At 69.6% G+C, this 115,343-nt stretch carries 98 protein-coding genes and 1 tRNA gene (1 of these 99 cut by a window edge); 52 read left to right on the top strand and 47 right to left on the bottom strand.

Annotation, left to right across the window (positions count from 1 at the left end):
* Window positions 1-532, top strand: partial view of a class II fumarate hydratase gene (locus NL114_RS13290; protein ID WP_254821403.1) — the end only. Its footprint begins 884 nt before the window's first position; only the last 532 of its 1,416 coding nucleotides appear in the window; its start codon lies beyond the left edge, outside the window; it ends in the stop codon at window positions 530-532.
* A 188-nt stretch (window positions 533-720) separates the two neighbouring features.
* On the opposite strand, the gene NL114_RS13285 is transcribed toward NL114_RS13290, so the two are convergent.
* Entirely contained in the window at window positions 721-4,182 is a 3,462-nt protein-coding gene (locus tag NL114_RS13285) for a right-handed parallel beta-helix repeat-containing protein (RefSeq protein WP_254821402.1), read from the bottom strand.
* A gap of 218 nt (window positions 4,183-4,400) precedes the next feature.
* Between NL114_RS13285 and gatE the strand changes: the two genes are divergently transcribed.
* Window positions 4,401-6,266, top strand: a complete 1,866-nt coding sequence (gene gatE / locus NL114_RS13280; protein WP_254821401.1) for a Glu-tRNA(Gln) amidotransferase subunit GatE — start codon at window positions 4,401-4,403, stop codon at window positions 6,264-6,266.
* A gap of 927 nt (window positions 6,267-7,193) precedes the next feature.
* Here the strand turns inward: gatE and NL114_RS13275 are convergent.
* Window positions 7,194-7,733 (bottom strand): cupin domain-containing protein, encoded by a 540-nt coding sequence (locus tag NL114_RS13275; RefSeq protein WP_254821400.1) that lies wholly within the window; start codon window positions 7,731-7,733, stop codon window positions 7,194-7,196.
* A 166-nt stretch (window positions 7,734-7,899) separates the two neighbouring features.
* Between NL114_RS13275 and NL114_RS13270 the strand changes: the two genes are divergently transcribed.
* Entirely contained in the window at window positions 7,900-8,577 is a 678-nt protein-coding gene (locus tag NL114_RS13270) for a helix-turn-helix domain-containing protein (protein ID WP_254821399.1), read from the top strand.
* Between the two features lies 1 nt (window position 8,578).
* On the opposite strand, the gene NL114_RS13265 is transcribed toward NL114_RS13270, so the two are convergent.
* The 4 genes from NL114_RS13265 to NL114_RS13250 form a co-directional block, all read right to left on the bottom strand.
* The gene (locus NL114_RS13265) at window positions 8,579-9,727 is read right to left on the bottom strand and encodes a PGF-CTERM sorting domain-containing protein (protein WP_254821398.1); all 1,149 of its coding nucleotides are present in this window, start codon (window positions 9,725-9,727) and stop codon (window positions 8,579-8,581) included.
* 146 nt (window positions 9,728-9,873) lie between these two features.
* The gene (locus NL114_RS13260; protein ID WP_350355429.1) at window positions 9,874-11,088 is read right to left on the bottom strand and encodes an MFS transporter; all 1,215 of its coding nucleotides are present in this window, start codon (window positions 11,086-11,088) and stop codon (window positions 9,874-9,876) included.
* A gap of 123 nt (window positions 11,089-11,211) precedes the next feature.
* Window positions 11,212-11,361 carry a hypothetical protein gene (locus tag NL114_RS13255; protein WP_254821396.1) on the bottom strand — a complete coding sequence of 50 codons (150 nt, stop codon included), beginning with the start codon at window positions 11,359-11,361 and terminating at the stop codon, window positions 11,212-11,214.
* Between the two features lie 134 nt (window positions 11,362-11,495).
* Window positions 11,496-12,728 (bottom strand): alanine--tRNA ligase-related protein, encoded by a 1,233-nt coding sequence (locus tag NL114_RS13250; protein WP_254821395.1) that lies wholly within the window; start codon window positions 12,726-12,728, stop codon window positions 11,496-11,498.
* Window positions 12,729-12,839: 111 nt separating this feature from the next.
* On the opposite strand from NL114_RS13250, the gene NL114_RS13245 reads away from it, so the two are divergent.
* Window positions 12,840-13,706 carry a metallophosphoesterase gene (locus tag NL114_RS13245; protein WP_254821394.1) on the top strand — a complete coding sequence of 289 codons (867 nt, stop codon included), beginning with the start codon at window positions 12,840-12,842 and terminating at the stop codon, window positions 13,704-13,706.
* Between the two features lie 273 nt (window positions 13,707-13,979).
* Here NL114_RS13245 and NL114_RS13240 read toward each other — a convergent pair whose 3' ends face one another.
* Window positions 13,980-14,405, bottom strand: coding sequence for a TRAM domain-containing protein (locus tag NL114_RS13240; RefSeq protein ID WP_254821393.1), 426 nt, complete (start codon window positions 14,403-14,405; stop codon window positions 13,980-13,982).
* 274 nt (window positions 14,406-14,679) lie between these two features.
* Between NL114_RS13240 and NL114_RS13235 the strand changes: the two genes are divergently transcribed.
* Complete coding sequence (locus NL114_RS13235) at window positions 14,680-16,134, top strand: ABC1 kinase family protein (protein ID WP_254821392.1); 1,455 nt, start codon at window positions 14,680-14,682, stop codon at window positions 16,132-16,134.
* 195 nt (window positions 16,135-16,329) lie between these two features.
* Here NL114_RS13235 and NL114_RS13230 read toward each other — a convergent pair.
* From NL114_RS13230 to NL114_RS13220, 3 genes are all read right to left on the bottom strand, one after another.
* A tRNA-Thr gene (locus NL114_RS13230) sits at window positions 16,330-16,403 on the bottom strand.
* Window positions 16,404-16,465: 62 nt separating this feature from the next.
* On the bottom strand, window positions 16,466-17,479 hold the full coding sequence (locus NL114_RS13225) for a class I SAM-dependent methyltransferase (protein WP_254821391.1): 1,014 nt from the start codon (window positions 17,477-17,479) through the stop codon (window positions 16,466-16,468).
* Window positions 17,480-17,504: 25 nt separating this feature from the next.
* Window positions 17,505-17,936, bottom strand: coding sequence for a DUF3054 domain-containing protein (locus NL114_RS13220; RefSeq protein WP_254821390.1), 432 nt, complete (start codon window positions 17,934-17,936; stop codon window positions 17,505-17,507).
* Window positions 17,937-18,132: 196 nt separating this feature from the next.
* Here NL114_RS13220 and NL114_RS13215 point away from each other — a divergent pair, with 196 nt between their 5' ends.
* Window positions 18,133-18,729 carry a GNAT family N-acetyltransferase gene (locus NL114_RS13215; RefSeq protein ID WP_254821389.1) on the top strand — a complete coding sequence of 199 codons (597 nt, stop codon included), beginning with the start codon at window positions 18,133-18,135 and terminating at the stop codon, window positions 18,727-18,729.
* A 15-nt stretch (window positions 18,730-18,744) separates the two neighbouring features.
* Here NL114_RS13215 and NL114_RS13210 read toward each other — a convergent pair whose 3' ends face one another.
* Window positions 18,745-19,497, bottom strand: a complete 753-nt coding sequence (locus NL114_RS13210) for a hypothetical protein (protein ID WP_254821388.1) — start codon at window positions 19,495-19,497, stop codon at window positions 18,745-18,747.
* A gap of 137 nt (window positions 19,498-19,634) precedes the next feature.
* Between NL114_RS13210 and dph5 the strand changes: the two genes are divergently transcribed.
* Entirely contained in the window at window positions 19,635-20,432 is a 798-nt protein-coding gene (gene dph5, locus NL114_RS13205; RefSeq protein ID WP_254821387.1) for a diphthine synthase, read from the top strand.
* Window positions 20,433-20,442: 10 nt separating this feature from the next.
* Here the strand turns inward: dph5 and artA (NL114_RS13200) are convergent, their stop codons facing one another.
* The 3 genes from artA (NL114_RS13200) to NL114_RS13190 all read right to left on the bottom strand — a co-directional run bounded on the left by artA (NL114_RS13200) (window position 20,443) and on the right by NL114_RS13190 (window position 23,719).
* Window positions 20,443-21,498, bottom strand: a complete 1,056-nt coding sequence (gene artA / locus NL114_RS13200) for an archaeosortase A (protein WP_254821386.1) — start codon at window positions 21,496-21,498, stop codon at window positions 20,443-20,445.
* A 97-nt stretch (window positions 21,499-21,595) separates the two neighbouring features.
* The gene (gene artA / locus NL114_RS13195; protein WP_254821385.1) at window positions 21,596-22,570 is read right to left on the bottom strand and encodes an archaeosortase A; all 975 of its coding nucleotides are present in this window, start codon (window positions 22,568-22,570) and stop codon (window positions 21,596-21,598) included.
* Between the two features lie 69 nt (window positions 22,571-22,639).
* Window positions 22,640-23,719: a hypothetical protein gene (locus NL114_RS13190; RefSeq protein ID WP_254821384.1), complete on the bottom strand. Its 1,080-nt coding sequence runs from the start codon at window positions 23,717-23,719 to the stop codon at window positions 22,640-22,642.
* A gap of 102 nt (window positions 23,720-23,821) precedes the next feature.
* Between NL114_RS13190 and NL114_RS13185 the strand changes: the two genes are divergently transcribed.
* The gene (locus NL114_RS13185; protein ID WP_254821383.1) at window positions 23,822-25,066 is read left to right on the top strand and encodes a molybdopterin molybdotransferase MoeA; all 1,245 of its coding nucleotides are present in this window, start codon (window positions 23,822-23,824) and stop codon (window positions 25,064-25,066) included.
* A gap of 790 nt (window positions 25,067-25,856) precedes the next feature.
* Here NL114_RS13185 and lysS read toward each other — a convergent pair.
* Entirely contained in the window at window positions 25,857-27,554 is a 1,698-nt protein-coding gene (lysS, locus tag NL114_RS13180; protein WP_286671108.1) for a lysine--tRNA ligase, read from the bottom strand.
* 50 nt (window positions 27,555-27,604) lie between these two features.
* Window positions 27,605-28,300 carry a UMP kinase gene (pyrH, locus tag NL114_RS13175; RefSeq protein WP_254821382.1) on the bottom strand — a complete coding sequence of 232 codons (696 nt, stop codon included), beginning with the start codon at window positions 28,298-28,300 and terminating at the stop codon, window positions 27,605-27,607.
* Window positions 28,301-28,391: 91 nt separating this feature from the next.
* On the opposite strand from pyrH, the gene NL114_RS13170 reads away from it, so the two are divergent.
* Entirely contained in the window at window positions 28,392-29,234 is an 843-nt protein-coding gene (locus NL114_RS13170; protein WP_254821381.1) for a molybdopterin synthase, read from the top strand.
* Between the two features lie 303 nt (window positions 29,235-29,537).
* Window positions 29,538-29,792: a DUF7123 family protein gene (locus NL114_RS13165; RefSeq protein ID WP_254821380.1), complete on the top strand. Its 255-nt coding sequence runs from the start codon at window positions 29,538-29,540 to the stop codon at window positions 29,790-29,792.
* 287 nt (window positions 29,793-30,079) lie between these two features.
* Here the strand turns inward: NL114_RS13165 and NL114_RS13160 are convergent, their stop codons facing one another.
* The 4 genes from NL114_RS13160 to NL114_RS13145 all read right to left on the bottom strand — a co-directional run bounded on the left by NL114_RS13160 (window position 30,080) and on the right by NL114_RS13145 (window position 36,326).
* On the bottom strand, window positions 30,080-31,918 hold the full coding sequence (locus NL114_RS13160; RefSeq protein ID WP_254821379.1) for a GMC oxidoreductase: 1,839 nt from the start codon (window positions 31,916-31,918) through the stop codon (window positions 30,080-30,082).
* Window positions 31,918-33,105, bottom strand: a complete 1,188-nt coding sequence (locus NL114_RS13155) for a hypothetical protein (RefSeq protein ID WP_254821378.1) — start codon at window positions 33,103-33,105, stop codon at window positions 31,918-31,920. The genes NL114_RS13160 and NL114_RS13155 overlap by 1 nt, the downstream gene beginning before the upstream one ends.
* A 213-nt stretch (window positions 33,106-33,318) precedes the next feature.
* A complete protein-coding gene (locus NL114_RS13150) occupies window positions 33,319-35,124 on the bottom strand; it encodes a GMC oxidoreductase (RefSeq protein WP_254821377.1) in 1,806 nt (601 codons plus the stop codon).
* Window positions 35,124-36,326 carry a hypothetical protein gene (locus tag NL114_RS13145; RefSeq protein ID WP_254821376.1) on the bottom strand — a complete coding sequence of 401 codons (1,203 nt, stop codon included), beginning with the start codon at window positions 36,324-36,326 and terminating at the stop codon, window positions 35,124-35,126. Before NL114_RS13145 ends, NL114_RS13150 begins: the two co-directional genes overlap by 1 nt.
* A gap of 136 nt (window positions 36,327-36,462) precedes the next feature.
* Here NL114_RS13145 and trpC point away from each other — a divergent pair, with 136 nt between their 5' ends.
* The 8 genes from trpC (at window position 36,463) to NL114_RS13105 (ending at window position 43,422) form a co-directional block, all read left to right on the top strand.
* A complete protein-coding gene (trpC, locus tag NL114_RS13140; RefSeq protein WP_254821375.1) occupies window positions 36,463-37,251 on the top strand; it encodes an indole-3-glycerol phosphate synthase in 789 nt (262 codons plus the stop codon).
* Window positions 37,248-38,567: a tryptophan synthase subunit beta gene (gene trpB / locus NL114_RS13135; protein ID WP_254821374.1), complete on the top strand. Its 1,320-nt coding sequence runs from the start codon at window positions 37,248-37,250 to the stop codon at window positions 38,565-38,567. Before trpC ends, trpB begins: the two co-directional genes overlap by 4 nt.
* Window positions 38,564-39,409, top strand: coding sequence for a tryptophan synthase subunit alpha (gene trpA / locus NL114_RS13130; protein WP_254821373.1), 846 nt, complete (start codon window positions 38,564-38,566; stop codon window positions 39,407-39,409). Before trpB ends, trpA begins: the two co-directional genes overlap by 4 nt.
* A 295-nt stretch (window positions 39,410-39,704) precedes the next feature.
* A complete protein-coding gene (locus NL114_RS13125) occupies window positions 39,705-40,499 on the top strand; it encodes a 2-amino-3,7-dideoxy-D-threo-hept-6-ulosonate synthase (RefSeq protein WP_254821372.1) in 795 nt (264 codons plus the stop codon).
* A 59-nt stretch (window positions 40,500-40,558) separates the two neighbouring features.
* The gene (locus NL114_RS13120; RefSeq protein WP_254821371.1) at window positions 40,559-40,843 is read left to right on the top strand and encodes a type II toxin-antitoxin system HicB family antitoxin; all 285 of its coding nucleotides are present in this window, start codon (window positions 40,559-40,561) and stop codon (window positions 40,841-40,843) included.
* A 9-nt stretch (window positions 40,844-40,852) separates the two neighbouring features.
* Window positions 40,853-41,107, top strand: a complete 255-nt coding sequence (locus tag NL114_RS13115) for a type II toxin-antitoxin system HicA family toxin (protein WP_254821370.1) — start codon at window positions 40,853-40,855, stop codon at window positions 41,105-41,107.
* Between the two features lie 106 nt (window positions 41,108-41,213).
* The gene (locus NL114_RS13110) at window positions 41,214-41,381 is read left to right on the top strand and encodes a hypothetical protein (RefSeq protein WP_254821369.1); all 168 of its coding nucleotides are present in this window, start codon (window positions 41,214-41,216) and stop codon (window positions 41,379-41,381) included.
* Window positions 41,382-41,526: 145 nt separating this feature from the next.
* Window positions 41,527-43,422: a molybdopterin biosynthesis protein gene (locus NL114_RS13105; RefSeq protein ID WP_254821368.1), complete on the top strand. Its 1,896-nt coding sequence runs from the start codon at window positions 41,527-41,529 to the stop codon at window positions 43,420-43,422.
* A 12-nt stretch (window positions 43,423-43,434) separates the two neighbouring features.
* Here the strand turns inward: NL114_RS13105 and NL114_RS13100 are convergent, their stop codons facing one another.
* Window positions 43,435-44,184 carry an RNA methyltransferase gene (locus tag NL114_RS13100; protein ID WP_254821367.1) on the bottom strand — a complete coding sequence of 250 codons (750 nt, stop codon included), beginning with the start codon at window positions 44,182-44,184 and terminating at the stop codon, window positions 43,435-43,437.
* 68 nt (window positions 44,185-44,252) lie between these two features.
* Complete coding sequence (locus NL114_RS13095; RefSeq protein WP_254821366.1) at window positions 44,253-45,572, bottom strand: MFS transporter; 1,320 nt, start codon at window positions 45,570-45,572, stop codon at window positions 44,253-44,255.
* 335 nt (window positions 45,573-45,907) lie between these two features.
* Here NL114_RS13095 and NL114_RS13090 point away from each other — a divergent pair, with 335 nt between their 5' ends.
* Window positions 45,908-46,129, top strand: coding sequence for a DUF8015 family protein (locus NL114_RS13090; protein ID WP_254821365.1), 222 nt, complete (start codon window positions 45,908-45,910; stop codon window positions 46,127-46,129).
* A gap of 255 nt (window positions 46,130-46,384) precedes the next feature.
* Window positions 46,385-47,389, top strand: a complete 1,005-nt coding sequence (locus NL114_RS13085) for an ornithine cyclodeaminase family protein (RefSeq protein WP_254821364.1) — start codon at window positions 46,385-46,387, stop codon at window positions 47,387-47,389.
* A gap of 101 nt (window positions 47,390-47,490) precedes the next feature.
* Here NL114_RS13085 and NL114_RS13080 read toward each other — a convergent pair whose 3' ends face one another.
* Together NL114_RS13080 and NL114_RS13075 are read right to left on the bottom strand one after the other, a co-directional pair.
* On the bottom strand, window positions 47,491-47,754 hold the full coding sequence (locus NL114_RS13080) for a hypothetical protein (protein ID WP_254821363.1): 264 nt from the start codon (window positions 47,752-47,754) through the stop codon (window positions 47,491-47,493).
* A gap of 126 nt (window positions 47,755-47,880) precedes the next feature.
* Window positions 47,881-48,945, bottom strand: a complete 1,065-nt coding sequence (locus tag NL114_RS13075; protein ID WP_254821362.1) for a presenilin family intramembrane aspartyl protease PSH — start codon at window positions 48,943-48,945, stop codon at window positions 47,881-47,883.
* Between the two features lie 133 nt (window positions 48,946-49,078).
* On the opposite strand from NL114_RS13075, the gene NL114_RS13070 reads away from it, so the two are divergent.
* Complete coding sequence (locus tag NL114_RS13070) at window positions 49,079-49,414, top strand: glutaredoxin domain-containing protein (protein ID WP_254821361.1); 336 nt, start codon at window positions 49,079-49,081, stop codon at window positions 49,412-49,414.
* 30 nt (window positions 49,415-49,444) lie between these two features.
* On the opposite strand, the gene NL114_RS13065 is transcribed toward NL114_RS13070, so the two are convergent.
* Window positions 49,445-49,876, bottom strand: a complete 432-nt coding sequence (locus NL114_RS13065) for a cupin domain-containing protein (RefSeq protein WP_254821360.1) — start codon at window positions 49,874-49,876, stop codon at window positions 49,445-49,447.
* 110 nt (window positions 49,877-49,986) lie between these two features.
* Here NL114_RS13065 and NL114_RS13060 point away from each other — a divergent pair, with 110 nt between their 5' ends.
* Window positions 49,987-50,484: a DUF4352 domain-containing protein gene (locus NL114_RS13060; protein WP_254821359.1), complete on the top strand. Its 498-nt coding sequence runs from the start codon at window positions 49,987-49,989 to the stop codon at window positions 50,482-50,484.
* A gap of 21 nt (window positions 50,485-50,505) precedes the next feature.
* On the opposite strand, the gene NL114_RS13055 is transcribed toward NL114_RS13060, so the two are convergent.
* Window positions 50,506-51,273, bottom strand: a complete 768-nt coding sequence (locus tag NL114_RS13055; RefSeq protein ID WP_254821358.1) for an SIR2 family NAD-dependent protein deacylase — start codon at window positions 51,271-51,273, stop codon at window positions 50,506-50,508.
* Between the two features lie 206 nt (window positions 51,274-51,479).
* On the opposite strand from NL114_RS13055, the gene NL114_RS13050 reads away from it, so the two are divergent.
* Entirely contained in the window at window positions 51,480-53,318 is a 1,839-nt protein-coding gene (locus NL114_RS13050; RefSeq protein WP_254821357.1) for a histidine kinase N-terminal 7TM domain-containing protein, read from the top strand.
* A 27-nt stretch (window positions 53,319-53,345) separates the two neighbouring features.
* Here the strand turns inward: NL114_RS13050 and NL114_RS13045 are convergent, their stop codons facing one another.
* A complete protein-coding gene (locus NL114_RS13045) occupies window positions 53,346-54,572 on the bottom strand; it encodes an acyl-CoA dehydrogenase family protein (RefSeq protein WP_350355427.1) in 1,227 nt (408 codons plus the stop codon).
* A 171-nt stretch (window positions 54,573-54,743) separates the two neighbouring features.
* Between NL114_RS13045 and NL114_RS13040 the strand changes: the two genes are divergently transcribed.
* Window positions 54,744-55,829 carry a phosphotransferase family protein gene (locus NL114_RS13040; protein ID WP_254821355.1) on the top strand — a complete coding sequence of 362 codons (1,086 nt, stop codon included), beginning with the start codon at window positions 54,744-54,746 and terminating at the stop codon, window positions 55,827-55,829.
* 71 nt (window positions 55,830-55,900) lie between these two features.
* Here the strand turns inward: NL114_RS13040 and NL114_RS13035 are convergent, their stop codons facing one another.
* Entirely contained in the window at window positions 55,901-56,701 is an 801-nt protein-coding gene (locus NL114_RS13035) for a PKD domain-containing protein (protein WP_254821354.1), read from the bottom strand.
* Window positions 56,702-56,907: 206 nt separating this feature from the next.
* On the opposite strand from NL114_RS13035, the gene NL114_RS13030 reads away from it, so the two are divergent.
* Together NL114_RS13030 and NL114_RS13025 are read left to right on the top strand one after the other, a co-directional pair.
* Window positions 56,908-58,227, top strand: coding sequence for a phosphoribosylamine--glycine ligase (locus NL114_RS13030; protein WP_254821353.1), 1,320 nt, complete (start codon window positions 56,908-56,910; stop codon window positions 58,225-58,227).
* Between the two features lie 260 nt (window positions 58,228-58,487).
* Window positions 58,488-59,435, top strand: a complete 948-nt coding sequence (locus tag NL114_RS13025) for a phytoene/squalene synthase family protein (protein WP_254821352.1) — start codon at window positions 58,488-58,490, stop codon at window positions 59,433-59,435.
* A 605-nt stretch (window positions 59,436-60,040) separates the two neighbouring features.
* Here NL114_RS13025 and cruF read toward each other — a convergent pair.
* Entirely contained in the window at window positions 60,041-60,898 is an 858-nt protein-coding gene (gene cruF, locus NL114_RS13020) for a bisanhydrobacterioruberin hydratase (RefSeq protein ID WP_286671073.1), read from the bottom strand.
* 192 nt (window positions 60,899-61,090) lie between these two features.
* Here cruF and NL114_RS13015 point away from each other — a divergent pair, with 192 nt between their 5' ends.
* Window positions 61,091-61,828, top strand: a complete 738-nt coding sequence (locus tag NL114_RS13015; protein WP_254821351.1) for a hypothetical protein — start codon at window positions 61,091-61,093, stop codon at window positions 61,826-61,828.
* Here the strand turns inward: NL114_RS13015 and NL114_RS13010 are convergent, their stop codons facing one another.
* Window positions 61,829-62,596 (bottom strand): Nif3-like dinuclear metal center hexameric protein, encoded by a 768-nt coding sequence (locus tag NL114_RS13010; RefSeq protein WP_350355426.1) that lies wholly within the window; start codon window positions 62,594-62,596, stop codon window positions 61,829-61,831.
* A gap of 159 nt (window positions 62,597-62,755) precedes the next feature.
* Between NL114_RS13010 and NL114_RS13005 the strand changes: the two genes are divergently transcribed.
* The 8 genes from NL114_RS13005 (at window position 62,756) to NL114_RS12970 (ending at window position 80,607) form a co-directional block, all read left to right on the top strand.
* Complete coding sequence (locus NL114_RS13005) at window positions 62,756-63,769, top strand: sodium:calcium antiporter (protein WP_254821349.1); 1,014 nt, start codon at window positions 62,756-62,758, stop codon at window positions 63,767-63,769.
* Between the two features lie 210 nt (window positions 63,770-63,979).
* Complete coding sequence (locus NL114_RS13000; protein WP_254821348.1) at window positions 63,980-64,822, top strand: TatD family hydrolase; 843 nt, start codon at window positions 63,980-63,982, stop codon at window positions 64,820-64,822.
* 171 nt (window positions 64,823-64,993) lie between these two features.
* Complete coding sequence (locus tag NL114_RS12995; protein ID WP_254821347.1) at window positions 64,994-65,572, top strand: DUF2150 family protein; 579 nt, start codon at window positions 64,994-64,996, stop codon at window positions 65,570-65,572.
* 109 nt (window positions 65,573-65,681) lie between these two features.
* Window positions 65,682-67,763 (top strand): Ig-like domain-containing protein, encoded by a 2,082-nt coding sequence (locus NL114_RS12990; RefSeq protein ID WP_254821346.1) that lies wholly within the window; start codon window positions 65,682-65,684, stop codon window positions 67,761-67,763.
* Between the two features lie 139 nt (window positions 67,764-67,902).
* Window positions 67,903-76,023 (top strand): hypothetical protein, encoded by an 8,121-nt coding sequence (locus NL114_RS12985; protein ID WP_254821345.1) that lies wholly within the window; start codon window positions 67,903-67,905, stop codon window positions 76,021-76,023.
* An 85-nt stretch (window positions 76,024-76,108) separates the two neighbouring features.
* The gene (locus NL114_RS12980; protein WP_254821344.1) at window positions 76,109-77,791 is read left to right on the top strand and encodes a hypothetical protein; all 1,683 of its coding nucleotides are present in this window, start codon (window positions 76,109-76,111) and stop codon (window positions 77,789-77,791) included.
* 63 nt (window positions 77,792-77,854) lie between these two features.
* On the top strand, window positions 77,855-79,195 hold the full coding sequence (gene hmgB / locus NL114_RS12975) for a hydroxymethylglutaryl-CoA synthase (RefSeq protein WP_254821343.1): 1,341 nt from the start codon (window positions 77,855-77,857) through the stop codon (window positions 79,193-79,195).
* Between the two features lie 170 nt (window positions 79,196-79,365).
* Window positions 79,366-80,607 (top strand): hypothetical protein, encoded by a 1,242-nt coding sequence (locus tag NL114_RS12970; protein WP_254821342.1) that lies wholly within the window; start codon window positions 79,366-79,368, stop codon window positions 80,605-80,607.
* A 32-nt stretch (window positions 80,608-80,639) separates the two neighbouring features.
* On the opposite strand, the gene NL114_RS12965 is transcribed toward NL114_RS12970, so the two are convergent.
* Together NL114_RS12965 and NL114_RS12960 are read right to left on the bottom strand one after the other, a co-directional pair.
* Window positions 80,640-81,356 carry a helix-turn-helix domain-containing protein gene (locus NL114_RS12965; protein WP_254821341.1) on the bottom strand — a complete coding sequence of 239 codons (717 nt, stop codon included), beginning with the start codon at window positions 81,354-81,356 and terminating at the stop codon, window positions 80,640-80,642.
* 180 nt (window positions 81,357-81,536) lie between these two features.
* Window positions 81,537-82,661: a PGF-CTERM-anchored ABC transporter substrate-binding protein gene (locus NL114_RS12960; protein WP_254821340.1), complete on the bottom strand. Its 1,125-nt coding sequence runs from the start codon at window positions 82,659-82,661 to the stop codon at window positions 81,537-81,539.
* 60 nt (window positions 82,662-82,721) lie between these two features.
* On the opposite strand from NL114_RS12960, the gene btuC reads away from it, so the two are divergent.
* Complete coding sequence (btuC, locus tag NL114_RS12955; RefSeq protein ID WP_254821339.1) at window positions 82,722-83,783, top strand: vitamin B12 ABC transporter permease BtuC; 1,062 nt, start codon at window positions 82,722-82,724, stop codon at window positions 83,781-83,783.
* On the top strand, window positions 83,780-84,709 hold the full coding sequence (locus NL114_RS12950) for an ABC transporter ATP-binding protein (protein ID WP_254821338.1): 930 nt from the start codon (window positions 83,780-83,782) through the stop codon (window positions 84,707-84,709). Before btuC ends, NL114_RS12950 begins: the two co-directional genes overlap by 4 nt.
* A gap of 2 nt (window positions 84,710-84,711) precedes the next feature.
* Here NL114_RS12950 and NL114_RS12945 read toward each other — a convergent pair whose 3' ends face one another.
* Entirely contained in the window at window positions 84,712-84,987 is a 276-nt protein-coding gene (locus NL114_RS12945; protein WP_254821337.1) for a hypothetical protein, read from the bottom strand.
* An 88-nt stretch (window positions 84,988-85,075) separates the two neighbouring features.
* Here NL114_RS12945 and NL114_RS12940 point away from each other — a divergent pair, with 88 nt between their 5' ends.
* From NL114_RS12940 to NL114_RS12930, 3 genes are all read left to right on the top strand, one after another.
* On the top strand, window positions 85,076-85,912 hold the full coding sequence (locus tag NL114_RS12940; RefSeq protein ID WP_254821336.1) for a CAP domain-containing protein: 837 nt from the start codon (window positions 85,076-85,078) through the stop codon (window positions 85,910-85,912).
* Between the two features lie 116 nt (window positions 85,913-86,028).
* Window positions 86,029-86,289, top strand: a complete 261-nt coding sequence (locus NL114_RS12935; RefSeq protein WP_254821335.1) for a hypothetical protein — start codon at window positions 86,029-86,031, stop codon at window positions 86,287-86,289.
* A 216-nt stretch (window positions 86,290-86,505) separates the two neighbouring features.
* Window positions 86,506-86,727, top strand: coding sequence for a DUF7385 family protein (locus NL114_RS12930; RefSeq protein ID WP_254821334.1), 222 nt, complete (start codon window positions 86,506-86,508; stop codon window positions 86,725-86,727).
* Here NL114_RS12930 and NL114_RS12925 read toward each other — a convergent pair.
* From NL114_RS12925 to NL114_RS12895, 7 genes are all read right to left on the bottom strand, one after another.
* On the bottom strand, window positions 86,711-87,382 hold the full coding sequence (locus NL114_RS12925) for an HAD family hydrolase (RefSeq protein WP_254821333.1): 672 nt from the start codon (window positions 87,380-87,382) through the stop codon (window positions 86,711-86,713). The genes NL114_RS12930 and NL114_RS12925 overlap by 17 nt on opposite strands.
* Window positions 87,383-87,485: 103 nt before the next feature.
* Window positions 87,486-87,896, bottom strand: a complete 411-nt coding sequence (gene lwrS, locus NL114_RS12920; protein ID WP_254821332.1) for an LWR-salt protein — start codon at window positions 87,894-87,896, stop codon at window positions 87,486-87,488.
* Between the two features lies 1 nt (window position 87,897).
* Window positions 87,898-88,176: a 4a-hydroxytetrahydrobiopterin dehydratase gene (locus tag NL114_RS12915; protein WP_254821331.1), complete on the bottom strand. Its 279-nt coding sequence runs from the start codon at window positions 88,174-88,176 to the stop codon at window positions 87,898-87,900.
* Window positions 88,177-88,246: 70 nt separating this feature from the next.
* Window positions 88,247-89,104: a COX15/CtaA family protein gene (locus NL114_RS12910; protein ID WP_254821330.1), complete on the bottom strand. Its 858-nt coding sequence runs from the start codon at window positions 89,102-89,104 to the stop codon at window positions 88,247-88,249.
* 163 nt (window positions 89,105-89,267) lie between these two features.
* A complete protein-coding gene (locus tag NL114_RS12905) occupies window positions 89,268-92,768 on the bottom strand; it encodes a DUF7282 domain-containing protein (RefSeq protein WP_254821329.1) in 3,501 nt (1,166 codons plus the stop codon).
* Window positions 92,769-93,105: 337 nt separating this feature from the next.
* A complete protein-coding gene (locus NL114_RS12900; RefSeq protein ID WP_254824713.1) occupies window positions 93,106-94,236 on the bottom strand; it encodes an asparagine synthase C-terminal domain-containing protein in 1,131 nt (376 codons plus the stop codon).
* A gap of 20 nt (window positions 94,237-94,256) precedes the next feature.
* Complete coding sequence (locus tag NL114_RS12895; protein WP_254821328.1) at window positions 94,257-94,940, bottom strand: PHP domain-containing protein; 684 nt, start codon at window positions 94,938-94,940, stop codon at window positions 94,257-94,259.
* On the opposite strand from NL114_RS12895, the gene purL reads away from it, so the two are divergent.
* The 6 genes from purL (at window position 94,890) to NL114_RS12865 (ending at window position 103,543) form a co-directional block, all read left to right on the top strand.
* On the top strand, window positions 94,890-97,262 hold the full coding sequence (purL, locus tag NL114_RS12890; protein WP_350355373.1) for a phosphoribosylformylglycinamidine synthase subunit PurL: 2,373 nt from the start codon (window positions 94,890-94,892) through the stop codon (window positions 97,260-97,262). The two genes, NL114_RS12895 and purL, sit on opposite strands and share 51 nt — an antisense overlap.
* Window positions 97,263-97,989: 727 nt before the next feature.
* Entirely contained in the window at window positions 97,990-98,604 is a 615-nt protein-coding gene (locus NL114_RS12885; RefSeq protein ID WP_254821326.1) for a DUF7097 family protein, read from the top strand.
* 48 nt (window positions 98,605-98,652) lie between these two features.
* Entirely contained in the window at window positions 98,653-99,087 is a 435-nt protein-coding gene (locus tag NL114_RS12880; RefSeq protein ID WP_254821325.1) for a VOC family protein, read from the top strand.
* Window positions 99,088-99,185: 98 nt separating this feature from the next.
* Complete coding sequence (locus NL114_RS12875) at window positions 99,186-99,740, top strand: GMP synthase subunit A (RefSeq protein ID WP_254821324.1); 555 nt, start codon at window positions 99,186-99,188, stop codon at window positions 99,738-99,740.
* 102 nt (window positions 99,741-99,842) lie between these two features.
* Window positions 99,843-101,708 carry a DUF2070 family protein gene (locus NL114_RS12870; RefSeq protein ID WP_254821323.1) on the top strand — a complete coding sequence of 622 codons (1,866 nt, stop codon included), beginning with the start codon at window positions 99,843-99,845 and terminating at the stop codon, window positions 101,706-101,708.
* Between the two features lie 65 nt (window positions 101,709-101,773).
* Window positions 101,774-103,543, top strand: a complete 1,770-nt coding sequence (locus NL114_RS12865) for a site-2 protease family protein (RefSeq protein WP_254821322.1) — start codon at window positions 101,774-101,776, stop codon at window positions 103,541-103,543.
* Between the two features lie 33 nt (window positions 103,544-103,576).
* Here the strand turns inward: NL114_RS12865 and NL114_RS12860 are convergent, their stop codons facing one another.
* A complete protein-coding gene (locus tag NL114_RS12860) occupies window positions 103,577-104,272 on the bottom strand; it encodes a non-canonical purine NTP pyrophosphatase (RefSeq protein WP_254821321.1) in 696 nt (231 codons plus the stop codon).
* Between the two features lie 55 nt (window positions 104,273-104,327).
* Window positions 104,328-104,948: an alpha/beta hydrolase gene (locus NL114_RS12855; RefSeq protein WP_254821320.1), complete on the bottom strand. Its 621-nt coding sequence runs from the start codon at window positions 104,946-104,948 to the stop codon at window positions 104,328-104,330.
* Between the two features lie 112 nt (window positions 104,949-105,060).
* On the opposite strand from NL114_RS12855, the gene NL114_RS12850 reads away from it, so the two are divergent.
* Window positions 105,061-105,753 carry a methyltransferase domain-containing protein gene (locus NL114_RS12850; RefSeq protein WP_254821319.1) on the top strand — a complete coding sequence of 231 codons (693 nt, stop codon included), beginning with the start codon at window positions 105,061-105,063 and terminating at the stop codon, window positions 105,751-105,753.
* Between the two features lie 121 nt (window positions 105,754-105,874).
* Here NL114_RS12850 and NL114_RS12845 read toward each other — a convergent pair whose 3' ends face one another.
* Together NL114_RS12845 and NL114_RS12840 are read right to left on the bottom strand one after the other, a co-directional pair.
* A complete protein-coding gene (locus NL114_RS12845; RefSeq protein WP_254821318.1) occupies window positions 105,875-106,351 on the bottom strand; it encodes a type IV pilin domain-containing protein in 477 nt (158 codons plus the stop codon).
* Between the two features lie 46 nt (window positions 106,352-106,397).
* The gene (locus NL114_RS12840) at window positions 106,398-107,795 is read right to left on the bottom strand and encodes a DUF7096 domain-containing protein (RefSeq protein WP_254821317.1); all 1,398 of its coding nucleotides are present in this window, start codon (window positions 107,793-107,795) and stop codon (window positions 106,398-106,400) included.
* 178 nt (window positions 107,796-107,973) lie between these two features.
* Between NL114_RS12840 and NL114_RS12835 the strand changes: the two genes are divergently transcribed.
* The 3 genes from NL114_RS12835 (at window position 107,974) to NL114_RS12825 (ending at window position 111,138) form a co-directional block, all read left to right on the top strand.
* Window positions 107,974-109,233 (top strand): helix-turn-helix transcriptional regulator, encoded by a 1,260-nt coding sequence (locus NL114_RS12835; protein WP_254821316.1) that lies wholly within the window; start codon window positions 107,974-107,976, stop codon window positions 109,231-109,233.
* A gap of 145 nt (window positions 109,234-109,378) precedes the next feature.
* Entirely contained in the window at window positions 109,379-110,173 is a 795-nt protein-coding gene (locus tag NL114_RS12830; protein WP_254821315.1) for an electron transfer flavoprotein subunit beta/FixA family protein, read from the top strand.
* Window positions 110,170-111,138: an electron transfer flavoprotein subunit alpha/FixB family protein gene (locus NL114_RS12825; RefSeq protein ID WP_254821314.1), complete on the top strand. Its 969-nt coding sequence runs from the start codon at window positions 110,170-110,172 to the stop codon at window positions 111,136-111,138. The genes NL114_RS12830 and NL114_RS12825 overlap by 4 nt, the downstream gene beginning before the upstream one ends.
* Window positions 111,139-111,328: 190 nt before the next feature.
* On the opposite strand, the gene NL114_RS12820 is transcribed toward NL114_RS12825, so the two are convergent.
* Complete coding sequence (locus tag NL114_RS12820) at window positions 111,329-111,652, bottom strand: hypothetical protein (RefSeq protein WP_254821313.1); 324 nt, start codon at window positions 111,650-111,652, stop codon at window positions 111,329-111,331.
* 162 nt (window positions 111,653-111,814) lie between these two features.
* Here NL114_RS12820 and NL114_RS12815 point away from each other — a divergent pair, with 162 nt between their 5' ends.
* On the top strand, window positions 111,815-112,669 hold the full coding sequence (locus NL114_RS12815) for a polyprenyl synthetase family protein (protein ID WP_254821312.1): 855 nt from the start codon (window positions 111,815-111,817) through the stop codon (window positions 112,667-112,669).
* A gap of 14 nt (window positions 112,670-112,683) precedes the next feature.
* On the opposite strand, the gene NL114_RS12810 is transcribed toward NL114_RS12815, so the two are convergent.
* Window positions 112,684-113,394, bottom strand: a complete 711-nt coding sequence (locus tag NL114_RS12810; protein ID WP_254821311.1) for a 5-formyltetrahydrofolate cyclo-ligase — start codon at window positions 113,392-113,394, stop codon at window positions 112,684-112,686.
* A 102-nt stretch (window positions 113,395-113,496) separates the two neighbouring features.
* Between NL114_RS12810 and rtcA the strand changes: the two genes are divergently transcribed.
* A complete protein-coding gene (gene rtcA, locus NL114_RS12805) occupies window positions 113,497-114,543 on the top strand; it encodes an RNA 3'-terminal phosphate cyclase (protein ID WP_254821310.1) in 1,047 nt (348 codons plus the stop codon).
* 8 nt (window positions 114,544-114,551) lie between these two features.
* On the opposite strand, the gene NL114_RS12800 is transcribed toward rtcA, so the two are convergent.
* Window positions 114,552-115,250 (bottom strand): MogA/MoaB family molybdenum cofactor biosynthesis protein, encoded by a 699-nt coding sequence (locus NL114_RS12800; RefSeq protein WP_254821309.1) that lies wholly within the window; start codon window positions 115,248-115,250, stop codon window positions 114,552-114,554.
* Window positions 115,251-115,343 lie beyond the last annotated feature (93 nt).

Genomic DNA, 115,343 nt, shown 5'->3' with positions numbered 1-115,343 from the left:
CAACGACCTCCGCCTCCTGGCGTCGGGGCCGCGCAACGGGCTCAACGAGGTCGACCAGCCGGAGAACCAGCCCGGCAGCTCCATCATGCCCGGAAAGATCAACCCGGTCGTCGCCGAATCGGTCAACCAGGTCCACAAGCAGGTCGTCGGCAACGACGCCGCCGTCGCCGCGGGCGCCGCGGAGGGCCAGATCGACCTCAACCTGTACAAGCCGGTCTGTGCACACAACTTCCTCCAGTCCGCGAAGCTCCTCTCGAACACCGCCGAGGTGTTCGGCGAGAAGTTCGTCCACAAGCTCGAGGCCGACGAGGAGTACTGCGCCGAACGCGTCGAGCAGTCGATGGCGCTCGCGACCGCCCTCAACCCGGCCATCGGCTACGACAAGGCCAGCAAGGTCGCCAAGCGCGCCCTCGCCGAGGACAAGACCGTCCGCGAGGTCGTCCTGGAGGAGGGCTACCTCACGGAGGAGGAGGCCGACGAGGTGCTCGACCCCATGAAGATGACCGAGCGCGGCATCCTCGGCGACGACTGAGCACCGGCGGCCACAGCGCCGCGGCCGGCGGTCAGTCGTCGCTCGCCCACGCGGGCCACCCGACCCAGCCGTCGGCGGCCCCGCCCGGACGCTCAATCACACGCGAACTGCGAACCGGGACGACAGGAATCGCGCGGCGAGAGGCCCAGAACCGGACGACCGACCCGGCCAGCGGTGTCGGTCCGGCATCAGGGTTTCAGCACGACGAGGTAGATGGTGCCCGCGCCGACCGCCAGTGCGCCGATACCGCCGACGACCATCCCGAGCGGCCCGAGACCGCCGAAGCCACCGTCGGAGTCGCCGGGGGAGCCCGGTGCGCCGACGTTCTCGCTGGTTCCCGGGTCGGCGGAGCCGTCGGAACCGGAGTCGTCGCTATCGGAGCCGTCGGTACTCCCGTCTCCAGTGGCGGTTCCGTCCCCGTCCGCGCCGCCGGTCCCGTCGTCGGTGTCGGAGTCGTCGGGCGCCGGTGTCGGGGTGGCCGTGGGTGTCGTCGACGCGTTGCCGGGCGCCGTCCCGGTCACGTTGACAGTCCCCGCCGTGACGTTCTCGACGCGGAACGTGTAGGTCCCGACCTCGCTCGGCTGGCGCTCGAAGGATATCTCGGCCTCCTCGCCCGGAGACAGTTCGACGAAACGGCTCTGGACGAAGCGGTCGTTCCGGTAGAGGTCGGCCTCGTAGCGCCCGCCGCCGTCGCCGCTGTTCCGGACGGTCGCGTTGATGCGGACCGTCCCGCCGACCTGCACGCTCGTCCGGTTGACGCTCGCGGCGACCGTCGCGAACGACGGGTTGTCCTGGGTCGACGCGGAACCGCCGCCACCACCGCCACCACTGCTACCTCCGTCCGAACCGTCACCGCTGCCGTCGCCCGTTCCCGAGCCGATGTCGGGCGGTGACTCTTCGTCCCCGCCACCGGTGTCGCCATCTCCCGTGTCACCGTCGCCGGTGTCACCGTCACCGGTATCACCGTCGCCGGTGTCGCCATCTCCCGTGTCACCGTCGCCAGTATCACCGTCGCCAGTATCACCGTCGCCAGTGTCGCCGTCACCGGTGTCACCGTCACTCCCCCCACTACTCGTCGACGTGTTCACCAGCGGGGCGAACGTGCTGAACGAGGTGAGGTTGGCGGAGACCACGTCGGCGTCCGGGTGGACGGAAGCCCCCTCGACCGGGCCGTACTCGCCGACCCGCTCGTCGTAGTCGTACAGCGAGAGGTTCCCCTCGTCGACGCCGGTGTCGTTGTAGCGCAGGTCGAGTTCGACGTACGCACCGTCCTGCTGCCCCTCGATATCGACGAAGTCGCCCAGGTCGGTGAGGTTCTCGCCCGGCGGTGCCGGTTCGGCGACCGAGCCGAGCGCGATATCCCGGGCCGCCTCGAAGCCGAGAACCACGTTCCGCCCCTCGCCGTCGTCGTTGGGGTCGGCGAAGACGTTCAGGTCCTCCGCGGTCGTCCCCGTCGTGCCGCTGGTCTCCCGGAGGCCCCACGCGCCGTTGTCCTGGACGAGGACCTTCGTCAGGTTCGTGTCGGTGGCGTCCCGCAGCAGGATGCCGTCGCCCGTCGTCCCCCCGTTCTCGACGGCGGAGGTGTTGAACAGCGTCGCGTTCGTGGCGCCGTCGACGAGGATCCCCTCATCAGCGTTGCTGAACGCCGTGACGCGCCGGAGCGTGGCGTTTGCGCCGCGGAGTTTGATACCGACGCCGAAGTCCCGGACGGTGAGGTTCCGGACGGTGACGCCGGTCCGGTCGTCGGCGGGCCGGACGTCGATACCGGAGATGTCGGCGCTGTCCTGTCCGGTGATCGTGCGGGGCTGCTCGCCGCCATGGCCGAAGCCGACGACGGTGACGTTGTTCGCGCTGACCGCGAGACATCGCGACCCGGTGCCCTGGAGGTCCGTATCGACCCGGTAGGTCGCCCCGTCCTCGGTGAGGGGCGACCCGCCGCGGCAGGCCGTGATGGCGTTCTCCAGGTCCGCCGCCGGCGCGTACACGCCGCTCGGCGCGGAGATGTTGAGCGAGACCTCGTCGGCGTCCCGGTCCAGCGAGCCACCGATGGCCGACCAGCTCCCGTCGTGGGCGTGGAGGCGAACCGTCGGCTCCTCCAGCGGCGGGTTCTCGAGGTCGGTGGACGCGTAGCCGACGGTCAGGTCGAGGAAGCCGCTCCCCCCGCCCAGGTTCCCGGTCAGGTCGGTGGAGAGCGACGTACTCTCGGTCGTCGTGGCGTTGAGGTACGGACCGAAGGTCCGGTTCCCGGGGCGGGCGGGTTCGGGGCGCGCGACCGTCTCGAACTCGACATCGCTGGCGGTGAACGATATCGTCCCGCGGGCGAGCGTGAGGCGGTCGACGCTGGTCCGGCCGTTGCCCACCGCGCGGTAGGTCACCGCGTTGTCGAGCGCGGTGAGGTCCTCCATGGTGTTGTCGTCCGAGCCGATGACAAGGAGCCCCACCCCGGAGTTGTTCGCGACGGTCCCCTCGTCGAACACGCTCCCGGACGTGTTCGCGAAGACGACGCCCCGGTCGTTCCGGGACGCGTCCGTCTCGTTGACCGTCACGCCGGTCGCGTCGGTCAGGTTGACCCCGGCCGCGTTCCCGGTGGCGACGAGCCCGGAGACGGAGGTGTTCGACCCCGAGAGTCGCGCACCGGCATCCACGTTGTTCCGTGCTTCGAGCGTCGTCTCGCCGGCCAGCAGCCGGCGGGCGTCGCGCGACCCCTCGACCGCCGGGAACCGGAAGCCGTCCTCGCCGTTCCCGCTGGCGGTCGCGCCCAGCACGCGAACGCCGGGCGCGCGCACGACGAGCCCATGCCGGGCGTTCGCCGAGGCGTTGATATCGCGGAGGGTGGCGTTCGGCGCGGTCGACGCGATGAGGATGCCGTCGAAGCGGTTGTTCGAGGCGTTCACGCCCGTGAGGGTTGCATTCGGAACCTCACGGACGAGGACGCCACGCGCGCCGTTCTCCGTGAACGCGCCGCCGGTCACGGTGAGGGCCATCGGGTCGAACGAGGCCTTCAGCCCCGTCACGTCGTTCAGTTCGGCGTCGGTCGCTTCGACGACAGCGGCCCCGCCGAGCACCTCCAGCCCGACCTCGTTCTCGGTCAGCGTGCTCTTCCGGACGGTGACGTTCGCGAACACCGTCCGGATGCCGGCCCGCGAGTTGTTGTGGCTGGTGATATCGACGAGTTCGATCCCGACCACGTCGGACGTGTCCTGCGAGCCGGTCACGAGGACACCGTCCCGGGTTCCGTTCGCGGCCAGGTCACGGACCGTGACGTTGCTGGTCCCGTCCGAGCCCGCACGGATCTCGACCCCCGTCCCGTCCGCGTCGCTCGTCACCTCGTAGCCGGCACCGTCGAGGCTCACGTCGCTGGCGGTGATCTCGATACAGGTCCCGCTGTCGGCCGCGAGGTCGGCGTCGAGCCGGTAGTCACCCGCAGTGTCGATGGTCCGACACTCCGAGACGGTGGTCGGACCGCCGCTGTCGGTGCCGGTGTTCCCACCGGAGCCGGTGTTCCCGCCGTCGTTGGCGACGCTCGTGACGGTGCCACTCAGTGCAGCTACCGGTGCGAACGCCGCGACCAGCAGACAGCCGCTCAGTGCCAGCGCGAGGAGGGCGACCCGGGTCCGCCTCCCCCCGCGCAGCGTGGACCGGGTTCTCATTGTGCAAATGAGTCTGATACAACCGTATCAACCTTCCGGGTACGACAACCGCCAAAGCGCCGGTTGAACGGTCGTTCACCGGTTCTGCCCGGGGAAGGTACCCCTCGGAACGAAGGGTCGTCGGGAGAACCGTCGTCGTCTCTCGCTCCGGGCGCGGGGACGCCGGCTGGCCCCCCGCCATCGGGCCGTTTTTGGTCCCGCCCGACACACTCCGCGCCATGGACCACGACCGCGACTACGACTACGCCGATCTCGGGCTCGTCGCGGGGCTGGAGATCCACCAGCAACTCGACACCGCGACGAAGCTGTTCTGCTCGTGCCCGACGGCGCGGCGCGAGCCCGAGGAGTCCACCCGCCGGTTCACCCGCTACCTCCACCCGACGCGCTCGGAGCTGGGGGAGATCGACGACGCCGCACTCGAGGAATCGCGGGTCGACCGCGAGTTCGAGTACCTCGCGTTCGATTCGACCTGCCTCGTCGAGGAGGACGACGAGCCACCCGCCCGGCTGGACGAGGAGGCCCTGGAGGTCACCCTCGAGATCGCCGCACTGCTGGACATGGATGTCGTCGACGCGGTGCAGGTGATGCGGAAGATCGTCGTCGACGGCTCGAACACGACGGGCTTCCAGCGCTCCTCGCTGGTCGCGACCGACGGCGAGATATCGACGAGCGAGGGTCCCGTCGGTATCACCGACATGCTGCTGGAGGAGGAGTCCGCACAGCGCGTCGAGGAGACGGACACGGGCGTCCGCTTCGGCCTCGACCGGCTGGGCATCCCGCTCGTCGAGATCGGGACCGGGCCCGACATCCGCTCGCCGGAGCAGGCCCGCGAGGCCGCCGAGCGCATCGGGATGCTCCTGCGCTCGACGGGCAAGGTCAAGCGCGGGCTGGGGACCATCCGGCAGGACGTGAACGTCTCCATCGCCGAGGGCGCCCGTATCGAGCTGAAGGGCGTCCAGTCGCTCGACGACATCGACGACATCGTTCGCCTCGAAGCCCACCGGCAGGTCCGGCTGCTCGAACTCCGCGACGAACTACAGGAGCGCGATGCCAGCGTCGGCGACACGCAGGACGTGACCGACGTGTTCGCGGACACTGACTCGGGGGTCATCGCGGGGGCGTCGGCCGTGCTGGCCGTCCCCCTCTACGGATTCGACGGCATCGTCGGCGCGGAGATACAACCCGACCGCCGGCTCGGGACCGAGCTCTCCGACCACGCGAAGCGCCACGGGGCCGGTGGCATCTTCCACACCGACGAGCTGCCGGCGTACGGCGTCACCGAGGCGGAGGTCGCCGACCTGCGCGACGCCGTGGGCGCCGGCGACGAGGACGCGGTCGCCATCGTCGCGGCCGACCGCGACGTGGCCGAGCAGTCCATCGAGGCCGTCGCCGACCGCGCCGAGACCGCGCTGGAGGGCGTCCCGGAGGAGACCCGCGACGCCAACGAGGGCGGCACCTCGCGCTACCTCCGACCCCTGCCGGGCGCCGCCCGGATGTACCCGGAGACGGACGTGCCGCCCGTCGAGCCCGACCCGAGCGAGGTGGAGCCGCCCGAACTGCTCACGGAGAAGGTCGAGCGGTACCAGGAGGAGTACGGGCTCGGTGCGGGGCTGGCCGAGCAGGTGGCCTACGGCCGCCGGATGCCCGCCTTCGAGGAGGCCGTCGACCGCGGCGTCGACCCGACGACGGCCGCGACGACGCTGGAGTCGACCGTGACGGAGATTCGTCGGCGTGACGCCCCCGTGGAGAACCTGACCGACGAACATCTGCTCGGCGTGCTCGCGCTGGTCGAGGCCGGTGACCTCGCCAAGGAGGGCATCGGCGAGGTGCTGACGGTGCTGGCCGAACAGCCCAACCTCTCGGCCGAGGCAGCGGTCGAGGAGGCCGGGCTGTCGGGCGTGGACGAGGAGGAGGTTCGGGAGGCCGTCGTCGAGGTCGTCGAGCGCAACACCGGACAGATCGAGGAGCAGGGCATGGGCGCCTTCTCCGCCCTGATGGGCGAGGCGATGGGCGCGCTGCGCGGGAAGGCCGACGGCGAGGTCGTGAGCGACGTGCTGCGCGAGGAGATCCAGAAACGGGCGTAGGGAACTTCCGAACCCACTTTGGAGAACAACTCTGAATCATGACCTTTTTGCAGATATTTTATACCTATACAGAATATTTCTGAATTATTCGGCTTTTTATCTCTGATTGAGACGTTGCCGGACTCCCCGGACGCTCTTCTCACAGAGCCACGGCGACGACGGAGTTGAAAGCCCCCGCCCGCTCTCGCTTCGATGGAGACCGCCACCACAACCTGTTGAAAGCCCCCGCCCGCTCTCGCTTCGATGGAGACCGCCACCATAACCTCTTGAAAGCCCCCGCCCGCTCGACCGGCCGGGAGTCGCTGCGCTCCTCGCGCTCGCTCCGTTCGCGCTGCGGTGCTTGCTTCCTCCGGGCTGGGTCGAGCGGGCGGCCCCTTTCAGTCCCGTCCTGTTGCTGGTTGGGCCGAGCGTCTGCGCGTGGTGGTTCCACCGGAGCGCTAGTGTCCCCACACCTCCCCGCGCTCGCACCGCGCGTGTTCCGGCACGCTCACTCGCGCTCGCGGCCTCCACGGCAGTGGCGCGAGCGCGCTTCCTGATTCCGGAACCGGCCGGCCGATCCACCGCTCTCCGGCCGGGAGCACGTGCCGAGCGGCTTGCCCGCGAGTGCCGCGCGACCCGGGGAAGGGCAGGGCCGCCGCCCCCGTGACACAATCCATGTCCCTGGCGGACTCGAAGGGCGAGCGCTCTCGACCCATCCCGGACGAAGCAAGCACCGCAGGGAGCGAACGCAGTGAGCGACCGAGAAGCGCAGCGAGTCCCGGAGTTCTCGCGAGCGAAGCGAGCGAGAAGCCGTCAGAGCTTGCTCTGACGGAAGGTCGAGAACGCGAGGGCTTCGTCTAGGTGTCGGTCGTCGCCGTGGTTGCCGTCACCGTGAGGGAACGCGAGAGCCTCGAAGCAAGTCCACTCACAGCAACAACCCCACCCGCGCTACATCGAGAACGAGGTCCCGCACTCGTTGCAGGTGAACGCGAAGCGGCCCTCCTCGTTGATGGTGGTCGCGTGCGGTGTCTCCTCGCCGCACTCGCGGCAGTCGACGACCGATTCGAGTTCGTCCCAGTCGTGCTGTGCGCCGGGGGCGCCGAGCGCCCAGCCCGAGACCGTCTCGTCGCCGTGGTTCCAGCCGGTCTGGTACTCACCGGGCGCGAACCGGATGAGTTCGCCCCCCTCGACCAGCACCGTCTCGCGCTCCGAGATGTCTCGCGGGTCGCTCCGCTCCCCGCTCGACCGTTCGGCGTCGCGTTGCGACGCCAGGACCTCGAACTCGACGCTCCCCTCCATCACGTAGAAGACCTCCTCCTGGTCGTGGTGGGTGTGGAGCCCGCCGGAGAACGACTCCTCGGGCTGGAGTTCGAAGTAGTTCATCGCGAAATGCTCGGTCCCGAGCGCCGAGGAGACCGGCTTCCGGAGGCTGTGGACGCCGAGCGGACTGTTCTGGGTCTCGACATCGTCGATGGCGACCTTCTCCATACCCGGGCAGGGAGTGGACGCCGTATAAACGGGCGGGGTCGAACGAGGGCGAACGGCCACGCACCACCACCGCCGGGGAGCGCTCCCGGCGTCGGAACCGTTAACCACCCCGCGCGAGTCCACACGGTGTACCGACCCCGAGAACCCGTCGGCCACTGGTGGTGAGATGCGCTACTTCGACCTCGTACTGACTCCGGGCGAGCAGGGTATCCATCCGGTAGACGGTCGGCTGGCCTCGGCGCCGGGGGTCACGCGCGAACTCCTCCACCACGTCGACGCGTACAGCGACGGCACGGGCGCGCTCCTCTACCGGCTGAAAGGGGACCCCGAGGCCGCGGTCGCGGCCATCCGGGGCGAGGGGCTGCTGGACTACGACGTGACCGACCCCGACGAGGAGGGCCGGTTCTACTGCTACATCCACCTCGCCCCGAGCGACCCCGACGGGACGCTGCTGGGCCTGCCGTACGACCACGCGCTCATCGTCGAGACGCCCATCCGGTTCCGCGGCGACGGCAGCCTCAGGGTCCGCATCGTCGGCCAGCACGCCACCCTCCGGAACGCGCTCACCGCCGTTCCCGACGACGTGCGCGTGACCGTCGAGGAGGTCGGGCGGTACACGCCCGGCCGCAAGGACGCCCGCTCGCTCCTGACCGACCGCCAGCGCGAGATCTTCGAGACCGCCGTCGACCGTGGCTACTACCGTATCCCACGGGGCATCACGCAGACGGAGCTGGCCGACGAACTCGGGCTCGCACCCTCCACCGTCGACGAACACCTGCGGAAGGCCGAGTCGACGATGCTGTCATCGATCCTCGAGGAGTACCACCAGCGCGGCGGGGAGTGACTCAGTCCCGCCGACGTGCGAACAGACCGAGTGCGAGCAGCCCGCCCAGCGCCGCGACCGCGCCGAACCCGGGTCCGCTCCCGGCCGTCGGTGTCACGCGCTCCTGGCTTCCACTCCGGGCACCACCGCCGGCCTGCTGCCCGGAGGCACCGCCACCCCCGCCGCTCTGTGCGGCCGTGGCCGTCGCAGTGTTCGCACCACCGCCAGCTGCGGTGGCCGTCGCGGTCTGCTCGGACGAGCCGCCCGACGACCCTCCGCCGCTCTGTTCGGGCGTCGCGGTCGGCGTGGCCGTCGCGGTCGGCGTGGCCGTTGCCGTGGCCGTCGCTGTCGCCGTCGCGGTCGTCTCGGAGGTCCCACCTGACGAGCCGCCACCCTCCGGGGTCGGCGTGGCGGTGGGTGTCGCGGTCGTCTCGGAGGTCCCACCCGACGAGCCGCCGTCGGTCGAGTCGTCCTCGCTGTACGGCTTCGGACCGAGCTGCTCCTCTGCTTCCGCCTCGGAGGAGCAGTCACAGACGTAGAAGTACTTCGAGTACAGCAGGACCTCCTGGAAGTTGCCCTGGTAGTTGGTGCCGTTCACGTAGCCCTTGAACTGGTACCAGCCGGGCTCGGAGGGCGTGACGACGCAGTTGGCGAGCTTCGCCACCGTCTCGTCGGTGTCGTTGAGGTAGGTCGGGGACCCGCCGAGGTCACCATCGTCGTAGATGTCCACCGCGATGATGCGACCGCTGACCGAGTACTGCTCCATGTGCCGGAGGAGCCCGGTGTCGGTCTTCGTCCCCGACGCATCGTTGTCACGGTCGATGCCGAACGCCTGCGCGTCGCTCGGGGCGCAGTCCTTGAACTGCGTCTCCTGGGTCGTGATCTTGTAGTAGTCTATCTGCTGGAGCCCCTCGCTCCCATCCCAGGGGCCCTTCCCGCGCGAGAGCATCGTGTAGGCCGTCGTGGTGTCGGGAGTGTGGTCGTCGGGCTGGACCTGGAAGTCTGCCCCGGCGGAGGGCTCGCGGTTCTTCGTATCCGGCTCGGGCGGGTTGCCCGGCGTAGCGAGACTACCGGCCGCAGGGAGGGCCACGGCTGCAAGGGCCACCACCAGTGCCGTCACGAGGACGGCGGATGTGCGTGTCAGTTTCATGTTGGCTGTCGTATCGTCCACCGGGAGTCCACCCGTGTCCCCACCGAGCGACTCCCAGGCGTTCACTCTACACTCTGCCTACAGCACCATGAGACCGTTGCAGAACATAGACGGCGGCTTAATTACACCCAACCATTCAGAACCATCTCGTGCCATCCGATGGTCGTTCAGTCGCCGGCGGGGGCGGGCGTCGCCGCCCGGCGGCGCCGGTGCTGGCGGCCGATGATACCGGCGGCGACGAGGAGGCAGGCCGCGAGTCCAGCGAACGCGACCTCGTAGCCCGCCAGGGAGGCGGCGATGCCGACGTACGCCGGTCCGAGGCTCCCGACACCGAGGAACAGTGCCCGGGCCGCCCCGAGGTCCCCGCCCATGTTCTCGTCGGGCGCTGCCTCCAGCAGGATGGCGTCGACGATGGGGAACTGGGTCTTGTAGCCCAGCGCCAGCGCGACCACGCAGGCCGCGAGCGCCGCGACCGACGAGGCGAGGACCACGCCCGCCAGTGCCGCGGTCGCCAGCAGCAGCCCCGTGACGGAGACGGCACGGCGCGGGAACCGGTCGGAGAGCCACCCGGCCACCGGCTTCGTCCCGATTCCCGTGAGGAAGACGAGTGCGAACCCCGCCGACGCGAGCGCCTCGGGGACCCCCTTCGCGGCGTTGAGGTAGGTCGGCAGGAAGTTGATCCAGCCGCCGACCATGAAGTAGAACAGCGCGTACGCGGCCAGCACCTCGCGCTGTTCGCGGGTGGTCGCCAGCCGCCGGACGGTCGCGCGCAGTTCCAGCGACGCCGGTCCCGTCCGGTACGGTTCGCGGTTCAACCACACGTACAGTAGCGTGGCGAGCGCCAGCAGGCCCGCGATGGGGAGGAAGGGGGACCGCCAGTCGGCCGCCTCCAGCGCGGCGTGGAGGTCGGCCGGGAGCCCCACGACCGGGAGCGTCGTCGCCAGGACGAGCGCCGCGACGCCGGCCGCGACCAGTCCGCCGAGGTCGGTCCCGGCGGTGTAGATGCCGAGCGCACGACCGCGCCGCTCGACGAACAGGTCCGACAGCAGCGCGCGCGATGGGGTGACGTAGATACCCTTCCCGACCCCCAGCAGCACCGCTCCGGCGACGAACGCGAGGTAGTTCGGCGCCGCGCCGATGGCGAGGAAGGCCACCGCGAGGACGCCGAGGCCGGGAAGGATGAGCGTCGCGCGCGACCACTCGTCGGAGAGCCGCCCGCTCGGGTACTGGGTGACGGCGTACACTGCCTGGAACGCCGTCAGGGCGAGGCCGGCAGTGGCGGCGGTCAGCGAGAGGTCGTCGATGATAGCCGGCAGCAGCGGGCTCAGGATGAACCGGCCACCCTGCAGGACGGCCCACCCGAGCAGGAGGACGGCCAGCATCCGCCTGCCGTAGCCGGCCCGCTCGTCTGCAGCAGTCACTACCGGAGCGAGGAACAGGGGCCACTTGTGCGGCCCGGTCCGCCACCGAGGGTGGCGACGGTGCAGGCCAGGGCTATCGGGGGCTCAGACCGCGCTGCCGCCCGTCGGCGGCTCGTGGTCGTCCTCCTCGTCCTCCCCGAGCGTCTTCTCGGTCATCCACCAGCCGGCCGCCCCGACCGCGAAGATGGCCAGAACGGTGATGCCGATGAGTGCGTAGGCTACCGTGGCGCTCATATCTGAGGGTTCTCGTCCTGATTGAAGAAGGTGTCTACTCCGGGTTCCGTCACGTGCCGTCGTCGCACGGAAGGTGGCCAGGCGAGGCCGGGCAGGGCGACGGGAACCGCCCCGGACTCGCGGCTGCTCCGGCCTCACGTCGCGCCGCGGAGGAACGCGACCACGGCGTCGGGGGCGGCGTCCAGTCCGCCGGCCTGCGCGACCGTCGGCGAGCCGCCGCCACCGCCGCCGAACCGGTCGGTCACGTCGTCGACCACCTCGCCCGCGTCCACGGCGCCGTCCGTGGCGACCGCGAGCGAGGCGTCGTCGGTGACGAGCGCGACGACGGCCGCGGCGTCGCCGGCCAGTGCACCTGCCCGGTCGGCCAGCGCGTTCGCGTCGACACCCTCGATGGTGCCGACCAGCCAGCGCCGGCCGTCGCGTTCGACCACGTCCTCGCGGAGCGCGGCCACCCGCGCGTCGACGTACCGCTCGCGCAGGGCCGACAGCTCGGATTCGAGGTCGGCCCGCCCGTCCTGCAGCCGGGTCACGGCCTCGGGGAGGTCCGAGACGGCGCTGCCGAGCGACCGTGCCGCGGCCAGCGCCGCCCGATGGTCGCCGGCCCGGCGGTCGATAGCCCGCGGGCCGACGGCGAACTCGACGCGGGTGAGTCCCTCGCCAGGGTTCGATCGTTCCAGCACCGTCACCGGACCGATATCGCGGGTGTTGGCCACGTGGGTTCCGCCGCACGCGGCGATGTCCCAGCCGTCGACCTCGACGAGGCGCACGGTGTCGCCCGTGATGCCCTCCTCGGTCTTCGTGTTGAACGCCACGTCCTCGCGGTCGAGCGCCTCGTCGGCAGGGACGCGCTCCCACGAGACGCCGCGGGAGTCCCAGACGGCACGGTTCGTCAGGCGCTCCAGTTCGACGAGAGCGTCGTCGTCGATGTCGGTCGGCGTCCGGAGGTCGACGCGGACCTTGCCGCCACTGACCGTCTCCCCGTCCACGTCGGGGGCGGTGATGCCGAACCCGCCGTAGCCGAGGTCCTCGAACAGCCGCCGTCCCGCACCGTACAGCACGTGGCTCGCCGTGTGCGCCCGCCGGCAGTAGGTGCGGAACGCGGAATCGACGGTACAGGCGACGGAGTCGCCCTCGCCGGCGGGGAGTGGTTCGGCCAGCCGGTGGACCACCCGCCCGTCGACGGACTGCACGTCGGTCACGGCCACGTCCGCGATGGTGCCACGGTCGGCCGGCTGACCGCCACCCTCCGGGTAGAAGTACGTCTCCGAGAGGACGACCGTGGGCCGCTCGGACTCGTCGTACGCTGTGACCGATGCGTCGAACGACGTGACATCCGGGGCATCGGGCGCGAGCGAGTTGGCTGCCATGTCCGGGCCCACGCGGCCGACCGGCTAACCGCTGGCGATGCCCGGGCGGCGTCGCCGGGGCAGCGGAGGACTGTTCAGGCCGGCGACACCGTTCCCGACCGGAGGCAGAACGTGAGACAAGCGCGTATCCACAGCGTCGACGCGTTCGACGGAACGCCACGTATCGTCCACATCAGCGACGTCCACGGCTACCTCGACGAGGCACGGAGTGCCCTGCTCGCCGTCGGCGAGACCGACCGGTTCGACCCCGTCGTCATCGCCGACGACGAGGGACGGCTCCACTGGGCGGGCAACGACCACGTGCTCGTCGTCAACGGCGACCTCATCGACCGCGGCCCCGAGAACGAGGCGTGTCTGGACCTCGTGTGGCGGCTCGTTGAGGAGGCCCCACCCGGGCGGGTGCGGTACCACATCGGCAACCACGAGCAGGCCATCCTCCTCCCCGGGCAGGTCCGATGGCCGAGCGCGTTCTCGACGGACCTGGACCGGGACGGCCGGCGCGCGTTCCTCGACCGGATCGGCGACGGCGACGTGACCGCCGCGTTCGAGGGGTACGCGTACACGTACTCCCACGCGGGTAGCAACGAACCGTTCGACGCCGCCACGCTCAACGACGAACTGCGCGCCGCGGCGAGCGAACTCCGGTCGGCGCTGGGGACCGACGACGAGCCGGCGGTACAGGAGCGCGTCGAGGCGGAGCACGACCGGCTGTTCGGCCTCGGCGAGTCGGGCGCCCGCAGCCCCGGTGCCGGCTGTTGCTGGCTGGACTTCACGCATCTCGATCCGTCGGCCCCGCCGCAGGTCGTCGGCCACTCGATGCAGACCGAACCGGTCCGCGACGGGAACGTCGTCTGTGGGAACATCATCCGTCGGAACGAATCCCGCTCCCGGGGCGAGGGCGTACTGGTAGAGACACCGGAGACGCTGTACGGAGTGGTTCGAGGACTGAACGGGGAGGTCGAGACGGTCGAAGTATGAGACGCGGAAGCCGTCGACCATCGGTGCCGATCCGGATATCCGCAGATGAATGGTGGACGGATGACTGGGTTACGCCATCCTACCTGCCAGAGCGGCCCGGGCTGTAACACCCTGGTAGCGCACTGGATCAGGATTCCATCTACCGAGTGACCCTCGGGCTATTTAGGGCTTCTCGCATCGGGCCACGGTCGGCCGAGCGTGCTGACTGGTGAGGACGGATCGGTCGGCACTCGATGACCGCCACGCGATGACAGGAACAGCGACGCTCGCGCCCTATTCGTAGTAGCTCAGTCGCTCGATGACATCGGCAAACGCCACGGTCTGCTGGACATCCGTGATCTCGATCCTGACACGCTCGCCCTGTTCGGTGTCGGGAACGATGACCACGAACCCGCGTTCGACCCTGGTGATTCCGTCCCCCTGGTCACCGATATCTTCGATATCGACGGTCAGCGTCTCGCCCTCCTCGACTGGGGGTTCGGGGTGGTCGCGTTCTTCGGGGTGGTCACGGGCTGGTTCGGTGGGCGCTCGCCCATCCTCCGTGTCGGAGGCGGCGTCGAGAAGGGCCACGCGATACGTCCCACCCTCCGACAGCCCGCCGAGCTGTACCTCCTGTTCGGGAATCTCGAGCCGATACGTCCCGTCCGCTTCAGTCACCTGCGCCGAGAACAGACATCGTAGTTGGTCCGGGATCTCCATCTGAACAGTCTACCCGATATTCCGACGCTACCCATTTGGTTCTGCTGTTCAGCGGGACCTCGGTTCGGCTGTCGTCTCCTTGCTCCCCCTGGTCGTCCAGAGCGGGACTCGAAGACATCTGGTGGGGGAAGGTCCCCGTAGACGGATCGAGTCCCCTGCACGGCGTGACGGTTGGGCCGGGCGGCCCTGGTGGCAAGACAGGTCTTCATACCCCCTTAGATGACCTGCCGAAGATTGAGCCGTGTGGCGACCGTACACTCCTCCAGAACTAGCGATGCCACTCCAGTACGCGGTCAAAGGAGGGTTCTCTGCCTTTGAGTCGGGGCTGGCGGTCACCTCGCGGGGACTCGCCCTCGGCGTGACGGGGATGGAGACGACGATACAGGGGTACGAGGCCTCGAAGCGGAGCATCGACATGTTCGTCGAGGACCCGTTGCTCCTCACCGAGTGGCCGCGTGCGACCGAGGTCGCGCTGACCACCGCACCGGTCGTGACGGGGCTCGCCCGGGACCAGCGACGGGAGACATCGAGCGAGCAGCGGGAGCGCCGCGGTGAACAGCTCCGGGACGCGTTCACCGACCTCGGCCCGGCGTTCGTGAAGCTGGGCCAGACGCTGTCGGTCCGACCCGACCTCGTCCCGGAGGAGTACATCGATGCCCTCGAGGACCTGCAGGACCGCGTGCCGCCGGCCCCCTGGCGCCGCGTCGAGCGCGTCATCGAGGCGGAGCTCGGCCCCATCGACGAGGCATTCGACGAGTTCGAGCGGGAGCCGCTGGCGGGCGCGAGCCTCGGGCAGGTGTACCGTGCCGAACTCGACGGCGAGACGGTCGCGGTGAAGGTCCGGCGCCCGGACATCGAGAAGCGCGTCCAGCGGGACCTGCGACTCGTCGAGTCCGCCGTGCCGGTCGCCTCGGCGTTCCTCGACGACGGCCGGGCGTTCACCCTCGAGACCATCGTCGACCAGTTCGCCGACACGCTCCGGGAGGAACTGGATTACGAACGTGAGGCCGCGATCATGGAGCGCGTCCGCGAGAACTTCGCGGACGACGAGCGCGTGAAGATCCCCGCCGTCGTCGACTCGCACACCACCGAGCGCGTGCTGACGATGGAGTACGTCGACGGGACGAAGGTGTCCGAACACGAGGCGCTCGATTCGATGGCCATCGACCGCGCCGGCCTCGCGAACACGCTGCGGGAGCTCTACCTGCAGATGACGCTCGTCGACGGTGTCTTCCATGCCGACCCGCACCCCGGGAACGTCGCGGTCCAGCCCGACGGCACCATCGTCCTCTACGATTTCGGGATGGCCGGCGTCCTCGACCCCGAACTGCGGTCCGGCATCGTCGACTTCTTCGTGGCCATCAATCGAGGGGATGTCGACGCCATCCTCGAGTCACTCATCGGACTGGGGACGCTCGACCCGGCTGCCGCCGAGACCGGCGACGACGCCCTCGGCGAGGTCGTCGAACGGTTCGTCCACCGCCTGCACGCCGGCGAGTTCGACGCCCAGGAGTTCGAGTCGCTCGTCGACGAGCTCGAGGAGGCGTTCTACGAGCTGCCGTTCAGGCTCCCGCCCGACCTCGTGCTCGTGTTGCGCGTGATGGCGATCACCGACGGCGTCGCGAACACGCTCGACCCCGAGCACGACTTCTTCGCCGTCATCGACGACGTGCTGGCCGACCACGGCTTCCTCGACGAGGACGCCACCGAATCGACAATGGAGGCCTGAGAGGTCACCACCGGCGAATTCCGCCGGCCGGAAGAACAATGCAAACGCCCTCGACGGTCTGTTCGTATTCCTCGCGCGCCGCAGGTAAGCGAGAGCCGGTGGAGAGGATTGTGAACCACGGTCGTTCCGCGACGCTTCACTCTCTGGTTCGAATCCCTCGACGGCTTTCGCTGCTCACGTTCGTTCGCAGCAGGAAGCCGGTGGAGGGATTTGAACCCCCGGCCTATTCCTTACGAAGGAATCGCTCTGCCAGTCTGAGCTACACCGGCGCTACACGGTGGAAGCCGGGTGCGGAGTATAAGGATTCCGAAGCCGTGCGACGGTATCAGGGTCAGCGCGAGAGCCGCACGTCCAGACAGACGTTCAGTTCGTGGGGAGCGTACGACCGGACCTCGTGGCGCGTCTCGACGGTCACGTCGTACGCGTCCCCGGCAGCCGCCCGAATCGCCCGCTCACCGGGGCCGAACGGGTCGTCCTCGTGCTGGATGTCGTAGTAGTGGAGGACACACTCGTCGCCCGCAATCCGCACGGCCGTGTCGAGGAACGCGTCGGCGGAGTGGGGGAGGTTCATCACGACGCGCGAGGCCCGGCCGTCGTATCCCTCGCGGTCGACCACGTCCCGGACATCGCCCTCGTGGGCGGTGACGCGGTCGGCGACGCCGTTGCGGCGGGCGTTCTCGCGGAGGTAGCGGATGGCGGCCGGGTTGAGGTCGACGCCGACGCAGCGTGCCCCGCGTTTCGCCGCCGGAATCACGAACGGGCCGACGCCGGCGAACATGTCGAAGACGTGGTCGTCGGCGTCGACCTGCTGGACGACGCGGTGGCGCTCGGTCGCGAGCCGCGGCGAGAAGTACACCTCCGCGATGTCGACGAGGAACTCGCAGCCGTACTCCCGGTGGACGGCCTCGGTGCCGTCGCCGGCGAGCACGTCCCAGTCGCGGACGCGCGTCTCGCCTTTCACCTTCGAGGCACGGTTGACGACCGTCTTCGCCGGGAGCGCCGAGTCCATCACCGCATCGGCCGCCGCCTGCGCGCGCTCGGGGTCGTCCTCGTCGAGGATGACGACCTTCCCGAGGCGCTCGTAGGTGGGTGCCCAGCCGAGGATGTCCTCCGGAAGCGTCTGCCCCTCCCGGACGGGGACCTCCCGCGTGACCACGTCGACCTCGTCGGGGACGGCCGTCGGGTCGGTGACGGGGATGAAGAGATTCCCGTCGGCGACGGTGATCTCGTGGTCGCCGTCGATGATATCGCGCTCGGCGAGGGCCGCGCGGGTCGCCTCGCCCTCCTCGCGGGGGACACGGACGCAGGGCGTGGGCTCCGTCCGGCGGTCGCGGTCGTCGGTCACGGCCACTGCTCGTCGATGGGGCAGCCTAAGGCTGCCGTTCCGCTCCGGCCAGGTCGAGGCGGAAGGCGACGAGCCGCCACGGCACCAGCAGGACCATCCCGACGACCAGCGAGACGAGGATGAACGCGGGGTCGGCGGTTCCCGGGAGGAACGAGGTGTCCCGTAGCAGCTGGCCGATGGCGACCGCGCCGGTCCACGCTCCGGCGGTGCGGACGGCGGCGTCCTGCAGCGACTCGCGCCACGGCGGCCCGTACAGCCCCAGCACGACCGTCGAGACGACCCAGCCGAGCAGGAACGGCGCAGCAGCGGTCGGGGCACGCGGGATGGCAGCGGTCCCGCCGTGCTGGAGTTCACCCAGCACGAAGAACGCCATGATGAGGACCAGGTCGACCAGCGCGAGGCCGACGGTCGAGGCCGAGCGGTCGAACCGCGACGAGAGGGCTTCGGCAGTGCTCATACCACCCGCTTTGGCGTCCGACGACTTGTGCGCCTCGCTCCCGGCGAGCGTACCGCCAGAAATCTGTTCGGATAACCGCCACGTTACCCATTAAATTCCGAAATATCACAACTATCACTCGCACAGCTCCGAAGCCATCGTCGCTCACCCGGGCATCGGGCGCCGTCGTTTTGATGCCCCCGGGTCGAGTCACGCCATGGACGAGCCGGCAGTCGACTACGCGATGCTCGGGTGGCCCGCGGACAGCCCGACGCTGCGGCTCGACTACCGGCGGTTCGCCTACGCCGGGAAGTTCGTGATGTCCTCGACGGGGAAGGCAGTCGCGTACGCGCCCGGACGCGGGGACCCGGACGACCCCGAGGCGGTCCTCGCCGCAGCGGCGTTCGACCCGGACCGCACCGACCCGGACACGCTGAAGCTCCGCTACCTGACGGTACGGCAGGACGCCCGCAGCGGCGGCCTGGGCGCCCGGCTCTCTGCGTTCGTCGTGGCGCGGGCGGCCGGACGGGGCTTCGACCGGGTCGCCATCGGCGTCAACAACGCGTTCTCCTACGAGGCGCTGTACAAGGCCGGGTTCGCGTGGACCGGCGAGACGAGCGGCCTCGCGGAACTGGTCCTCGCGCGGCCCGCCGACCGGCCCGCCGACCGGCCCGCCGACGCCGATGGGGAGCGTTACCGTGAGGGCCTGGACCGGTTCCGCGGGCGCGAAGGGCTCGACGACGCCGAGCGGGCGTTCCTCGACGACCGCCGGGATGCCGACCCACCCGCGCTCGTCTCCGGACCGGGGACGTGACGAACCGGGCCGTCGTCAGGTCCCCGTCGTCTCGGCCGCCATCGACCATTCCAGGTGCTGGTTGGTCGACGCCGGCCACCGGATCTCGCAGGTGGCCAGGAGTCCGACGGTACCGTCGTGGCTCCCGCGCCACAGCGGCGCGTAACCGCCGGCATCCCCAACCTGCGTCCGGTCCGGGTCGTGTTCGACGCGACCGGCCGGCAGCGGCATCGAGGCGGAGAGTCCCTCGACATCCTTCCGGGCGGTCCCGACGGTGTAGGCGTCCACCTGACCGCTCCGCCGGTCGCCGCCGGGGTCGTAGATGCCCATCTCGGCTCCGTCTCCGGGGAGGTCGACGTGTGTCTCGATGCGTTCGACCGTCGCATCCTCGGCAGCGCTCGGGTCGATGGCGCTCCAGAGCCAGAGCGCGGCCGATGGGGTCCCGTCCGGGGCTGTCGGGAGCCGATGGAGGATGAGCGCGTGGTTCGAGACGACCCCGCTCCCGTGCTCCAGGGGCTGCGTCCAGAGGCCGCCGATGGGAAGGTCGTGCTCCGGGTCGGGGCCCACCTCGCCGTAGACGCCCATCGTGCCGTACGTGCTGGCCATCGAGTCGATGTACGTCTCGACGGTCGCCGGGTCGCGGGCGTTCGAGCCGACGGAGTCCGCGTCGTACTGGAGCCGGCGCTCCCCGCTGGTCCGGTCCGGTTGTGCTCCCCCGAGTGCCGAACAGCCGGCGAGCATCCCGGCCCCACTGGCGGCAAGCGCGCCGAGGTACGTTCTGCGGTTCATACGACTCCCTGGTCCCCCCGACGCATACGTCTCCGGCAGACACAAACAGCGGCTTCACCCACCCTCCGGCCGCCGTCCGCCCACAACACCCAGCTACGCTCCGCCAGGCTTACCCTCGAACACCGCCGAGACGACGTATGCTCACCTTCGTCGGCCTCGGCCTCTGGGACGAGCGCTCGGTCACCGTCGAGGGGCGCGAGGCGCTCCGCGAGGCGGACCGGGTCTTCGCCGAGTTCTACACCAGCAAGCTGGCGGGTTCGACCATCGACGACCTCGAATCATCCCACGACATCGAGGTCGAGGTCCGCGACCGCGAGGGCGTCGAGCAGGACCCGGGCCCCATCCTCGACGCCGCCGAGACCGGCGACGCCGTCTTCTGCACCGCCGGGGACACCATGATCGCCACGACGCACGTGGACCTCCGCCTGCGCGCCCACGAGCGCGGCATCGAGACGCGCGTCATCCACGGGACCACGGCAGCAGCCGCGGCCGCCTCGCTGACGGGCCTCCAGAACTACCGCTTCGGCAAGGCGACCACGCTCCCGTTCCCGTACGCGCATGGCGGCGACGACGTCCCCGATTCGGTGCTCGACACCGTCGACGCCAACCGCGAGCGCGGGCTCCACACGCTCTGCTTCCTCGATATCAAGGTCGACCACGAACTCGCAGAGACCGACGAGTACATGGCCGCGAGCACCGCCGCCGGGTTGCTGACCGACGCAGGGCGTGGCGACGAGCTGGCCGCCCTGGTCGCGCGTGCCGGGAGTCCCGACCCCGTCGTCACTGCGGACCGACTCGCGGCGCTGGCCGAACGCGACTTCGGCGACCCGCTCCACCTGCTCGTGCTGCCGGGGGAGCTACACTACATCGAGCGGGACGCGCTGGTGGAGCTGGCGGACGCACCGGCGGACCTGGCGGACGAGCGGCTGGCGTAGGACGGGCTGGTCACTCGCCGCCGTCGGCCCGTACCGCAGCCGGGTCGGGGTCGGCCTCCTCGGCGCCGGGCACGTCCAGCGCCGCGCCGAGGTCGTACTCGCTGCCGGTCAGCACGAACAGCACGTCCTCGACGACGGTCAGCACCTCCGGTAGTTCGCGGACGACGAGGTAGGTGACGACCACGAGCGCCACCACCGACAGCGACTGCGCGAGCACGCGGTCGGCGAGGAAGTACGACACCATCCGCGGGTCCGTGGTCCCGAACAGGTCCATCACCTGCGGGACGAAGATCTGCATCCGCTGCTGGCCGAACACGAGGCCGATGAAGACGTTCCGGACGAGGTTGAGCGCGTAGATGACGGGAATCGAGACGGCGAACGCGCGGGCCTTCCGGCGGAGCGGCGCGCGCACCGCGACGATGAGACCCGCGAAGATGGCCATGCTCCCCAGCCCCGTGCACGCGAGCCGGATGGTGTACGTGATGGGGTACTGGCCGTCGTGGAGCCAGAAGAACGTGTTCCGGTAGTCGTAGTAGCCCCGGGCGTCGCTGAAGGCCCGGGCCCGGGCGGCCGACCAGTCGTACTGGGCGGCGATGCGCTCGGTCGCCTCGGACCAGGTGAGGACCGTCGGGTCCTGGCCGAGCAGCGCCATCAGGAACTCCGTCTGGGACGTGACCGTCTCGATAAGGGGGCGCCGCAGGACGGCGAGCGCCTCGAACGGCATGAACACGGCGCCCATCCCCGCGACGGCCCGGGAGAGGACGAACAGGGAGTCACGACCCCGGAAGAGCAGATAGCCGACGTAAGCCGAGAGTGGGACGGCGGCGAGACTCCCGACCCCCTCGATGAGCGACTTCTGCTCGAAGGCGAAGTGATGGACCAGCGTGAGCCAGAACAGACCGAACAGGAGCCACGCACCGGTGAGAACGTAGCGCGCGGGCTCGCGGGCCCGTAGCTCGAGGAGGCTCCCGCCGACGAACGCCGCCACGACGAACCACGCCAGCGGGTCGGACAGCGACCCCAGCGCGGCGAGCCCCGACAGGAGCGCCTCGGCCGGTCCACTCATCGCTCCACCGTTGGGAGATTCGGCCTATAGCTCTTGCCCGGGTGTACTCGGGGGGTACAAGACGAACCCGCGCGGGGCGACGGGCTGGAAGGGGCCATCAGTCGTCGTCCGAGTGGCCGACGGAATCCGAACCGGCCGCGTGACTCGCGTCGGTCGCGGTCGTCTCGGCTGCCCCGGCATCCGATGCTTCCAGCCCGAGTGCCTCGGCGATGTGGAACTCCCGGTAGGTGACGACGTACAGCGCGTCGTCCAGTACGCCGGCGAGTTCGGGCAGCGCCCGCACGACCGGGTAGGTGATGAGGACGAGCGCGACGACGGAGGCGGACTGCGCGATGACCTTGTCCGCGAGGTAGAACGAGACCAGCCCCGACTCCTCGGGCGGGATGCCGAACAGCATCGACACCTGCGGGACCGCGACCTGGAACCACTGCTTGCCGAACGCGACCGCGATGAACGCATTCCGGACGAGGTTGAGGACCCAGATGACCGGGACGCTCACGGCGAACGCGGCCAGTTTCCGGCGGAGCGGCGCCCGTACCGCGGCGATGAGGCCCGCGAAGATGGCCATGCTCCCCAGCCCCGTGCAGGCGAGGATGATGAACGTCTCGTACTGGTGGCCGCCCGTAGTGAAGATGAAGGTGTTCCGGAGGCCAGCCTCGTTGGTGGCGACGGTCGGGTCGTAGCCCGCGAACCGGATGAGCGCGTCCGTCTGGGCCGTGGTCGTCTCGATGAGGAGGCCGTAGAGCCACGGAATCGTCGTGGCGGGCAGGTAGATGAGGCCCATCACCGCGACACCACGCGTGAGGACGAGCAGCGACGCGCGACCCCGGTAGAGGAGGTACGCGGCCGACAGCGAGGCCGGCACGGCGAGCGCACTGAGGACGCCCTCGATGGCACTCTTCTCGACGAGCAGGAACTGCGGGATGAGCGCCAGCCAGAAGACGGCGAACAGCGTCCACGCGCCCGCGGCGGCGAGACTCGCCGTTCGGCGGTCACGCAACTCCGCAAGGGCCGCCACGACGAACGCGGCGATGGATATCCAGGCCAGCGCGTCGGTCAGTGCCTGCGACACACGCGACTGGTCGTCGTGCCGGGATATACGGCTTGTGGCTGGGAACGGACGGCGCGCACGACCCCGCCCTCACACGCCATTCCACCAGCGGAGTTCCGTCGCACGGTGTCGAGTGTTGTAGCCGTTCAGCCCCTCGCCGAGCACGCTACGGAGGTTCAGGTCGTCGTAGAGGGTCGTGTGGGTGTAATCGACGAACGTCATCGGGACGACGAGGTCGCCGTCGCGGCGTGTCACCGTCGCGAGCGCGGTGTAGACGTGCTTGTGCCGCTCGTCGAACACCTTGCAGGCGGCGACGGGGGGGTCCTGCCCGAGCGCCGGGGGCGCGTGGAACCCCTGCACCGACCGGAAGGTGAACTCGTAGCAGAACAGCCCGCTGGCCTCGCCACTGGCGAGCGCCTCGAACGACGTGGGCGACTCGAAGAACTGCCGCAGGTCGGCCGCGCCCATGATGACGTTGTCCTCGACGGACCCCGCGGCGTAGCGCGGCAGGTCGTAGTACGTGTGTTCGCGGAACGCTTCAGCCAGCGCGGGAGCGAACGCAATCGGGTCCACCGGGGACGTGCCGACGAACGCCGCGACGGGGTCGGGGTCCGTTTCACGGAGAATCGCCCGCATGAGCTCGGTCGTCGCCGGGCGTGGCGTCCCCGCAGTCACGGCCGCCTCGAACTCCGCGAAGGGAACCGGCTCGTACCGGACCGAACCGTCGCGGAACGCCAGGAGGTCCTCGACGGCTGCCTCGGTGCTTCCGGGGTCGACGCCGGCCGCGGCGGCGGCCGACCGCGCGTCCCCGGGTGAGGCCTCGGCGAGGCGGAACGAGCGCTGCTCCGAGCCACGGAGCGTCACCCGCTCGCCGCGCTCGGTCAACTCGATTCGCCCGCCGGGGACCGCGACCCGGCGGTTGTTCCAGGCGAACGGGGCCGGCGCGAGCGCCGCCATCGACTGCTCGGTGAGGTTCGTCCCCGTCAGTGGCCCGTACCCGATGACGACGTTGTCGACGGCCTTCGCCGCGCCGACGCCGACGGCGGCCGCACCGAGGCGCTTGAGCCACGTCCGGCGGCCGACGCCGTCACGGTCCGCAACCGGCGGGAGCCAGCGCTCGTCGGCCGTCCGCGTCCGGTGGAACCGGCGGAGCGCCTGCCGGCGGTTCATGTTCCGAGGGCCGGCCTTCGGCGGTAAGTATCTTCCTGGCCGGCGGCGACCCGGGCCGCCACGACCCGCCCGTTTTTGCGCCACCCGCCCCTCGACTCCACCATGAGCGACCTGCACGAACACGGGTTCAAGGAGGTTACCCGCGTCGCGGCCGCCCGGGAACGGCTCCGCGAGGCCGTGACACCCGTCGACCGGACGGACACGGTGCCCCTGTCGGCCGCCGAGGGGCGGGCGCTGGCCGAGCCGGTCGACGCCCGTCACGCGGTGCCGGACTACCACCGCGCCGCGATGGACGGGTTCGCGGTCCGTGCCGCGGACACGTTCGGCGCCAGCGACCGCGCACCGGAGGTCCTGCGCGAGGTGGGCGACGACGAGGACACCGACCCCGCGGACGCGGCCGTCGGCCCGGGCGAGGCCACCCGCGTCCACACCGGGAGCGCACTTCCGGAAGGCGCCGACGCCGTCGTGATGGTCGAGCACACCGACCGATTCGCCGGCGAAGTGGAGGTGTTCGACGCCGTCGCAGAGGGCGAGAACGTCGCGCCACCCGGCGAGGACGTCGAGGCCGGCCAGCGCCTCTACGAGGCCGGCCACCAGGTCCGGCCCTCCGACATGGGACTGCTCAAATCGTGCGGCGTGCGTCGGGTGCAGGTCCACGACCGTCCCACGGTCGGTGTGATTCCGACCGGCGAGGAGGTGGTCGAGCGCGACCCCGGCCCCGGCGAGGTGGTCGAGACGAACGGCCTCACCGTCTCGCGCTACGTCGAGCGCTGGGGTGGCGCCGCGACCTACCGCAACACCGTCACCGACGACCCCGAGGCCCTGCGTGCGGCCGTCGAGCGCGACCTGACGAAGGACCTCATCGTCACGACGGGGGGCTCCTCGGTCGGGGAGCGGGACCTCATTCCGGAGGTCGTGGACCGCCTCGGCGAGGTGCTGGTCCACGGCGTCGCGCTGAAACCCGGACACCCGTTCGGCTTCGGCGTCGTCCGGGACACGCCGGTGTTGATGCTACCGGGCTATCCGGTGGCGTGCATCGTCAACGCCGTCCAGTTCCTCCGGCCGGCCATCAAGTGGGCCGGCCACATGCCGCTCCGAGAGCATCCGACGCGGGAGGCGACCCTGACGCGGAAGATTCCCAGTGAGCCGGGGGTGAAGACGTTCGCGCGGGTGACGGTTGAGGAGGCGGATGGAGGGGAACTGGAAGCGACGCCGACGCGGGCCTCAGGCTCGGGCGTGCTGTCGTCCGTGGCGCTGGCGGATGGGTGGGTCGTGGTGCCCGAAGAGAAGGAAGGATACGCGGAGGATTCGGACATTTCTGTCGAAGATTGGGAATATTATTCGTAAGGACGATATTTTACACTAAAATTCAGATTATCGTGCAGACATAGCTCTCCTGGAGCGGGTCGAGGGGCCGACGGGGACAGTTACGAAGCCCTCGCGCTCTCTCACGGAAACAGGAACCACGACGACAGAACCACCTACGAAGCCCTCGCGCTCTCGTGACGCCGGGCCTCGCTGCGCTCCTCGGCCTCACTTCGTTCGGCCTGCGGTGCTTGCGTCGTCCGGGCGCCGCCGAGAGCGCTCGCCCTTCGAGTCCGCCAGGAGATTGAACGTGTCACAGGCGCGGTGCCCCTGCCCTTCCCCGGGTTCCCGCGGTTCCACCGCGGGGTACGGGGGACGGAGTCCCCCGACACGCGCGGCCTCGCGGGCGAGCCGCTCGGCACGCGCTCCCGGCCGGGGAACGGTTGGTCGGCTAGCCGGTTCCACCGACAGGAAGCGCGCGGGCGCCCTCACTGGCGGAGCCGGCGCGTCAGCGCCGTGCGGAGCCACATCCGGCGCCCGCGCGGGGAGGTGTGGGGCCAATAGCGGCCCGCTGGAACCACCACGCACGAACGCTTGGCTAGAGAACCGGCCCCTGGTGGAATCGAAGGGCGAGCGTTCTCGGCGAAGCACGGCGACGTAAGCACCGCAGGCCGAGTGAAACGAGGCCGAGGAGCGCAGCGAGCCGCGCGAGTCGAGAACGCGAGGGCTTCGTAGGTGTCTCCGCCGCCGTAGCAGTCGTTGGAGGGAGCGGGAGTTCCACAGAGCGGTCCTCTCCGTCAACACCGCTGAGATAAGAGCAACAGCCGGATGCCTACCCCTCTAGCCGCAGCCGCCGGACCACGAACTGCCGGTCCAGCGCCGCGAGGAACGGCCCCAGCCGTGGGCCCTGGCCCTCGTCGAGGAACAGGCGGTAGCCGGCGGTGAAGAAGTCGCCCACCTCGACATCGTTCCCGCGCGCGGTCTCGTAGACGGCCTCCTGGAGGGCCTCGCCGTCGGGTTGCTCTGCCTCGATGCGGTCGGCCAGTTCCGTGAGCGCGGCTTCCGTGTTCCCGTCGAAATCGACCTCGGGCAGGTCCTCGGCCAGCCGATAGTTGTACTCGTTGTCCGTCCGCACCGCCCAGTTGCGCGCGAGGGGAACACGGTCGAGCGCCGCCTCGACGGCCCACTCGGGCGCGTCGTCGGGGATGTGGCCCGACCGGCGGGCCATCGTCTCGCGCAACTCGGCATCGTCGGTCATCCCGAGCACCGCCGCGAAGGTGTAGGCGATGCGGACGCGCTCCGGGCGGACCTCGTCGACGACGAACGGGTAGACGCGTTCGGCGCGCTCCCGTTCGGTCTCGGGAGCCTCGACCTCCTCGAAGTAGACGCGCTCGAACCGGTCGAACTCGTCGACGAGCTGGTCCAGCGCGTGGACATCGAAGTCACGAGCCCGTTTGGGGTCCTTCGCGAAGAAGAAGTGGACGACCGCCCGCTCCAGCAGGTCCAGCACCTCGCCCGCGAGGACGACGTTGCCCGCCGAGGAGGAGAACGGCTCCCCGTTGAGCGTGAACCACTCGTACACCATCGGGACGGGCGGCTTGTCGCCGAAGACGGCGCGGGCGATGTGGTCACCGGAGGGCCACGACCCCTCGGCGTGGTCCTTGCCGAACGGCTCGAAGTCGACTCCGAGGACGCGCCACTGGGCGGGCCACTCGAAGCGCCACGGGAGCTTTCCCTCGCGGAAGGTGGCAGTGCCCTCGTGGCCACAGCCCTCGATAGTGTTGTCACCGGCCTCCATGTCCGTACAGCGGTAGTCGACCGTACCGGCGTCGAGGTCGATGCTCGTGACCGTCTCGGTCACCTTCCCGCACTCGGCACAGATGGGGTTGAACGGGACGTAGTCGGCGTCGACCTTGTTCTGGTAGTTGGCGAGCACCTCGCGGGCGCGGTCAGCGTTGGCGAGCACCTCGCGCGTGGCGTCCTCCAGGTCGCCGGCCTCGTACAGCGCCGTGTTCGAGACGATCTCGATGTCGACGCCCAGCCGCTCCGCGGAGCGCCGGATGAGCTCCGAGAAGTGGTCGCCGTAGGAGTCACAGCAGCCGAACGGGTCCGGGATAGCCGTGTACGGCTTGCCGAGGTTGCGACCCAGCGCGCCCGCATCCTCGACCTCGCCGAGGCCGACGACGTTGCCGTCGAGGTCCGCGAGCTTGCGGGGGACCTTCCGCAGCGGGTCGCGGTCGTCCGTGGTGAACACCTGCCGGACCTCGTAGCCGCGCTCGCGGAGCGTTTCGGCGACGAAGTACCCCCGCATCACCTCGTTCATGTTGCCGAGATGAGGTACGCCCGAGGGGGAGATGCCGCCCTTCACCACGATGGGCGCGTCGGAATCGCGCTCGCCGGCCTCGATTGCCGCCTCGACGCGGGCCTCGACGGCATCAGCCACCGCGTCCGCCCAGAAGGCGTGCTGGCGGTCGCTCTCCGCGAGGGTGTGTGGCGAGCGGGCCTCGAACGCTTCGGCGTCGAGCGGCACGTCGACGGTGTTCGAGGGGGCCGCATCGACGGGCGGGCCGGAGTCGTCGCTCACGGGTCCACCTCCCCGTCGGGGACGATCTCGGTGCCGTCGTAGTCGCCGTCGCGAACCGCGCGCCGGACGCGTTCGGGGTCCTCGCCGTCGAGGACGAGCGTTCGTGTCCCGGAGCGCTGGACGAGCTTCGCCGCGAGGAGGTCGATAGGGGCGTTCGAGCCGGCGGAGCCGAGCGAGCCGCCCGAGGCGACGAGTTCGACCAGCTCCGCCGCGGGAAGGCGGTCGTACCGCTCGGCGTCGGGGTCCTCGTTGGGGTCCGCGTCGAACACGCCGGGAACCGACGTGGCGTACACCAGCAGGTCCGCCTCGACGTACTCGGCCAGCGCCGCGGCGACGGCGTCGGTGGTCTGCCCGGGAACGACCCCACCCATCACGACGAGGCCGTCACGGCGTAGCGCCTCGGCGGCGCCGTCGTACTCCTCGGGGGGCTTGACGGGGCCCTCCATCGCGGCACCGAGCAGACGGGCGTTCAGGCGCGTGACGCCGATGCCGAGCTGGTCGAGTTCGATCTCGTTGCCGCCGAGCTGGCGGGCCGCATCGATGTACTCGCGCGCGACCCGCCCACCACCGACGACCGCGGCCACCTCGTGGTCCGCGGCGAGGTCCACGAGCACGTCGCCGTACGCGGCGACCCGGTCGGCGGCCAGGTCCGGCGCGAGGACGCTCCCCCCGACGGAGACGACTACCTTCATGGCCGGGGCTACCCCCGGCCGGTCGGTTAAGCTTCCGCTTAACGTCCGATTACCCGGGGGATACAAGCCCCGAGCCGACCTGGCGTCGTCCATGCACGCAGTTGTCATCTGTGGCCCCGGCGCGGACCGGCTGGCCGGCCGGCTGGCCGACGCGCTGGCGGGCCGGGTCGGCGTCGTCCGGCAGGTCGCCGAGGACGGCGGGAAACCGAGCGGAGCGAGCCGAACCTCGTCGGAGTCGGCCGACGACGGGACCGCCGCCGGCACGGTCCACACCGACACCGCCGACACGACCTACCGGCTGGGGGCCGAGTCGTGGGAAGCGACCGGCCCGGACCCGTCGCTCCGAGACGCCATCGAGCGCCTCGCACCGGACCACGACCACGCGCTCGCCGTCGGGTTCCCGGAGGCCGACCTGCCCAAGGTCGTCATCGGGGACGCGGAGCCGCCGGGCGAGGTCATCGCCCGTGTCGCGGACCCGGACGGGCCGACGGCCGATCTCGTGGCCGCGATCGAGGAGACGGAGCCGTTCGAGACCCTCGAATCGCTGGTCGCCGAGGTGAAGCGCGCACCCGACGCCGACCGATCGGGCGCCATCGCCACGTTCACCGGCCGCGTTCGGGCGCGTGACGACCCGGACGACGACCGCACGCAGTACCTGGAGTTCGAGAAGTACGAGGCGGTCGCTGCCACGCGGATGCGCGCCATCGAGGACGAACTGGCGACCCGTGACGGCGTCTTCGAGGTCCGCCTCCACCACCGGACCGGTGTCATCCCGGACGGGGAGGACATCGTCTTCGTGGTCGTCCTCGCGGGGCACCGGGAGGAGGCCTTCCGGACGGTGGCGGACGGCATCGACCGGCTGAAGGACGAGGTCCCGATCTTCAAGAAGGAGGTCACCGAGTCGGAGACGTTCTGGGTCCACGAGCGCGAGTAACAACCGCGAATACCAAGACAAACGTTGTCGAATAGAGGGGCGCGCTCCGGGGCGCGACCCCCGCCCCGGCCGATTATTCCGCCCATCGAAGCATGGAATAGACGGCGGCAGCGGGCATCACGCATGACGGCCACCAACAGCGAATGAAAGACTCATGAAGCTCGATAAAACTTCTAAGCGTTTCTGAAAAGGTCGTAAAACGAACTCTTTTCAGCCCCCGGCTGGCGAAACGAGCCGAAGTAACGGCAAGCGACTCTCCTTTATATGGGGATGTGGTCGCAAGGCGGGGATGAGGTGTCATAGATGAGCGCAACCACGCAGTCCCCCTCCGACGACGCGGAGACCGAGAGCAAGTACGAGCGGCTCCAGAGCTACCTGAGCGAGCGCGCACAGGACGGCGAGCTGTACTTCAAGAGCAAGTTCATCGCGGACGAGGTCGGTCTCTCCGCGAAGGAGATCGGCGCGCTGATGGTCCAGCTCCGGGACTCCGCGACGGACCTCGAGATCGAGAAGTGGTCGTACACGAGCGCGACCACGTGGCGCGTGGAACCCGCGTGACCGACGCCTCGTAGTCTCCCTACCCCAACACAGGAGCCTCACCGCCAACACGACCCGCCCGGCTGGTCCCCCACCTCGGGTCCCCGCTGCCACACTATTCCCGTGATTTATCGCCCATTACTCACTAGTACCGCCACATACCCTCATTAAATAACACATTACCGGCATATACTCGAGATAAAGGCCTCGAGAGTTGCGTAACGCGACCGGATGAACGACGAGGCCGGCAACCGAAGTGAGTAGTGAAGCGCAGGGAACGGCGGTGAGAACCGGACGGCGGCCGCCGCTCAGTCCTCGAAATAGAGGTCGGCGATACGGTCGCCCGTGCGCATCGCGAGTGCCTGGCCGGTGTTGGTGGGGTTCGGGCCGCCCAGGCCGTTCGGCAGCACGGAGTGGTCGGCGATGAACAGCCGGTCCACGTCGTAGGCCTCGCAGTTCCCGTCGGCCACGAACCCCATCCGCATCGTGGAGTGGATGTGGATGGCGCTGGGACCGGCGTCGAGCCGGTGGACGTGGACGTGCTCGTCAGGGTTCAGGCCGTCCGGGACGGCACTACGGAGGATGTTCGCACAGCGCCGCGAGAGCTCGTTGCGCTTCTCGATGTCGTCGGCGCTCGGCGTGTAGGTGACCTTCGGGACGGCCCCGTGTTCGTCGGCGTAGCCGCCGAGCTCGACGCGGTTGCGCTTCTGGGGCTCGTCGTCGGTCATGATCTGGAGCGAGAGCATCCGGTCGTAGCCGCCCATGAACCGCTTGAGCTCCTCGCCGGCGATGCGCCCGCGGGTGTCCCACGGTTCGTCCGGGGCGGCCTCGATGCCGACGTCCTCGAGGATGTCGCTCGTGAACGTCTGTGCCGACCCCGCGACCGAGGAGAGCGCGGTCGTCCCGGGCGCCCCGCCGAACGTCTGGACGCCGCCGTAGCCCGGCCAGTCGAAGCGGGCGGCGATCTGCTCACCGGCCCAGGGGTCGATCTGCTCCTGGCCGATGGACCTCCGCAGCGCCTTCTTGCTGAACTGGCCGACGATGACCTCGCCGAAGTGGATGGTCAGGCCGCGACCGACCCACTCGTTGCGCGGGAGTGGGGAGTTGAGCCACAGCCGCGGCGTCTCGATGGCGCCCGCCGCCAGCACGACGGCGTCGGCCTCGACGATGCGTGAATCGCCGGTCCACGTGTCACGGAAGCGAACGCCCCGCGCCTGGATACTCCCGGGCCCGCCCTCGGGGAGGACCTCGGTCACGAAGGCGTTCGGTCGGATTGTGACGTTGCCCGTCTCCAGCGCCTCCGGGACGAAGCCGATGGCGCTCGACTTCTTGGCCTTGTCGGCGTAGTCCGCACCGCGTGGATGCGGGTTGCCGGGGATCTCGGTGCCGACCAGCGTGTGGCCCGAGACGCTGTCGGCGCTGTAGTCGTCCGGGTTCCTTCCGTTATTGGCATTGAGCTTCCCGTCGGGCCGGGTGATGGCGTTGGGCTGGGGCCGGTACCCCTCGGCCTCCACGTCGCGTCCCTCCAGCAGGTCGAAGCCCATGTTCGAGGCGCCCTGATAGTAGAGTTCCTCCTTCGGCGTCGTGGGCGCGGGCGAGATGTCGAGCTGGTCCTCGACGGTGCGGTAGTAGGACTTGCCCTCCTCCTGTGGGCCATCGGGTCCCGGACCCATCACGGCGAGGTCCTCGTAGCCGACGCCCGCTTTCTCCCAGCCCTCGCCGCCGGCGGAGACGCTGTCCGCCTCGAACGCGCTCGGGTACGCCCGCGGATGACAGCCCGTGTAATGCAGCGTCGTCCCACCGACGCCGGCGACCTGCAGGATGAGGCCGTCCTCGGGCTGCTCGCGGTACCAGAGCGGCCGCTCGATGTCGGCCGGGCCCCAGACCAGTTTCTCCAGCATCTCCGCCTCGCGGGTCGTGAACTGCTCGTCCAGCAGCTCGCCCGAGAGGTCCTCCGGGTCGGAGGACACCTTCGCCTTCCCCCCGCTCTCCGTGGGGCGAGGCCACTTCTCGTTCCCGTACCACGGCCCGGCTTCGAGCACCAGGACGTTCAGGCCGCGCTCGCCGAGACGCTGTGCACAGGCGGGGCCGTCGCCGCCGGCTCCCACCACGATGACGTCGAAGTCGTTGCTCGTGTTCGTACTCATCAGAATCCACCCTCCATGAACCCGTCCACCGGTCCGGTCGGCAGCGGGTCCGGGAACGGGCTATCGCCGCCCTCGCCCGCGTCGCCGTTCGAATCACCGTCCGTGCCGCCGTCCACGCTACCGTTCGTGTCGTCGAGGCCCGCGCCCCCGTCGACCACGCCGCCAGGGCGCTGCCGCCCTTTCCCGGTCGCCCTGAACCGCTCGTCCAGTTCGTATCCGCGGAGTGCATCGTGGCCCTCGGTGATACCGGGATAGCCGGTCTGGGCCCACCCCAGCAGTGTGTCGTATCTCTCGGGCGCGCTGTTGTGTTCCTCGGGGGCGAAATCGCGCTCGCTGGGCGCGTTGTCGATGAAGTCGTCGTACGCGTTCATATCGCTGTAGTAGACGATGGGCGGGAAGACGACCGCCAGCGCGACGACGAAGCTTCCGGTCCGGCTGTACCGACCGTTGTCGATGCCTGCGGCCTCGCTCACCTGCGCTTCGCCCTCGCCGAGCTGGTTCGCCCGGTTCTCCACGTCGTACAGGGCCCGGAAGCGGTCCTCCCGGGAGAGGCTGGCGAACGGGCCGCCAGCGGGGCCGAACCGACCGGGCTCGGGCGTGTCCTGATTCCCGCCCCGGGCGACGAGTTCGCTCGCCGCCACGTCCAGAATCGCCGCCAGCGCCTCCGAGAGCGGTGCCGTCTCGCCCGTGTTGGTCACCTTCGGGAGGGAGACCTCGGGAGACATGAAGTCGTTGAGGATGTCGATGCACATCCCGGTCATGCCGGCGTCGAGGCCGCCGTACTGGTGGATATCCCCGAGTTCCTCGCCGACCTTGTCCGTCGTGACGGGGTCGTGGCCGTCCGCCTCACGCGTGTTCGGCACGACCGCGTCGATGATGGCCTCGAACGTCGCAACCGTGTGTGGGTCGTGCGGCCCGGCGTCCGTGTCGGCGGGCAGGTCCTCCTCGTCGACCTGCGAGAGCAGGTCCTCTACCTGCTGGAGCACGCGCCCGGGCGTCACCGTCCCGACGCCGACGCCCATCCCGGCCATGCCGCCGAGGAACCCGCGCCGGCTCCGACTCCGGCGCGAGGGGTGTGCCCGCCGGTCGTCGGCCGTCCGGTCGGCTCCGGCCGCCTGAGGCGGGCGGTCGAGCTGTTCGTCCGTGTTCGGCTCCTCGTCTCCGTCGTCTGCTGGTCGTCCTAGCATTGTTCGTGTGGCCCGTCGGCCTGCCCACCACCGGTACGTCGTCGCACCGAGACACACACCACGTGTCTGCCGCTGCCGGCCGACGGGTCGCTCCGTACATCTCGCATAGGAGAATAGCGGCTAACGACTGTCGCCGTCTATGTGGGGACGTATTTGTACTGACCGCTCCGGCGGCGGTGTGGCGAGGGCGGCGCCCCGGGCCGCGTGGACCTGTCAGAAGTAGCGGTCGACGATGTGCTCGGCCGTCCGGGCCGCCATGGCCTGGCCGGTGTTCGTCGGGTTCGGCCCTCCCAGCGAGTTCGGCAGGACGGAGTGGTCGGCCACGAACAGTCGGTCCACCTCGACGCATTCACAGGCCGTGTCCACGACTCGCTCGCCGCGCTTACCCATCCGCATCGTCCCGTGGATGTGCAGTGCCGCAGGCGGCGAGTCCGACCGGTGGACGTGGTCGGCGCCCGCCTCGCGGAGGATCTCCGTGCAGATCTCCGCAAGCCGGTCACGGCGCTTGATATCGGCGTCGCCGGGGACGTAGTTCACGAGAGGTATCGGGCCGTGTTCGTCCTCGGCGCCCGGTGCGACCGAGACACCGTTGCGCTGGTGGGGCCGGTCGTCGGTCACGACGAGAACCGGGAGGTTCCGCTCGTAGTGCGAGAGGTGGTACTTCAGCTCCTCACCGGTCAGCCGGCCCATCGAGTCCCACGGCGCGTCGGCCACGTCGTTGCGGAAACTGAAGCCCGAGGCGGAGGCACCGAATCCGAGCAGCGCGCCGACACCCGGGCCGATGCCGGTCGTCTGGAGCATCCCCAGCCCAGGGTAGTCGAACCGCGCGGCGATGTTCTGCCCCTCGTGCTGGGCGACGGTCGGCGACCCGTCGAGCTGCGTGTCCGGGTGGTCGTACAGGCGCTCTTCCAGTTCGCGGTAGGCGCCCTCGGACTCCCAGAACCCCATCACGTTGTCGCCGAAGTGGATGGTCATCCCCTTGCCGACCCAGCCGTTCTGCGGCAGGCCACTGTTGAGGTAGAGCCGCGGCGTCTCGATGGCGCCCGCCGCCAGCACGACTACCTCCGCCTCGACGGACTCCTTCTGTCCCGTCCAGGTGTCACGGAAGGTGACACCGGTCGCGACGGGGGCGTCCCCGAGCGCGCGGTCGGCCTCGATGTCGGTGGCAAACGCGTTGGGCCGGACGTGCACGTCACCCTTCTCGGGGTCGTCGCTGGCCCGCAGTGCCGCCGGGACGAAGCTCACGTTGGAGGCGCGCTTGGCCTTCTCCTCGAACGGGGCCCCCTTCGGATGGGGGTTGCCCGCGATCATCGAGAGCGCTCCCGTCGAGCCCTCGACGGGGTCCTCGGCCGACGGGTCGGCGGGGTGGCGGAAGTTCCCGTCGTAGTCGTTCGAGACGTGCAGCTTCTCCGAGGGCTGCCGGACGGCGTTGGGCTGCGGGCGGTAGCCCGGCTCCGTGACGTTCTTCGTGTCCAGCAGCTCCCAGCCGGCCTCCTCGGCGCCCTGGAAGAACAGCTCCTCCTTCTTCGTCACGGGCGCCGGCTGGACCTCAGTCATCGTCTCGACCTCCCGGTAGTACGGGACGAGGTCAGCGTACGACACCTCGTCGGGCCAGTGACCCTGCTCGTCGATGGCGGCCGGATACGCCCGGGGGTGGTTGCCGGTGTAGTGCAGCGTCGTGCCGCCGACGCCGGCACACTGGAGCAGCGCGCCATCGCCGGGGAACTTCCGGAACCAGAGTCCCCGCTCGTGGTCGGCCGGGCCGAACAGGAGCTTCCCCGTCATCTCGAACTCGCGTGTCGTGAACTGCTCGTCCAGCAGCTCGCCCGAGAGGTCGCTCGCGCTGTCGGAGTACTCCCCGCCGGCCTCCTCGTGGGGGTGGGGCCACTCCTCGTTCCCGTGGAACGGGCCCGCCTCCAGGAGCAGTACGTCCAGCCCGGCCTCCGCGAGCTTCCAGCACGCGACCGGCCCGTCCCCGCCGGCGCCGACGACAACGACATCGTACTCACGGTCGACCATCAGTCGTCACCCCCCAGCAGCCCGCCGAGCAGGCCGTCGTCGTCGGCATCGTCGGCGTCGTCGGCATCGTCGGTCCGCCCGCCGATGAACCCGCTGTCGTCCATGCCGTCCGCATCGTCGGTTCCGCCGTCGCCGGGCCCGTCGGTCCCGGACGCGTCGGGGGACGGGGCGGTTCCCGCCGGGTTGTCGGTCTCACCGGGGGCGTCGCCGGGGTCCTCGCCGCGGACGATGCCGGTCACGTCCGTGACCGGCGTGTCGCCGTCGGTCCGGCCCGTCTCCGGGTACACCTCCTCGTAGTCGCCCGTGTCGTAGTCGTTCTCGCGGAACGCGCCCGACTCGAAGGTGAGCTGGCGGGGGCCCTGTGGTCCCTTGTAGGTCTTCCAGGTCCGGCCACCGCCGAGGGACGAGTCGGGGGCACCCCAGTAGCCCCGGAACGCCGCGTTGCCGTCCTCGAACCCGGGGTAGCCGGTCTGCCGCCAGGACTGGACCGCATCGGGATCGTTCGGGTGCGACCGCTCGCTCGGGGGCCCGCCGATATCGTCGTACCCCTGCCACTCGCTGTAGTAGATGACCTCGGAGAAGCCGACGATGAGCTGCGGGACCAGGCCGGCGTCGGCCTCGACGAGCGGACCGGGGAGTTCGGCGGTGTCGAGTTCCTTCTCGTCCAGCATGGCGAGCGCCCGGAGCCGGTCCGTCCGCGAGAGCTTCGCGAACGGCCCGGCCGCCAGGCTCCGGGGGTCCGCCGCGATGTCCCGAAGGTCGAGCAGGTCGAGGACCCGTCCCGGGTCCAGCGGCACCGTGTTCTCGCCGCGGGCGACCAGTTCGGTCGCCGCGGCGTCGAGGACGAGCCCCACGAGTTCGGCCAGTCGAAGCTCACCGGTGAGCCCCAGTTCCTCGCTCCCGATACCCAGCAGCGAGTTCACGTAGGTGATCATGTACTCGTCGACGCCCACCTCGACAGCGCCGGGCACGTGCTCCTCGCCGACGTGGCCGTACTGCTTGCCGTCGTCGCCACCGTCGCCGGACGGGAGGGATGGGGTCGCCGGGACGACTGCGTCGACCGCGGCCGCGAACGTCAGTCGCGTGTGTGGGTCCGTGGTCGGCGGCGCGGTACCGCGGGCAGTCCCCGGAAGGACCGTGAACGCTCCCGCCCCCGCGATTCCCTGGAGGAGTGACCGTCGACCGAGGGTCCGTTCTCGCATTCGTCCTGATGGACTGACCGTTCGGTCAAACAGATTCCTCCCGTCATGTCCGGGCATTGAAGTACGGCCGTCGACCGGCAGGCGGCAACCGCGTCCCGCAAGTCTTATGCACAGATACGTCCCTCAGTGTACAGTAATGGATACCACCGAGGAGCTGGCACCGGCCGTGCGTTCCATCCTGGCGGCGGCCCGCGAGCGCGGGGGGAGCGACGAGCGTGTGTCGGTCGAGTCGCGGTCGCTGCCCGAGGCGTTCGCCGCAGCGGAGGCCGACGGGCGCGTGCCGGTCATCGCCGAGGTGAAACCGACCTCGCCCACCACGGAGGGTGAGCGACACGACGACCCCGTGGCGCTGGCCGAGGAGATGGTCGACGGCGGTGCGGCAGCGCTGTCGGTGCTGACCGAGCCCGAGCACTTCGGCGGCTCGACGGACTCGCTGGAGCGCATCCGGGAGGCCGTCGACGTGCCCGTCCTTCGGAAGGATTTCCTCCTGCACGAGGCGCAACTGGATGCCGTCGAATCAGACGTGGTGTTGCTCATCGCACGCTTCCTCGGTGACGACCTCGAGCCGATGCTGGCGGCCGCGCGCGAGCGCGGCTTCCAGGTCCTCGTCGAAGTGCACGACGCCGAGGAACTGGAGCGGGCGCTCGCAGCAGGGGCGGACATCGTCGGCGTGAACAACCGCGACCTCGCCGCCCTCGAGGTGGACCTCTCTACCTTCGAGCGCGTCGCGGCGTCGCTGTCTCCCGAGGAACGCGCAAACGTCACCCTGATTGCGGAGAGCGGCATCGGTACCGTCGAGGACGCCGCGCGGATGCGGGCAGCCGGCGCCGACGGACTGCTGGTCGGGTCAGCCATCATGGACGGCCCCGTCCGCGCGAACACGGAGCGGCTGACGACGCCCGCCGAGGGTGGCGATTCATCATGAGCGAACAACAACGACGCGGCGGCGACGGCAAGTTCGGGCAGTACGGCGGCCAGTACGTCCCGGAGGCACTGATGCCGGCTATCGAGGAGTTGACCGACGCCTACGAGCGCTACGTCCTCGACAACGAGGACGGCTTCATGGACGAGTTCCGCGAGCGCCTGCGGGACTTCGGCGGCCGGCCCACGCCGCTGGGCCGGGCCGACCAGCTGAGCGAGCGCTACGGCGTCGAGGTGTACCTCAAGCGCGAGGACCTGCTCCACGGCGGCGCACACAAGCTCAACAACGCGCTCGGCCAGTGCCTGCTGGCGAAGTACATGGGCAAGGAGCGCATCGTCGCCGAGACCGGCGCCGGGCAGCACGGCACCGCGACGGCGATGGCCGCCGCGCACCTCGATATGCCCTGCGAGATATACATGGGCCGGCGCGACATCAACCGCCAGCGCCCCAACGTCTTCCGGATGCGCATCAACGGCGCCGAGGTGAACCCCGTCGACATCGGCCGCGGGACGCTGAAGGAGGCCATCAACGAGACGATGCGCGACTGGGCGACGACGGTCGAGACCACCCACTACGTCATCGGGAGCATCGTCGGCCCGCACCCGTTCCCGTCGATGGTCCGTGACTTCCACCGGCCCATCAGCGCGGAGACGAAGCGCCAGTCGATGGAGGCGTTCGGGCAGCTCCCCGATGCCGTCGTCGCCTGCGCGGGCGGCGGCTCGAACACGATGGGCATCTTCTCGGAGTTCGTCGACCCCGGCGGGCTCCCCGGCACGGAGCCGGCCGAGAACGACCCCGGTGCCGAGGACGAGGTTGGCCTGTACGCGGTCGAGGCTGGCGGCTCCTCGCTCGCCGTCGACGAGGAACGCGGCGTCGCCCCCAACTCGGCGTCGCTCTCGACGGGCACCGAGGGCGTGCTCCACGGCGCCCGGACGAAGGTCCTGCAGGACGCCGACGGACAGATAATGGAGTCCCACTCGGTCTCCTCCGGCCTCGATTACGCCGGCGTCGGCCCCGAGCTGGCGAACCTCGTCGACGAGGGCCGCGTCGAGGCCGTGAACGTCGACGACGACGCGGCACTGGAGGCGTTCCACCGGCTCTCACAGGCCGAGGGCATCATCCCTGCGCTTGAGACGGCCCACGCGCTGGCGTACCTGGAGGAGCACGACGACCCCTCGGAACTCGGGGAGTACGTCGTCGTCAACGTCTCCGGGCGGGGCGACAAGGACCTCGAGTCGGCCATCGAGGAGACCGCGACGCGCGACCTGCCGAACGCGCCGGAGATGGGCGTGTTCGAGGGGGAGGGTGGCCTCCGATGAGTGGTCAGAGCCACATCCCGGCGGCGTTCGACGGCGAGCCCGCCTTCGTCCCCTATCTCGCGGCCGGCGACCCGAACTACGAGGCCTCGCTCGAGTACGTCGAGGCCCTGGAGCGGGCGGGCGCGGACTGCATCGAACTCGGCCTGCCCTTCTCCGAGCCCATCGCAGAGGGCCCGACCATCCAGCAGGCCGTCGTCCGGGCGCTGGAGGGTGGCATGACCGTCGAGCGGTACTTCGAGTTCGTCTCGGAGCTGGACGTGGACACCCCGCTGGTCTGTATGACCTACTACAACCTCATCTACCGCTACGGCGATGAGGAAGGTCCCGAACCGTTCGTCGAGCGCGCCGCCGAGGAGGGCATCGACGGCTTCGTGGTGCCGGACCTGCCGGCGGAGGAGGCCGGGCCGCTCCGCGAGGCCTGTGACGAACACGGGCGCGACCTCGTCTCCATCGTCGCGCCGACGACGGGCGAGGAACGGCTCCAGCGACTCGTGGACCTCTCCTCGGGCTACCTCTACATCCAGGCCCGCCTGGGCGTGACGGGCGCCCGTGCGAGCGTCTCCGACCGGACGAGCGAGTCGCTCGCGCGCGTCGCCGAGACCGGGACGGACCTGCCCCGCGCGGTCGGCTTCGGCATCTCCTCGTTCGAGCAGGCCCGCGATGTCATCGCGGCGGGCGCCGACGGCGTCATCGTCGGGAGCGCGCTGGTCGACATCGTCGCCGAGGGCCACGAGACGGACCGGCCGGTCGCGGAGACCGCCGCCGAACTGGAGGAACTCGGCCGCGAGCTGAAGGAGGGTGCGCTGGCGGGCGCCGAGACGGAAGCGTCGCAGGCGGACTGACGGAGGGAACGGACACACCTGGTTTTCGGCACGCGTCGCTCCGTCGAGCAAGCAACAGGGCGGACTGAAAGGGGCCGGTCGCTCGGCGGTTCCCCGGCGAAGCAAGCACCGCAGCGTAGCGAGGAGCGCAGCGAGCCGCGGAGCCCCGAGCGACCGGGGGCTTTCAACAGGGTTCGGTCGTCTCTGCCCGGCTCACTTTCTGCGATTCCGGCCCGGTCGACAACGACTCCATCCTGCCGCAACGTCGGCCCCGACCGGAACGCCCTTGTTCGTACCTGCCACACCGTCAGGTAACATGGATGCAGGGAAGACGGCCCGCCTGGACCGCATCGGGACAGACGGGCGGTACGTCGTGGTGCCGATGGACCACGGCATCACACTGGGCGCGGTGACAGGGCTGAAGGACATCGAATCGACCATCGACGCCATCACGCGTGGCGGTGCGGACTCGGTCCTCACGCAGAAGGGTATCGCCCCGCGGGTCCACCCCCACAAGAACGGCGCGGGCTACATCGTCCACCTCAACGGCTCGACCGTCGTGGGCCCGGACACGAACGACAAGCGCACCACGGGCAGCGTCAAGGACGCCATCCGTGCGGGCGCGGACGCGGTCTCCTTCCACATCAACGTCGGTTCGGACCACGAACCCGGCCAGATCGAGGAGCTCGCGGAGCTGACGACCGTGGCCGACGACTACGGCCTCCCCGTGCTCGCGATGACGTACGCCCGCGGACCGGGCGTCGACGAGCACGATCCCGAGGCGCTGGGCCACGCGGTGCGACTGGGCGAGGAACTCGGCGCGGACGTGGTGAAGACGGCCTACTCCGGCGACGCCGAGAGCTACGAGCACGTCTGCGAGTCCACGCGCCTGCCGGTCGTCATCGCGGGCGGCGAACCCGACACCGACCGCGAGACGCTGGCCGACGTCCGCGGCGCGATGGACGGCGGCGCGGCCGGCGTCTCGATGGGTCGGACCATCTTCCAGCACGACGACCCCGAGGCGATGACCCGTGCGGTCAGCCTGGTCGTCCACGAGGACGCCGACCCCGACGAGGCGCTGCGCGAGTCCGGGCTGGCGGTCGAGGCCTGAATCCGACCGATTCTCTTCGGTGCATCAAACTTATTCGCACGTGAGCCATCCGATCACGTATGAGCACGGACGCCGACGACGCCGGTGAGGAGGGCGGCGTCTCCCCGGTGAACATCTCGCTGTCCCTCGGAGACGACGGGGAGACGTGGGTCGCCCGCGACGAGGACACCGGTGTCACGTCGCAGGGACCCACGCGTCGGGCCGCACTCTCGAACCTCGACGAGGCCGTCGCGGGGTACCACGGTGCCGGCGACGCACCGAGCGAGGCGGACCTGCGCGAACTCGGCATCGACCCGGCACGGAACGAGTCCGGGAGCATCGATGACTCGGAGGTCTTCGAGTAGCGACGCCGGATGACGCGTGGACCGTTCTCTGGGATTGAGGTCGTGAAGGTGATGGTGAACAGCGGCATCTACGAGTGGGACCGGACCAACGGCGACCACGCGATTCTGCGCTGGGAACCACCCGAAGACCACGATGCCGACGCCCGGACGGTTCCGGTCCCGCTCCACGACGAACTCGACACGGGGACACTCCGGAGCATCGCCGACCAGGCCGGCGCGCGTGACTTCGACCGGTTCTGCGAGTGGATCGACCGCAATCGGTGACCCGACGCCGACCGAGGACCAGGGGTTACGGTTGGCGCAGGTCGAGGACCGGTAGACCGTCCACAGACGAGTGGGAAAACATCTCTCTCGGGGAACGGCAGCGAATATGTCGCGCCTCGGCTACGAACTGGGGCTCGTTGTGTTGATTTTCGGCGGATTCCTGTTCGCTGGCGGCGGGAACGACCTCTCCACCATCGGCGGGGCCGTCATGGCCGTCGGGCTGGCGCTCGGAATCGGAGGGGCGTTCCTGAATGTGGGTCGGAATCAGAGTTGAATCTCGATAATTCCGCCACAGATATCCAGATGATATATTATCCTATTCGTTCCACATCCATCTCGATTATGCGCCCCAATTTCTGCAATCGTCTCCTCGCTCTCCGGTCCACCCCTTCATTACGGCCCCGGCCCAACGCCGTCGCATGAGCGAGCGGAAGGAGTTCAGGGACCTCGCGTCGCCCGAAGCCGCCCACGACGCTATCGCGTCTCTGGACCTCACGCCCGACCCCGAGACGGTCCCGCTGCGCGAGGCGCGCGGCCGGGTCCTCCACGAGCGTATCGACGCCGCCATCGACGTGCCCGGATTCGACCGCGCGAGTGTCGACGGCTACGCCGTCCACGCGAACGACACGTTCGGCGCCGACGAGGCCGACCCCGTCCGGCTGGAACTCGTCGGGGAAGTCCACGCGGGCGAGGCCCCTGACGTCGACGTTCCGGAGGGCACCTGCGTCGAGATATCGACCGGCGCGGTCGTCCCCGAGGACACCGACGCGGTGGTGATGGTCGAGCGAACCGATAGAGACGGCGACGACGTGCTCGTCCGCACCTCGGTCGCCCCGGGCGACCGCGTGATGTTCGCGGGCGCCGACGTGGCCGCGGGCGAACGGGCACTGGGCCCGGGAACGGAACTCGGCCCCCGCGAGATCGGCCTGCTCGCCGCGCTCGGCGTCGACGAGGTGCCCGTCCGGGGGCGGCCGATCGTCGGCATCGTCTCGACTGGCGAGGAACTCGTCCGGCCGGGCGGGGACCTCGACAGCGACGCCGGGCAGATCTACGACGTGAACTCCTACACCACGGCGACGGCCGTCGAGGCCGCAGGTGGGGAGGCCCGGCTCTACCCCCACGCCGGCGACGACTACGACGCGATGGAGTCCGTGCTCCGGGAGGCCGCGGCGGAGTGCGACCTCGTGCTCTCTTCAGGGTCGACCTCGGCCTCGGCGGTCGACGTCATCTACCGCGTCGTCGAGGAGCGCGGCGAACTCCTGCTCCACGGCGTCGCGGTCAAGCCCGGCAAGCCGATGCTCATCGGGCGGATGGATGGCAGCGCGTACGTCGGTCTTCCCGGGTACCCCGTCTCGGCGCTCACCATCTTCCGGACGTTCGTCGCGCCCGCGGTCCGCGAGGCGGCAGGGCTGCCCGAGGCACAGACCGCCACCATCGAGGGGCGGATGGCTGTCGCCGAGCGGTACAGCGAGGGCCGACTGCGCTACATGCCCGCCGGCCTCGTGACCGACGGCGACGGCGAGACGCTCGTGTACCCGGTCGACAAGGGGAGCGGCGCGACTACATCGCTCGTCGAAGCCGACGGCGTCGTCGCCGTCGACCCGGACGTGGAGTACCTCGACGAGGGTGAACAGGTCGCAGTGCAGTTGTTCTCGCCGGACGTGCGGTCGCCCACCCTGTTCGGCGTGGGCGAGGACGACCCGTTGCTGTCGGACCTGCTCGATACGGTCAGCACGACTCAGCGACCCCGCTACCTCGGTGTCGGCTCGCGCGAGGGGCTCCGGCGCCTCCGCGACGGCATCCCGGACGTGGCCGTCACGAGCGCACCCGGCGAGGTGGGCATCGAGGCCGAGGAACTCGGCGCGTGGACCCGCGAGTGGGGACTGGTCGTGCCGGCCGGCAACCCCGAGGCTATCGAGGGACTGAGCGACCTCGTCGACCGCGACCTGCGGTTCGTCAACCGGACCTCGGCGTCGGGCCTGCGGACGACGCTCGGGGACGCCGTGGCCGCCCTCGCCGACGAGCGGGGTGTCGAGCGCCACGACCTCGTGGACGCCATCGACGGGTTCGACGCCGGGACACGGGCCCACGAGAGCCCCGCCCGCCGGGTGCTGGCGGGGAAGGCCGACGCCGGCCTCGGCCTCCGGGCGACGGCCGAGCGGCTGGACGCGGGGTTCGTCCCGGTCGGGGAGGAGACCGTCCGTGTCCTCGCGAACCCGGACCGCGTCGGGAAATCGGGCGTCGCGGCGCTCCGGGACGCACTCGAGGATGCCGGCGACGCTATCGAGGCCCTGGCCGGTTACGGCCAGCCCTGACCGTCAGCGAACTCATTCCTCACGGTCGTCCCGCAGCCGCTCGGGATGTTCGAGCAGGCCGTTCCCCCGACGGAGAATGCCGCGGAGTGTGCGGGCCTCGCGACCGGTCGGGTGGGCACGCCCCAGCACACGTCGAAGGAGTCGACGAGCCTTCGCTCGCTTCTCCTCGGGATGGTTGACGTTGCGGAGGTATCGGACGAACTCCTGGTGCAGTCCCTCGATCTCGGCCTCGTCGGCGCGCTCGATCTCGTCGGGAACCTGCGCCTCGGCGACGGTCAGCTCGCGGAGCTCGTAGATGACGACCGTCGCGGCCTGCCCGAGGTTGAGGACGGGGTAGTCGGCGCTGGCGGGGATGGCACAGACCTCGTCGAGGCGCCCGAGTTCGTCGTTGGTGAGGCCGACGCGCTCGCGACCGAACACGATGCAGGTGTCGGCCTCGACATCACGGAGCGAGTCGGCGAGGTCCGCGGGCGTCCGGAACGGGTAGCGGACGTGCTTGCGGGCGTCCTCGTTGGTGACGGCCGTGCAGCCGACGGTGTGGAAGCTGTCGACGAGGTGGTCGAACGTGACCTCGCGGGCGTTCGGGAGGACATCCTCGCGGGCATGGCCGGCCATCCCGTAGGCCTCACCCTCGGGGTCGAGTTCCGGCGGGTCGACGAGGAGGAGGTCCGAGAGCCCGAAGTTCTTCATCGCGCGGGCGACAGTCCCGACGTTGCCGGGCGTCTCGGCGTCCACGACGGCGACTGAGATGTCGGGGGGCACGCCGGACGATAGCCGGCGGGGGCGCAAAAGGGTCGCGTCACGGGAGCGGTGGCGTCGCGGCCCGGCAGTCACCGCCGCACGTAGAGAACGGCGCCACACAGCGCCGCCAGCGCACCGAATCCGGCGAGCACGGCGAACAGCGCGGCGTCGTTGGCGTACGTGAGGACACCACCGGCGACGGCGCCGCCGAGCGCGCCCACGCCGAACACGCCGAGGTAGGTGTAGCCGTACGAGAGGCCACGGGCGCCGGCGGGCGTGTACTCGGCCACCGTCGCCTGGTAGAACGGCTGGACGACGAACAGGAAGAACCCGACGAGCGCGCCCATCACCAGGAGGGGAACGAGCCCCATCGTGGCGACCGGGAGGAAGAGGACGGCGAGGACGGCGAGCGCGCCGTAGCCACCGAGGAGACCGAGTTCGACCGGGACCCGGTCGGTGAGCCGGCCGCCGGCGTACTGCCCGGCGACGCCGACCATCAGGAGGCCGACGTAGAAGTACCGCTCCGGTTCCAGCGTGCGGCCGGCGAACTCGACCGGGGCGAGCGACGGGAACCGGCCGAGTATCTCGGGGAGGAACGTCAGCAGGCCACGGTAGTAGAGCCCCGAGAGCATCACGGCGGCGAACACGAGGACGAACGCGCCGCCGAACAGGAGCCGGGAGTCCGCGAGGAACTCACCGAGCGAGGAGACCGACCCCGACGCCCGGGCGTCGCCGCCGGGCGCGTCGTCTTCGCCCGCTCCGTTCTCGCTCTCGTCGCCGTCGTCGGTCCCTCCGTCGGTCGCGGTCTCGGACCCGACGGCAGCCGTCTCGTCCACGTCGATGCGCGCGGCCGCGATAGCTGCGACGAGCGCCGGGAGGGCGAGGAGGCCCACGACGACCCGCCAGTCACCGAGGCCGAACAGCAGGAGGGCGGTCGCGAGCGGACCCAGTGCGATGCCGAGGTTCCCCGCCACACCGTGGTACGCGAAGGCGGAGCCGCGTTCCTCGACGCCCTTCGAGATGAGCGCCAGCCCCGACGGGTGGTAGACCGACGCCGCCACGCCCCAGACGAACAGCGCGAACGCGATGGCGACGAGTCCCGGCGAGACCGCCAGCAGGAGGAAGGATACGCCCATCCCGACGAGACACGAGAGGATGAGTCGGCGCGAGCCGTAGGCGTCCGCGAGGACGCCGCCCGGGAGCGCCCCTAGCCCGAACGGGGCGTACCCCATCGTGAGGACGACGCCCATCACGAACCCCGTCACGGCGAGCGTCCCCGTAGGGAGCGCGACTGTCGAGAACTCGGCCTGCCAGACCGGGAGCAACAGCGGAAGCGACAGCTCGTAGGTGTGGACCATCGCGTGTGCGACCATCACCAGCCCCGTTATCGCCCGGTCGTTCCGGTTCACGTCTTCAACTCCGACGCCGCGGGTTTCAACACGTCGTTTCGCTCCTCACGGCTCGGACTCCCCCAGCGGCTGACCGGTTCCCGGCGCCGCCGAGAGCCATGGGTAACGGGTCCGAACACATACGGAATCGTATGTACTCCGCCAGTCGGTCGTTCGCGACCGCTTCATCCTTCCATCCTCCGGCCGCTTGCTTGCGGTTATGAAGAACCAACCACCTCATAAGTTATAGATAACTTCTGGAAAAGCTCTCCAGCAACCATATGTCGCCCTTGTACGACTTACCAGTTGAATCTGGGAAACACTTATGTCAGTAACGTCCGAAGGTCATGATAGATATGGCAGGTTACTACGACTTCGTTCTCGGCGCGATTCCGCTCGCAGCAGCCAGCATCGCCACCGCCCTCTTCCTCGGTGGCATCGTCCTGACGACCGCTATCTCGCTGGGCTGTGTCGTCGCGGCCGGACTCGTGGGCCACGCCATGTTCGTCCGTACCCCCGGCCGGTCGACGACCACCGCCGCGGCCGAGTCGACACCCTCGTTCGACGTCGCGGACTGAGCGCTCCGACCGGCTCGTGACATCTCTCTCCGCTTCCCGACCTGTAAGCTGATTCGACCGCTCCGGCCGCCGTATATTTTCGATACCCCCACATTTCCAGTATTTGCAGCCAATAGATCACATAGTAGGCCAGTTTTCCGAAAAGATTGCCGGTAACACCTGATGGTGAGAACCTCCGGTACAGTTGATAGCCAGTCGACGGCCCGGTGGCCTCGGGGCCGCAAACGCCAAACGGTGGCCGTGTGAACGTCCGGTATGACCGATACGGAGGTGCTGTTCCTGCGGAGCGACGAGCTGTCCGGGCTCGCCACCCCGGCCGAGTACGTCGACGCCGTCCGCGAGGGGTATCGCGAGGTCGGCAAGGGTGCGGCCGCCGAGCCCCGGACGAAGCTCGTGAACCAGTCGCCACCGGGGATGTTGACCGGCTACATGGCCATCCTGCCCGAGACGGGGGCGATGGGCGGGTACACCTACGCGGCCGGGTTCGGCGACAAGGACGCACATTTCTTCCTGCCGGTGTTCGACGCCGAGAGCGGGCGCCCGTTGGCGATGCTGGACGGCGCCTCGCTCAACCCGTTCAAGACCGGCGCCGCGGGCGGCGTGGCCATCGACGAGCTGGCCCGTCCGGACGCGGCCGACCTGGCGCTGTTCGGCTCCGGTGCCCAGGCCAGGGGCCAGCTCCGCGCGGCCGCGGCGGTCCGTGACATCGAGACCGTGGAGGTGTACTCGCCGACGAAGGCACACCGCGAGAGCTTCGCGGGCGAGATGAACGAGGCGCTCGACGCCTCCGTCGCGGCGGTCGCCTCACCGGACGCCGCCGTCGAGGGGGCCGACATCGTCGTCACGGCGACGGACGCCAGCGAGCCCGTCTTCGACGGGGAGATGCTGGAGGAGGGCACCCACATCACGGCGATGGGTCAGTACGACCCGGACAAGCGCGAGGTGGACGCGACGGCCGTCAAGCGCGCGAAGTACGTCCCGGACCTCCGCGCCCGGGCCCATCAGGACGCCGGAGCGTTCCTGCAGGCCAGGGAAGCGGGCGTCGTCGGGGACGACCACATCCACGCCGAGCTGGGCGAGGTCGTGGCCGGCGAGGCCGAGGGCCGGACGGCCCGCCAGGAGATCACCATGTTCGATTCAGGCGGGACGGGCGTCGAGACCGTCGCCGCGGCGTACATGCTGTACCGGAAAGCGCGTGACGAGGGGCTGGGGGAACTACTCGAGTTCGCCCCGGCGAGCGACGCGCTCACCGGGCAGTAGTACGCGGACCGCGACAGGAAGGTGGTCCCGCGAGGGACCAGAACATGACCGAGAACGGCCGGGGCCTGCTTGGCACGCGGAGGGCCCCGGCAGTGGGGGAGTCAGGCCTCTGCGGTCCCGGGGTCGGCCCCCTCGACACCGTCACCGTCGGGCGTGGCCCGGAGCGGCCACCGGGGGGGTTCCATCACCTGCGTCGCGATCCGTACCGCGGCGTAGGGGAGGAGGACGAGCGCCAGCGGAAGCGTCGTCGCTGCGGCGACCGCACCGATGAGGGCCGGCGCGACGAGCGCCATCAGGCCCAGCCAGCCGGCGACGAGCAGGACGGAGCCGCCTACGATGAGGCGGCGCGTTCGTGGAGGCTTCATCGGGACCAGCGGGGACCATCCCCGCAGCCATCGCTATGGGCCGGGGGATGAAAAGTATAATCTGAAAGACATTTCTGTAGGCGAAGTTACTGAAATCTGCTTCACCAATGCGAGTCGGCAGCCGGGTCAGAGGTACGGCGCCAGTCCGAGTGCCTGCACGAGGGGAATCCCCGCGGCGACGGCCCCGACGAGGTAGCCGCCGATAGCGCCGCCGTTGAGCAGCGGCAGACCCGCGTGCGCGCGCCCCTGCATCACGAAGTACATCAGCGCGAGCAGGCCGAGGTTCGTCCCGACCATCGCGGTGAGCGCCGGGAGCGTGAGCGCGATGCCCGGCACGAGCGAGGAGACGCCAACCGGCGCGAAGAAGCCGGCCGACGCGATGAGGACCGCCGGCATCACCGCATCGCCGAGGCCGATGAAGAAGGCATCTCGCTCGGGGTCCGCGTCGTCGCCCTCTTCGGACGCGTTCCCACCCTCGTTGGTCTCGTCCTCGTCGGTCTCGTCGCCGCTAGCCTGCCCCCCATCGGCGACGGCCGTGTCGTCCTCGTCACCGTCCTCGGAGCCGCTCCCGCCAGCCTCCGGTGACTCGTCGAGGAACGAGTACGACAGCGTCAGCGGGACGACGAGGACGACGGGCACCTTCAGGTCCATCACGCCCTCCGCGAGGGTGAGCATGTGTTCGGTGCCGTAGACGCTGATGGCATCGTACACCGCCAGCACGACCAGCAGGACGAGTGCCGGGAGGACGCCGAAGTTGATACCGAACAGGCCGGCCGCGCCCGCACCCATCACGACGCCGGCAGCGTCGATGACGTACCACTCGGGGTAGAACCAGAGCGCGCCGGTGACGAGCCCAGCGAGCGCGACGGCGGGGGCGAGGGCCGCGAGTCCCGGGAGCGGCGCCGCCGGGACGAGCACCGCGAAGACGTAGAACGAGAGGTAGCCCGACGAGCCGACGAGTACCGCCCGGATGACGCGGTCGCCACCGTACCTGAACGCGCCGAGCATCACGACCGTCGCAACGAGGATGGCCCCCACGTACAGCAGGCTGTTGGTCGGGTCCGAGGGGTTCTGGACGTCCTGGAACCCCGCGGACTTGAACGGCTCCACCAGCGCGAGCGCCCCGAGCTGGACGAGCACGAAGATGCCCACGATGGCGGCCACCGCGACGTACCGCCGGTCGGCGTTCATGTGCGTCCGTGGGGGTGGCCGGCGTTTGGGCGTTGCGCTCCCCGGCGGGGACCGGAGGACATGGTCCGACGGTCGCTCACCCGCCGGGTCTCGCTCCCGGAGAGTTATGCTCCCCGCCGCACAACGACCGGGTATGAGTACCGACGCCGAGGCTGGCGACGCGGCCGACGCCGCCGACACCGACCCGACCATCACCCTCTACCGGCTGGAGGGCTGCCCGTTCTGCGAGTTCGTCGTCGACCGGCTGGACGAGCTCGACCTCGCGTACGACAGCGTCTGGGTGGAGGGGCTCCACTCTCGGCGCAACGAGGTCCAGCGCGTCTCCGGCCAGCGGCAGGTCCCGGTCATCGTCGACAGCGCGACCGGCGTGACGATGAGCCAGTCCTCGCGCATCCTCGAGTACCTCGACGCCACCTACGCGGGCGAGGACATCGAGGTGGACGCGAACCCGACGACCGAGGCGAACTGAGACCAGTCGTCCCGGGGGGTCCGGCCGGACTCAGTCGTCGCCGGACTGGGCCTCCTCGATCTCCTCGTCGGATATCTGATGCGGGTCGAGCCCGGGGTCAGCGGTGTCGGGTGCCCCGAGCGCGAGAACCTTCCCCGACTCGCTCACGCAGCGGTGGCCGTGACCGATCATCGGGCCGGCCGCCCAGAACGTCCCCGGGCCGACCTCGCGGAACTCCTCCTCGCCCGAGCGACCGAGCTTCAGCGAGAACCGCCCCTCGAGGACGTAGAACAGCTCCTCCTGCTGGGCGTGGGCGTGGTACCCGATCTGCTCGCCCTCCTCGAAGTGCCAGATCTTGCAGAGCATGTTCTCCAGCCCCAGCGCGGAGTCGACGTCCTGCATGTCCAGATCCGGCGGGATCTCCTCGATCTGCGAGAGGTCGGTCACCGCGACTTCGTCCGTCTCGACGACGCTGTATTCCATGGCGGGCGTTGGCACGCCCGGTCGGGACAAAAGGGTAGCGGCGACACCACTGCGTCCGACGGACGCCACCGAACAGTAGCTTCATCCGGCGCGCCCGGCACGGCTCGCGCGTGAACAGACGACAGCTGCTCCGGGCGACCGCTGGCCTCGCCACGGCACCGTTGCTAGCCGGGTGTAGCTCGGACGGCGGCGATGGACGGTCGCCCTCCCCGACGCCGTCGGCGCGGGAGCCGCGCGACTCACCGGAGCCGACCGACGCGACCGGGACGGCCCGGTCGACCGTCGCGGAACTCGCACTCGACGACGCGACGCCGTTCGTCGCCGACCCCGACTTCGGCGTCGATGTCACCGTGACGAACACGGGCGACCGCGAGGCCAACGTCCTCTCCTCCGGGTACGGCTACGAGTTCGACCTGACGACCGGAGCGGGAGCGGCCCCCGGGAACGGCGTGGCCATCTCCGGCGACGGGAGCCCCGAACTCGCCCCCGGCGAGTCCGTCCGGCTGACTGTCTGGAAGCCGGTCGATGGCGACCCGGCAGCCGTGACGGGATACGACCTCACGCTGACCTGTGCAGCGACCGGCCAGGCCACCTACTGCGGGAACTAGACTCACACGGGACGGCAGCGCTCAGGCCCGCTCCCGCACGGCGTCCTGTAGGGCCGGCAGTACGTCCGTCACGTCCGCGCGGAAGTCGTACTCCGCGCGGTCCGAGAGCCCCGTCCGGTCGAGGTTGACGATGCAGAGCGTGGCGCCCGACTCGGCGGCGGTCCGGGGGAAGGAGGCGGCGGGCTGGACGGTGAGCGAGGAGCCGACGACGAGGAACAGGTCGGCGCGCTCGGCGAGCGACTGTGCCCGGAACAGTGGATACTCGGGGAGCTCCTCACCGAACAGCACCACGTCCGGCTTGAGGAGGCCCTCGCAGTTGGGGCAGCGTGGCGGCACCGCGCCCGCCCGGACCCGGTCGAAGACACCGTCGGCCTCGAACGTCCGGTCGCAGTCGTAGCACGCGACCCGCTGGCCGTTGCCGTGGACCTCGATGACCTCCTCGCTGCCGGCCTCCTGGTGGAGCCCGTCGATGTTCTGCGTGATGAGGCCGTCCACGTGGCCCTCCTGCTGGAGCGTCGCGAGCGCCTCGTGGGCCGGGTTGGGCTGGAAGTCGTCGCCGAACAGGTCCTCGACCATCTCGACGCGCTCGGTCCAGAACCCCTCGGGGTCGGCCTCGAACCGGGAGATGTGGAAGTCCATCGGGTCGTACTCGTTCCAGACGCCGTCCTCGCTGCGGAAGTCGGGGATGCCGGAGGCCGTCGAGACGCCGGCGCCGGTCATGGCGACGACGGAGTCGGCGTCGCGGATGGCGCCGGCGGCGAAGCTGATCTCCTCGTCGAAATCGGTCATATCCGTGTGGGACGGGATGGCACGATAAAAGCGACTCGGGGGACAGGGGCGATTCCCCGGAAAGCGCCAGCCACCACAGCGTGGAACCACGCGCCCGACCGATTATTCAGGAGGTGAAACGTTATGTTGCCGGCGAAATCACCCAGAACTGACTCACACATCGAGAGCCGGACGATGACCGAGACGGCTCACTGCTATCCATCGCGATGTTCCCACCAGACCCGACCGTCCCGCTCGCGTTCCCTCTAGAGCGGGCTTCGAACCCCATCGTCGTCCTCTACCTGCTGTCGTTCGTGCTGGGCGTCGGGCTGGCAGTGCTCGTCTCGCTCCGAGGGTCGAACTCGACCATCCGACTGTTCGCAGGCTGGTCGGTCGTCAACGCGTTCTGGGGACTGTGCTACGGTCTGCTTCTCATCAGCACGTCGCTCACGACGATGCGGTTCCTGCAGCATGTCGTCGTGCTACTGGCGTTCCTCGACGCCGGCGTCTTCTTCCTGTTCGCGCTCTCGTTCACCAACTACGGATCGGGCGCGAGTGGCGTGGCCTGGTTCAGACGCGCCGCTGGCGGCTACATGGTGGTCAGCGGTCTGGTGGTCGTCACGAGTCCACCGCATGACCTCCTGCTTCGGGAGTTCCGCGTGATCGCCGTGGTCGGTGCCTCGGCCGTCCGAAGCACCAACGGCCCGCTGTTCATCGTGCTGTCGGTCGTGGGGTGGGGGCTGGCGTTCACCGGGGTCGTGTTGCTCTGGTGGTACGCCATCGATTCGGACCGCCTCTACCGGAACCAGGCCATCACGCTCGCCATCGCAGTCCTCCTCCCCCTCGTCGCCAGTATCCCGGACGGCCTCGGCCTCATCCCGATCAGCACGACGCCACTCGTGTACGTGCTCAGCACCGCCATCATCGGAGCATCCGTCTTCAGGTACCAGTTCTCCGAGGCGATCCCCCTGTCGCGGAAGGACATCCTCGACGAACTGGAGGTCGGTATCGTGGTCGTCGACAGCGAGCGTGAGATCCTCGAACTGAATCCGAGGGCCGAACGGATACTTCGGACCTGGGGAACGGGCAACCCATGCCGGGGGGCATCGCTCACGTCGTTTCTTCCGTCCGACTCGGAACCCCTCGACCTGTCCCAGTTGGAGTCGGGGACCGACCTGACTGCCGACCACGATGAGAAACCCCGCTGGTACCGCCTTCGGTCCACCCCCTACCGGACACCGGTCGAGGACGGCTACATCGTCACCCTGACCGACGTGACGAACGAGCGACTCCGACAGGACCAGCTCGAACGGCAGAACGAACACCTCGATCAGTTCGCAGGCGTCGTCTCGCACGACCTCCGGAACCCCCTGAACGTCCTGATGGGGAATCTGAAGCTGCTCGAGGCCGATATCGAGGACGGAGGCGGCCCGGAACAGACGACGACCGTGGACCCGAGCCGGGTTCACTCGATGGCCGCTGCCGCCGAGCGGATGGACGATATCATCGACGACGCGCTCGCGTTCGGTCGGCAGGGGAAGGCGGTCACCGAGACGGAGCCGGTGTCGCTCGCGGCCGTCGCCACGGAGGCCTGGAGCGCCGTCGAGACCGGGGACGCGACCCTGACCGTCGAGGCCGATACGACGATCCGCGCCGACCGGGCTCGTCTGCTGCGGATCCTCGAGAACCTGTTCCGGAACTCGGTGGAACACCGTTCGGCGGGTGACCGGGGTACGTCCGGCGACCCCGGAGGAGGGGGGTCCGGGGAACTCCAGCCCGGACCCGACGGCCCGTCACCCGTGGTGACCGTCGGGCCGCTCGACGGGGAGGGCGGCTTCTACGTCGAAGACGATGGGCCCGGCATCCCGCCGGAGCAGTGCGAGCGGGTCTTCGAGCGGGGCTACACCACCGCAGCTGAAGGGACCGGGTTCGGACTCGCCATCGTCGAGAACGTGGCGCGTGCACACGGCTGGACCGTCTCGGTGACCGACGCCGAGACGGGGGGTGCCCGCTTCGAGTTCACGGGAGTCGAGCGCGCCAGCGAACGGCCGATACCCTCGGGTTGAGCCGGAAGCGGCGAAGGGGTGCGCGGCTCAGACGCTCGGATTGCCGAAGGTCGGGAGGTTCGCCAGCTCGGCCTCGTCGTACTCCATGTCGAACGCCTCCCGGGCGATGACGCGCTGGTGGACCTCGTCGGCCCCGTCGACGATGCGGAACGCGCGCACCGCCTCGTAGAAGTCCGCGAGTGGGAGCTTCCGGGAGATGCCCGCGCCACCACAGCACTGGACCGCGAGGTCGATGGCGTCCTGGGCGGTGTTGGCGGCGTACACCTTCGCCATGCCGACCTCGACGCGGGCCTGGTTGCCCCGCGTGATCTCCTCGGCGGCGTGCCGGACCATCGAGCGCGTGGCGTGGAGCCGGGTCTCCATGTCGGCGATCTCGTAGCGCTGGTTCTGCTTCTCCGAAAGCTTCGAGCCGAAGCCCTCCCGGTTCTGCATGTACGTCTTCGCGATGTCGAGCGCGCGCTCGGCCATCCCGGAGAAGCGCATGCAGTGGGTCAGGCGCGCGGGGCCGAGCCGCTCCTGGGCGTGGACGAAGCCCATGTCCAGCCCGCCGAGGAGGTTCTCCTCGGGAATGCGAACGTTGTCGTAGCGGATCTCCGCGTGGCTCTCGGGCAGCAGCGTCTGGCCGAGATGCGGCGTCGGCTCCACGATGTCCACGCCGTCGGCGTCGGTCGGGACGAGGAACAGCGAGCAACCCTGGTAGGGGTGTTTCTCCTCATTGGTCCGGGCCATCACGATGAGCACGTCGGACTCGTCACCCTGCGTGGTCCACCACTTGTGGCCGTCGATGACCCACTCGTCGCCCTCTTTCTCGGCGGTGGTCTTGATCATCTTCGGGTCCGAGCCGGCGCCCTCGCGGGGTTCCGTCATCGAGAAGCCCGAGCGGATGTCGCCGGCGACGAGCGGCTCCAGATACTCCTCCTTCTGTTCGTCGGTGCCGACGAGTTCGATGGTGTGCATGTTCCCCTCGTCGGGCGCGTCGACGCGCATCGCGACCGCGCCGAGCAGCGACCGGCCGGCCTGCTCGAACAGCGGCAGCACGTCGCGGAACTCCTCACCCATCCCGCCGTGTGCCTCGTCGATCTGCGGGCAGTAGACTCCGCGCTCGCGCGCCTCCGCTCGGAGGTCCGCGATGACCGACTCGTCGACGGGGCCGTTGCCCAGGTACTCGCGCTCGGTCGGGATGACGACCTCGTCCATGAACTCGCGTGCGCGCGCTGCCAGCTCCGTCGCCCGCTCGGAGTCGTGGTAATCGATATCCATGTTCGGGGCGTCGAGTGCATCCATTGTAAAGGAACCGCAGCAATCCACCCGCCGGCGAGGGGGATGTCCCGGTTCGTCCCCCACCTATACGTACCCCCGGCGGGAATTACCCCTTACAATGTTAGCAATCACGGCAACACGGGGCGTACCGTACCGGGTGAGAGCATGAGCGAGGGCGAATCGGACTACTTCCGGCGTATCGTCGACCGCGAGGCGCTCGCCGAGTACCTGGAGGACGAACTCGGGCCGCACGGCGGCACCTACGAGGTCGAACATCACAAGGAGGGTCACTCCAACGAGACGCTGTTCGTCACGTGGGGCGACGACGACCTCGTCGTCCGGCGGCCGCCACCGGGCGAGACGGCCGAGAACGCCCACGACGTGCTCCGGGAGTTCCGCGTGATGGATGCGCTCCAGGGCACCGACGTCCGGGTGCCCGAGACCGTCCTCTCATGCGACGACCACGACGTCCTCGACGCGGACTTCTACGTCATGAAGCGGATGAACGGCGTCGTCCTCCGCGACGAGGAGCCCGAGCGCTTCGCCACGCCCGAGCGCCGGCGACAGGTCGGCGAGGAGCTGGTCGACGGGCTCGCCGAGATCCACGCCGTCGACTACGAGGCCGTCGGGCTGGAGGAGGGCGACTTCGGCTACCCGCCGGGGTTCACCGAGCGCCAGGTCCGGCGCTGGTCCGAGCAGCTGATGTGGGCGTTCGAGGTGACGACCGAGGAGCGCGAGGTCGAGGAACTGTACGACGTGATGAGCTGGCTCCAGGACAACGTCCCCGAGGACCCGCCGTCGACGCTGGTCCACGGCGACTACAAGCTGGACAACGTGATGTTCGCCACGGACGACGAGCCACGCATCAACGCCGTCTTCGACTGGGAGATGTCGACGCTGGGCGACCCGTTCACGGACCTCGGGTGGATGCTGTCGTACTGGTGGGACGCGAAGGACCCCGAGCCGCCCGAGTCGACGGACTCGCTGTCGAACACGTTCATGACCCGCGAGGGGTACCTCACGCGGCAGGAACTCGTCGAGCGCTACGAGCAGCAGACGGGGCTGGAGTTCACCAACGAGAGGTTCTACCGCGTGCTGGCGGTCTACAAGCTCGCCGGACTCGGGGAGATGTTCTTCCGGCGCTACCTGGAGGGGAACTCCGACGACGACATGTACCCGAAGATGCGCCACGGGGTCCCGGCGCTGGCCGCACGCGCCCAGCGCATCATCGACGGCGAGGAGCCGCTGTAGTCGGTAGCGGATCGAGCCACGAACGTCTCGGGGGAACCACAGACCTGCTTTCGAACCGCGTTCGGACGGAACTACGGTACGTACCTGATCCTGGTGTCGGTCGCACCGTCGTCGTCGGTGACGACGAGCCTGACGAGCGCCCCCTGGGGCACGTCCGCGTTCTCGACCGTCTCGCCCGTGTCGTCGATGGTGCCGTCGTTCCCCACGTCCCACCGGTAGGAGACGATGGACCCGTCGGGGTCGGCCGACGGGGACCCGTCGAGGTCCACGTTGGACGACCGTCCCTTCCGGTCCGTCGTGAACTCCGCCGTCGGCGGCTGGTTCTCCGAGGTCGGCGTCGGGGTTGGTGTGGCCGTCGGCGTTGGCGTAGCGGTGGGGGATGCAGTCGGGGTAGCCGTTTCCGTCGGCGTTGGCGTGGCCGACGGCGTCGCCCCAGGTGCCACCGTCGGCGTGGTCGGGTAGACGATGGCCTCGCAGACGATGACGTTGTCCGTGACGACGAGAACCTCCGTCCGCCCGGTGAGCGGTCCGAACCGCGCGGTTTCGTCCACCTCGAATCGGCCGTCACCATCCCCCTCGTCGACGACGAACGGGACCCGGGGCGAGGCGCCGGAGCCGTCCCGGAGAACGACCGCGAGTTCGGACGCGTCGGCGCCGTGTCCGCCTCCGTGGGTCACCTGAAGCGCTCCGTCCTCGTAGGTGAACTCGCAGTCGACGAGAGGCGTCCCGCCGGCCCCGTCCGAGAACTGTGGCGCGAGGGCCACCCCGGCGACGGTCATCGTGACGACGACGAGGGCGGTCATCAGAAGGGCGCCGAGGACCTCCGAGGCACCCCGCTGTCGCCGGTCCGGGGGTTCGGAGGGCCGTGTCACGTCACAATCGAACAGGGAGGGACACATTATGATTCCGCTGCCGGGGGGCGCCAGCGGCGGTGGCGGCAGTGGCGGCGGGGGGCAGCAGCAGCGGTGGGGGCGGCGGGGGGCGGCGGCGGCAGCAGTGGTTGCCGTGGCCACAGCTACCGACATCGGGCATCGAGCCCCGTACCTATGCTTATCAGGACACCGGGCGACATCCGTGCATGGACAGCAGGAACTTCCTCTTCTGCTCGCTGGACGCGGCCCTCGTCGGGGACCTGGCGTGGCAGGTGAAACGGGAGGGTCACGACGTCCGCTACTACATCGAGGCCGAGAGCGACCGGGCAATCGCCGACGGGTTCGTCCCGAAGACCGACGACTGGCGCGCGGAGCTGGACTGGGCGGACGTGGTCGTCTTCGACGACATCTGGGTCGGGAGCGACGTGGGGACGGGCGAACTCGCCGCCGAGCTACGCGCGGAGGGCCACGCCGTCGTCGGCGGGACCCCGAACACCGACCGGCTGGAGGACGACCGCGGCTACGCGACGGAGGTGTTCGAGGACCACGGCATCGACCCCATCCCCTCGGAGGTGTTCCACGATTTCGACGCGGCCATCGACCACGTCCGGACGAACCCCGCCCCCTACGTCGTGAAGCCGCTCGGGGAGGTACAGAACGTGAAGCGCCTGCTGTACGTCGGCCGCGAGGACGACGGGAGCGACGTGGTGGACATCCTGCGTGCGTACGAGAAATCGTGGGGCCACCGGATGAAGGGGTTCCAGCTCCAGCGCCGCGTCGAGGGCGTCGAGGTCGCGGTCTGTGGCTTCTTCGACGGCGACGGCTTCGTCGAGCCCATCAACTTCAACTTCGAGCACAAGAAGCTGTTCCCGGGGAACATCGGCCCCTCGACGGGCGAGATGGGCACCTCGATGTTCTGGGCCGGGCGGAACCGGCTGTTCGAGGAGACGTTCGGGAAGCTGGAGGGCTGGCTCGCCGAGGAGGGGTACGTCGGGAGCATCGACATCAACTGCATCGTCAACGAGAACGGCATCCACCCGCTGGAGTTCACGCCACGCTTCGGCTACCCGACCATCGTCCTGCAGGAGGAGTCCCTGGAGTCACCCACCGGCGAGTTCCTGCACGACCTCGCGCACGGCCGGAACCCCTCGCCCGAGGTCCACGGCGGCTACCAGATCGCGGTTCGGGTGGTCCTCCCGCCGTTCCCGTTCGACGACGAGAAGACGTACGACGAGAGCTCACGGAACGCCGCCATCGTGTTCGACACGCCCGACGGGAGCCCACCGGAGGGCGTCCACATCGAGGACGCGAAACTGGTCGACGGGCAGTGGCGGGCGGCCGGCGAGAGCGGGATGCCACTGGTCGTGACGGGCACGGGCGAGACGATGGCCGACGCCCGTGAGCAGGCGTACGACCGGATCGACCGGGTGTTACTCCCCAACTGCTACTACCGGGACGACATCGGGGAGCGCTGGGTCGACGGTGACGGCGACCGGCTGCAGGCGTGGGGCTATCTCGGGCCCTAGACGCCGACATCCCTCGGCGCCTGGTCGGCGGGTCGACGAGCGCGAGGACCCCGCTGACGAGTGCGACGACCCGTCCGAGGCCGGAACCGGTATCGAGGTCGATATCCATCCGAGACAGACGGCGGGCCAGCCTCAGTGTGGCGGCCGAAAACGGGCAATTGTTTCCTGAACAGGTGGATTAAGAACCCGCCATGTTCAACTCTACCGACTCATCCTTGCACTATCTATAAGACGCTGACGACCGTACTATGGGGCACCGAATGGTCGACGACGCGCAGCTCTCTCGGAGCAAGGCCATCCATCGGCGGACCGGACGGACGTTCTACTACGCGACGCGGCTGCTCCCCGAACGTGTCCGGCACGCCACGTACGTGCTGTACGCGTTCTTCCGGGTGGCCGACGAGGTGGTTGACGACGCCGAGGGGGTCCCACCGGCCGAGCAGCGGCGCCAGCTCGAGGAGATCCGGGAGGCCGCACTGACCGGCGAGACCGACGACCCGGTGCTGGCGGCTTTCTTCGAACTCCGGGAGCGCTACGACATCCCCGACGGGGAGGTCGAGGTGTTCATCGACGCGATGCTCACCGACATCGAGAAGTCCCGCTACGAGACCTACGAGGAGGTCGAGGCCTACATGCGCGGGTCGGCCGCCGCGGTCGGCGTGATGATGACCTACGTGATGCGCCAGGACGACCCCGAGGAGGCCATCCCCGCCGCTCGCAAGCTGGGTGAGGCGTTCCAGATGAGCAACTTCCTCCGCGACGTCCGCGAGGACATCATCGAGCGCGACCGCATCTACCTCCCGCTGGAGACGCTCGAGCGCCACGGCGTCCCCGAGGCGCAGGTCGAGCGGCTGGAGTACGACGAGGCGTTCGCCGCCGCGATGCGCGATGAGCTGCGCCGGACGGAGACGCTGTACCAGGAAGGGGTTGCCGGCATCGGTCTCCTCCCGCGCGACTGCCAGCTTCCGGTCCTCATCGCCGCCGTGCTGTACGCCGACCACCACCGACTCATCCGCGAACGTGACTGCGACGTGCTCTCCGAGACGCCGTCGCTGTCGTCGCTCCGGAAGCTCCGGCTCGTCGCCGAGACCCAGTGGCACTGGTTCTGGAACAAGGACCCGGAGACGGTGTTCGCGAAGGTGAGCGCGGTTCCGTCGGGCACGCAGACGAGCCACGACCACCCCGGCGAGCCGATGCCTGCACGGTAGGAACCAGGAATATTACCACACTAATAGACCAATTTGTCACTTGTAAGCATCCTCCCGAACTATTTTAGACATTTTCTGACATACTTGGAAGATTGCAATATTGTGACCAAGGGATAGAAAGCCCCCGGCCCCTTTCAGTCCCGCCCTGTTACCCGTCGCACTGAGCGGTCGCACATGGTGGTTCCAGCGGAGTGCTAGTGGCCCCAAGCCTCCCCGCGCGAGCGCCGGAGTTGCCGAACACGCTCACTGCGTTCGCGGTTCGACACGGGTGGCGCTCGCGCGCTTCCAGGTACCGGAACCGGCCGGCCGAACAGACACCGGCCGGCCGGGAGCGCGTGCCGCAGCGCGGACGCGCAAGGCCGCGCGACCCGGGGAAGGGCAGGGAATCCTGATCCTCCGCAAGCCACCAGGGGCGGGACTGAAAGGGGCCGTTCGCTCGACCCGTCCCGGACGACGCAAGCACGCGAGCACAGCGAGCGCGCGCAGCAAGTCCCGGACGGGTCGAGCGAACGGGGGCTTTCGACAGGGCTGCGTTGTCGCAACTGTCGTCGTTGTAGTTCCCACCCTCGAGGAGAACAGTCGTGACACACCGAGCGCCACCCACCTCACCCACGAACCGACGGCCACGAGGGTCGAACGTCGAAGTCGAAGCGGTCCGTCGCCAGCAGGCCGGCGCCCAGCAGCCCCGCCAGCGCCACGGGAACCCAGTTCCCGAAGTAGGCATTGACCAGCCCCCAGAGGACCACGAACGAGACGAGGTCGTCGAGCATGAACTCGCAGTCGCGGAGTCGCTGACGGAGCCCCGACCGCTCGAACGCCGCATCGAGCGTGCCCACCGCGACCGTCGCCGACAGCACCCAGCCCGCGTAGTTCGACCACGGGACGCCGTAGTAGGCGCCGGCGGGGTCGTACGTCCAGAACGTCAGCGCCACCGCACCCGGGTCCAGCACGAGGTCCATCAACAGGACGACCGCGATGACCGCGGGCAGGCGGACGAGCGCCGATTCCGTGCGGGGCCCCAGCAGGAGCAGACAGAGCAGGTAGGCGTTGACGACGAGCGGGAAGAAGAACACGGGCAGCCCCAGCGGAACCGTGTCCAGCAGCATCGGCCCGAGGTCGACGCCGTACTCGAAGCTGCCGTACGGGAAGCCCGTCAGGACGCCGACGTACTCGATGCCGTAGGAGTACGCGGTGAGGAGGAGCAGGCCGGCGGCGGCCCGGCGGCCGACCAGCGGCGCGAGGCCGGCCACGAGCGGCAGGCGCATCACGAGCGTCCCGAAGATGATGAGGTACGGGTTGAAGTTGAGGACGCCCGGCAGGAGCGTCTCCCGGGAGGCGACCAGCAGGACCGCCCCCATCAGCGGGAAGACGACGGCGATGGTGAACCGGTTCTCCCGGACCAGGTCGTCCAGTCCCGCCTCCACCCGGGCGCGGCCCGGCAGGGAGATGGCGTCCGTACTCACTGCCCGAATGGAGGGGCGGCCGGAGCATATGGGTTCGGATATCGGGGACGAGCGCTGCCACGGCGGCCGGACCCGGTTGTGAGGGGCCCGACGGATCCCCGGGCGGTGCCGGGGGGGACTACGCGGGCGTTCGGTAAAGCGTTCATTAGCGCTTCCAGAACCGAGAAGTCGTGTGGACCGCCACCACCGGCCATGGAACGCCGACGGCTCCTCCGCGACGCGGGCGTGGCCCTCGCAGCCGGGTTGGCGGGCTGTTCGGGCGAGGACAGCGAGGACGGTGGGGACGACCGCACAGCCCCCGCGAGCACCGGCACGCCGCGGAGCCAGCAGCCCGGCACCACCAGCCCGACCGATACGGAGACACCGACAGACCACCCGACACCGACAGACCGTGAGACGGTGGAGCGGCCCCTGGACTGGTCGCCCGGGGTGGCGGCCGAGGTCGCCTCTGTAACGGTGGCCGGCACCTCGCCGGCGACGGCGGCGCCCGTCCGGTACGAGGTCCGCATCGAGTCGAGGACGGCCGGACGCCCACCGGTCCTCCGGACACGGATCGAGAACACGGCCGACCAGGCGCTGGAGCTCGGCGAGGGGGAACTCGCACGCCACGACGGCGTCCGCTCCGTCGACGAAGAGGTGTTCCTGCTCGCCAGCGAGATGGCACGGTCGACGGAGGGGGACTGCTGGGGCGTGGAACGACCGTTCGCGAGGGACACGGCGTACGAGGTCATCGACCTCGGGCCCGGCGAGACGGTGACCGCGCGCTCGTACGTGCTCGGGACCGACCGCGGGACGGGCGACTGCCTCCCGCTCGGGCGTCACCGATTCGAACCACGCGTGTTCTGGAGCGAGCCTCGGAACCTGCCCAGCGCCGACGACGGTACCCGGGTCGACTGGGAGTTCACCCTCCGCGTCGCACGACGCGGGTGATCACAGCCCGGTCGGGTGCTCGATGTAGGTCGTCCCGACGACCTCCTCCCAGTCGTCGACGCGGTCGGCCAGCGCACGCACGCCGAACGTCTCCGTGGCGTAGTGCCCGGCGAGGAAGACGGTGATGCCGGCCTCGCGGGCCTCGTGGTACGCCGGCTGTTTCCCCTCGCCCGTGATGAGCGCATCCACGCCTGCCTCGCGGGCCTCGTCCAGCCAGTCGGTACCGCTGCCCGTGAGGATGGCCACGTCCTCGATCTCCTCGGGACCGAAGTCGAGCACCTGGACGGGCTGGTCGCCCGTCTCCAGCGCCGAGAGGGCATCCCGCAGGTCCGCGACCGTCCGTGGGTCGTCCGCGCGGGCGCGCTGGCCGACGTGGACGCCACCGAACTCGCCGAACGGTTCGACGACATCGAGGTCGAGGTGGTCGGCGAGCAGGGCGGCGTTCCCCACCTCGTCGTGCCCGTCCAGCGGCGTGTGGACGGCGTACAGCGCGAGGTCGTTCTCGACGAGCGCGGCGACGCGGTCGTACTCCGTCCCGGTGACGGCGTCGATGCCGCCCCAGGAGATGCCGTGATGGACCACGACGACATCGGCACCGCGCGCAGCGGCCTCCTCGAAGGTGGCGAGGACGCCGTCGACGGCGAAGGCGGCCGTCTCGACGGTCGCGTCCTCGGGGCCGACCTGCAGCCCCTGGACGGCTGCGTCAGCCGCGTACGCGTCTACGTCGAGGAACTCGTTCAGTCGGTCCGCGAACTTCCAGAGCGGGATGGACATGGGTCGGCTGTCGAGGGGCGGACGCTTCAGGGTTGTCGCTCGCGGGCCGACACCGCCACGGATACGACAGGACCCCATGAACCGCTGTGCCAACGCCTCACGCACCGCAACGCGGCCACTGGAATTACGGGCCGACCCCGAGTCCGGCTGGTCATGGCGAGTCTCCAGGTTGTCGCGGCCCTGGCGGCGGGGTCGCTGGCGGCGGTGTGGGCGGGAGCGACGGTGCTGGAACGGTCGACCCGACAGCTCGCCGACCACTTCGACCTCCCGAGCGACGTCCGGGGCGCGGTCGTGACGGCGCTGGGCTCCTCGTTCCCGGAGTTCATCGCGACCGTCGTCGCCATCACGCTCCACGACCGCGTCGAGCTGGCTGTCGGCATCGTCGTCGGTTCGGCCGTGTTCAAGGTGCTCGTGGTGCCGGGCGTCTCGACGCTGCTATCCCCCGGCAGCAGCCTCCAGACCGACCGCGAACTGGTGTACCAGGAGACCGGCTTCTACGTGCTGTCGGTCGCCACCGTCCTGCTGGTGCTCGCGCTCTCGGTCATCTACAACCCGGTCGCCACCGGCAGCCGGACCGGGGAGTTGACACGACAACTGGTGCTCGCGCCGCTCGGACTCTACCTCTTCTTCCTGTTCCTGCAGTACGCCGACGCCGCCGAGCACGGGGCGGGACGCGCGAGCGGCGACCACTCGGCCACCCAGTACCTGACCGGTCTGGTCGTGTCGCTGGTGTTCGTGGGCGTCGGCGTCGAGGGCCTGGTGCGCGCGGCCATCGAGTTCAGCGACGCGTTCGGCACCTCCGAGTTCCTCTGGGGACTGACCGTCGTCGGCGCGGGGGTCTCGGTGCCGGAGGTGTTCGTCGGGGTGCTGGCTGCGCGCAACGACGAACCGGGCGTCTCCATCTCGACCGTGCTGGGGTCGAGCACGTTCGACCTGCTGGTCGCCATCCCGGTCGCGGTGCTGGTGGTCGGTGCCGTCACGGTGAACTTCGGCGCGGTCGTCCCGCTGTTCGTCTTCCTCGTCGGCGCGGCCCTCCTCCTGCTGACCGTCGTCCGGACGGACCTGGCGGTGTCGACGGCGGAGGCGGTCGGGCTGTTGTTCGTCTACGGCGGCTTCCTCGCGTGGATGGCCGCCGAGAGTGTCGGCCGGTTGACGCTGCTGGGCTGACCCCAGCCTGGAATTTCAAATAGGGGGACGGGACCAGCCCAACCGTGACCTGACGCACCGAGTCGCGCCGACGGGTTCGCCAGCCCCGCGAGCGTCGCGGCCGGGGGCCACCGCGTGCCGCTTTCGGGGACGTTCCGGTTTCCAGCCACGCGACCGCGACCGTCGGGCGCATCCCGGACGCTTTTCGCCACGGCCGTCCCAGCCACGGGTATGGACTACGACGGACCCGTTCTCGACGACCACCTCCATCTCGACCCGGTGAACGGCCGTGATACGGAGGCGGTCGAGGAGTTCGCCGCGGTCGGCGGGACCCACCTGCTCGTGCTGAACAAGCCGTCGTGGAGTCTCGGCGTCGAGGTCGACGACCGCGAGGACTTCCGCGAGGGGTTCGACCTCACCGTCGAGGCGGTCGAGCGCGCGACGGAGGTGCTCGACGGGCGTGCGTGGCCCGTCCTCGGGGTCCACCCCGCGCTCATCAGCCAGCTCGTCGACCGTGGCTACACCGCCGGAGAGGCCCGCGACCTGATGTGCGCCGGTATCGACGTGGCCGCGGAGTACGTCAGCGACGGCCCCGCGCTGGCCATCAAATCCGGGCGTCCACACTACGATGTCGACGAGGCCGTCTGGGACGCCTCGAACGAGGTCATGTGCCACGCGTTCGAGCGCGCGGCCGAGGTCGGCTGTGCCGTCCAGCTCCACACGGAGGGCGGCGAGGACTTCTCCGAGGTCACGGACTGGGCCGAGGAGCGCGGCCTCCCGCCCGAACAGGTCGTCAAGCACTACGCCGGGAGCCGGACGGTCGGCCCGGTGCCGAGCGTCATCGCCAAGAAACCCAAGATCGAGGGCGCCATGGAGCAGGGCCGGCCGTTCATGCTGGAAACGGACTTCATCGACGACCCGGACCGTCCCGGCGCGGTCCTCGGGCCGAAGACGGTCCCCCGGCGGACCCGGTGGCTGCTGGAGGCGGGCCACGAGGACGCCGTCCGGACCGTGCACGTCGAGACCCCCGCGCGCGTCTACGGAATCGACACCGAGGCGACGCTCGCGGAGTGATATCGCCGGTCAGAGCGCGCGGAGTGTGGAGCGCCAGCACACGGCGGGAGACGGCCACCCACACGAGGTACGGCGTTAGCGGCCCGCAGACGCCGATGTGTCGAGAGTATTGAGTCCATCGGGTGGCGGCCGAGGGAAAGGCATAACCCCCGGCGCACGTACGCCGGCAACATGAGCACGCCCCCGGACGAGTACTACACGGCGGAACGCTGGCAGAACTGGGTCGGCCGGCTCCGTGAAGAGGACTTCAACCCCGAAGAGGAGGATTCGGCACGCTTCCTCTGGAACCTGCGCGACGATACGGCCATCGCGGTCGCGAAGATCGTCACCGACGCCGAGGACGAGGAGCTGGCCGAGGAGAGCGCGCTGGAGAAGCTCGGCCAGATGCGCGATATCATCTTCGCCGAGGTGGAGTTCGACGACGAGGACAAGACGATGCTCATCCAGAGCGTGCAGGCCTCGCTCGAACCCGTCATCTCGGCGGCCGAGGAGTACGTCGCCAACGCACCCGCCGACGAGGCGAGCGCCGCCGAGTACGTCAACGCGGCCATCGACGCGGGCAACGAGGACGAACTCGACGCCGCGTTCGCCTACTGCGCGCAGGCCGGGACCCGCATCTTCGCCGGCGACGAGATCGATACGAGCGTCGTCGAGGAGATCGAGAACGCGCTCGTCCTCGACTGGGTCAACGGGCTCGACAGCCTCCAGTCGGCACTCGCGGACCCCGAGGTCGTCGAAGAGGAGGACTGAGCCCGATCACCGGCGGCCGCCCACCGGGGGCGCGGTCGACCGGCCGATAGTTGGATGCTTCTGTCGGAAACGACTTTTATCACCGCCCGAGAGATGCGAGCAGACGCATATGTACGGCACGACGGGGGGAGCGCGGGGGCAGCCGGTTCAGATAGGCGTCCTCGTGCTGTTCGCCTTCCTCATCATCGGTCTCGCCCTCTTCCAGGCGGTGCTCGTCCCACAGGAGAACGCCCAGGTGGAGTTCAACCACAACCAGAACCTCCAGAGCGACATGGTCGACCTGCGGAGCGACCTGCTCCGGTCGGCCGCGACCGGTGAGCCCCGGACCACGCAGGTCCGGCTGGGAACGACCTACCCCTCGCGGACCCTCCTGTTGAACCCGGCCCCGCCGGGCGGGACCCTCCGGACCGTCGACCGGGGCGGATTCAACATCACCAATGCGACGGCGACGACCAGCAACGGCGCTCAGAACTACTGGAACGGGACGGCCCGGAACTTCTCGACGAACGGACTGGTGTACGAGCCGTCGTACAACGCCTACGGCGGGGCCCCGGAGACCGTGTTCGAGACCTCCGTGCTGTACAACCGATTCGAGAGCGGCGAGCGGCTCACGCTCTCCAACCAGTCGTTCATCAACTCCCGGACGATCTCGCTGGTCGGACTGATGGGGGAGTACGACACGGCAGCGAGCCGCGCGGTCGCCGTCGACCCGCGGGTCGTCTCCGCGACGAACCGGACCGTGAGCGTGACGAGCGAGGGGGGACCGATTACGCTTCGGCTCCCGACGCAGTTGTCGGAATCGGAGTGGAAGGACCTGTTGAGCGGTGAGATGGCCACCAGGAACCCCGACGGCTACGTCGAGGAGGTCGAGGTCCGGGACAATCCGGCAGCCCAGGGGAACCTCCTCGTCGTCACCCTCGTCGAGGGGCAGAGCTACAACCTCCGGCTCGGCGCCGTCGGCGTGGGGAGCCGGAGCCCCGCCGAACGGGCGGCTGGAGAGGTCGCGTACGTCGTCACGCGGGGGAGCGGCGACAGCCTCGACGAGGGAGACCGGCGACAGGTGACGGTCGAGGCCCGCGACCGGTTCAACAACCCCGTCGTCGGGAAGGAGGTGCGCATCAGGCAGCCGGTCACCGGGTGGGTGGTCGGCGACCGGAGCGGGAGTGGAGGCACGGCGACGGCGACGACCGACGCCAACGGCCGGGCGACGTTCAGCTACCGCGCACCACTGAACGTCCGGCAGAGCCGGGAGGTGACGCTCAACGCGACCGGCCCCGGCGGCGACGCAGCCGACCGGAGCGACCCGCAGACCGTCGCCATCAACCTCACCGTCGAGGACAACGCCGAGCGGGTCGAGAACGACGCGTACACACGGCCGCTCATTACCGCGGTGGAACCGTCACCGAATGTCGGAGACGATTCGGCCGCCGATGAGTTCGTCCGGCTCTACTTCCCGAATGGCGGGGACTACGACCTCGTGTACAACCCCGATGGGGGCGATGTGACCGTCGATATTGACAGTGCCACGTCTGGGGAGGAGGTATACGTCAACGCCAACCCCTGTGGCTCCGAGTCGACTGGAACGCTCGATGTCGGCGACAGCGGCGTGCTCGAACTCGTTCCCGATGGCGGTGGGCCAGTCTATGACAGCCTCACGTACAACGGAGCCGAAGGGGTTCAGTTCGACGCCGACGGCATCGGCCTCCGCCGCGTGGACGACGAGGCCTACGTGGACACGAACGTCTCGGCGGACGACTGGCGGACGACTGGGCCCGAGGATGTCTGCGAGGCCGAGGCGGGCGACCAGGCGCCGACCGTCAGGACACTGAGCGTGAGCGCCAACTACGCCGGTGGCGGCACTCCCGGACAAGGGCAAGGAGGGGGGCAGAGCAACCAGCCCCAGACCGACCGCGTGACGTTCACCTACAGCGCCACGGACGACTTCGACGTGCCGGAGGTCACGGTCGACGCCGACCCGTCGGACGACACGACGGTCTCGCTCGTGAACCCGCCGTCGGGACCGTCCGGGACCGCTATCATCGAGTTCACCCCCAGCGTGACCGCCGCCAACGACATCGACGTCACCGTGACGTTCACGGATGACACCGGACAGCAGGTGCAGTGTGAGGGAACGCTCGTCGAGGCGGGACAGACGCTGACGCTGGCGGACGGTCTGAGCTGCTCGCCCTGAGCGCGGAGACGACGGGGGACCGGCAGGTACGGCGTTTCAGGGCCGAATAGCCGTGGTTCGTGACCCTGGAGTGGCGGGCTTTTGGATGGCACTGTCAGAAGCCCTTTTAGTATTAACGACTACCGTGGTGGTAATCAAGATGTATCTCCGGGGGTTGGGGTTCGAGGAAGAGCGGGCCCAGGTGGCAGCTATCGCGGCAGTGCTCGTCCTGGCACTGGTAGTGGTTTCGCTGGCGGTGACACAGGCCGTCGTCGTGCCACAGCAGAACGAGCGCGCGGAGGTCCAGCACCAGCAGGGGATCGAACAGGACATGCTGGACGTACGCGCTGCGGTGCTGGGGTCGGCCGACACGACTACCGGGCAGACAGCGACCGTCCGTCTGGGAACGACCTACCCCGAGCGGACGGTCCTGCAGAATCCACAGCAGCCACAGGGGTCGCTGCGTATCGACTCACTGGGCGCCGGGTCGCTGTCGAACGCGGTCGCAGCGAACCCCGAGACGACGGATTTCTGGAGCGGGACGGTTCGGAGCGGCTACACGAACAGCCGGGTCCTCTACGATCCGGGCTACAACTACTACGAGGACGCCCCACAGTCGGCCTACGAGAGCTCCGTCCTCTACCGGAGCGGGGACGAGAGTACGACGATGCAGAGCGGCCAGCGGCTGGTCGACGGGAAGCAGCTCTCCCTGGCGTTCGTCGACGGCGAGCGCGACATCAGCCGGACCGGGACGGCCACAATCGAGCCCGAGGCCCTGTCGGCCTCGCAGGTGAACGTGGACCTGCGGAGCCCGAACGCCGAGCCCATGACGGTCCGGATCCCGACACGGATTCCGAAGTCGGCCTGGAGCGACCTGCTCGCGAGCGAACTCGACCCCGCTGGGACCGACCCGGACGCCTACGTCCGGTCGTACAGCTGTACGGCGAGTCTGCCCGACGCCCCCTGTGGGACGCTCACGCTGAAGATGGAGCCAGGCGTGACGTACGACGCCAAACTGTCGAAGGTCGGCCTGACGGGGTCGGTGTCGGAGCCGGCCGCCTACGTGACGGCGCTCCGGAACCCGGACCCCATCGACGAGGGGAAGCAGCGCCAGTTCACCGTCCAGGTGCGTGACCGGTACAACAACCCCGTCAGCGGTGTCGAACTCGACGTCATCCAGCCGTCGGTCGGTCGCGTGGTCGGGCCGGTGAACAGCGTCGGTGAGATCGGCGCCGTCACCGACGAGGACGGTCGCGCGACGTTCACCTACCGGGCGCCGGTCAACGCCCCCGTCGAGGGCGCCACCGCGACGCTCGGCGTGGAGGCTCCGGGCATCCACGGCGACAAGGGACAGGTGACCTACAACATCGGCATCGAGAACACCGCCGAGGCGGTGCGGGACGACCGGATGCCGCCGCTCGTCACAGCCGTCAGCCCGAACGTCAGGGACGACCAGAGCGGGGACTTCGTCCGGGTGACCGTCACCGACGCAGACGGAATCGACACGGCGAACCACACGCTCGAGTTCGTGAACCGGGACGGGAGCGTCCGGAACACGGTCGCACTGGCGGGGAGCCTGGACCGTGCCGGCGTGACCGGCGGTGCCGACGAGATCTACTTCGCCGGTGATGCCAATCAGGTGCTGGTGGACGTCGCCGACGCTCGGGGCGTTCCCCTGTCCAGTCTGACGAGCGTGACGGTCGACGAGGTGACGAGCGGTCCGGTCGATATCTACGTCGTCGGCGAGAACGCGTACGACGACTCGTACGAGGGGGCGGCGGGGCTGGAGGCGTTCGCCGCACGCAACGGCCTCGACGGGAACGACGTGGTCGTGCGGGCCGCGGCGCTGGCTCCGGACGCCGGCGCATCGCTGGTCGACGGGACGGCCCGGAACGAACTCTCGGACGCCGACCCAGGCGACGGTGATGCGTTCACCGACGTGCTGGACGACCAGCGCGGGACGGTGCTGCTCCGGCAGGACTCGACCGTCGTCGACGTGTTCGCCTATCGCTCGGACGGCGGGCGGATTGCGGGCGTGCAGCCGGCCGGTCCGGGCGGGAGCCCCGCCGACGAACACGTCGAACTCCGGTTCGAGCGGCCGGCCGACCTGCTCGACGGGGCGAACCACACGCTGAGCGTCGTCGCCGACGGGCGCCGCGAGACAACCGACCTCGGCCCGGTCGCCGAGCGGGTCGGTACCGACGGGTCGGTCACGGGACCGGTGTACGTCGTCGGGGCGGACGTGAATCGGGCGAGGTTCGCAAGAGAACACGGCGTCTCGACCGACCGCGTCTTCCGCGCCACGACGCTCGCTCCGGCGGGACTCGCAGACGACGAGTTCGTCCCCGGAACCGGCGGGACCGTCCGGCTCCACGACGGACCGCCGGGCGAGGGTGAACTGGTCGACGAGCGGGCGTACGACGGCATCCAGCGGGCCAGTATCGGGCGCGTGGTGCCGCTCGACGCCACTGGGGGCGAGACACCGAGCGTCGCGAGCGACGAGTACGCGCGTCTCGACTTCGGGACAGCGGTGGATACGACGGGCTGGCGGCTGCTCGTCGACGACGGCGCCGGGACGACCGAGCGGCTGGATCTGACGCCGCTGGCGGACACGACCGGCGCCGCGCCCGGTCCGGTGTACCTGCTGGGCCAGGTCGACGTGAACGGTGATGGGACCGTTGACGCCGACGACCGCGCGGCGTTTGCCGCCGCCCGGAACCTCACGGCCGACCGCGTGGTATTCGCGGCGCCGATCGCCGAGGGCGGCCTCGCCGACTCGGACCTGTTCGAAGACGACGGCGCCGCGCTGACGCTGCAGGATGTCTCCGGCGACGCCGTCGACACCTACGCCTACGGTGGCGGCCCGGCAGCGGCCATCGCCGACGTGGTCCCCCGGAACGCGACCGACGCCGGGACCGGGAGCCCGGACCGCGACGAGGTCGTCCGGCTGGACGTCGACCGGGCGTTCGACTCGGCCGGCTGGACGCTGACAGTCGACGGCGCGGGGCGGGTCGGCACGTTCGACCTGGGCGTCCCGACGGCCCGTGACACCATCGCGGCCGGCCAGGACCTCTACGTGGTCGGGCGTTCGGTGGACCGAGCCCGGTTCGCCGCCGACCGCGGCCTCGACCCCTCGCAGGTCGTCGCCGTGGGTGCGGTGGCGGAGTCGGGGATGGCGATGAACGTGCTGCCGGAGGCCGGCGCGACCTTGCGACTGCGCGACGAGCGCGACCGGCTGGTCGACCGGTACGACTACCACAGCCCGCCCGGGGGCGACAGGACGCCCGCGACCGGCGCCGTGCCGACGGTCGACCCGGCCTGGGACGGTGACGGGAGCGACGAGTTCGCCCGGCTGGAGTTCACCGGCCCCGTCGACACGACGACGGGCTGGTCGGTCGTCGTCGATCGGACGACGACCGGGCCCGGGACGGAGTCGGCCACGTACTCGCTGACCAACGACTCCGTCGCGGCGGCCGCGGCGGCGGGCGGGCCGGTCTACCTCGTCGGCGAGGGGACCGACCCGGCAGCGTTCGCCGACGCGCGCGGCGTGGACGAGGACCAGGTGTTCCGGTTCGGCGGCGACGCGGTGCCGAGCACCGACGGGACGCCGACGCCGGACGACGTGCTGTCGGACCTGGGCGGCGAACTCCGGCTGGAGGACGCGAGCGGGACGACGGTCGACCGGGCCGAGTGGACCGGGACGGCCAACGGCCGCATCGACGCGGTGACGCCGGACACGGACGGGGACTACCCCGGTGGTGACGGGGCGACCGCCGCTGACCGGGACGGCCGGCTCCGACTCGACTTCCCCGGCGGTGCGGACACGACCGGCTGGACGGTCGTGGTCGACGGTAACGGGAGCGCCCCAGCGATCCTCGACCTCGGCGCCGCCGACGGGGCGGCACGGGACGGTGCCCCGATATACGTCGTCGGCGAAGGAACCGACCCGACGACATTCGCCAACGAGCAGGGCGTGGACCCGAGCCAGGTACTCCGGGCCGAGAACCTCGCTGACGGGCTGCCCGCGTCGTTCCTCGCGGACGACGGCGGGACCGTGACGCTCCGGGACGCGACGGGTGCGGCCGTCGACACGTACGTCTACGGAAGCGAACTGCGGAGCGGCCGCATCGCGGCCGTCGAGGCTCGCGACGCGACCATCGCGGCCAGTGACGAGTCCAGCGACGAGTACGTACGACTGGACTTCGAGCGGCCCGTGGACACGAGCGGGTACGAGCTGGCCGTCCGTCGGCCCGGAACGGACGGGAAGCGGCTTTTGAACGTCTCGCTGGACGGGGTCGCACAGCCAGTCAGCAGGACGGGCGGCCCGATATATCTGGTCGGCGAGACGGTCGACGTGGACCGGTTCGCGGCCGAGCGCGGCGTGACGACTGACCGAGTCCTCGTCCTCGACGAGTCCACCGGCCAGCCCACCATCGAGGACTCCGACATCCTGGCCGACGGCGGCGCGACGCTGACGCTGCGGGGCGACCTGGACGGCGACGGCACCGCCGAAACGGAACTGGACCGCTACGCCTACGGAACGGAGGCCCCCCGCACGGGCGACTGGGAACACACCTTCACCGGCGGTACCGAGGACACGACGGCGTACCGTGAGCAGGACGACGCGGGCCAGTACATCGACACGGACAGCGCGGACGACTGGTACGACACCGGGACGCTCCCCGGCGAGAGCCCCCAGCCCGCGAGCGAGAACGTGACCGTCGAGGGCGTCACGCCGACCGGCGAGGACATCGACGGTGACGGCGAAATCGAGAAGACGACCGGCGTGAGCGTGGACCTGTCGAGCGGCGATGGGCCGACGGAGATCGTCGGGTTCGAGACGGACACGACGCTCGCGGCGGCGGTCGACCGCGGCGGCGACCGGGAGGTCGACGTGCCGGTCGATGGCGACGGCAGCGGCGACGACGGCTTCGCGGACGCCGAGGCGAACGTCTCGGCCGACGGCACACGATATCGGTTCGCGGACCTCGACGCCCTCCCGGGCTACGACGCCGAGAACGCGACGGTCCCGGGGAACGCGACCTTCGCGTTCGAAGTGGGCGAGTACCGGACCGACGACGGGTCCGTCGCCGACCTGGGAACGCTCGTACCGACGACGGCCGGCGACGCCAACCTGTCAGTGACGCTGCTGTTCGACGACGGCTCGACGGAGACGGTCCACCTGCGCCAGCGCCCGGCCGACATCGCGGTCAACGTGACCGCCGACAAGCCCGCGGTCGGCGACGGGGCGGAGGTCACCTTCAGTACCACGGTCAAGAACCTCGGTCCGGGGCGGGCGACCGGACCGATCCGCGTGAGTGACGGCTACGATCCCCGTCAGTTCGACCCGGTATCGGCGAGCAGTCCCGCGAACGGGCCCACCTACGACCCGGCAAGCGGGACCTGGACGATTCCGGACGGACTCCCGGCCGGCGAGTCGGTCACGCTGAACGTGACGATGCGCGCCAGCGGGAGTACGGGCGAGGCGCTCCCGTACACGGTCGCCCGGACGGAATCGGCGGTCGAGGACCCGGGCGTCGACAACGACGTGGACACGGCGTCGGTGACCATCGGCGGGGCGGACCCGTACCTGGAGATGACCTCGCCCCAGGACCCGAACGGCGACGGCACCGCACGCGTCGACAGCGGCGACACGGTGACGTTCGACCTGACCGTCGGCAACCGCGGGCCGGGCGACATCCCCAGCGGTCTCGTGGTCCGAGACGAGCTGCCGGCCGGGTTCATCCCGCTGTCACACGACGCGAGCGACGGCACGTACGACCCGGCGACGGGGAAGTGGCGGCTCTCTAGCGGCCTCGCGGAGGGCACGAGGGAGACCCTCACCATCCGGGCCATCGCCAGCCCGGTGCCCGGGGCGCTCGACAACACCGCGACCATCGCGGATGTGGGCGCAGCCGGTGACCGGAACACGTCCAACAACGAGGCGACCGTGACGGTCGAGGAACTCGAACGGCCGCCCAGCGACGGTGATGGCGGCGACAGCGGCGACGGCGACGCGGCCGTCTGCTCGGACCCGACGAACCTGGACGGCGACGAGACGGTGCTGCTGTGGTCGACGTTCGAAACCCGCGGTGACGACGACGCTGCACGGCTGGCCAACGCCAGCTGGAGCGCGAGCGGCGACGGCATCGCCGGGGTCAACGACCTCACCAGCGAGACCTGTGGGCAGTCGGCGTACACCGCGGACGGCGAGCAGCGACTCACCAGCCCGGCCGTCGACACGGGTGACTACGACCTCGTCGAGGTGGCCTACTGGGTCCAGAACGGGTCCGACGGATACACCGCAGACCTGCCCAGCGCCGAGAGCCCGAGCGGCGCGCCCGACGCCGCGGCGGAGGACCTCGCGGTCGAGTTCTACGGCGCGGACGGGGAGTGGCACCGCGTCGACTCCATCGAACAGGACGACCCCGCGCTGGCCGACGGCGCGCTCGAACAGCGGGTCTACCTGCCCGGCAGCGTCGCCAGCCACGACGAGTTCCGGCTCCGCTTCCACCAGCTCGACGGCGACGGAACCGACGACTTCTGGCACGTCGACAACGTCCGGGTCGTCGGTGGCCCGGACGACGACGGCGACATCGAACCGGTGGTCAGTTCGGTCGAGGGCGGCGACTCCGGCGACGCGGACGGCGTCTGTGCTGCCATCAGCTTCGACGCCTCGGACCTCGACGACCCGACGGTCATCGACAGTGGCCAGGGAGGGGTGCAGGTGAGCGGCGACGTTCTCGTCGAGGCCGACGTGGAGATCGACGGCAAGGTGCGGACGAACGGCGGCGACATCGTCATCCGGGACGACGCGAGCGTCTCGGGCGACGTCAGAGCCAACAGCGGGAACATCTCCATCGGTGACGGTGTCGACATCGGGGGACAGGTCCAGACCCAGGGCAGTAACGGCGGCAGTATCACCGTCGGAGACGACACGGAGATCAGCGGCTTCGTCACGGCCAACAGCGGCGATATCTGTATCGGAGTCGACGCCGATACCGGACAGGTCCAGACACAGGGCAGTGACGGTGGGAATATCGTCATCGGGGACGGCACCGAGACGGAGGGCTTCGTCAAGGCCAACAGCGGCGACATCTCTGTCGGCAACGACACGAAGGTCAGCGGTCAGGTCCAGACACAGGGGAGCGACGGCGGCGACATCGTCATCGGTGCCAGCGCGGAGGTGTCCGGAAACGTCCAGGCGAACGACGGCAACGTCTCCATCGGCGACGACGCCGACCTCAGCGGGCAGGTCAGCACGCAGGGGGGCGGTGGCGACATCGCCATCGGCGGCGACGGGGAGGTGTCCGGTGACGTCCAGAGCAACAACGGCGACATCTGTCTGGGGACCGGCGTCGAGGTCGCGGGGCAGATACGGACTCAGGGCAGCGACCCCGGGACGGTCACCGAGGGTGGTGACTGCGAGGAGCGGACGCCGCGGGGGACCGACCCGGACGGCGGGGAGGACCAGGGCCAGTCCGGTGACGACGGGTCGGACGCCCAAGCGACTACTGCCACCTTCGGCTACGAGAACAGCTACCCCGGCGCGGTCTACCTGACACCCGGGCCGGAGCTGCCGACGGGCCTGTTCGAGCCCGGGGAGCGCAACGACGTGCGCGTCAACCGGACGAGCGACCCGGTCGGCGAGGAGGGACCCTCGGTTGTCGGGCTCGACAGCGTCGGTTTCGAGGTGCAGGACACGACCCGGTACGGCGCCGGCGACGGTGGCTTGCCGAGCCGGTTCCCCGCCGGCTCCCCGGATAGCGTGCTGAACGTGACCGGGCTCGATGGCCAGCAGCTCGTCACGTGGTATCTCGGCGACGAGGCCGCGACCGCCAGCGGGAGTGGCAGCGACGGCAACGGTGACGATAGCGACGACGAGGACGACGACAGCGACGATGAGGATGACTCACGGAAGGCAATCAGCTTCGTCGCGGCCTGTCCCGCAGACGACGACATCGGGACGCTCGACATCACCGTCACCGAGACGAAGGACGGCGGCGAACCGGTCGCCATCGAGTGGACCAGCGACCACCCGGTCGAGACGGTGGTGCTGAAGGCCGGAACGTCGATGGAGAACTTCGACGCCGACGGCTCGACCAGCGGCACCGCCGCCGTCGGCGAGGGGACGGCAGCCGGGAGCGCGCAGACGCCGTCGTCGCCGTGCCCGGACGGTGACGGGTTGAAGTACGAGTGGAACGAGGACGACGGAAGCTTCGGTTCGGAAGGAGAGGAAGAGGAAGAGGGATATGAGGGCTGGGAAATCAGCGACGACTGAAATCGCCGGTCGCACGACGGTCCCGGGCGGGGACCCAGATATGCCCGCAACTACTTAAGCGAGCGACGGAAAACAGGAGCAAGGAATGGAGTCCGGTGGACAGGAAGCCCGGTGGGACGGTCGGGCGCAGGCGATTCAACTCGGAGCGCTGCTGCTGTTCGCCATCCTCATCATCAACCTCTCGCTGTTCCAGATATTCGTCGTCCCGGACCAGAACGCTGAAATCGAGTTCAAGCACAGCGAGGAGGTCCGCTCGGACATGCTCAACGCCCGGAACGCCGTGCTCGACGCGGCGACCGGCGACCAATCGTTCGTGGAGGTGGACCTGGCACCAGCGTACCCATCGCGGAGCCTGTTCGTGAATCCCGCGGAGCCGTCGGGGACCATCAGGACGACGGAGCCGCACAAAATCACGATAATAAACAACAGTGTCGGGAGTCCTGAGACGATTTCCAACGACGCGTGCCCGGGGACATCGGTTCCAGAGACACGCGCACTGGAGTATCGCGCCGGCTACAACTACTACGGCAGCGACCCGACCTACCGGGTCGAGAACACCGTCCTGTTCCGGGAATTCCCCGGCAAGACGCTGCCGGGGTCGGGCCAGCAGCTCGTCACCGAGAACAGTATCAACCTGCTCCCGTTGCGCAACGAGTTCTCCGAGTCCGGAACCGGGTCCGCGACCGTCGAGCCGGTGCCTGGTGGCGTGCTGTCGACGAACGTGGTCGACCCGGAGATACAGCTCCCGACCGCGTACAGCGAGGACGTGTGGGAGGACAAGGTGCTGGACGGGACCGTCCCGACCGACGACATCGACGTGACCGACGGTACGCTCACGCTCACGCTCTCCGGCAGCTACCAGCTGAACTGCGGGCCCATCGGCCTCAACGATGCGCCGCCGTCCGGCGCGCGGTCGGGGAGCCTGCTCGGGTCGGGGAGCGGGAGCGGCGGGGGCGGCAGCATCAACCCCGCCGGCTTCAGCGAGGTCCGGCTGGTGAGCGTGTCCGATGTGGGCTCCAAAAGCGATGTCCAGGTCACACTGAAGAACACCGACAGCGAGGCGAAATCACTCGCACGGGCCCGTATCCCGTTCTACTACGGGGCTACCGGCGGGAGCAGCACCCGCCCGGACTACGCCGACCTGAACGGGGACGATACCGACCGGCTCGGCATCCGCGACCGGATCGAAACCGTCGACCAGAACATCGAAATCGGTGCGGACGGGGGAACGGAGACGCTGACCTTCGAGTTCAACGAGAACATCAAGGACGACTTCTTCGTCTTCAAGGCCGTCTACAGCGACGGGACGAGGGCCACGTACTACATCGACGCGCCGAAGAGTAGCGGTGGGGACAGCGGGAGTGGAAGCGGTAGCGGCAGCGGTTTCAACAGCAGCAATGCTGGGGATGTGCAGCACACGGCCACCACGCAGACGTTCAGTTTCACTCCCGACTCGAAAATTGACAACAAGGAGACGGTTACTATCAATCTGGATAACGCACAGGGCGTGACCGATGGGGACCCGGACCCTGTGGATTACACGGGCGCAACCGTGAGTTCGCCTTCCGATAAGACAACGCTAACCGCCACTTCTGACTCGGCCAGCATCACATACGAAGTCAGCGGGAACGTCCAGGCTGGGGATACCGTGACTATCGAACTGTCGGGCGTAGACACACAGAACACCCCGACCAGTAGCCCCATCTCGGTTTCGTTCACCCGGAGCGACACGGGGGAGAGCACCTCGGACTCGTTCAGCGTGACGTGAACATTCGACATCTGACGTAACCCCTGTCGACAGACCCATAAGGCACCCACCGAACCCAGAATCATGAGCGAGAAAGCCGTCGGTATCGATGCAGTCGAAATCCACACAGGCAAACTCAGACTCGACCTCGCGGAGACGTACGCGCCCGCGAAGGACGACGACCCCGGGAAGTACACGAAGGGGCTCGGCCTGTTCGCCTCCTCGTTCCCGGACGTGTACGAGGACATCGTAACGATGGGCGCGAACGCGGCCCACCGGCTGATGGAACGGCGCGGGCTCACCCCCGCGGACATCGGCCGCATCGACGTCGCCACCGAATCGTCGTTCGACAACTCGAAGCCGGTCTCGACGTACATCGCGGGCTGTCTGGAGCAGGTGTACGACGAGGACTTCCACCACGCCAACAAGGGCGAACGGAAGTTCGCCTGCATCTCGGGCACGCAGTCGCTGGACGACGCGTACAACTGGATCCGCGCGGGGCGGAATCGTGGCCGGGCGGCGCTGGTCATCGCGACGGACACGGCGCTGTACGCCCGTGGCGACCCGGGCGAGGCGACGCAGGGCGCCGGTGCCGTGGCGATGCTCATCTCCGAGGACCCGGACCTCGTCGAGCTGTCCACCCACCAGGGGTACGGGAGCGCCGACGAGACGGACTTCCTGAAGCCCAACCAGCAGTTCCCGAGCGTCGACGGAAAACGGTCGGTGCAGGTGTATCTCGCACGGATGCGGGAGGCGCTGATGGACTACGAGTCCGTCGCGGGGGACACCCACCCCGACGACTTCGCGCTGGTGCCGTTCCACACCCCGTTCCCGGGGATGGTCCGGAAGGCCGCGCTGCTCGGGTTCCGGCACGTCGCCCGGGACACGGAGTACGAGGACCAGCTCGCCGAGGAGCTCGGTCGCCAGCCCCGGCAGGCGGAGTACGACGACATCGAGGCGTTCCAGGATGCGCTCAAGGACTACACGGACGCACTCGCCGAGACGGAGGTGTACCAGGACTGGTACGCCGAGACCGTCGAGCCGACGCTGGAGCTGTCGCGGTACGTCGGGAACTGGTACACCGGCAGTGTCCACGTGGCGCGGGCATCGGGGCTGCTGGAGGCCGCCGAGGCCGGCAAGGACCTGACGGGCGAACGTCTCCTCGTCGGCTCCTACGGGAGCGGCGCACAGGCCGAGATCCACCACGAGGTGGTCCAGCCCGGCTGGGAGGAGAACATCCGTGCGCTCGGCGTCAAGGACCAGCTCCGCGACCGGTACGAGCTGACCTTCGATGAGTACGAGCGCATCCACGACGCGCACAACCACGAGAAGGAGACCGACGTCGACGCGCTGACGACGCCCGAGGCGGAGTTCGTCTTCGACGGCTGGGGCCGGATGGGCGAGCGCAAATACCGGTACGTCTAATCGCGAGCGAGCACGGAGTCGTCAGCTGACGACAGGTTTCTCAGAGTTCGTAACCGCACGCGGCTATTCAAGCCCCGACAGCCACACGTACGGACGTGCGAGGGGACCGGCGAACGGACGGGTGGGGTGGGCGGTACGCGAGGGCCGCGAGCGGCGCAGCCGTAGCCAGTGTGGGACTCGTCACCGCAACGGGGCACGCCGCAGCCCACGACTGGGCCACCCGGAACCGAACCGAGGCCGCGGAGGTGCTGGCGGGCGCACGGGTGAACGAGAGCGCGGTTCTGTCCGCTCGCGAGGGCGGCCGCGTGGCCGCGGCCACGAACGATGCGGGCCTCCTGCCGGGTGTGAGCGGGCCGGTGGAGTGGGCACTGTTCGCGTTCGTCGGCCTGCTCGCCGCCGTCCTCGCGTTCGGCCTGCTGGTCGTCGTCGCGAAGCTGACGTACGGACTCGTGACCGGCACCGCGGGCTGGCTCTCGCGGGCCGCGACCGTCCTCCCGCTCTCGGAGGGGCAGGTCCGGGTCGCGGTCGTGGCGATGCTGGCGATGGGCGCGGTCATGTTCGTCGGCGTGGAGGTGCAGAACAACACCACGTCACTGTGGGAGAGCGAGGAGGGGCCGGCCGGTCAGGCGAACGACCTCAAGGAGCAGGGACTCGACGGGGACGTGATCCAGAGCCTGGAGGCGGATGGGATCATCCGAGGGGAGACGTACAGCGGCCCGGCATACGAGCGGCCGACGCCCGACACGGACGGGGACCGGCTGAAGGACTCGTGGGAGGAGCGCGGTGTCACCCCGTCCGGCGTCCCGCTGCCCGGCGCCGATCCGGACCGCAAGGACATCTACGTCGTCGTGACCTACGGCGCCAACGTCTCCGCCTACACGGAGGCCGAGAAGCGGGCGCTCCGGGAGTCCTGGGCCCGGATGCCGGTCGACAACCCGGACGGAACGGAGGGCATCACCCTCCATCTCGTCGAAGGCGAGCGGCTCGGGACGACACCGACCTTCGACTCCGGACGGTTCGGGGCGGTCTACCGCGAGCAGCTCGACGGCCCCCGCTGTGGCGTCTACCATCAGGTCGCCGTCGGCCACGTCGGCCTGGGGAACACCATCGGTATCGGCGACGTGCCGGGCTACGCGACGGTGGTCGAGGGGAGCCGGGTCCGGTTCAACGGGAGCGAGACGACCCGGCGGGTCCACGTCACGAACCACGAGCTCCTGCACAACGTCGTCGGCGTCCTCCCGAACGGCGGGACACACACCACGGAGGGATGGCTGGTGCCGGCAGTCCAGCCGGACGAGGACAGCCTCTCACCGGCCGCGGAGTCGGTCCTCGACGAGGGGCTCACCGGCTCGGGCTACTACCAGAACCAGGTCTGCGCCGAGGAGACGCCGACGGGGACTGCAGCCGGCTGAGGGCAGGTGTGGGCAGGATGAGGCGAGTCTACCTACGCCACCTCCCGCAGCCCGCCGAGCAGGTCCTCCAGCGGACCGTCCGCGACGGCCAGCGAGAACCCGTCCACGCGGGCGAGTTCCGGGGCGTGCTCCCAGCACTCCTCGGGCGTGATGCCGTGCAGGACCACCGCCGACGGCGTCGGCGTCACCACGCGCAGCGCGACGAGCGGCGACTCCCCGCGCGTGACCTCCGTGAACACCAGGACGCGGTTGGTCGACTGCCCGTACAGCCGGTAGAACTCCTCACTGGAGAGTCGGGTGATGGCCTGGATGGAATTGATGACGGTGTGGCCCGCGACGGTCGTGTCGTCGCCGGGCGCGAGTTCCGTCGCGCCCACGGCCTCGTACACCCGCGAGATGGGGACCCGAGCGGGGTACTCGCGCAGGTCGTGGACGATGTCGCGGTCGAAGCCTGCCTCCACGACGCGGGCGTGCTGGCGCACGCGCCCGCCACCGCGTGCCTCGTCGATAGCGAGCAGGGCCTCGACGACTCGCCGGACGATGCCGATACCCGGCGAGTCGCGGCGGCCGCCCTCGTAGTCCGAGACCACCGAAGGGGAGACACCGAGCTCGTCGGCGAGTTCGGTGCCGCTCACGTCGAACTCGGTGCGCCACTTGCGCATCGTCGCGCCGGGGTCGTCGCTGAGCGTTATCTCGCCGGCCATCCGCTCGGCGAGACGGCGGCGGGCGTCCGTGTCGTGGTCGGGCATCGGTTACTGGCTGTTCCACCCGCAAGGTGTTGAACCAGTCGGTCGCCGTGAGTGGCCCTGGCGAAGTTATTGCCCCATCTTTCTCAATATCCCCGGGATAGATTTTTAATCCCGAAGGCAACAGTACGATTTCTGTACTACGTACGATATTCGAGAATCGGAGCCGCGCCGGGGCGCGCGTTACCGTTCGCGCCGCGCGAGCGCCAGTACGCCCAGAACGGCCGCGACGAGGGCCGTCACGGCACCGAAGCCGGGCTGGCCGCCCGTCTCCGTGCCGGGGGCGGGCGTCTCCGCGCCCCCGGCACCGCCGTCGCCAGCGTCACCGGTCATCGTCTTCGCGGTCGCCGTGTCCGTTGGCACCTGCCGCGTGTTCTGGAACGCCTCGGACATGTTCTGCATCGGCTGGACCACGCGCGGCCCCGGCTGGCTGATGAGGTTGTTGTCCACCGTCAGCGTCTGGTTCAGCCGGTAGGCCGTGGTCGAGTCCCAGGGGGCGCCCGAGGGCAGCGGCGAGCCGGCCGGCCGGACGACCCACTGCGGGTTCCGGTCCGCGACGATCTCGTCGTTCAGCGGCTTGTACCCCGACACACCGGCGTTCGCGGCGATGTTGTCGCCGCCGGCCGTCTCGATGGCCTCGTGGATGAACGTCCCCTCACCGGTGGTGAAGTTGTAGAAGAAGTAGGCCACGCGGGGGCGCTGCTCGGGTGCGTTCGCGCGGATATCCTCCAGCGAGGCATTGAAATCGCTGTTGACGGTCGCCGCGCGGTCACAGGCGCCCGTGAAGCGGCCGAACAGCGACACCTTCGTCGTGATGGACGCGAGCGACTTGCCGAAATCGACCTTGTAGACGGTGAGGCCGGCGCTCCGGAGCTGCGAGACCGTCCCGTTCGGGACGATGTTCGGTGCGAGCACGAGGTCCGGCTGCAGGCCGACCACCCGCTCCTGGTTGACGGTGCCGTCCTGGTTGGTCACGTCGGTCCGGTTCTGCGAGCCTTCGAGGTAGGCCGTGGTGGGCCCCGTCGGCAGGCCGACCACGCTGGACTCCTCGTTCAGCTCCCACATCGTCTGTGCGGCGCTGGGAGCCAGCACGACCACCCGCTCGGGGTCCTCGGAGACGGTGACGTTCGTCCCGGTCGCGTCGACCCGCGAGACGGGGAACGAACAGTCCCGCTGGGTGGCCGCACCCGCGCTGTCCGACACCGATGCGTGCGTCCCGGTCGGGCCGGTGGCCGATGCCGCCAGCGCCCCGCCGGGCGCGACGGTCATCAGTAGTACGGCCACGACCAGCGTCGTGAGTGTGCGCATGCAGGGCGGAGTCGACTATGCAACAAGTACTTACCTATCCCAATCTCGTTTGCGCACGAGATGTACGAGCGGCAGCGCACGGTCGCGTGGTCGGCAGGGCTGGTGGCCGCACTGGCGCTCGTGACCGTCTACAGCGCCACCATCGGCCCCGTCGCCATCCCCCCGGTGGCGGTGGCGAAGGCCATCCTCAACGACATCGCGCTGCCCACGCTGGCCGCCGGGGCCGGACTGGTGCAGTGGGTCCACCCGTTCACCTTCCCGGTCGATCAGTCGCACGCGGTCATCGTGACGAAGCTCCGGCTGCCGCGGATCGCGCTGGGTGCGGCCGTCGGCTTCGCGCTCGCGACGGCGGGAACCGTGATGCAGGGGTTCTTCCGCAACCCGATGGCCGACCCCTCGATCATCGGCGTCTCGACGGGCGCCGCCGTCGGTGCCGTCGCCGCCATCGTCTTCCAGCCGGCCATCCCCCTGCTGCCGGACCTGCAGGCGATGGCGTTCGGGATGGCACTGCTCGCGGGCTTCACGGTCTACCTCGTCGCCCGCGAGGGCGGCCGGACGCCGGTCGCGACACTGCTGCTGGCGGGGGTCGCGGTCCAGACGTTCCTCGGCGCGGTCGTCTCCTACACGCTGCTGTTCGCCGGCGACTCCCTCGAACGGGCGGTCTACTGGCTGATGGGCCACCTCCACGCGGCCAACTGGGGGAAGGTCGGCGCCATCTGGCCGGTCGCCGTGCTGGGCTTCCTCGTCACGCTCGCGTACGCCCGCGACCTGAACGTCCTCCTCGTCGGTGAGGACGACGCGCATACGATGGGCGTCGAGGTCGAGCGTACGAAGCGGGTGCTGCTGGCCGTCGCGAGCATCCTGACGGCTGCCGCGGTCGCCGTGGCCGGCGTCATCGGCTTCGTCGGCCTCGTCGTCCCGCACGTGATGCGCCTCCTCGTCGGCCCGGACCACCGCATCCTCCTCCCGACCTCGGCGCTCGCCGGCGCGGGCTTCCTCGTCGCCACCGACACCCTCGCGCGGGCCGGCCCCGCGGAGGTACCGGTCGGCATCGTCACGGCGGCGCTCGGCGCCCCCTTCTTCCTCTACCTGCTGCGCAACCGCGAGGTGCATTCGCTGTGAGCGAGGATCGACCCGACACGGAAGGCGACGTGGCCGGCAGTGAGGATGCACCCGCACTCGAACTGGATGACGTGAGCGTCCGGTACGGCGACCGGACCGTCCTCGACGGGGTCTCGCTCTCGGTCCGGCCCGGAGAGTTCCTCGCGCTCGTCGGCCCGAACGGCGCCGGCAAGACCTCTCTCCTGCGGACCGTCAACGGACTCGTCACACCCGACTCGGGGACGGTCCGCATCGCCGGAACGGACGCCACGACCCTCTCGGTGCGCGAACGCGCGCGCCGGGTCGCGACCGTCCCACAGGAGACGAGTGTCGGCTTCGACTTCCCCGTCCGCGACCTCGTGGCGATGGGCCGGACGGCCCACCGTTCGCGGTTCTCGCGGGGGGGCGAGAGCGACCGGGCGGTCGTTCAGCGCGCGCTCGACCGGACCGACACCGCCGGCTTCGCGGACCGCCCCGTCGGGTCACTGAGCGGCGGCGAGCGCCAGCGAGTCGTCCTCGCACGGGCACTCGCACAGGCCGCACCGCTGCTCCTGCTCGACGAACCGACCGCCAGCCTCGATATCAACCACCAGGTCCGTGTCCTCGGGCTGGTGAGCGACCTCGTCCACGCACCCGCCGACGGCTCGACGACCGGGGACGGCGCGGCCGACACGCCTGCCGAGCGAACCGCCGTCGCCGCCATCCACGACCTCGACCTCGCCGCCAGGTTCTGCGACCGTGTCGCGTTGCTCGCCGACGGCGGTATCCAGGCGGTCGGTCAGCCGGCTGCGGTGCTCGACGCCGAGCGACTGCGGGCCGCGTACGACATCGAGACGGTCGTCACGGAGAACGCCGCGACCGGGACGCCGACCGTGACGGCGCTGACGGACGCCGCCACGAACGGGGTCGAGCCGTCGCGGACGCCGCTGGAAGCCGACGACGACTAGGGCTACCGGCGCCGGTAGAGGACATCGGCGAGGGCGGCCCCGACCATCATCGGCAGGAAGAGCGACAGCCCGACCACGAGTACGAGGGTCGCCCACCGTGCCCCGCCGGGCGGCCAGAGCTGGGGCCACAGGTCGGCCAGCGCCCCCCGGAACCAGACGACCGCCAGCACGAGGAAGAGGAACCCCGTCGCCAGGCGGACCAACCGACGGCGCGACTCGTCCCCGGTGGCCTCGTCGTCCAGAACGCCGAGCGGGTCCTCCGGGTCGGGTGCCGTCACGTGATTCCCTTCGAACGGGAGGCGTTAACGACTTTCGACGCGGCCGGGACAGCGTTATCAACTCGGGGGGCTATCGGGAACCAACGACATGGCGAACAAGATCGCGCTGCTCCTGCTGGGGGGAATCGTCGTCACGGCGACGAGCGCGGGGGCCGCCATCGGCGTCTACCTCGGCGACGGTGGGCCGTTACTCGGGGGAAACAACGACGGCGGGGACGGCAGCGCGGCGCCGACAGCGACGCTGACTGCCACCGCCACGGCGACCACGGCCCCGGCCACGGACGCGGACGCGGGTGGCGGTAACGGTGACAGTGACGGCGGTGGTGGTGGAACCGCGACCGAGGAACCGGGGAGCGCCGGCACGACACCACCGCCGACATCGACTGCGACGCCGCCGACCGCGACACCAGAGCCGGACGCGACGGCGACACCGGGACCGGTCCGCCCCGACTCGTTCAACGAGACGAAGGTTCGGCTGCTGGTCGTCGAGGAGATCAACGACCGGCGCGTCGAGCGCGGGCTGGAGAGACTCCGGTCCGACGAGGTGCTGACCCGGATGGCCGGGAACCACAGCCGCCGGATGAGCGGGCAGGGCTACGTCTCCCACGCCGCGGGGGGCTACACGACCGCGGAACGTTACCGTCGGAATGGTCTAGACCAGCGGTGTGGAATCCTCGATTCCGAGCGCAACACCGTCCGGGAGGATCGGGAGATCGAGGCGCTCGACAAGGTCTCGGCCGGCGGCGAGTTCGACAACCGGACGAACCGGAACGAGCGCGAGATCGCGGTCGACGCCGTCGAGAACTGGTTCGCGACCGACTCCGAGCGCCGGAAGCTCACCTACGAGAACGCCGGGCAACTCGGCGTCGGCGTCCACGTCAGCGGGAGCAACCGGGCGTACCTCACCGTCGACCTCTGTTCCTGACGACCCGTTTGTGCCGTCGACATCCGCTGTTTCGGTGGGTTCTGCCCGAGACGAGTGCGTCGGCTGGCTCCCACCCCGATACTGTTAAGTGATAGCACGACCCACATATTGGCGCTATGCCCCCGCAGAGCCACCCGGCGGACGAACGCATCCTCGAGTTCTTCGGGGACAACCCACCCGAGTACGTCCCTATCGTGGCCAACCGGCTGGGGATCCACGTCCGATACGCGGAGCGACGGGTGGAACGTCTGGTCGACCAGGGACTCCTCGCGCCGGTGAGCAACGAGGTGATCTACACGACGACCGACGCCGGTGAGCAGGTCATCGCCGGCGAGGCGACCATCGGCGCCGCGATGGAGGCGGCTCTGGACGACTAACTTTCAAGTATCGTTCCGGCGAGACGGACCGCATGGACGCCGCAGACCGCTTCATGCTCATCGGACTCCTCCTCATCGCAGTCGCGATCGGCGCCGGCATCGTCGCCGCACTGGCGGGGTTCTGAGCGGCTTCGAGCGGGTCGGGAGCGTCGACGCGAGCGTGACCCGTGGAACCGGATGGGTCGAATTTAAGCAGTCGGCGCTGTAGCCGTCGGTATGGACGAGTTCGACGAAATCGTCTCCTCGTGTACGCCCCGCGAGACCGGCGCCGTCGACATCTACCAGAACACGGTCGGGCTGGCGTGCCCGTCCTGTGACAAGCCGTTCGACGACCTCATCGTCTCGAAGGAGTTCACCCGCCTCAACCTCTCCCGGCAGATGGACATCTGCGCGTCGGTCCACGAGGGGAACCCGGTCCTGTTCACCCACCGGAAGTAGCGTCGGGCTCCCCGCTCGTTCCGGGGGCGAGTGCGTCGAGGCTCCGGAGCCGCCGGTCCCCCAGTACACAGCAGCCGCGCCGCTCGTGTCCATGGCGCTCGACGTGAACCCCCTCCAGCCCGGCGTTCCATGCCGCGCCCACGTCCGAGGGGTTGTCGCCGACCAGTGGCCCCGCGGGGTCCCGTCCGACAGCGAGATCGGCGAGCGCCAGCTCGACCGGTCCGGCGTCGGGTTTCCAGCCCGTCTCCTCGTCACAGCAGACGACCGTGTCGAACCAGTCACGCAGGTCCAGCCGGTCGAGCACGGGCTCGGTGAGGTAGGACTGGCAGTGGGTCACCAGCCCGACCGGCTCGTCGAGCGCACCGACCCACGCGGCGTCGTCGTAGCAGAACGCGGCCTCGGCGCGGGCGATAGGATCCTCGACCTCGTGGAACGTCTCCCAGAACGCCTCGACGTCGACGCCACGCTCGGCCAGCACGTCGTTCGCGCCCGCGCCGAACCCGTGCCAGATGGCCTCGGCCTCGGTGGGGCCGAACTCGTGGCCGAGCCGGTCGCCGACCTCGCCGAGCGTCTCGTGGATGTACGACGGCTCGACGTCGACCAGCGTCCCGTCGAGGTCGAACAACCAGACATCGTAGTCCGCGGCGTGGCTCATCCGGACACAGGTAGCCGGTCGGCGGACAAGTACCTGCTGACCACGCATCGGCCGATGGGGGCAGCCACGGTCGGCGCGTTCGGCGTGTTCGGCCGCGAGCGCCCTACTCCCGGACGTGGATGGAGGACCCGAGGTACTTGTGCAGGACCTCGTCGACATCGTCGGCACGGAAGAGCGAGAGGTCCGCCGCGATGGCCTCACGCAGCGCCGACAGATACGCCTCGTCGGTCCGGAGTTCGCGGAAGGCGACCGAGATCACCTCGACCCCGAGTGCCTCACTCGCCAGGTCGCACAGGTGTGCCTCGTCGTTCGCCTCGCCCCGCCAGCAGTTGTCGCGGAAGAACAGCCAGCCCGCCTCGCCCGGCGGGTCGGCCCGTCGCTCCAGCGTCGTCTCGAACGTCTCCGGTGCGACGGTCACACCTTCGGCCGGCTCCAGCCGGAACGTGACACGGAAGACGTACGCCGCGTCCCCGGGGACCTCCGCGGCCCCGTCGTCTCGGGGCTTGTCGGCCATCTCAGTCGGCGAGCTCGTTCAGCCGCTCGGCGAGGTCGATGTCCTTCGTCGTGACGCCCCCCTCCTCGTGGCTGGTCAACTCGACGGTCACCTCGCGCCACTCGACGGTCAGCGTCGGATGGTGGAACGCCTCCTCGGCGAGTCCGCCCGCGCCCGAGGCGAAGCCGACGCCCTCGAGGTAGGAGTCGAACTCGTAGGTCCGCTCGATCCGGTCGCCCTCGTGGCTCCAGCCGTCGGGGAGCTGCGCGTCGATCTCATCGTCGGACAGGAGGTCTGCCATGGCCGTGGCCACGACCGGCGGGCGGATAAGACTACGGCCAGTCCGGGCGCTCGACCAACACGCCGGTGCCTCAGTCGTCGCTCCGGCTACCGCGCTCGGCGCCCGACAGCTCACGCGAGCGGCCGGTCGCCAGCAGGTTGGTGTGGGCGGCGGCGAACGACAGGTAGAACGCCAGCAGCGTTCCGCCCGTCATCGCCAGTTGCGCATCCGCGCCGAACACCTGCCGACCCAGCACCAACAGTCCGCCGAGGACGAGCGCCGCGAGGCCGGTCGCCAGCGTCATGCGCGGCGCACTGCCCGCCTCGCGACTCCAGACGGTCGCCCAGCAGAGCGCCGCCAGCGCGGCCAGCCCGACGGTGTACAGCGCGACCTGTGCGGTCGCCCCATAGACGAACACGAGCCGGGGCGAGAGGACGAGGAAGGCCGGCAACAGCGCGGCCGCGGCCAGCGTCGCCCGGCGGGCCGCCCCGGTCGACGCGACCTCGCCGTACGACCACCCGGTCGCCAGCGCCACGCCGGCGTAGATGACCGTCGCCGTCGAGAAGTGCGCCGTCAGGATGACCCACTCGTACTCCGTGACGGTCAGGGCACCCAGGACGATCTGTGCGGGCAGCAGGACCGTTGCAACGGAGAGGGCGCCACGGACGCGGCGCGAGAGCCCCGCTCGCCACGCGTGGCCGGTGGCCCCGAGGATGACGAACCCCGTCACCATCGCGACGAGCCGGTGGAACCACTCGATGAAGCTCATCCAGTCGGCCGGGAACAGGCCGAACACCGCACCGTCACACAGCGGCCACCGCTGGGCACACGTCAGCCCGGCACCCGCCGCCGCCGTGTACACGCCCAGCAGCATCAGAATCCCCGTGAGCGCGGTCGTCCCCGCGAGGTAATGTCGGAAGGACAGCTCCGACCGGGACGGGAGGTCCATACTCGCGTTCGGGGTGGGATGGACTTAGGCGTCTCCCTTCGGTCCCAGGCACTGGGACCGGACCGGCACGTGGGGACGGAGACAGATGTCTCTCCGTCGTCGTGTGGCGCGCGAAAGAATGGAACCGCGAAGTCAGTTCGAGAACCCGTGAGGGTTCCGTGTGTTAGTCGCGACGACGGAGCGCGATGAGGGCGGCACCGACGAGCGCGATCAGCGAGACAGCCAGGCCGAAGCCGGGCTGACCGTCGCTGCTCGTGGTCGTCGTCTCCTCACCATCGGTCGGCGTCGGCTCGTCGGCCTCGGTCGGCGTCGGAGTCGGCTCGTCGGCCTCGGTCGGCGTCGGAGTCATCTCGCCAGCGAGCGAGATCTGCCCGCTGTCGAGGACGATCTGACCGTCCGCGTTCAGGTACGGACCGTCGTCGTCGCCGTTGGACGAGACGAAGTCGTACGTCTCGTCGCCGTCCGTGTCACGGTGCGGCATGGCGAAGAACTGGCCGCTCTCCTCGACCGGGGTGTCCAGGCTGACGTTGATGTCGGCGCTGGTCCCGCTGTCGAGGTAGGCGGACGTGCCACGCACGGAGCCGAACGGATCGTCGGACACCGTGGCGTCGTGGATGGTCACGAAGCCACCGTCGGGGAGACGCGCGCTCTCGACGAGCACGGAGTCACCGTTGGTGGTCTGGTCGTTGAGGGTGACCGTGGCGACGCGCTCGACCGTGATGGTCGCGGCGTCGACCGTGGCGTTACCCTCGTTGTTCGTGTAGGGGCCGTCGTCGGCGCCCTCACTCGTGACGAAGTCGTAGGTCTCGTCACCGTCGGAGTCCAGGTGCGGCATCGCGTAGTACGTGCCGGACCCGGACGGAGCGATCGGTGAGTCGAGCTCGACCGTGACGTTCTCCGTAGTGCCAGCCTCGAGGTAGCCCGAGGTGCCACGGACGGAGTCGAAGACAGCGCCGTCAGAGACGAGCGTGGAGTCGTGGATCGTCACGAAGCCACCCTCGGAAACGGTGACGCTCGCAACGTTCAGGCTCGTCGCCTGACCCGTGAAGGTCTGGTTGCTGAACGTCGCAGCGCCGACCTGTGCCGAACCGACCTGGCCGGGCGTCTCGGCGTTGTCCTCGAGGTTCTGGTTCTGAACAGTCGCCGTGAAGCTCGTGTTCGAAGCGACGTCCGAGAAGTCGAACTCGCCACCGAAGGTGCCGTCAGGCTGAACCTCGGCGGTGTCCTCCTTCAGGAACGCATTGTTGCCGGTCGTCCGGGCACGGACGGTGAACTCCGTGTGGGGAGCCAGGTTCGTCGTGCCGTTGATGAACTGACCGGACTCGGCATCGACCGTGACGATGCCCTGCTCGTTCGTGTCGAACTCCAGATCGCGCTCCTGGAACTCGAACGTGTCGAAGACGATCTCGGACTCGTCCGAGCTCGGGTCGTCGTCGGCGACGTACGGGTTACCGGTGTAGTCAAACTGCGGCGAGACGACATCACCGTCGCTCTCGGTCTCGGGGACCGTGAACGAGGCGTTGTAGTCATCGCCCGTCTCGAGCGCGTTAGCGTCGGAGTAGTCGTCGGGGTCGAAGACAACGTACAGCGTGTTGTTGTCCTCATCGGGGTAGACGACGGCGTCCTGGATGGGCAGGCTGTCGGGAGCGTCAACGTTCGGCCCGACATCCTCGGGCGTCAGAGCCAGACCGAGGAGACCCTCGACCTGGTCGTCGCCGGAGCCGGCCGCACCGGTCCGACCAGCGTCGAAGAACTGCGCCGCGGAGGCGCTGTCCTGCTCGGCGAGGGCCGACGTGTAGTCGTCGTTGCCGTCGAAGCCGGGGTATCCGAAGATACCCGTAGCGTTCACCTGCAGGACGATGTGGTTACCCTCGGCGACGGTGTCGGACTGCGTGATGGAGTCACGCAGCTCCTCGGCGTCGTCGTAGGTACCCGCGTCACCAGAGGAACTCTGGATGGAGCTCGGGGCCGTGTAGATTGCGGCGCCGTTGGTGCTCCGCTCCTGGAGCGTCAGCACGGCGACGTCGGTCTCCGTGTCGCCCACGAAGGCCGTCACGTCGTAGTCGTAGTCCTCGAGCGGCTCGTTGAGGCTGCTGTCCTGGGGCCGGTTGATAGCGGAGGAGACGATGACGTCGTCCTCCACGTTGAACGTCCGCTCGTTGTTGACGCCGGCCTGGAAGGTGTTGAACGTGAAGTTGACGACACCGTTGTCGTCGTCGTCCTCGAGCGTGACCTCCTGCTCGTAGTTGGCCTCCTCGGTGCCGAAGATGACGGTAACCTGGTCCGTCTCCTCCAGCGAGAGGGAGAACTTCGCGACGTCACCGCGCTCCTCCACAACGGAGCCGGTGATGAAGTTCGCGTCGAGGTCGTCCTCCTCGGTCACCTCGATGGAAGCGGTGTCCTCTGCGGTCGTGTCGACGACATCGATGTCCAGCGTGTAATCGCCGGTGTCGATGCCGGAGAAGCTCACGTCGACGTCCTGGTCGGTGTCGGTCACCTGGAACGTGACGTTGCTACTGCCCTCCAGCTGGAGGTTGTTGATAGTGCCAGCCGACTCAGCGTTGCTGAACATCGACTGGAGGTCGCTCTGGCTGAGGTCGTCAGCGCCGACCTCGACCGTGTACGTGCTGCGGACCGGAGAGTCGAAGTTCAGCGTCTCGGAGTCACCCGAGGAGACGCTGCTGTCATCGAACTCGGTATCGAGCGTCTGGACGACGATTTCGGTCGTCGGGTCGGTGCTCGCCGGCGGTCCGTTCTGACCGGTGGCACCGCCACCACTATTGAACTCGAGGTAGTTACCCTCGCTGTCCGTGATGACGTAGTCGCCCTGCAGGTCGGACGTGTCGATTTCACCAGTACTGGTACCGAGATCCTGTTCGAGCGAACTGGACTCACACTGCTCGGTAGTAGAGTCGTACTCGCACGAGCGCAGCTGGCCGCCTTCGCTAGCCTTGTTGTTCAGGTTGTAGAACAGGTCCTGACCCTGGTAACGGATCACGCGGTCGTCCCACGTGGCGTCGGGGCCGTCGTCGGTCCCGCCGTCGTCGCCACCGTCACCGGCGACGCTCAGGACAGCGGTGCTCTCGCCACCGCTCGAGCTCGGGTTGTAGTCGACGACTGCATCGTAGTCGCCGCCGTTCCGCGGGTTGCGGAACTCGTTGTTCTCGACCACGAGCACGACGAGGTCGCCCTGCTGGACAGTGTTCGAGAAGCTGCTACCCGTAACTTCGAGCGTCTCGAAGCGGTTAGCGTTGTTCTGGTTGCTCCCGCTGACGCTGGAGCCGGTCGTTTCTTCGGGGTTGTCATCTCGGACGAGGGTCGCGAGGTCGGAGCCGGAGTTGGCATCGCCCTTGTACAGTCGAACCTCGACGTCGTCCGACTGGATGTCGCTGGCGAAGCCACCGCCGGTGAAGGCGGAGTCATCCGAGAAGTCGACCTCGATTCCGCTGAACGAGCCGTCAGTCGACTCGATAGCGGTCGAGGCATAGAAGTTGGTCGTTTCGCCCGCTGCATCCGAATTGCCTAGACTGGTGTCTCCCTGCGTTGCTTGCGCATTCGCAGCCGCAGCAGCCGTGCCGGCGAAGGCGACGGTACCTGCGAAGACGGAGAACACCATGAGCGCGGCGAGTGTAAGGCCGCGCAGTTTCTTTCGTGTTCCTGTCATATTTGGTTGGAATCGTTTGCAACCGCACCGCGATCGGCAACAACAGTTTCCACCGCAACCCGGGGCACGCCGGCGCCGTTCGCCTCGTGCACAGACCCGAGCGGGGTACTCCGTGCTGTCACCATGGGTAGGGGTACGGCCAGAACAAGCCGCGGGTATAATAAATGCTTTCTGGTCAAACATGAGGCGCGACACCGCTTCACACGCGCTGTGGGCGCCGGATTCGGCCGGAAAGCATTTACCCGGCTGCTCGCCGGATGGATGACTATCGAACGACGGTCGTCTGCCGGGTGTCGAACGGGGGGCAGACGAGCGGCCAGCGACCCCGCGCGGCGACTCAGTCCGAGCGTGGCGGGGAGCGGATATCCGGGACCCTACCGGCCCGGTCACCGACGAACCGTGCCACGTGTGCCCCCTCGGAGCGTTCGAACCCGGCCTCACGAGCCAGCCGGTCGAGTTCACGGGCAACCCGGCTCCCGTACTGGGCCGCTCGCTTCCCACGGAACGCGACCGGGTCGGGGACGGACGAGCGTGCCGCCCGCCGGAGGGCGACCTTCCGCTCGCCACGCTCGCTCACCAGCAGTCGCTCGGGCAATCCGAGGGCGGCACGGACCACCGCGTCGTGGAGTAGCGGTGCGACGGGTTCGACGCCCGCCGCCCGCAGCGCGAGGACATCCCGCTCCAGCTGGTCGGGCAACCCGGTGACGACCTCGCGGACCGCATCTCGGACGGTACCTGCCGAGAGACGCGGGTCCTCCGGAGCCCGTGCGACCTTGTCGTAGCCGCCGAACAGTTCGTCGGCACCCTGGCCGACCGCCAGTCGTTCGTACCCGTCCTCGCGTGCGCGACGCGCGACGGCGACCAGCGGCACCGCGATGGCCACGTCCATGGCGTTCGTCCGCCCGGTCGCGCGGGCGACGGAGAGGGCGTGCTCGCGGATGGCGGCGTGGTCGAGTTCGACGACGGTGAGCTCGTCCGCACGGCCACAGAGGCGGGCGGCCTCCCGAGCGGCCTCGATATCCGGGCTTCCGGGAACACCCGCGACGTAGAGTGGCGCCCGCGGGAGTCCCGCGGCCACGACGGCCGAGTCGACGCCACCGGAGAACGCGACCGCGAGGTCGTCCCGACCCGACGGCACGGCGGCGACGCTCTCGGCGATGGCGTCCCGAACGTCCGTTACGGCCCGTCGGTCGTCGGTGGCCGGTGGCAGGTCAGGAAGCGACCAGACCCGCTCGTCGCCGTCGGCCGACCGGACCGTGCCCGCAGGGAGCCGGACCGGCGTGTCGAGCGCCGTCGGGTCGGCGCTGACCGTCTCGTGGTCGCCACGCTCGGTGAACAGCGGATAGCGGCCGAGTACGTCCCGGACGGGACGTCCATCGGGGAGCGTCCCCGCGAACCCGTGGGTACCGGGGAGCGGGTCATCCTCGCGGAGCGCTCGCGCCACGAGGTCGGCGTCGGACCCCTGCATCGGCGACGAGTCGAGCGGCATCAGAACGGGGCCAGCATGGCCTGCCTCGCCCGGCGGAGGATGCCGCCGCCGAACTGCCGGAAGCTGACGCGCCAGGGCGTCCGCTTGCCGACGACGGTCGTCCGGCCCTCCCTGACCGCGTCGAGGATGCTGGTCACGTCCTCGTGGGTCGTGTCCACCTCGGTGACGGCCTGGCCGACCATCTCGCTGATATGGGCGTCGCTGCCGGCGGTCATCGGGAGGTCGTGTTCGCGGGCGAAGCGCTCGGCCCGGCGGTTCGAGCGGCCGGTGAGGAGCCGGGAGTTGTACACCTCGATGGCGTCCGCGCTCGCGAGTTGGCCACGCGTGATGTGGGCGGCGACGCCGTGCCGGGACTTCTGGAACGGGTGCGGTACGACCGCGACACCGCCCTGGTCGTGGATGCGGTCGAGCGTCTCGTCGTAGGAGAGTCCGGGCGGGACGGCCTCCTCGACGCCGAGCCCGAGGACGTGGCCGGCCTCGGAGGTGATCTCCATCCCGGGAATCCCCACGAGGTCGTACTCGGAGGCGAGGTCCGCCGCACGCAGTGAGGCATCGATCTCGTCGTGGTCGGTCACGGCGAGCGCGTCCAGTCCGACGGCCTCGGCCTGCCCCAGCAGGAGTTCGACCGGATCATGCCCGTCGTACGAGAGCGACGAGTGGGAGTGGAACTCGACCGACAGCACGCCCAACCGTTCGGGCGACCGGGCCAAAAGCACGCCGGTGTGCCGGCAGCCGTCGAGTGGCGGCGACCGGAGCGGCATCGCCTCGGGGATGGAAAGCGCTTTCCACGGGCACGCCGGACCGCCGATATGCCTCTCGCACCCTCGGACCGCGAACTCGTCATCGACGAGTTGGGCCGGGACCCGACGCCCGCCGAGGAAGCGCTCTTCGAGAACCTCTGGAGCGAGCACTGCGCCTACCGCTCCTCGCGACCGCTGCTCTCGGCCTTCGACTCCGGGGGCCCGCAGGTCGTCGTCGGGCCGGGCGACGACGCCGCCGTCGTCGCGCTCCCCGTCCCCGGCACCGAGGACGACGCCGAGACCCGCTACTCGGACACCTACATCACGATGGGTGTCGAGTCGCACAACCACCCCTCCTACGTCGATCCGTTCGACGGCGCCGCCACCGGCGTCGGCGGCATCGTCCGGGACACGATGTCGATGGGCGCCTACCCCATCGCGCTGGCGGACTCGCTGTACTTCGGCGACTTCGACCGCGAGCACTCGCGCTACCTGTTCGAGGGTGTCGTCGAGGGCATCTCCCACTACGGCAACTGCATCGGTGTCCCCACGGTCTCGGGGTCGGTCGCCTTCCACGACTCGTACGAGGGGAACCCGCTCGTCAACGTCGCCTGCGTCGGCCTGCTGGACGAGGAACGGCTCGTCACGGCCGCCGTGAAGGAGACCGGGAACAAGCTCGTCCTCGTCGGCAACGGGACCGGCCGCGACGGGCTCGGCGGCGCCTCCTTCGCCTCCGAGGACCTCGCCGAGGACGCCGAGACGGAGGACCGGCCCGCGGTCCAGGTGGGCGATCCGTACACGGAGAAGCTGCTCATCGAGGCCAACGAGGAGCTCGTCGAGAACGACCTCGTCCGGGCGGCGCGCGACCTCGGCGCGGCCGGGCTGGGTGGTGCGTCCTCCGAGATGATCGCCAAGGGCGACCTCGGCGCCGAGATCGAACTGGAACGGGTCCACCAGCGCGAGCCGAACATGAACGCGCTGGAGATTCTCCTCGCCGAGTCCCAGGAGCGGATGTGCTACGAGGTCCGGCCCGAGGAGGTCGACGCCGTCCGCGACATCGCCGAGAAGTACGACCTGGGCTGCTCGGTCATCGGCGAGGTGACCGAGGACCGCTACGTCTGCACGTTCGAGGGCGAGACGGTCGTCGACGCGCCCGCGGAGTTCCTGGCGGACGGCGCGCCCATGAACGACCTCGACCACGTCGAGCCCGCCGAGCCGGAGGTGGACCTGCCCGACCCCACGCCCGACCTCCGTGCAGCGTTCGAGGCCGTCGTCGGCTCACCCAACACCGCCTCGAAGGAGTGGGTCTACCGCCAGTACGACCACGAGGTCGGCACGCGGACGGCGCTCCGGCCCGGTGACGACGCGGCGCTCGTTGCAGTGCGTGAGTCGGCGCCCGTCGACGCCGCACCCGGGACCGGCCTCGCGCTCTCGGCCGGCGCGGACCCCAACTGGACCGACGCCGCGCCGTACGACGGCGCCCGGGCCGTCGCCCTGGAGAACGCCACCAACATCGCCGCGAAGGGTGCGTACCCGCTCGCAGCCGTGGACTGCCTCAACGGCGGTAACCCCGAGAAGCCGGACGTGTACGGCGGCTTCCGCGGCATCGTCGACGGCCTCGCCGACGAGTGTGCCGACCTGAACGTGCCGGTCGTCGGCGGCAACGTCTCGCTGTACAACGACTCCGAGGCCGGGCCGGTCCCGCCGACGCCGACGCTGGCGATGGTCGGGACGAAGCCCGGCTACGACGCCCCGCCCGCAGCGTTCGCCGGCGAGGGAACCGTGCTCGTGGTCGGCGACGCCGCGCTCGACGGCGCGGACGTGGCGCTCGGCGGCTCCGAGTACCTCGCACAGCACGGCGGGAGCGATGCCTTCCCCGCGCCGCCCGAGAACGGCACCGAGTTCGTCCGCGCGCTCGCGGGCGTGGCCGACCACGACGCCACCCACGCCGTCCACGACGTGAGCCACGGCGGCCTCGCGGTGTCACTGGCCGAGATGGTGACCGCCGACGCGGGCGCCGACGTGGACCTCGGCGACGGGGACGCCGCACACCTGCTGTTCAACGAGCGAGTGGGCCGCGCCGTCGTCGAGACGACCGACCCCGAGGCCGTTCGCGAGGCGTTCGACGGCGTCGCGCCCGTCCACGAGGTCGGCGCGAGTACGAGCGACGGGTCGCTGGATATCGATGTTGGCGGGGCGTCGCTGTCCGCAGGTGTCGAGGAGATTCGGGAACTACGGGCGATTATCGACCGCGAACTGGCCTGATATATCGATTAAGTATTTTTCTATAGTCTTATCCACAAGTTATTTCTCTTACTCCGAATCTCGAGGAGATTCTATGCTATGGAGAACAATCTACGAAGCCCTCGCGCGCTCAGGGGGCCGCGTTCCGGAAGACGGTCCGGGCATGCGGCGCCTTCGGCGCCGTTCCGGGCTGCGACTTCCGTCGTTCGGCCTCCGGCCTCACCCTCGCTGCGCTCCTCACTCGCGCCTGCGGCGCTCGTTGCGGTGCTTGCGTCGCCGGGGCCCCGCTGAGCGCACTCGCCCTTCGATTCCACCAGGGGGTTGAATGGTCAATGGGCGATGCGTCCCTGCCCTTCCCCAGGTCGCGCGGGTTCGCAGGCGAACTGCTCACCACGCGCTCCCGGCCCGTGGACTGTGGAAGCCCTCGACCCCTGTCAGTCGAGCGGGCGCGCGCTGGCGGCTGTGCCCGTCAGGGCCAGCCGCCTCTACACTGCGCGAGGGACGAGAAGCGCAGGGAGCGAAGCGACCGAGCATCGCAGGCGGTTGGGGAGGCGTGAGGCCCACGAATCTGACTGACCCACGCACGGTTCTGGTGGAATCGAAGGGCGAGAGCGCGAGGGCTTCGCACCCTGCGTCACTATCGTCGTCGCAGTCACTAACATCAGGGAGCCCATCCCCACACAGCCGCGAGCGAAGATTGAAAGCCGACGCCACCCCAGCGGGGAACCAGAGGCACCCGGATTCCGAGATGAAGACACCCAGCGGAACCTCCGTCGGCGTGGACGACCCGTACGAACACGTCGAGCGCTGCGACCACCTGACCGACGACGGCCGCTGCCGGTACGCCGCCGAGCACGGCCAGCACGACCCCGAGTTCGCGGCCGAGCGCCGCGCCGACGACCTCCGCTGCCCCGCGGCGGACCCGGAGGGCGCGTGGGACTGGGCCGACTGCCCCCACTTCCGCGCCCGCCAGCGCTCGCGCGAGTGCGTCCGTTGCGGGCTCGAGGAGGTCCGACTGGCCAACGCGGAGGCCCGGGACACACGACCACTCCTCGAAGAACATCACCTCTCGTACAGAGAGGGCGACCGGCGGGAGCCCTCGAGCAAGCGAGCGGAGAGGAGCGAAGCGACGAGCCGCGAGCACGAACCCGAGGCCGACATGGCCCACGAGATAACCGTCTACCTCTGTCGCTGGTGTCACGCGAAGGTCCACGGGTCGTGGGCCCGGGTCGACGACGACGCCGCGCCGGACCCGGAGGCCATCGCCGCGAAGGAGGAGCGCCGCACGAAGGAGCAGGCCGAGACGGGCTTCGAGACGGCCGCCGAGCGATTCGACCCCGGTGACACCGACGACAGCGGCTGACTGGGATGTCGCTACGGTGCTTTTCTGAGTGGCTCCCCTGACCCCCGTATGAACGACCGGACCCACCTCGGCCACGTCCACCTGAAGGTCCGCGACGTGGACCGGGCCATCGAGTTCTACCGTGCGGTGCTGGGCCTCGACGTGGCCGAGCGCCACGGCAGCTACGCCTTCCTCTCGTTCGGCGAGCACCACCACGACCTCGCGCTGCAGGCGCTCGGCGAGGGCGCCGCCGGACCGGGCCGGGGCGTCGGCCTCTATCACTCGGCGTGGGAGGTTCCCGACGGCACCGCGCTGCGCGAGACCTACGAGCGGCTCCGGGACCGCGGCGTCGAGGTGGCGCCGGTCGACCACGGCATCTCGAAGGCCCTCTACTTCGACGACCCCGACGGGAACGGCGTGGAGGTGTATCTCGATACGCGCGCGTCACGCGAGGTGGCGGAGTGGACGGGGCGCAACGAGCGGTTCGACCCGACCGCGCTCTGAGCGGTCGCCACCGGAGCGCGAGAGCACGTAAACGAGCCGTTTCTCCCGATTCAGGCGTTTCAGGAGGCTTATACCCGTCCACGAGAGAACGGGCAGTAATGACCCGTATCGTCGTGGTGGACAACCACGGACAGTTCACCCATCTGGAGCAGCGGGCGCTCCGCGACATCGGTGTCGACACCGATATCGTCGACAACGAGACCCCGCCCGACGAGGTCGAGGCCGACGGCGTCGTCCTCTCGGGTGGTCCCGACATGGACCGCATCGGCCGCGCCCCCGACTACCTGGACCTCGACATCCCGGTGTTCGGCATCTGCCTTGGGATGCAGCTCATCGCCGACGAACTCGGTGGCGAGGTCGGCGCGGGCGACTACGGCGGCTACGCCGACGTGACCGTCCGCATCGAGGACGACGCCGACCCACTCGTCGGCTCGCTGGCCCCCGAGACGCGGGTGTGGGCCAGCCACGCCGACGAGGTCAAACGCGTCCCCGACGGCTTCACCCGGACCGCCGAGAGCGATGTCTGCGGCGTCGAGGCGATGAGCGATACCGAGCGCGACCTCTACGGCGTCCAGTGGCACCCGGAGGTCGCCCACACGGAGCGGGGCGAAGAGGTGTTCGAGAACTTCCGCTCGGTCTGCGAGGGGCGTTAGCACCACGTACACCCGTTCTCGTCCGTCAGCCGTCGGACACGCACGACCGATTTATGTCGGCGCGGCGGAACGTCCGCGTAACGGCCACCCGTTCACACACACATGAGCAACACACAGGGCGACCTCGCCTCGCTGTCGCGGTTCATCTTCCGGGCGCCGAGCTGGTACTCCAGCATCGCGTTCGCCCTGCTCATCGCCGCGTTCGCGGGGGTCGCCGCCTTCGACTCGCGGTTCGTCCTCGAGGACGCCTGGCAGGGGGTCTTCTACATCGGCGTTCCGACGGTGGCCGCATCGCTGCTGACGCCACCGGTCGACCGGCTGTTCGGCGGCCACCTCACCCCGAACCGGGCGTCGCTGCTCGCGCTGACCTGCGAACTGGTCGTCGTCGTCGTGCTGACGGCGGCCGGCGCCGTGGCAGTCCTGACAGGGCTGGGCCAGCAGTTCGTCTTCGACGCGCTCGTCGCGGCACTGGCCAGCATCTTCGCGCTCCGGCTGCTCGTCATCATGGCCGTCTCCCACGAGTCCATCGCCGCCGCCATCGTCCCGGCGAGCATCCAGACCGTCGCCGCCGCCGCCCTCCTGTTCATCTACAGCGGGACGCTCCGGTTCTTCGAGCTCGGCGGCCCGCTCACCCGGGTCTTCCTCAACCGCGCCGACCAGGCGCCCCAGGAACTCACCGTCGTCGGCCCGGAGACGTTCGTCCTGCTGGCCATCACCTGTGTGCTCTACGTCGGCTCCGTCTACGCCTTCCTGCTGGTCATCGACCGCCCGTGGCGCAACTCGCTCGGCGTCTCGGTGCTGGACTTCCTCCGTGGCTTCGTCGGCCACATCGCCGAGGGAACGGACGAACTCGAGGAGTTCTTCGAGCAGCTCGGCGAGGAGGCCGTCGTTCCTGTCACGGTGATGGCCTTCCGCGAGCCCGGCGGCGTCGAGAAGGCCCGGTTCGTCCTGCCGATGATCCACCCGGGGCCGATGGGCGAGATCGGCGGCGGCAACCTCCCCGAGCGCGTCGCCCAGGAGGCCGACGGGCTGGCCTTCCCGCCCCACGCCACCGCCGGCCACGACTTCAACCTCGTCACCGCCCGCGAGGTCGAGACCATCATCGACGCCGCCGACCGCGCGTTCGACCGCATCGACTACACCGCCGATGCGAGCCGCTCGTACCGGGCCAGCCACGGCGAGGCGACGCTCATCGGCCAGGCGTTCGGCGAGGACGCGTTCATGGCCGCGACCTACGCGCCCGCCTTCGCCGACGACGTGGAGTACGCCGTCGGCCTCTCCGCACAGGCCGAGGCCCGCTCGGGCGGACTGCGCGACGTGCTGCTGGCGGACGCCCACAACTGCAACAACGGGCTGGATGGCGACGACCTCGGCCACATCACGCCGGGCTCGAAGCGCTCGTTCGACATGATACAGGCGGCCGGCCAGCTGGGCGAGACCCTCGCGGCCGCCGAGCGCCACTCACTCTCGCTGGGGGTCGCCTGGGACCGTACCGACTGGAACCCACAGGACGGCATCGGCCCGCTCGGTATCCGTGTCGCCGTCACCGAGGTCGACGACCAGCGCACAGCGTACGTCCTCGTCGACGGGAACAACATGGAGCCGGGGCTCCGGGACCGCCTGGTCGACCACCTCGTCTCCGAGCTCGATGTCGACGACGCCGAGGCGCTCACGACCGACACCCACATCGTCAACACGGTCGAGGCGGTCAACCAGGTCGGCACCGCCATCGAGGCCGCGGCGCTCGTCGAGGCCGTCGAGACCGTCACCCGCGAGGCCCTCGACGACATCGCCCCCGTGGAGGCCGGGATGGCGACCGAACGTGCCGAGGTGACCGTCTTCGGCAACGACCGCACCGAGACGCTCGCCTCCCACGCCAACGCCATGATCTCGATGGGTGGGGCGCTCGCGGCCGTGTTCATCCTCGCGGTCACCGCCATCAGCGGCCTCATCTTCTTCCTGGCCTGACCCGGGACCGTGCCCCGATCCCGCAACCCGAATCCATTTGAGCCACAGGACCCTCCCCGGAGACAATGGTAAGCACGCTGTGGCTGGTGGGTGGAGGCATCGTCCTCTACACCCTCGTCGCGATGGCCCTCAAGGCGCAGGGGCGCCTCCCCGAGGCCATCCGGGTACAGGGTCCCATCACGACGATCCACACCCAGCGCGGCAAGGCGTTCCTGAACTGGCTCGCGGGGCCGAAACGGTTCTGGCGAGCGTGGGGCAACCTCGGCGTCGGCATCGCGCTCGTCGTGATGGTCGGCTCGTTCGCCCTCGTCGCGTTCGCGGCCATCTCGGCCGTCCGCAACCCGACGCCGACGGCACTGAACGAGCCACAGAACGTCCTCGCCATCCCCGGTGTCAACGACTTCCTCCCGCTCTCCGTGGCGCCGGAGATCCTGACCGGTCTCCTCATCGGCCTCGTCGTCCACGAGGGCGGTCACGGCCTCCTCTGCCGGGTCGAGGACATCGACATCGAGTCGATGGGGCTGGCGCTGCTGGCCTTCATCCCCATCGGCGCGTTCGTCGAGCCGAGCGAGGCCTCGCGCAACCGCGCGAGCCGTGGCGGACAGACCCGGATGTTCGCGGCCGGGGTCACGAACAACTTCGCGGTCTCCGTCGTCGCCTTCCTCCTCCTCTTCGGCCCCGTCGCCGGGAGCATCAGCGTCGTGGCCGGCGTGCCCATCGGCGGCTCGCTCCAGGGGTCGCCAGCCCGTGATGCCGGCATCGACCGCGGGACGGTCATCACGAGCGTCGACGGCGAATCCGTCGCGGACGCCGACGCGATGCAGGCCACCCTCGCCGAATCACGCGCCGACAGCGTTCCCGTCGAACTGGAGAGCGGTGAGACGGTCACCGTCCAGCGCGAGGTGCTCGTGACCGTCGCGGTCCGGGACGCCCCCATCGCCGTGAACGAGACCGTCACCGCCGTCAACGGGAGCCGCGTCTCGACGGTCGGGAGCTTCGAGGACGCCGTCCAGTCGCGCCCGGTCGCGGACCTGACGGTGCGCAACCAGAGCGGGACCCGGTCGGTCCAGCTCCCCATCGGCACGTACAGCCTCGTCGCGCCCGACGGTGCGCTCGCCGGACAGACCGACCTCTCGGGCGGCGAGACCGTCATCATCACGGCCATCGGCGGCAACCGGACCGTCGACTTCGACGACCTGAGCGCCGTCCTCGACGCGCGCCAGCCCGGGGACACCGTCTCCGTGACGGGCTACGTCGGCGGCTACGACGGCGAGCGCCGCACCGTCGAGGTGGACCTCGGCGGCAGCGGGTCCGATGCCCAGCTCGGCGTGCGGGTCCAGCGCGGCGTCTCCGGGTTCGTCCTCGACGATTTCGGTGTCGATGTCTACCCCTCGAACACCTTCCTGACGGTACTCGGTGGGAACGGTGGCGGCGGCCTCGGCGGCATCGAACGGGCCTACCTCACGCTGGTGCTCCCGTTCGCGTCGCTCACCCTCCCGGACGTGGGCTACAACTTCGCCGGCTTCGTCGGCCCGGTGACGAACTTCTACACCGTGAGCGGTCCGCTTGGGCTGCTCGGCGCCGGGTTCGCCTTCTTCCTCGCCAACCTGCTGTTCTGGACGGCGTGGATCAACCTCATCATCGGCCAGTTCAACTGCGTCCCCGCGTATCCGCTCGACGGCGGCCACATCCTCCGGACGACGACCGAGACCGTCGTCTCACGGCTCCCCGTCTCGAACGGCCGGGCGCTCACCTCCGCCGTCACCACGACCGTCAGTATCGTGATGATACTCGGCCTGCTGGTGATGGTGTTCGGGCCCCGGTTGCTGACCTGAGCGGGTCGGCCCTCCCGGCGACTGTGGCCGCGGTTACCGCTCGGCGAACCAGTCGGCGAACTTCGCGAGGGCCCGCCCGCGGTGCGAGACGGCGTTCTTCTCCGTCGCGTCCATCTCCGCGAACGTGGTCCCGTCGTGCTCGAAGACCGGGTCGTAGCCGAACCCGCCGTCGCCCCGCGGCTCGACGATTCGGCCCGGAACGACGCCCTCGAACAGCTTCACGGGGAGGTCGGCGCTCCCGTCGTCACCGGCGACCTGCGCGTCCGTCGTCGCGCTGTCCCGGTCGTCGGCCGCAAGGTCCTGGCCCCGGCGCTCGCCACGGTCGACGGGCTCGGGGGTCGCCGCGAAGTCGTCACCGTCGCAGTAACCGATGACACACCGGAACGCCGCGCGGGCGACCTCACCGTCGCCGTCACTGTCGCCGCCGTCCGCGGCCGCGGCGGCCTCGCGGGCGACCCGGCCCGTCAGCTCCACGCCGAGCGTGTGCTCGACGTACGAGGAGTACGGGCCCGGGAACCCATCGAGCGCATCGACGAACAGGCCGGCGTCGTCGACGATGACCGGCTCGCCGGCGTGGCGATACGCTTCCCGGGCGCCGTGAGCCGCGATGGGCCCCAGTTCGGGCGCCTGCACCTCGGTGTAGTCGTAGTCCAGCGCCGACACGTCGTCGAGATACTCCTCGGCCTCCCGGACCTTCCCGGGGTTGGTCGTCACGTATCGAAGGGTCATACCCGCCGGTCGGGACGGTCGGAGGGTAGTGGTGTCGGTTCCATGCGGCCGCGGTTCAGCGCCGGGCCAGCAGGAACTCGGCGGCGTGGTCCGCAGCCTTGTCGGCCTGCCCGACGAAGTGGTGGTCGGCGCTCATCTCCACGACGTCGAGTCCCAGCTCGCGTGCGCGCTCCACGACCGGCTCCCAGTTCGCGGTCGTGTCCCGGCTCCCGTAGACGATGCGGACGGGCGCGGCGATGTCGCCCAGCGCCTCGGGGACCGGCCGCTCGACGCCGCCGGTGATGCCGGCACCCGGCGCGAGCGCCACGACGGCCTGCAGGTTCCGCCCGTCCGCCCCGTCGGCCGCAGCAGCGAGCAGCGCGACGGCACCGCCGAAGGAGTAGCCGAACAGCCCGACACGGTCGTCGCCGAAGCGGCCGCGAGCCCACCGACAGGCCTGCCGCACGTCGGTTCGCTCACCGCGCCCCTCGTCCCAGTCGCCGTAATCGAAGCGGAGACAGGCGACACCCTCGCTCGTCAGGGCGTCCGCGAGTGCCCGCAGGCGCGCGTCCGTCCGCTTGCCCCCGTACTGCGGATGGGGCGGACACGCGACGACGCAGGCCGTCGCCTCGCCGTCGGGCGTATCGAGCGTCCCGCGCACGTCGCGTCCGCCCGGAACCAGCACGTCCTCGCTCATGGCTCGGCGGTGGCAGGGCGCGGGGTTAGTTCCCGCGGTCGGCGACCGTATCCGGGCCGGCACGGCCCCGGAAGCAGGGGAATTATGCCCGCTGGGACCCAACACGAGGGTAATGGGACTCCTCGAGAACAAGGCTCGCGCGCGGTTCTTCTACAAGTACCTCTCGAAGGTGTACGACGAGATCAACCCGTTCATCTGGAACGAGGAGATGCGCAACGAGGCGCTGGAGCTGTTCGACATCGACGAGGGCGACCGCGTGCTGGATGTCGGCTGTGGAACCGGCTTCGCCACGGAGGGACTGCTGGAGTACACGGAAGACGTCTACGGCCTCGACCAGTCGGAACACCAGCTGGAGAAGGCCTACGCGAAGTTCGGCACGCGCGGGCAGGTGAAGTTCCACCGGGGGGACGCAGAACGGCTCCCGTTCAAGGACGACACCTTCGACGCGCTCTGGTCCTCCGGCAGCATCGAGTACTGGCCGAACCCGGTCGACGCACTGGAGGAGTTCCGCCGCGTCGTGAAACCGGGCGGCCCGGTGCTGGTCGTCGGCCCGAACTACCCCAACTCGACGGTCTTCCAGAAGCTCGCCGACGCCATCATGCTGTTCTACGACGAGGCCGAGGCCGACCGGATGTTCGCCGCGGCCGGCTACGAGGAGTTCCGCCACGTCACGATGGGGCCCGACTACAACCCCGAGATCGCCATCACCACCCTGGCGCGAGTTCCCGGTGACGCCGAGACGGACCCGGCGGAGGAGGCCACCGACGCCGAGACCGACCCCGTCGACGCGTCGGCCGACGACTGACCCTCCGGCGCCGGCCGTCCGTTCGGGCCCAGAATCATCTTTATCCCCATTCCACGACCCTCATACATCGGTTTTGACAGCATAATTCCGATGTATCGGGTGGAAACCCACCATATCTGTATTAACTCGCGGTCGCACGTGCCCGCACGACCACGTGGTCGCCGGCCGTGACCGTGACCACCACCCGGGCGTCGGACGTGAGCCCGGGTCGGTTCGTCCCCGCGAGCCGGACGGCTGCGGACTCGCCGGCGGACCAGTTGGAGTCGGCGGCGCTGTTGAACGGCCCCGTCGGGCCGGCGTGGAACCCCCGCGCCGCGAAGAACGGGACCGGCGGCTGGTGGACCAGCGGCTCGCCGTCCACGGTGATGTGGACGTCGAGGTCGCGTACGTCCAGGCGGTCGCCGCCGCCGTGGACGCAGGTCACACGGTCCGAGGCGGCGTCGGCCCGGCAATCGAGCGTGGCACGTGGCGGTGGCTCCGTGGGGACGGCCCCGGACAGGACGGTGCCTCCAACGACGGCGGCGAGACTGACGGTGAGGGCCACGAGCAGGATGGACCCGAGGACGGGCGACACGGCACGGTCGGGACGTGGCGACACGGGGCGTCTGGTCCCGGCATCCGACAAGAAGCTACGGGCGTCCGGCTCAGCCGGTCGGCGCGCCGTCGCTGAAGACGGTCGTCGAGACCTCCGTCTCCTCGGTGACGACCGTGATGGTCGCTGTCGGTCCGGGAGCGATGACCCAGCGCTCTCCCTCGATATCGGTCATGCCGACGCGCTCCCCGTTGACGAGGACGGTCGCCTGGATCGGGTCCCCCGTGGCTTCGTTCGTCACCGTCACGCGCATCGGGCCGCCGGTTCTGGTCCGCTCGACGGCGAGGCGGACGCCGTCGGAGGTGTTCTCGTCGGCGAACACCGTCGGCACGGCGGAGAGGTCCTTGTACTGGATCTCGCGGAAGACATCCCGGGTCCCACCGTCGAGGAACGTGATGAGGTCGTACGTCCGGCTCGTTCCGTGGGAATGCCCGACACGGACGGAGTAGACGCCAGCGTTGTAGAGGAACGGCTCGCCGGTGAACGTCCCGATGGAGGTGCCGCCCTGGTTCTCGAAGGCCCAGGGGTAGAGTGCTGCAGCCTGGTCCCTGGCGGCCTCGAGTTTCTCACCGCTCTGTTCGAACCGGTCGGGTCCATCGGGGTCGCGAGCCGACGGGACGTACGCCTCCCGGAGGTACTCCTGCGTGAAGGGACCGCGGTCGATGGTGGCGAGGACGACGCCCTGGCTGGAGGTCTCGATGTAGACCCGCGTCGGCGGCTGGTCCCCGTACATGGAGGCCGCGACCTGGGCGCGGACGGGGCCTTCGAGCGACAGCAGGCGGACCTTCTGGGCCGCGATACGGCGCTCGGAGACCGGCTGACCGACCGCCGAGCTGTACGTGTGCAGGAGACCGACGGCCTCACGGAGTGACCCCGCAGCCCGGTCGATAGCGGCCAGTTCGCGCAGATACGTCCGGGCGGAGATGTCGCCGCTGTTGTACCGTTCGAGCGCACGGCCCTCACGACGCTCGAGGGCGGTGATACGGGCGTCCAGCCGGTCGGCGCTGCGTTCGACGATGCGCCGGCGCTCCGTTCGATTGTCGCCGACACTGGTGAACGACGAGCGGAGCCAGGTCGTCTCGTAGGTCGAGTGTGTCGAACCACCGTCGGCCGCGACGGCCCCGCCCACGTCGAACGTGGCTGTCCCGAACTGGCGGGTCTCCAGGTCCGCCGCGAGCGCCAGATACGCGGTCGTGTTCCGCTCGGACCGGACCGGCTCGCGGAGGGACGCCGGCAGCCGTGTACCGGCGGCACGCGTGTCGACGTAGTCGCCATCGGCGAGCGACTGTGCCGCATCCGGGGGCGTCCCCGGGGTCGTAGCCGGGACGGCTGGGGTGGCGGAGGTCCCACCGACGGCAGGGAGTCCCGCGACGGGAGCGAGCACCAGCGCGACCGCGAGCGCGAGTGTGGCCGCGACGGCAGGCGCGTGGAGGGAACGGGGACCGCTCATGTCCCACCCCTCCGACCCCGGGAGTAAAAAGTCGTCCGTCGCGTCCGAGGGGGGAGAGCAGTCACGGACAACGGCCTCGCGAGACGGGTGCAGCGGCGCTGAGACGTTTTATCCAGCGTGCAGACGTTTCATTCCCCGATGGAAAGCGTTTTCCGCACTCCACCGCCACCCGCACCGTATGCGGGCGAGGTCGTGTGCCGCCCTCCAGCCGACGCTTGCCCTCGCCGTCCTCGCCGCGATGGTCGTTGTCGCTGCGACCGCCCCGGCCACGGCGACAGCACCAGCTCCTGCGAACCCCGACATCGACACCGATTCGACCGGCATCGCCACGGTCCAGTCGGAGACGCCACCACGCGACGGGACCGCACTCGTCGTACAGCTCCAGCCGAACGGGGACGCACGATGGTCGGCCGTGACGGCGTTCGAGCTCGAGAACGAGAGCGACCGCGCCGCCTTCGATGATCTCGCGCGCCGATACGAGCGCGGGGACGCCGATGTCGGATTCGACATCACGACGTTCCGGCGCGCCAACCGCGCGGCCAACGCGACTGTCAACCGGTCGATGACCATCCGGGCGGTCGAGCGCAACGCCACGGTCGTGGAAGGGGAGAACGGGACCGCGACCGGGCACCTCACGTTGAACTTCACCTGGACCGACTTCGCGCGGGGGACCGACGGCCGACTCCGGTTCGGCTCCGCGTTCAACACGAGCGAGGGGACGTGGCTTCCCGGCCTCGCGGCCGGGCAGACGCTCGAGGTCCGACCCCCACAGGGATACGGGGTGTTCACGGCGACGACCACTCCGCGGGCGGGCGTCCTCCGATGGGAGGGCCCGGCGACCTTCGAACCCGGCGACGTGGCGGCGACCTACGAACGGAACGGCGCCCCGACGCCGACGCCGACACCCGGCTCGCCGACACCGACGCCCGACTCGCCGACGCCGACACCCGGCTCGCCACTCCCCGGCGAACTGCTCGTCATCGGGGGGGTCGGTGGGCTGCTTCTGGTCGGCGCCGTGCTGCTCGTGCTCCGACGGCGGCGTGACGACGACGACGACGGCCCCGCACCGACTGGACCAGGAGACGGGACCGATGGCGGCGCGGCCGCTGGGGAAGCCGGCGATGCCCAGGCGGGCGCCGCGGACGGGGCGGACGCGACCGCCGCCAGTGGCGCAGCTACCGGGGGCGATGGGACGGACGAGGCCGAGACGGACACGGAGCTTCTCAGCGACGAGGAGCGGGTCGAGCGGCTGCTCGAACGGAACGGTGGCCGGATGAAGCAGGCCAACATCGTCTCCGAGACGGGCTGGTCGAACGCGAAGGTGTCCCAGCTGCTGTCCGCGATGGACGAAGCCGACCGCATCGACAAGCTCCGGATCGGCCGGGAGAACCTCATCAGCTTCCCCGACGAGGACGTGACCGAACTGGACGAGGAGTGACAGCCCGGGCGAATCTTGCCGACACCGAGAGGCGTAGCCGTCGGAATCGGCTTGAACAGCCCTCATATCGTCGGCCAACGGCGACGCTGCTCGGGGCGTTCGGAAACGTTTATTCACCAACGACTGCTGGGTTGTAACGACTAGCATGAAGATACTCGTCACCGTGAAAGAGGTGGCCGAGGTCGAGGACGAGTTCCAGATCTCTGGGCTCGACGTCGACGAGAGCTACCTCGAGTACGACCTCAACGAGTGGGACGACTACGCCGTGGAGGAAGCCGTCCAGACCAGTGAGGAGAACGACGACGTGGAAGTGGTGACGGTCACCATCGGGCCCGAGCGGTCCGAGGAGACCATCCGGATGGCGCTCGCGAAGGGCGCGGACCGGGCCATCCGTGTCTGGGACGATTCCCTCGCGGGCGCGGACTACCTCTCCGTCGAGGCCAAGGCCGAGATGCTGGCCGCGGTCGCCGAGGAGGAGGAACCCGACCTCATCTTCTCCGGCGTCCAGGCGGCCGACGACTCCAACGGCGCGACCGGCGTCGCGCTGGCGAACAAGCTCGACATGGAGTGGGCTGCCGTCGTCAACACGCTCGACCTCGACATCGAGGGCGGCGTGGCACACGTCCACCGCGAGCTGGAGGGTGGTATCGAGGAGCTGACGGACGTGCAGACGCCCGCCGTCCTCACCATCCAGTCCGGCATCAACGAGCCGCGCTACGCGAGCCTGCGCGGCATCCGCCAGGCCCAGCAGAAGCCGCTCGACGTCCACGAGCTGGGCGACCTGGAACTCGACGAGTCGACGCTGGAGTCCGACGTCTCCCGCACGTCGATGTACGAGCCCGAGTCCGAGAGCGACGCGACCATCTGGGAGGGCTCGGCCGAGGAGACCGCCGGCGAGCTGGCTGACTTCCTCCGCGAGAAGGGGGTGGTCGAGGGATGACGGTCCTCGCGATCACGGAGCACCGGCGCGGCGAGCTCCGCGACGTCTCCTACGAGGTCATCACCGCCGGCCGCGAGCTGGCGGACGAACTCGGTGGCGAGCTCCACCTCGGCGTCATCTCCGGCGACGTCGACGGGTTCGCCGACGACCTGAACCGCGACGGCGTCGACGCCATCCACACCGTCGACTACGGCGAGGAGTTCAACCACGACGTCTACGCGCAGGCCATCCCGCAGCTGTACGAGGCAAGCGGCGCGGACGTGCTCCTCATGCCGAACACGGTCAACGGGCTCGACTACGCCCCGGCCGTGGCCGACGACCTCGACCTCCCGCTCGTGACCGACTCCATCGCGCTGGACGGCGGCGACACGACGGAGATCACCCGTGAGCAGTACGGTGGCAAGGTCGAGACGACGTACGATGTCGAGGCGGACCAGTACGCCCTCACCATCCGGCCGGCCGAATGGCCCAAGGCGGAGGGCGACGGCGACGCCGCGGTCGGTGCCGTCGACGTCGACATCGACGAGGACGCCATCGGCTCCGAGGTCACCGGCTTCGAGGAGGTCGGCGGCGGCGACGTCGACATCTCCGAGGCCGACGTGCTCGTCTCCATCGGCCGTGGTATCGAGGAGGAGGAGAACCTCGTCCTCGTCGAGGAGCTCGCCGACGCGCTCGGCGCGACGCTCTCCTCGTCCCGGCCCATCGTGGACAACGGCTGGCTGCCGAAGAACCGGCAGGTCGGCCAGTCCGGCAAGGTCGTAACGCCGGACGTCTACATCGCGATCGGCATCTCCGGCGCCGTCCAGCACGTCGCCGGCATGAAGGGCGCCGACACCATCGTGGCGATCAACACGGACCCGAACGCGCCCATCTACGACCTCGCCGACTACGGCATCGTCGACGACCTGTTCGACGTCGTCCCCGAACTCATCGAGGAGTTCGGCGGTGAGGCCCCGAACCTGTAGACGGTCACCGTCCCACTCGTTCCTTCTTTCGCCGCCCGGCCAGCGGTAGCACCGGTCGCGGGTCGTCGCTCGGCGCTCGACCGGGTGACCGCTACGGTCACCGGCCAACGTGTACGCTCACCGTGTGAGGAGGAACAGACACAGGATGCGAGGAGGAGCAGACGCAGGAACCGCGACGGAACCGGGACGTTCAGTCGGCGGTGTGGGGCGTCGTCCGCGAGGCCGACCGCCCGGGGGAGGTCCGCCACAGCGACCGCATGGACGGCACCAGCCCGGCGGTCACGAGGACGACGCCCGCGAGCGGGGCGGCGGCCGGGAGCGTCCCGGCGAGGACGAGCGACGAGAGGAAGAACGCGGCGACGGCGGGCATGACCGTCACCGGGGCGAGACGGCGGGCGGCGGCTCGTGACCGGCCACCACGGAGCGATGCGACGACCGCGACCGAGAGGTAGACCGCCGCCGCGAGAACGCCGGCGACGGCCCCCGCGAGGACGATGGGCTGGAAGGTGAACATACACGGACGGACGGGTCCGATGGGGGAGTGCCTTGACACTAGATAGATAGATGCGCGAACTGCCGGAGTCGTCCGGGGGAACGACCCCCCAGGCCACACGGACTCCCACGCAGGTGCCCGACTCCGTCACGTACTTCCGGGCTCCGGGCCTTTCTTCTCGTGATGGAGTATCTGGAACGTCGGCGGAGCCTGGTCGAGGACCGGCTGGAGGCCGTCCTCGACGGGGTGGAGCCGTCGGCGCTGGCCGACCAGGTCCGGCACGTCTCGCTGTCGGGGGGCAAGCGTGTCCGCCCCACCCTGACGATGCTCGCCTGCGAGGCCGCCGGCGGCGACCCGCTGGCCGAGGACTCGGTCGCCGTGGACTTCGCCGTCGGGGTCGAACTCGTCCACAACGCCTCGCTCGTCGTCGACGACATCATCGACGAGTCCGACCTCCGGCGCGGCGAGACCGCCGCACACGTCGAGTTCGGCCACGGCCCGGCCATCATCGCCTCCGACGGTCTGCTGGGCGAGGCCTTCCACCTGTTCTCCGCGGACGAGCACGCGATGCAGATCGTGGCCGAGGCGATGGTGGAGCTGGGGATGGGCGAGGCCACCGAACTCGTCGCGATACCGAGCGACGAGGCGGAGTACATGGACCTCGCGCGCCGGAAGACGGGCGCGCTGTTCCGCGCGGCCGCCGAACTCGGCGCGGTCGCCGCCGATGCCGACCCCTACCGCGTCGAGGCGTTCGGCGAGTACGCCGAGCGCGTCGGCATCGCCTTCCAGATCCGCGACGACGTGCTGGACGAGACGGCCGACCCCGAGGACCTGGGCAAGCCGACCGGCCAGGACGCCGAGATGGAGCGCCCCTCCATCGTGCAGGTGACCGACCTCACGCCCGAGGAGGCCAACCAGCGCGCCCGGGACGAGTCCGACGCCGCGCTCGCCGCGCTCGACACCGCGACCCATCGGGACTCCCGCGCGGTCGACTACCTGCGCGATCTCGCGGAGTTCGTCGTCGTCCGGGAGAAGTAGCCACTCGTCCGGTATCAGTCGCTACCGTCCCGGAACCGCCCGAGTACGGGCATCCCCTCGATATCTGTCTCCGAGAGCAACGACCAGTCGATACCCTTCGGCTTCCCCACGCCCCCCGTCTCCACCGTCCGCTCGGGCGTGATGACGAGGTCCAGCGGCACGTCGTGGGCGTCGGTCGCCCAGTCCTCCTCGCGCACCTGCAACTCGTGGACAGTCGTCGCAACGGGCGTTCCATCGTCCACCAGTCCCAGCTCCCGTAGCACGGCCCACTCCAGATCGCTGAACCCCTCGCCCTTGCCGACCCGTGCGCCCGACTCAGAGACGGCGACGCTCCCCGAGACGACGAGGTCGATGTCGGGCATCGCGTCGGGACCGACCTGACGGCCGTGCTCGCCGATGCCGCTGACGGTCGTGGCTGCGTCGTAATCATCCAGAGCGTCGGGGTCGAGTTCGAGGAAGCAGCGCTCGTCACGCAAGCGCGGGACCGCCATGTAGACGGTCTTGCCCGCCCGGAGCGCGGCCCGGCGGACCGGAAGCTGGGGGGCGTCCGGGTTCGCCTTCACCGTCTCGGCCGTGCGCCACGCGTCGGTCTCGGCGAGGCGCTCGGCCGCTCGGTCGGCACCCGCGAAGTTCGGGATGCGCCCGTGCGGCGGGAACGGGAACCGGGCCTCACCCTCGTCCTCGAGTTCGTCCCACACCCGCTCGCGGAGGGGCTGTTTGTCCATGCGCTGCCTTCGGCGGGCGGGGACGTGTGCCTGCCGACCGCGGCGTGTGGGTTCGGCCCACGCCACCGCAGGGTTGAGGCCGGGCGGGTGCGGACGGTCGGTATGCTCGACCTCGACGGGAGCGCTGGCGGCGGTCAGCTCCTCCGGACGGCGCTCGCACTCTCGGCGGTCACCGGCCGTGCGTTCGAGATGACCGGCATCCGTGGGGACCGGCCGGAACCGGGGCTCAAATCACAGCACCTCGCCGCCGTCGAGGCCGTTGCGGACGCCTGCGACGCCGACGTGGCCGAGGCCGAGTACGGCTCCGAGACCCTGACCTTCGAGCCCGGACCCGTCCGCCCGGGCGAGTACGAGGTCGACATCGACACCGCTGGGAGCATGCTGCTGGTGTTCGACGCACTCCTGCCGCTCTCGGCCGCGCTCGACGATGACGAGGAACTCGTCGTGCGTGCGACCGGCGGTACGGACGTCAAGTGGGCCCCCACGACGGACCACTACCGGCGGGTGAAGCTCCCGTTCGCGCGGCGGGCGGGTCTGGACGCCCGGGCGACCGTCTCGCGGCGCGGGTTCTACCCGGCCGGTGGGGGCGAGGCCAGCCTCCGGCTCGGGAGCGCCGACCCGCATCCGCTCGAACTGCGCGACACCGGACCGGTGGAGCGACTCTCCGTCCACTCGGTCGCGGCCGAGGCCCTCGCCGACGCCGACGTGGCCGAGCGCGGCGCCCGGGCGGCCCGCCAGTCGCTCCGCGACCTGACCCCACTCCCGGTCGAAACCCACCCCGAGTACGTCGAGACCGACTCCCCGGGCGCCGTCCTGACGGTGGTGGCCCACGGCGCGGACGGCCGGGCCGGGTTCACGGGCCTCGGAGAGAAGGGGAAGCCGATGGAGGAGGTGGCCGGCGATGCCGTCGGCGCGTTCGACCGATTCCGGCGGGCGGACGGGACGGCCAACGACGGGCCGGCCGTCGACGGGCACACGGCCGACCAGCTCGCGGTCGTGCTGGCGCTGGCCGGCGGGGAGGTGACGACCCGCCGTCTCACCGACCACCTGCAGACGAACCGCGACCTCGTGGCGGCGTTCGGCGGCGACCTGGAACTGACCGAGGGCGACCCCGCCGTCGTCCGCTGTACCGACCCGCTCGATACCTGACGGCCGGCTCAGGCCGTCTCGTCAGCGTCCCCGTCGTCCGGCTCCTCCTCCGTGTCGTCGCGCCGGGCCAGCCCGGCGAGATGGGGCGCCTCGGGGACGATTATCTCCTCGGCACCCAGCCGTGCGGCGTTCTCGCTCCCGGGGACACAGAAAACGGGGACGCCACGCGCGATACCCGCGAGGGCGCGCGTCCCGACGACCCGCGTCCCGACCTCCTCGTAGGAGAGCCGCCGGAACAGCTCCCCGAAGCCCGGCAGCTCCGTCCGGAGGACCGGCCGTACGGCGTCGATGGTCACGTCGTCCGGCGTCACGCCGGTCCCACCGGTGGTGACGACCGTGTTCACGTCCTCGCGCGCGACCAGCCGGTCGACCGTCGACTGGATGCCGTCGAGGTCGTCGTTGACGAGTTCGCGGACCGCGACATCGTGTCCCGCGCCCTCGAACGCCGCCACGATGGCGTCGCCTGCGGGGTCGTCCTTCACGCTCCGCGACGAGGAGACGGTGACCACGCCGACCGAGAGCGCCTCGATGTCGTGTGAGTGGTGGTCGTCGTGGTCGTGTGAGTGCCCGTGGTCGTCGTGGTCGTGTGAGTGCCCGTGGTCGTCGTGGTCGTGTGAGTGCCCGTGGTCGTCGTGGTCGTGTGAGTGCCCGTCGTGGCTGCCATGGCTGTGGTCGGGTTCGTGGTCGGCATCGGCGTCATCGGTCATGGCCCGTCGTTCGACCCGGCGGTAGGTTAGTGTGCGGGGACCGGAAGCGCCGGACAGAGACATTTCTGGAAAACCAACCGGATTCCGAGCGAA

This window comes from Haloglomus halophilum (assembly GCF_024298885.1).
GTDB classification, from domain to species: Archaea; Halobacteriota; Halobacteria; order Halobacteriales; family Haloarculaceae; genus Haloglomus; species Haloglomus halophilum.
Note: the sequence above shows the minus strand (reverse complement) of the source record. Positions and strands in the feature narration are given on the sequence as shown.

Coding starts and splice junctions, on each gene's coding strand:
- NL114_RS13285 (WP_254821402.1), bottom strand. CDS start 4,182: ATGAGAACCCGGTCCACGCTGCGCGGGGGGAGGCGGACCCGGGTCGCC.
- gatE (WP_254821401.1), top strand. CDS start 4,401: ATGGACCACGACCGCGACTACGACTACGCCGATCTCGGGCTCGTCGCG.
- NL114_RS13275 (WP_254821400.1), bottom strand. CDS start 7,733: ATGGAGAAGGTCGCCATCGACGATGTCGAGACCCAGAACAGTCCGCTC.
- NL114_RS13270 (WP_254821399.1), top strand. CDS start 7,900: ATGCGCTACTTCGACCTCGTACTGACTCCGGGCGAGCAGGGTATCCAT.
- NL114_RS13260 (WP_350355429.1), bottom strand. CDS start 11,088: ATGCTGGCCGTCCTCCTGCTCGGGTGGGCCGTCCTGCAGGGTGGCCGG.
- NL114_RS13255 (WP_254821396.1), bottom strand. CDS start 11,361: ATGAGCGCCACGGTAGCCTACGCACTCATCGGCATCACCGTTCTGGCC.
- NL114_RS13250 (WP_254821395.1), bottom strand. CDS start 12,728: ATGGCAGCCAACTCGCTCGCGCCCGATGCCCCGGATGTCACGTCGTTC.
- NL114_RS13240 (WP_254821393.1), bottom strand. CDS start 14,405: ATGGAGATCCCGGACCAACTACGATGTCTGTTCTCGGCGCAGGTGACT.
- NL114_RS13235 (WP_254821392.1), top strand. CDS start 14,680: ATGCCACTCCAGTACGCGGTCAAAGGAGGGTTCTCTGCCTTTGAGTCG.
- NL114_RS13220 (WP_254821390.1), bottom strand. CDS start 17,936: ATGAGCACTGCCGAAGCCCTCTCGTCGCGGTTCGACCGCTCGGCCTCG.
- NL114_RS13215 (WP_254821389.1), top strand. CDS start 18,133: ATGGACGAGCCGGCAGTCGACTACGCGATGCTCGGGTGGCCCGCGGAC.
- NL114_RS13210 (WP_254821388.1), bottom strand. CDS start 19,497: ATGAACCGCAGAACGTACCTCGGCGCGCTTGCCGCCAGTGGGGCCGGG.
- dph5 (WP_254821387.1), top strand. CDS start 19,635: ATGCTCACCTTCGTCGGCCTCGGCCTCTGGGACGAGCGCTCGGTCACC.
- artA (WP_254821386.1), bottom strand. CDS start 21,498: ATGAGTGGACCGGCCGAGGCGCTCCTGTCGGGGCTCGCCGCGCTGGGG.
- NL114_RS13190 (WP_254821384.1), bottom strand. CDS start 23,719: ATGAACCGCCGGCAGGCGCTCCGCCGGTTCCACCGGACGCGGACGGCC.
- NL114_RS13185 (WP_254821383.1), top strand. CDS start 23,822: ATGAGCGACCTGCACGAACACGGGTTCAAGGAGGTTACCCGCGTCGCG.
- pyrH (WP_254821382.1), bottom strand. CDS start 28,300: ATGAAGGTAGTCGTCTCCGTCGGGGGGAGCGTCCTCGCGCCGGACCTG.
- NL114_RS13170 (WP_254821381.1), top strand. CDS start 28,392: ATGCACGCAGTTGTCATCTGTGGCCCCGGCGCGGACCGGCTGGCCGGC.
- NL114_RS13165 (WP_254821380.1), top strand. CDS start 29,538: ATGAGCGCAACCACGCAGTCCCCCTCCGACGACGCGGAGACCGAGAGC.
- NL114_RS13160 (WP_254821379.1), bottom strand. CDS start 31,918: ATGAGTACGAACACGAGCAACGACTTCGACGTCATCGTGGTGGGAGCC.
- NL114_RS13155 (WP_254821378.1), bottom strand. CDS start 33,105: ATGCTAGGACGACCAGCAGACGACGGAGACGAGGAGCCGAACACGGAC.
- NL114_RS13150 (WP_254821377.1), bottom strand. CDS start 35,124: ATGGTCGACCGTGAGTACGATGTCGTTGTCGTCGGCGCCGGCGGGGAC.
- NL114_RS13145 (WP_254821376.1), bottom strand. CDS start 36,326: ATGCGAGAACGGACCCTCGGTCGACGGTCACTCCTCCAGGGAATCGCG.
- trpC (WP_254821375.1), top strand. CDS start 36,463: ATGGATACCACCGAGGAGCTGGCACCGGCCGTGCGTTCCATCCTGGCG.
- trpB (WP_254821374.1), top strand. CDS start 37,248: ATGAGCGAACAACAACGACGCGGCGGCGACGGCAAGTTCGGGCAGTAC.
- trpA (WP_254821373.1), top strand. CDS start 38,564: ATGAGTGGTCAGAGCCACATCCCGGCGGCGTTCGACGGCGAGCCCGCC.
- NL114_RS13125 (WP_254821372.1), top strand. CDS start 39,705: ATGGATGCAGGGAAGACGGCCCGCCTGGACCGCATCGGGACAGACGGG.
- NL114_RS13120 (WP_254821371.1), top strand. CDS start 40,559: ATGAGCACGGACGCCGACGACGCCGGTGAGGAGGGCGGCGTCTCCCCG.
- NL114_RS13115 (WP_254821370.1), top strand. CDS start 40,853: ATGACGCGTGGACCGTTCTCTGGGATTGAGGTCGTGAAGGTGATGGTG.
- NL114_RS13110 (WP_254821369.1), top strand. CDS start 41,214: ATGTCGCGCCTCGGCTACGAACTGGGGCTCGTTGTGTTGATTTTCGGC.
- NL114_RS13105 (WP_254821368.1), top strand. CDS start 41,527: ATGAGCGAGCGGAAGGAGTTCAGGGACCTCGCGTCGCCCGAAGCCGCC.
- NL114_RS13090 (WP_254821365.1), top strand. CDS start 45,908: ATGGCAGGTTACTACGACTTCGTTCTCGGCGCGATTCCGCTCGCAGCA.
- NL114_RS13085 (WP_254821364.1), top strand. CDS start 46,385: ATGACCGATACGGAGGTGCTGTTCCTGCGGAGCGACGAGCTGTCCGGG.
- NL114_RS13080 (WP_254821363.1), bottom strand. CDS start 47,754: ATGAAGCCTCCACGAACGCGCCGCCTCATCGTAGGCGGCTCCGTCCTG.
- NL114_RS13075 (WP_254821362.1), bottom strand. CDS start 48,945: ATGAACGCCGACCGGCGGTACGTCGCGGTGGCCGCCATCGTGGGCATC.
- NL114_RS13070 (WP_254821361.1), top strand. CDS start 49,079: ATGAGTACCGACGCCGAGGCTGGCGACGCGGCCGACGCCGCCGACACC.
- NL114_RS13065 (WP_254821360.1), bottom strand. CDS start 49,876: ATGGAATACAGCGTCGTCGAGACGGACGAAGTCGCGGTGACCGACCTC.
- NL114_RS13055 (WP_254821358.1), bottom strand. CDS start 51,273: ATGACCGATTTCGACGAGGAGATCAGCTTCGCCGCCGGCGCCATCCGC.
- NL114_RS13050 (WP_254821357.1), top strand. CDS start 51,480: ATGTTCCCACCAGACCCGACCGTCCCGCTCGCGTTCCCTCTAGAGCGG.
- NL114_RS13040 (WP_254821355.1), top strand. CDS start 54,744: ATGAGCGAGGGCGAATCGGACTACTTCCGGCGTATCGTCGACCGCGAG.
- NL114_RS13030 (WP_254821353.1), top strand. CDS start 56,908: ATGGACAGCAGGAACTTCCTCTTCTGCTCGCTGGACGCGGCCCTCGTC.
- NL114_RS13025 (WP_254821352.1), top strand. CDS start 58,488: ATGGTCGACGACGCGCAGCTCTCTCGGAGCAAGGCCATCCATCGGCGG.
- NL114_RS13015 (WP_254821351.1), top strand. CDS start 61,091: ATGGAACGCCGACGGCTCCTCCGCGACGCGGGCGTGGCCCTCGCAGCC.
- NL114_RS13005 (WP_254821349.1), top strand. CDS start 62,756: ATGGCGAGTCTCCAGGTTGTCGCGGCCCTGGCGGCGGGGTCGCTGGCG.
- NL114_RS13000 (WP_254821348.1), top strand. CDS start 63,980: ATGGACTACGACGGACCCGTTCTCGACGACCACCTCCATCTCGACCCG.
- NL114_RS12995 (WP_254821347.1), top strand. CDS start 64,994: ATGAGCACGCCCCCGGACGAGTACTACACGGCGGAACGCTGGCAGAAC.
- NL114_RS12990 (WP_254821346.1), top strand. CDS start 65,682: ATGTACGGCACGACGGGGGGAGCGCGGGGGCAGCCGGTTCAGATAGGC.
- NL114_RS12985 (WP_254821345.1), top strand. CDS start 67,903: ATGTATCTCCGGGGGTTGGGGTTCGAGGAAGAGCGGGCCCAGGTGGCA.
- NL114_RS12980 (WP_254821344.1), top strand. CDS start 76,109: ATGGAGTCCGGTGGACAGGAAGCCCGGTGGGACGGTCGGGCGCAGGCG.
- hmgB (WP_254821343.1), top strand. CDS start 77,855: ATGAGCGAGAAAGCCGTCGGTATCGATGCAGTCGAAATCCACACAGGC.
- NL114_RS12965 (WP_254821341.1), bottom strand. CDS start 81,356: ATGCCCGACCACGACACGGACGCCCGCCGCCGTCTCGCCGAGCGGATG.
- NL114_RS12960 (WP_254821340.1), bottom strand. CDS start 82,661: ATGCGCACACTCACGACGCTGGTCGTGGCCGTACTACTGATGACCGTC.
- btuC (WP_254821339.1), top strand. CDS start 82,722: ATGTACGAGCGGCAGCGCACGGTCGCGTGGTCGGCAGGGCTGGTGGCC.
- NL114_RS12940 (WP_254821336.1), top strand. CDS start 85,076: ATGGCGAACAAGATCGCGCTGCTCCTGCTGGGGGGAATCGTCGTCACG.
- NL114_RS12935 (WP_254821335.1), top strand. CDS start 86,029: ATGCCCCCGCAGAGCCACCCGGCGGACGAACGCATCCTCGAGTTCTTC.
- NL114_RS12930 (WP_254821334.1), top strand. CDS start 86,506: ATGGACGAGTTCGACGAAATCGTCTCCTCGTGTACGCCCCGCGAGACC.
- NL114_RS12925 (WP_254821333.1), bottom strand. CDS start 87,382: ATGAGCCACGCCGCGGACTACGATGTCTGGTTGTTCGACCTCGACGGG.
- lwrS (WP_254821332.1), bottom strand. CDS start 87,896: ATGGCCGACAAGCCCCGAGACGACGGGGCCGCGGAGGTCCCCGGGGAC.
- NL114_RS12915 (WP_254821331.1), bottom strand. CDS start 88,176: ATGGCAGACCTCCTGTCCGACGATGAGATCGACGCGCAGCTCCCCGAC.
- NL114_RS12910 (WP_254821330.1), bottom strand. CDS start 89,104: ATGGACCTCCCGTCCCGGTCGGAGCTGTCCTTCCGACATTACCTCGCG.
- NL114_RS12905 (WP_254821329.1), bottom strand. CDS start 92,768: ATGACAGGAACACGAAAGAAACTGCGCGGCCTTACACTCGCCGCGCTC.
- NL114_RS12900 (WP_254824713.1), bottom strand. CDS start 94,236: ATGCAGGGGTCCGACGCCGACCTCGTGGCGCGAGCGCTCCGCGAGGAT.
- purL (WP_350355373.1), top strand. CDS start 94,890: ATGCCCGTCGTACGAGAGCGACGAGTGGGAGTGGAACTCGACCGACAG.
- NL114_RS12885 (WP_254821326.1), top strand. CDS start 97,990: ATGAAGACACCCAGCGGAACCTCCGTCGGCGTGGACGACCCGTACGAA.
- NL114_RS12880 (WP_254821325.1), top strand. CDS start 98,653: ATGAACGACCGGACCCACCTCGGCCACGTCCACCTGAAGGTCCGCGAC.
- NL114_RS12875 (WP_254821324.1), top strand. CDS start 99,186: ATGACCCGTATCGTCGTGGTGGACAACCACGGACAGTTCACCCATCTG.
- NL114_RS12870 (WP_254821323.1), top strand. CDS start 99,843: ATGAGCAACACACAGGGCGACCTCGCCTCGCTGTCGCGGTTCATCTTC.
- NL114_RS12865 (WP_254821322.1), top strand. CDS start 101,774: ATGGTAAGCACGCTGTGGCTGGTGGGTGGAGGCATCGTCCTCTACACC.
- NL114_RS12860 (WP_254821321.1), bottom strand. CDS start 104,272: ATGACCCTTCGATACGTGACGACCAACCCCGGGAAGGTCCGGGAGGCC.
- NL114_RS12855 (WP_254821320.1), bottom strand. CDS start 104,948: ATGAGCGAGGACGTGCTGGTTCCGGGCGGACGCGACGTGCGCGGGACG.
- NL114_RS12850 (WP_254821319.1), top strand. CDS start 105,061: ATGGGACTCCTCGAGAACAAGGCTCGCGCGCGGTTCTTCTACAAGTAC.
- NL114_RS12840 (WP_254821317.1), bottom strand. CDS start 107,795: ATGAGCGGTCCCCGTTCCCTCCACGCGCCTGCCGTCGCGGCCACACTC.
- NL114_RS12835 (WP_254821316.1), top strand. CDS start 107,974: ATGCGGGCGAGGTCGTGTGCCGCCCTCCAGCCGACGCTTGCCCTCGCC.
- NL114_RS12830 (WP_254821315.1), top strand. CDS start 109,379: ATGAAGATACTCGTCACCGTGAAAGAGGTGGCCGAGGTCGAGGACGAG.
- NL114_RS12825 (WP_254821314.1), top strand. CDS start 110,170: ATGACGGTCCTCGCGATCACGGAGCACCGGCGCGGCGAGCTCCGCGAC.
- NL114_RS12820 (WP_254821313.1), bottom strand. CDS start 111,652: ATGTTCACCTTCCAGCCCATCGTCCTCGCGGGGGCCGTCGCCGGCGTT.
- NL114_RS12815 (WP_254821312.1), top strand. CDS start 111,815: ATGGAGTATCTGGAACGTCGGCGGAGCCTGGTCGAGGACCGGCTGGAG.
- NL114_RS12810 (WP_254821311.1), bottom strand. CDS start 113,394: ATGGACAAACAGCCCCTCCGCGAGCGGGTGTGGGACGAACTCGAGGAC.
- rtcA (WP_254821310.1), top strand. CDS start 113,497: ATGCTCGACCTCGACGGGAGCGCTGGCGGCGGTCAGCTCCTCCGGACG.
- NL114_RS12800 (WP_254821309.1), bottom strand. CDS start 115,250: ATGACCGATGACGCCGATGCCGACCACGAACCCGACCACAGCCATGGC.